We start from the raw sequence: 115,343 nt of genomic DNA, 5'->3' as shown, positions 1-115,343 counted from the left end.
TGCTGACCGGCACCAATCTGGCGACCCCGCTGTATCCGGGCTACGCGGACCGGTTCGGCCTCTCGCCGCTGACCGTCACGCTGGTCTTCGCCGTGTACGTGGCCGCGCTGGTGCCGGCGCTGCTGGGCGCCGGACGGCTGACCGCGGCCCTGGGGCGCAGGGCCCTGCTGCTGGCGGCGGTGGGGGCGGCGGCGCTCGGAGCGCTGGGGTTCGCGGTGGCCTCGGGGCCGTCCTGGCTGTTCGCGGCCAGGGCGCTCCAGGGGCTCGCGCTCGGGGCGGCCTCGGGGCCGCTGACGGCGGCGCTCACCGAACTCCAGCCCGCGGGCGACACGCGGAAGGCGGCGCTGACCTCCACCGTCGTCTCCGTCGGCGGGCTGGGGCTGGGTCCGGTGCTCGGCGGGCTGCTGGCCGAGTACGCGCCGGCGCCCTACGTCCTGCCGTTCGTACTGGAGCTGGTGCTGCTGGTGCCCGCCGGGTGTGCCGTGGCGGCGCTGCCCGCCGCGGGCCGCGGTCCGCGCGGTGCGCGCCGCCGGTCCGGTCCGCTTCTGGCGCCCGCCGTGCGGCCGGTGTTCGCGGCGAGCGGGGCGACGGCCTTTCTGGCCTTCGCCGTCACCGGGCTCTTCCTCGCGCTGATGCCCTCGTACGTCACCACCCTGACGGGCAGCGGCAACCTGCTGCTGGCCGGAGGTGCCGTCGCGCTGCTCCCGGCCTGCTCCGCGCTCGCGCAGCTCGCCGGGTACGGGCGGGCCGCGCCGCGGCTGTGGCGCGCCGGGCTGCCGCTCCTGGCCGCCGGGCTCGTCCTGCTCGCGCTCGCCGGCCGGACGTCCTCGCCCGCTGTGCTGCTCGCCGCCGTCGTCGGCGCGGGCGCGGGCCAAGGGCTGGTGTTCCTGGGGGCGATGACGGCGGTCGGCCGGGCGGTCGACGGCGCGTCCCGTGCCGAGGTGCTCTCCGCGTTCTACGTGGTCGTCTACCTCGGCGTCGGGGTGCCGGTGATCGGGGTGGGGCTCCTGGCGACCGCGGCCGGGCTGCTGCCCGCCGTGCAGGGGTTCGCCGTGGTCGCGGCGGTGCTGTGTGCCGCCGCTGCGGTGGTGGTGGCCCGACGGGGTGCGGGGGACGGGGGCCGGTGACGCCCTCGCCCCCCGGCCACCGGTCAGGCGCGGGTCCAGGTCGTCATCGTCGTGCCGCGTCGACGGTGCGGGTGGGGCCGGGGACGAAGGCGGTGGGCGGCCCATCACGGCGGTGTCGGCCGGGCGGGGAGGCCCGGGCGGCCCGGACGCGGGAAACCCGGGAGTAACACACGGCCCGTAGCCTGCGCGTATGCACCGAGAACCGGCCGATGCCCTGCTGCGTCCCGCCGTCCCGGCCGATCTGAAGGCCGTCGCGGAGATCTACGCCCACTACGTCGAGCGGACCGTCATCACCTTCGACGAACAGCCGCTCACCGTGGCGGACTGGGAGCAGCGGCTGGCCCGGCTGACCGGCGACGGGCTGCCGTTCCTCGTCGCGGAGCGCGCCGGAGAGATCGCCGGGTACGGGTACGCCGCGCCCTGGCGGCCCAAGCCCGCCTACCGGTACGCCGCCGAGGACACCCTCTACCTCGCTCCGGACCGCACCGGACGCGGACTGGGGCGGGCCCTGCTGGAGGAACTCGTCCTACGGAGCGAACAGGCCGGACTGCGGCAGCTGATCGCGGTCGTCTCCGACCTGCCGCCCGAGCCCGGCGGCCCCGCCGACCCCGCGGGCACCGCCGCCTCGCTGGCCCTGCACGAGAAGTGCGGCTTCACCCGGGCCGGACGGCTCGACGCCGTCGGGTACAAGCACGGGCGCTGGGTGGACACCGTGCTGCTGCGCCGCCGCCTCGGTGGTCCCGGAACCGGTGCCGCAGCGGCCCGCTGAACCCGGGCGGATCACTCCGGGCCGGGCCACGGCAGCCAGGCGTACAGCCGGAACCGCCCCTCCTCCGGGCCGTGTTCGAGCCGGCCGCCGGCCAGCTCCGTGCGCTCGGCGAGCCCGATCAGGCCCTGCCCCGCGCCGGGGATCCCGGGCCCCGGCTCCCGCCGCAGCGGGTTGCGGACCTGGACCGTCAGCCCGTCGCCCGGTGCCCCGCGCACCCGCACCGAGACGGGGGCGTCCGGCCCCGCGCCGTGCTTGCGGGCGTTGGTCAGCCCCTCCTGGACGATCCGGTAGGCGGTACGGCCCGCGACCGCCGGGACCGCCCCGGCCCCGCCGGCCAGCTCGACCTCGGCCTCCAGCGGCGTTCCCGCCTCGCGCACCTCCGCCAGCAGCCGGTCGACGTCCGCGAGCACGGGCTGCGGATGTGCCTGCGTCTCCGGGGCCCGCAGCACACCGATGATCTCCCGCAGGTCCTGGAGCGCCTGGTGCGCGCTCTGCCGGATCACCCCGGCCGCCCGCTCCACCGCCGCCGGATCGCCGCCCGGGTTGAACTCCAGGGCGCCCGCGTGGACGCTCAGCAGCGACAGCCGGTGCGCCAGCACGTCGTGCATCTCGCGGGCGATGTCCTCCCGGGCCTCGCGCCGGGCGTCGGCCGCCGCCCGCCCGGCCTTCTCCCGCAGCGAGACGATCAGTTGCCGGCGCGAGCGGACGTACGACCCCCAGCCCAGCGCGCCCACGACGAGCGCGAAATAGGTGAGCGAGGAGGCCGTGCGCGGATCGTCGGCAGCGGGGCCCGCCGCGAGGAAGAACGGCACCGGCGCCAGGGCGGCGGCCGACACCCACGCCGTGACCCGGGGCGGCCGGTGCGCCGCCACGGTGAACAGCGCCACCAGACAGGCGCCCGTCACGAAGTGCGAGAACTTGCCCGCCACCAGCAGCGCGAGCGCCAGCGGCACCGGCCACCGGCGGCGCAGGAAGACCGTCGCACACGCCAGCCCGCCCGCCGTCTGGTCCCAGAACAGCGCGGTGCCGGAGGTGCCGGGGTCGATCACCACCTCGTCCGCGGTGAGCAGCGCGAACAGGGCGGCGAACGCGAACGCGGCGAGGTCGGCCGCCCACTCCCGCGGGGTGCGGGGCCCGGGCGGTTCCCGGCGGGCCGCCGGGTCCTCGGACAGCCCGAACACCCGCCGCAGCCGGGCACCTTCGGACCACCGGCGCAGCCTGTTCCCGGCGGCCCGGAGGGTGGCCCGGGCGGCCCCGGTGGCTTCCGTCCCACCGGCGGAGTCGGCAGTTCCGGTCTCTCCGGCGGGGCCGGATGTCCCTGCGGCTCCGGCGGTTCCGGTTTCCCCGGCGGGTCCGGAGGTCCCTGCGGTTCCGGCCGTTCCGGCGGGGCCCGTGGGCCGGTCCGCTTCGGGGGGCGTGTCCGTCGCGGCCTGCGGGTGCCTGCGCCGGTGTCTGCGCGTGCGGTCCATGCCGCGAATGTACGGCGCGGGACCGGCGGACGGGCCGGTCCGGGCGTCCTCCCCGGCGAACGGCGACTTCCGTAGGACAACCGGTGGCGGGAGCGGCGACTTCGGTCGCGGCTCCCGCGCCCCGCGCCCGATGCCCCGGCCGGGGCGCGCGCCCGAAGCTGACGGCATGAGGAACCCCACGGCCGTCACCGGTGCCCTCCGTCTGACGGCGCTGCTGCTCGTCGCGCAGGGGCTGGGCGGGCTGGCGCACCGGCTCACCAGCCGGTTCGCGCTGTGGACGGTGGTCCACCGGCTCCCGTTCCTGGACGGCTACGAGGTGTACGCCTGTGTGCTGCTGGCGGTTCTCGGCGTCGCGCTCGGTGCGGCCGGTGACTCCCTGGCACACCGTCGCGACAGCCGCGGCGGAGGCCGGGAACGCCCGGACCGCCCGGCCGGAACGTATGAACGGCCCCGGACGAACGAAGGGCCCTGGACGAACGAAGGGCCCCGGACGAACGGAGGGTCCTGGACGAACGGAGGGTCCTGGACCGGCGAACGGCCCCGGACGCGCGAAAGGTCCTCGGCGGACGAGAGGCCCCGGCCCGACGAAAGGCGCTGATCGTCGGCCGCCGTGCCGTCCCGCGCGGCGGCCTTACGCCGGGGGCTCCTCGGCGGCGGCGAGTGCGCGGTGCGCCAGCCGGCGGGCGTAGGCCGCGTCGAGGCCGTCCGGGCGGAAGAGGATCCGGTACATCAGCGGCGCGACGATCTCGTCGACGGCCCGTTCGACGCCCGGGGTGGGTTCGCCCCGGACGCTCGCACGGGCCAGCACGACGTCGAGCTGCTCCGCCGCGTAGGCCGAGCACTGGCCCGCGTTGCTGCCGTCCGGGTCGCCGAGCAGTGCGTCCCTGATGTAGGCGCGGCCGGCCGTGGAGGACATCTCGTCCAGGAACTGCTCGGCCCAGGACTCCAGATCGGCGGCGAGGGAGCCCCGGTCCTCCGGCGGGGTCTCGGGGCGCAGGCGTTCGACGGCCACGTCGGACAGCAGCTGCTCCAGGTCTCCCCAGCGCCGGTAGATCGTCGACGGGGTGACCCCGGCGCGGTGGGCCACCTGGGGCACCGTGAGCCCCTCGCGCCCCTGCTCCGCGAGCAGTTCGCGGACGGCGGTGTGCACCGACTCCTGGACCCGGGCGCTGCGCCCGCCGGGGCGCACCATCGGCCTGCGACTCATGCCGCCACCTTAAAGCACAGTCTTTGCTTCTGCCGTCGGCCGGGTCTCCCGCCCGGGAGCCGTCACGGCCTGCTCGTAGGCGCGCCCGACCCGCAGGAGCAGCGGCTCGGCGAACGGACGGCCGAGCAGTTGCATCCCGACGGGCAGCCCCGCGTCCGACCGGCCGACCGGGACGGAGAGCGCGGGCACCCCCGTGATGTTGGCGGGGGCCGCCAGACGGACATAGGCGTCCGAGACGGCCTCGACGGTCCCGTCCGGCCAGGTGACGGTCTCCTGGCCGACGGGCACCGCGGTCAGCGGGACCGTGGGCGCGGCGATCACGTCGACGTCCGCGAACAGCCGCTCCCAGCCGTGCCGCATGAGGGTGCGGGCGCGCTGGGCGCGCAGATGGTCGCCCGCCGGCAGCAGCGTGCCGGCCTCCAACAGGACACGGACGTCCGGCTCGTAGCGCTCGGGCGCCGTCCGCAGCGTGTGCTCGTGGTAGGCGGTCGCCTCCGGGACCATCAGCCCCCACTGCACGGCCTGGATCCAGCGCGCCATCGGGACCTCCACCTCGACGGGGCGGGCCCCGAGCGCCACCAGCTCGTCCACGGCCGCGCGCACGGCGGCCTCGATCCCCGGCTCCACCCGGTCGAAGAAGTGGTTGCGCGGTATCCCCACGCGCAGCCCGGTCAGGTCGGGGTCAGCGCCGGGGACCGCCGGATCCGCCGGGGTGGCGGCTGCGGCCGGGGCGGGGTCGGCGAGTGCGGCCAGCACGGGCCCGGCGTCCTCGACGGTCCGGGTGAGCGTGCCGATGTGGTCGAGCGACCAGGACAGCGAGGTCACACCGTCCCGGGGGATCAGGCCGTAGGTGGGCTTGAGGCCGACGACCCCGTTCAGCGCGGCGGGCACCCGCACCGAGCCGCCGGTGTCGGTGCCGAGCGCGAAGGTCGCGGCGCCCGCGGCGACGGCGACGGCGGAACCGCCGCTGGAGCCGCCGGCGACGCGTTCCGGATCCACGGCGTTGCGGGTCTGCGGGGTGATCAGGCCGTAGGCGAACTCGTGGGTGTGGGTCTTGCCGACGAGCGCGGAACCGGCCGCGGCCAGGCGCGCGGCGACGGCGCTGTCCTCCTCGGCGACGTGGCCGTCGCGCACCCGGGAGCTCGCCGTGGTCGGCAGCCCGGCGACGTCGATCAGGTCCTTCAGACCCACCGGGATGCCGTGCAGCGGGCCGTGCGGCGTACCGGCGGCCACGGCGCGCTCGGCCTCGCGGGCGGCCCGGCGGGCGCGCTCGGCGGTCACCGTGACGTACGCGTTCAGCCGCGGTCCGGTCTCCTCGATCCGCTCCAGTACGGAGTCGACCAGCTCGACGGGGGACAGCCGCCGGTCGCGGATGTGCGCGGCGGCGGCGGTGAGGGTCAGGTCAGCGGGTCGCACCGGTCTGCTCCTTCCGCACCTCGTAGCCGGCGGCCGGCGGGGTGTCGGCCAGGTCGAGCTCCCGCAGGACGGAGACGACGGTGTGGATGTGCTCGGCGGTGGCGGCGACCTCCGCGAGGCGCTCGGGCGGCAGGTCGATCCCGGAGCGGGCGGCCCACCGGGCCGCTTCGTGCGGGGCGAGTACGGACATGGTTTCTCTCCTCGGTCCGGTGGCCGGTGGCCGATGGCCGGTGGTGCGGCGGCCCGGTGGATCGGCAGGGCTGCCCACCGCCCGGGCAAAAGCAATTCCTTTGCTTTAGTGGCTACCGTAGGGCCAGTGGACGCTTAATGCAAACACGTAGCTTTAAGCGGTCGCGGTCGCGGTCGCGGTCGCGGTCGCGGTCGCCGGGAGGCGGAGAGGGGTGGGGAGAGGCGGGGAGCCGGTGGGGCGGTCGGGAGGCGCGCATACCCTGGAGCGGCAGTGATCCGACGGCGGCGGTCCGGCCGCGCAGCCCGCATTCCAGGAGCAGAACCGTGTACTTCACCGACCGTGGCATCGAGGAGCTGGAGAAGCGGCGGGGCGAGGAGGAGGTCAGCCTGGCGTGGCTCGCCGAGCAGCTGCGCACCTTCGTCGACCTGAACCCGGACTTCGAGGTTCCGGTGGAGCGGCTCGCCACCTGGCTGGCCCGCCTCGACGACGAGGACGACGAGGACGAGTGAGCGGCGGCGGCTGGAGCGGTAGCGGGTGCGGGTGAGTGTGCGGCGGCGTGGATGACGACGGGTAGATGACGGCAGGCAAGTGGCCGCCGGTGCGGGGGAGTTGCTCCGTGCCGGTGCGGGGGTCCGGCCCCGGCTCGGGCCGCTGGGCCTGCGTCCCGGGTGGGCCGCCGGGCCTGCGTCTCCGGTGGATCGTCGGGCCTGTGTCTCCGGTGGGTCGCCGGGGTTGCGTCTCCGGTGAGACGCGACATATCGTCTGTCAGGAGAAGCGATATGTCGCCACCTGTGTCGCGGCGCCGTCCGTTCGCACAGCCCGCGCCGTCGCGCCGCAGGTCGAACGCCTCGGTGCCGGAGCGCGGTGTCCCCGTGCGGCCCTCGGTGCCGGCGGAACCTATCGCGTTCCCCTCGCGACACAGGGGCCGAGCCGGGAGGTCACCGTGCCAGGAACCGACGCAAGCTCGTGGCGGATCTCCGAGCCGCGGCGGATCGACTTCACCGACGCCGTGACCGAGCTGGACATCCGGATCGTCAACGGGACCGTCAACGTCGTCGGGACGGACGAGCCCACGACGCGGGTCGAGATCGGTGAGGTACACGGCCCGCCCCTGCGGGTGCGCCGCGAAGGGGGAAAGCTCGTCGTCGCCTACCGGGATCTGTCCTGGAAGAGCTTCCTCGACCGGCCGGACGGCGCGGTCCGGCGGCGCGCTGCGCAGGTCTCGGTCTCGGTGCCCGCGCGGGCCGGGCTGGCGGTGGGCGTGGTCGGGGCCACCACCGTCGTCTCCGGCGTCAGCGGGCGCACCCGGCTGCGCGGCGTCTCCGGGGACACCACCCTCGTCGACCTCGCCGGGCCGGTCTCCGTCGAGACGGTGTCCGGCGGCGTCGAGGCCCAGCGGCTCACCGGTCCCCTCCGCCACCAGACCGTCTCCGGCGACCTCACCTGCGTCGACGGGGGCTCCACCCGGATCCGCGCGGACTCCGTGAGCGGCTCGATGATCCTCGACCTGCGGTCCGGGGTGCGCGAGCCGCGCGAGATCCGGCTCTCCAGCGTCTCCGGCGAACTCGCGATCCGGCTGCCCGCCGACGCGGACACCGTGGTCGACGCCAGGACCGCCGGCGGCCCGCTCTCCAGCTCCTTCGACGCCCTGCACCTCGGCGGCGGTTGGGGCGACCAGCGCGTCACCGGTGTCCTCGGCGCCGGACGCGGCACCCTCCACGCCGCCACCGTCTCCGGCGGGGTCGCGCTGCTGGACCGCCCGGAGCACCCCGCGGCCGCGCCCGCAACGCCCACCCCAGCGAAGGACCTGTGACATGCCCCCCGTCTTCGCACACGGCCGTCTGCGCCTGTACCTGCTGATGCTGCTGGCAGAGGCCCCCCGGCACGGCTACGAGGTGATCCGGCTCCTGGAAGAGCGCTTCCAGGGGCTGTACGCGCCGTCCGCCGGCACCGTCTACCCCCGGCTGGCGAAGCTGGAGGCCGAAGGGCTGGTCAGCCACACCACCGAGAAGGGCCGCAAGGTCTACTCGATCACCGAGGCGGGGCGCGCCGAACTCGACGGCCGTCAGGCCGAACTGGCCGAGCTGGAGGTCGAGATCCGCGACTCGCTGGCCGCGCTCGCCGAGGACATCCGCGAGGACGTCAGCGGCTCGGCCGGCGATCTGCGCCGCGAGACGCGCGAACAGGCCCGCAGGGCACGCGGCGGACGCGCCGGCGAGTCGCCCTGGGCCCGTGCCTGGGGGGCCTGGAACGGGGCCGGCGAGCAGGGGGCCGGAGGCGACGGCGCCGGGGAAGCCGGCAGGGACGCCTGGCGCGAGGCGAAGGAGGAGCTGCGCCGGGCGAAGGACGAGTGGAAGGAACAGGCCCGCAAGGCGCGGCAGGAGGCACAGCAGGCCAGGCGGCTGGCGAAGAAGGAGCGCGAGGCGCACACCGAGGCCGTGGCCGAGATGCAGCGCATCGTGCGGCAGGTCCAGGAGCAGGTGCAGACGCACACGCGCAGCGGGGACTGGCCCGGCGCCGTGCGGGAGGGGATGTCCGAACTCGCCCGGGAGATGGGGAATCTGGGCCGTGCCGCCGGACAGGCCACGGCCTGGCCGCCCTCTACGCGCGCGGAGCCGGACGAGCCCGCCCGCTCCGACGCCGCTTCCCGCTCCGACGCCTCGTCCCGGTCCGACACCCCTCCCCGCTCCGATGCCTCGTCCCGGTCCGAGACCCCTTCCCGGTCCGATGTCCACGCCGAGCGGGGCGAGTTCGCCGAGGGGGCCGAGCGGGGTGAGCACACCGAGCACACCGAGCACACCGAGCACACCGAGCACGCCGGGGGAGCCGAGCGGGGCGAGCAGGCGGCGTCGGGTGTGGAAGGGGGCGTTGCGGACTGGCCCGGTGCCGAGGGGGCCCGTACGGGGGACGGCGGGCCGGAGCGGTCCGGCGGGGACGCGGTCCGGGATCTGGAACGGCTTCTGGACCGGTTCCGGGACGAGGTCCGGGACGCCGCACGCGACCACGGCGTCGACGCGGCGCAACTGGGGGAGATCCGCCGCCGGTTGTCCGCCGCCACCGCGCACATCGGCACGCTCCTGCGGGGCCCCGGCGGACCCGGGAACTGATCCCGCCGGGTGCCCGCTGCCGCACCCCGGCCGGGTGGACGGTCGCGTCCGGCCCGCGTCGGGGGTTCAATTGGGGCGGGCGGCACGGGAATTCGCATCTGTGCCGGCCGACGGCGGACGGGCCGAGGGGATTCGAGGTCAGGCGTGGAGCGGGAGATCCGGGAAATCGTGCTGCCGGGCGGGGAGACCGTGCTCGCGAGAGTGCACGTGCTCGACGAGGCGGAGGTGCCGCCCGGCGCCGAGGAGTTCCAGTACGACGACGTCGGAGCGGCCGACCAGCTCATGGCGCGGGCGCGGCAGCTCAACGAGGTGATCAGCGGCGTCGGTTCGGCGGTGCTGGGGGCCGCGCGCGAGGCCCGGCCGGACGAGGTCAGCGCGACGTTCGGGGTCGAACTCGCCGTCAAGCCGGGCCGGGTGCTCTCCGCCGTCCTGGCCGACGGGGAGGCCAAGGCGGCGGTGTCCGTCACCCTGACCTGGCACCGGGACGCCCGGGACGCCCGGGACGGGCGGGAGCCGGCCGGTGACCCGGCGAGCGGAGTGCCGGAGCCCCGGCCGGCGGGTGCGGGCGACGGCCCGGACGCGACCGGCTCGCGGGCCGGATGAGCGGGCTGGAGACGCTGGTCGGCCGGGCCACGGTGTGGCTCGGGCCGCACGGGGCGCAGGGAACGTCCGGTCCGGCGGGCCCGGCAGGAACCGGGAGTCCGGCGGGAGTCGGCACCGCGGGGAGCGCGGCAGGCGCCGGGAGCGGGGCCGGAGCCGGCGGCGGGCTGTGGGGCAGCGGCTTCTGTGTGGCACCGGGCTGGGTGCTGACCTGCGCGCACGTCCTGCACGGCCCCTCCGGTGATCCCGCGGACCGGCTCGGCGCCGACGGCACCCGCACCTTTCTCGTGCACGGCGAGTACGGCACGGCGGCGGCGCGGGCCGGCTACTGGATCGTCGACGACGAGAACGGGGGCCCCGAGCAGGACCTCGCGCTGGTGCGGCTCGTGACGCCGTTTCCGGACAGCCGGGAGCCCGCCTGCGTCTGGCTGACCGACCGTGGCGACCGCCCGGTGCGCGTCTGCGCGTACGGCTGGCTCGCCGCCCCCGGCCGTCCGCCGCGCCGCTGGAGCGGACGGTGCGCGGTCAGCGGGGCCGACGGGGCGCACGGCACCCTGCTCGGGCCGGACACCGAGATCCCGCACGGCGCCTCGGGCGGGCCGGTCCTCGATCCGGACCGGGGCGCCGTCGTGGGCATCGTCAAGGCCCGCCGGCGCAACCGGGACGGCGGCCTCGCGATCGGGACGACCGCGCTGCGCGGCCTCAGCCACGCCGTCCCGGTGGGCGACCACCAACTGCTGGGGCCCGACCCGTACCAGGCGCTGATCCGTGCACACGACCGCTGGCACGATCCGCGCGGCCGGGCGCCCGGGCGGCGCGGCCGGGGCTCCGGCGCGGCACGCGGCAGGGCGCGTGCCCGGGCCCGCGACGCGGGCGGCAGGAGCGGTCGCGGCGGTCCGGGCGCGGGGTCGCGGGGCGCGTGGGCCGCCGCGCAGGAGGCCCTGCTGACGGGCGGCCGGGGAACGCCGGGCGGCTGGGGGCCGCGCGACCGGCTGACGGCGCTCGCGCTGCTCGCCGAACTGCCCTGCCCCGAGGCGGCCGCCGATGTCGAGGACCATGTCGCCGAGGTGCTGGGCGAGGAGCCGCTGTGGGACCCGGCGTCCGCGCCCCGCGACTGGCGGGACGGGCACGGCTGGCTGTACGAGACGGCCGACGGCGACGAGGTGGCCTTTCTGCACTATCTGCTCTCGGTCGCCGCCACCTGCCACGCCTCCAGCCCGGGGAGCGCGGACGCGCTGCTGGACTGGGCCGGTGAGCGGGCCGACGCCCTGCCGCCGGCGCAGCGTGCTCTGCTGAACCGGGTGCTGGACCTCGTCCGGGACGCCGAACACGCCGGACATGCCGAACGGGCTGAGTACGCCGAGCACGCCGAGTACGCCGAGTACGCCGGGCCCTCCGGGTACGCCCGGCACCCGGAGCGGCCAGGGTACGCCGAGCACGCGGACCATGCCGTGCACGTCGAGTACGTCGAGCACGCTGGACCCGTTGAAACCGCTGAAACCGCTGCAACCGCTGACCTCGCTGAAACCGCTGAAACCGTCGAACACACAGCCGGGGAGTGGCGTTCCGGTGGGCGGTCCGCGTCCGGGCCCGGCCCCGCCGCGTATCCGCACGAGGCCGCGCGCACCGGTTACCCCGCGCATCCGGCTCATCCGGGGCAGCCCGGGCGGGGCGACCGGTTCCCTGACCCGGCGTACCCGGAGGCTCTTCCCGCGCAGCACGGGCCCGCTCGCCCGGTCCTTCCCGGCGCCCCGGTCGGCCCGTACGCCGCGCCCGTGCCCGTCGCCGTGCGGGAGGCGGATGTGCGGGACGGCGGGCCCGTCGTCGCCGTCGAGCTGGAACCGGCCCTCTACGGGGGGTACGGCGGCCATGGCGCCGGGGAGGGCCACGAGGCGGTCCGGTTCTACTGGAGGGTGTGGACCTGGACGGGCACGCCCGACAGCCTGCGCGCCGGCGAGCGGCTGGAGACCGGGCAGGGCGCCACCCGGCAGGAGCTGCCGCTCCAGCTGGCCCGGCCGCTGCGCGAGGCGTTCGCGCGCACGGACACCGCGACGCGGCACGCCCGTCTCGAACTGGCCGTGCCGCTCGAGCACTTCGACATCGACGTGCATCTGTGGCGGCCCGCGCTGGTGGGCAGCGGGCTGCGGCCCGATCCGCAGGACCGGCTGTTCGGCGTGCACCGGCAGGTCGTCGTCCGCGATCTCTCCCGGGCCGGCGGCCCGCCGGACGGGGCGCCCCGGCCCGGCGAGCACACGTGGGGCAAGCGCTGGCACGCCACCCTCCGGGGCGCCCTGGAGGCGCTCGCGCTGCCGCCCGCACCCCAGGCGTCCGCCGAGCCGGGCACCACCCCGTACGGCGAACACCCGTACGGAGACGAGGCGTTCGGCGGCGCCGCGTTCGCTGACGACCCGTACGGTGGCGGTTCCCACGACGTCGGCCCGCACGTCGGCCCGTACGTCGAACCGGATGTCGGCCCGGACGGGGCCGTGTTCGGGGACGAGACCCGCGGGGAGGGCGGCGAGGACCCGTACGGGGAGCCCTTCGGCGGTGGCAGCGGTGCCGGGCAGGGGCACGAGCACGGTCGGTGGCGGGGGCACGCGGAGCGGCTGGCGGGCGCGCCGGCGCACGCCGTGCCGGTGCTGTGCCGGGCGGGCCCGGGCGGCGACGCGGCGCTGCGCGAGGTGGTGCGCGCGGGCTACGGGCTCGCCCTGTGGAGCGCGCCGCGGCGCCACCCGGAGGCCTGCGCGGCCGACGGGTGCCGGGAACTCCTCGCGCGCGCTGCCGAGTTGGTCCGGGAGGCGCGGCACGCGGGCGCCCTGCCGGAGCAGTTGCGGGTGCTGCGCGAGCGCATCAGCCTGGGCGACCGCACGGCGGACTGGGCCGAGCACCTGGTGCTGCTCTACGACGACCCCCGCAGGCCCGTCCCCGGCCCGGGCCCCGCCGACACCTTGGACTCGCCGTGACGCGCGCCGGCCCGGCACCGGGCGGACCGCGCACGGCCACCGGCAGCGAAGTGAGGAGCAGCACGTGAGCGTCGTCCCCGACTGGTTCGTCTTCCGGGGCACCGCCGACCCCCACGACGGCATCGACCGCCTGCCGGAACCGCCGCCCTGGCGGGAGTTCGACGGCGGCCCGCCGCTCACCGAGGTGCCGCCGCTCGGCTCGGAGTCCACGCGCCGGCTGGGCGCCGCCCGGCCGCCCGGCGCGCGGCCCGTGTGGCGTACCGAGGAGCTGGAGCTGATCAACGCGGCGCTGTATCTGCGCCGTCCGCTGCTGGTGACCGGCGACCCGGGCGCGGGCAAGTCCACGCTGGCGCACGCCCTCGCGCACGAGCTGGGGCTGGGCCGGGTGCTGCGGTGGCCCGTCGTGAGCCGGACGACGCTGCGCGACGGGCTGTACGCCTACGACGCCATCGCCCGGCTCCAGGACGCCCAGCTCGCGGCGCGCGACCACGGGCAGGTGCCCGGACAGCGGCCGGCGGCCCGGTCCGACGAGTCGATCGGCCGCTATCTGCGGCTCGGCCCGCTGGGGACGGCGCTGCTGCCCTACGAGCGGCCCCGGGTGCTGCTGGTCGACGAGCTGGACAAGAGCGACATCGATCTGCCGAACGATCTGCTGAACGTGCTGGAGGAGGGCGAGTTCACCCTTCCCGAGCTGGAGCGGATCGCCGACCGGGAGCCGGAGACCGACGTCCTCACCGACGACGGCACCCGGGCGCGGGTGCGCGGGGGCCGGGTCCGCTGCCGTGCGTTCCCCGTCGTCGTCCTCACCAGCAACGGCGAACGGGACTTCCCCGCACCGCTGTTGCGCCGCTGTCTGCGTCTGGACCTGGCCTCGCCCGCCAACGACCAGGCCGGTGCCGAGCGCCTCGCGGCCATGGTGCACGCGCACTTCGGGAACGCCGGGGACGGCGGGGACGGCGGGGGCTCCGGGTACTCCGGGTACTCCGGCAACGAGGAACGGGAGGCGCTGATCCGGGAGTTCCTCACCAGCAGTCCCGGTGCGCTGCGCGCCGCCGACCAGCTGCTCAACGCCGTCTATCTGACGCAGCGGGCCACGCCCGGCGGCGGTCCCGACCGGGAGCGGCTGGCCGAACTCCTGATGCGGCCCCTCGACTCCTCGGGCGAGCACGGGAACCGCTGACCATGCCCACCGAAGCGAGCGAGGGCGGGGGCAGCGGAGCGCCCCGCCTTCCCGGCTCCCCCGGCCCGTCGGACCGGCCCCCCGGCCCTGCGGACGGCGGGTCGGCTCCCGGGACCGGCCCCGCCGGGCCCGGTCCCGTGGCCGAACTGGCCGCCCGGCTGGCCGCGTTGCCGGGGCGCCGGGAGGAGGGCGCCGACGGCGGGCCCTCGGCGCGGGAGCTGGCGGAGCTGCTGTGGCTGGCCCGGCACGTCCCGCCCGCGGGCGGCGGGACGCCCGCTCCGCCCGGCGACGACACCGCGGCGGACGGGCCGGTGCCCCCGCCGCCCGGGGACCGTCCGAAGCCCCCGGCGGACGAGCCGGAGACGGAGCCGGGCGGCCGGCGCGGGACGGCGGAACCCGAGCCGGCGACCGCCGGTCTGCGCTCCGGCCGCCCCGTGCCCCCGCAGCGCGGCCGGACCCCGGAGACCGGGGACGGCCCCCGGCTGCGTGCCGTGCCGGTGCGCGCCCCGGCCGCCACCGTGCTGCCCGGCGTCCCGGAACTCCAGCGCGCCCTGCGCCCGCTCCAGGGCTACCAGCCGCCGGTCGGCACCCGGGACGGGCAGCTGGACGAGCAGGCCACCGCCGAACGCGCCGCCGAGACGGGCCTGGTGGTGCCGGTGCTGCGCGGCGCGACGACGGCCGGCACCCGGATCCGGCTGGTGATGGACGTCTCCAGCTCCACCGTCCTGTGGCGGGGGGCGCTGGCGGAGCTGGCCCAGGTGTGCGCCGTCACCGGTGCCTTCCGGGAGGTGCGCACGTACCACCTTCGGGAGGGGCGGGACGGCACCGTCCTGGCGAGCCCCGACCACGCGGGCCGGCGGATGCCCTGCCCCGCCGAGCGGCTGCGCGATCCCACCGGGCAGCAGCTCACGCTCGTGCTGAGCGACTGCGCGGGGCCGCTGTGGCGCGCGGGACGGATGCAGCGGCTGCTGCACCACTGGGCCTCGGGCGCGCCCGTCGCCCTCGTCCAGCCGCTGCCCCAGCGGCTGTGGCGGCGCACCCATCTGCCCGCCGAACCCGGTGTGCTGCGCCGCCGCGAAGGCCGGGGCGCACGCCTGGCGTTCACCGGAGGACCCACCGCACGGGCAGCGCCCGGCGCGCGGGCGCTGCCGGTGCCGGTCCTCGCGCTCAACCGGGACGCGCTGGGCGCCTGGGCCCGGCTGCTGTCGGGCAGCACGGGGCTGTCCCAGCCCGGTGCCGTGGGCTGGGTGCGGCCCGACCACCCCTCGGCCGGGCCCCGGCCCGCGCGCCCCACCGGGGACCGGCGCGCGGCCGAACTGCTGCGCGCCTTCCGGACGACGGCGTCCCGGGAGGCCGTCCGGCTGGCCGTCTGCCTGTCGGCCGCGCCGCTGACCCTGCCCGTCATGCAGCTGGTGCAGCGCACGATGCTGCCCTCGACGGGGCCCGAGGTGCTGGCCGAAGTGGTGCTCAGCGGGCTGCTGCACCGGGCCGAGGGGGAGCCGGGGGCCGCCGAGGACGCCTACGCCTTCGCGCCCGGGGTGCGCCGTACGCTGCTGCGGTCCCTGCCGAAGGGCGAGGCCGTCCTCGTCCTCAAGCACGTGTCCGCCTATGTGGAGCGCCACTTCGGCCGCCGCAGCCGCAACTTCCCCGCGTACGCCCTCGCCCGGCTCACCGGCACCGAGCCGCCGGACGCGGGGGCACCGGCCGATCCGGCGGACCTGCCGCCGGCCTTCGCCGAGGTACCGGCCGCCGTCGTACGCCGCTTCGGCGGCGAGCCGGAGCCGGTGGAGCCGGCGGAACGCCCGGCCCCCGGCACCCTCCCCGGCGTCGAGCGCGTCGATCCCGCCGACCGTGCGGACAGCGCGGGCCGCACCGACACAGCAGCCGACAGCGCCGACAGCGCCGACGGCGCCGACGGTGCGGAGAGCGCGGGCCGCAGCGGCGTTGCGGGCCCGGGTGCGCGGGGCCGCGAGGCGCAGGAGGTGCGGCGGGCCGTCGTCCGGGTCGTCCCGGAGGGCGGCGGGCCCTGGGTGAACGGCTTCTTCCTCGCGCCCGGCTGGGTCGTCACCGTGCCGGCGGCCGGGGCGGCGGAGGACCGCGTCACCGTCGAGACCGCCACCGGGCAGCGCTTCACGGCCGTGCGGACCACCGACAGGACGGCCCCGGCATGGCAGCGCCCCCTCGCCTTCGTCCAGGTGCCGGAGGCCGCGGCCCCCGACTGCCTGTGGCTCGCCGACCAGCAGGCCGACGAGGACGCCGCCGTCCTCGTACAGGGCTGGGCGCCCGGATCCCCGTCCCGGGGGCCGGAGTTCACCACCGTCGCCGGCGGCCCGGACGGTCCCCGGCCGCGCGAGCACACCGAGCCGCGCCCGGGCGCGCCGGTGCGGGACGCCGCCACCGGCGAGGTCGTCGGTGTGCACGTCCCCGTGCCCGGCGCGGCGAGGCGACGGCGGCGCCCGGTGTGGGCCGGTGCGCCGGACGGCGGGCGGCTGCCCTGGCGTGCGCTGGTGCGCGCGCACGATCTGCACCACTGGAGGCGGCTGTCCTCCGGCGGGCACAGCTGGCCCCGGCAGGCCCAGCGGAACGCACCGGAGGACACCGGATTCGGCCCGGTCCGGCGCGCCTATCTGTACGGGATCCTCGCCCGGCTGGAGCCGCCCGCCTCGGCCTCCACGGTGCTGGAGCTGGTCAGCGGTGTCGTCGGCCCCTACGGCTACGCCGTGCCCGGGCCGCTGGGCTGGCGGGACGGCGTCGCGATGGTGCGCGCGGCCACCGCCGAGCCGGGCGTGGCGGACGTGCTGCGGTACGCGGTGCGGGTGTGGGCGGCGTACGGCCCGGGCGGGCCGCGCCGGCCGTGGGAGGCGCTGCACGCCTGGGCGGAGTCCGTCGCGGCGAGCCTGCCCGAGGGCCCGGTGCGCGAGGAGGTGCTGCGCACCCTGGAGGACCCGCCGCCGGCCGCCCAGTACGGCGGGGTCGCGGTGCACCTCGACCCGGTCGCCGGCCCCTCCGGGGTGCGCTACGACTGGAGCGTCGAGCTGGAGCACGGGGAGCGCAGCACCCTGATCGAGACGGGGCACGGCCCGGACACCGCGGAGGGCCTGCCCGGCGAGCTGTCCGGCCCGCTGTCCTTCGCGCTGGACCTCGGCGACGTCGGGCAGGGCGTCGCCGGTGTCCGCTTCGCGCTGCCGCCCGAGCTGTTCGATCTGCCGGTGGACGCCTGGCGGGTCGGCACCGGGCCGCCGCTGGGCGCCACGCGGCACATCACCGTCATGGCCCGGGGCCGCCGCCGGCACCCCCGGCGTCGGGACCGCTGGGAGGGCATACACCGGGAGCAGGCGTCCGGCCTGGAGCCCGTGCCGCTGCTGCTGGGCGAGGACGCGGGCGACATCCACCACCGGCTCAACTCCTGCCCGGACAACACCGTTCCGGTGCACTGCGGGCCCGTCTCGCACCGGTCCGACCCGCAGGCGGCCCAGGCCGTGGCCGCTGCCCTGCGCGCCGGGTACGGGCTGCTCCTGTGGCGCCGCGACGAGGGCGAGCACGAGGGCTGCGAGGAGTTCCAGCAGCGCGCCTTCGAGTGCGTACGCCGCGCCGGGGACGCCGAGGGACTGCTCGACCTGGTGCACGCGCTGCGCCGGGCACAGCAGCGCGAGGACGGGCCGGCCACCCGCTGGGTGCGCGACCTCGCCGTCCTCTACGACCCGCCGGACGCGCCCGCCGACGACTCCTGGCCGCTGCCCGCACCCCGGCTGCGCCGGCGCGGCGCACCGGGCGGGTGACACGGTGCACGTCCGCCGGGCCGCGCACCGCGCACCCTCGCGGGCACGTCGGGCCCCGCGGGCGGCGTGACGCCTCCGGCGCCCCGACGCCCCCTCCCGCCCGGCGGGCCCGGGCACTAGCCTCGACGACCATCCGCCCCCGCCGCTTTCCGGACACCGGTGCGCGGCCGGTCCGCTTGGGGAGAGCGGCACGCGGGGACAACGGGGACAGCGGGGACGGCCGGAGCCGTGCCGGAGCGAGGCGGACGAGGGGGGTCGGCGTGACGGGGACGGCAGCCGTGAACGGCGGGTGGTCCGGTGTGGACGGGCGGCCCGGTGTGCGCGGGGCGGAACGACACGGCGTGCCGGGACGCGCGCCCCGTGCCCGATGAGTGCCCGGTGAACGCCCCCACGGGCTCCGAGGCCGCCGTCCGGGCGTCGGTCGTGCGCATCGGGGCACCCGGCGACGGGTATGACGGAGCCATCGGCGCCACGGGCCGGCACGGCCGCGAGGCCGCGCTGTGGGGGAGCGGGTACTTCGTCGCGCCGGGCTGGGTGCTCACCTGTGCCCATGTCGTCGGCCCGGGCGCAGCGGCAGTGTGGAAGGGGGAGCGGGCCATCGGCATCACGAGGGAGGACGGCGAAGTCCTCACCGGCGAGCTGGCGTTCGGGCTGCCCGCGCCGCAGGACCCGCGCACGCCGCCGTCCCCGTGGCCGTTCCCCGATCTCGCGCTGCTGCGGGTGCCGGACGCCGCCGGGGACGACACCGACTGCCTCTGGCTCAGCGACCGTTCGGCGCTCACCCCCGCCGACGTCGGCCTGTACGGCTGGATGCCGGGACCGGTGCCCGGCGAACCGCTGTTCTACGCGGACGTCTGCCACGCCGCCGGCGGCAGCAAGGGCCCGCTGATCCTCAGCGCCGGCCGGTACACCGAGGGGTGCTCGGGCGGGCCCGTGGTGGATCTCGCCCGCGGCGCCGTGGTGGGCACGATCAAGAACAGACGCCGCAGCGACGGCTCGGGCATGGCCGTCCCCGGCACGGCGCTGCGCGCGCTGTGCGACGCCGGCCCCCGCGGCGCCCGGGTGCTGCACGAGGTGCTCGCGGCGCACGACCGGCACCACCGCACGCGGTACCTCGGCCCCGGGGACAGCTGGCCGCGCCGCCAGGCCCGCGCCGAGCCGGCGGCGGGCGGCTCGGGCTACGGGTTCACGCCCGGCCGCCGCGCCGAACTGTACGGACTGCTGGCCGGGTTGGCGCCGCCCGCCGCCGCCGGCCAGGTGCTGCGGCTGGTCAACGAGGCGCGGGACGCCGTCATGGAGGACCCGCTCGGGGTGCGCGAGCACGATCCGCGCAGCTGGCGGGAGGGCGCCGGGCTGCTGTACGAGCCGCGGGACGGCCGGGTGCAGCCGGGCGAACACGTGCCCGGGCGCGAGCTGGAGGCCGTCGTGGTCTACGCCGCGCTGGTGCACACGGCCGCGGCGCCGGCGGCGGACGCGCCCGCACCGGCTGCCGAGGCGCTGCGCACCTGGGTGGAGGCGACGGAACCGGTGCTGCACTCCGGCCGCACCCGGCGGCGGATCCGCGACATCCTCGCCAGCGGCGGCGCGGATCCGGCCGGTGCCCCCGCCCGCCGCGCCGACGTCCTCGTCGAGATCGACCCCGATCTCTACGGCACCGGGAGCCACGCCTGGCGCGTCGCCGTCGTCGAACGGCCCGCCGGCCCGGACGGCGAGGGCGCCCCGGCCGGTGCGCCGGGCGGCACCCTCGTGGCGACCAGCGAACAGGACGCCCCGCGCGCCTGCCTGGAGGAGGAGCTGCGCGGCGCGCTCTCCCGCGCGCTGGACCAGTGCGACGTCGACGACCATCTGGCCTCCGTCGCCTTCGTCCTGCCGCACACGCTCTTCGACGAACCCGTCGACCGCTGGCGGGCGCGGCCGCACGACCCGGCCGACCCGTACAACCCGCACACGCTGCCGCTCGGGCAGCGCAGGCTCGTCGTCGTCCGCAGCCGGGAGCGCCGGGACCACGGCGTCACCCCGGAGTGGCGGGCCCGGGCGAAGGGCGTCGCCGAGGGGCCGCTGGAGGCGGTGCCGCTGCGCAGCGAGGTGCCCCGGGAGGGGCACACGGGCGCCGGCGCCGAGGGCGGGCACGCGGCGTACGGCAGGCTGCGCGCCGCACCGCCGGGCGCCGTTCCCGTGCACTGCTCCGGCGCGGGGGCCGGAGCCGGGGCGCGGGCGCTGGCGGCGGCGCTCGCGGCCGGCCATGTCGTCGCCCTGTGGCGGCACACCGAACCGGAGGGCGAGGCGGGCGGATCCGGCCGTTCCGCCGGGGCGCGGGGCGAGCCTCCCGTCCGGCACGGGGACTGCGCCCGCTTCCTGGAGTGCGCGGGCGCGCTGCTGGCCGAGGCGCACTCGGCCGAGCACCTTCCGGCGCACATCCGCACCCTGCGCACCGCGAACGCCGACGCGGACGACGGCGGCCCCGAACACCCGTCCGCGGCCTGGGCACGGCACATCGTGCTGTTCCACCACCCGCCCGACGAGGTGCCCGAGGCCGCGCTGCGTGAACCACCGCTCATGCCCGGACCGCGACTGCCATGAGGAGCACACCGTGAGCGACTGGCGCATCTACCGGGGGGCGGGCGTACCGCACGAGGGCATCCGCCGGCTGCCCGAGCCGCCGCCCTGGCGCGACTTCGGTGCTCCGCACGAGCCCGGTGCCCCCGAGGACGCCGCAGGCGCCGACGGCGAGTCCGCACGCAGACTCGGCGCGCACCGCAGACTCGTGGAGAGCCTGCACCCGCGGCCCGAGGAGGTCGAGGCGGTCAACGCCGCGCTGTATCTGCGCCGTCCGCTGCTGGTGACCGGCAACCCCGGCACCGGCAAGTCCACGCTGGCGCACGCCGTCGCGCACGAGCTGGGGCTGGGCCGGGTGCTGCGCTGGCCCGTCGTCAGCCGCACCACCCTCAAGGACGGGCTCTACCACTACGACGCCATCGGCCGCCTCCAGGACGTCCAGCTGGACCGGGCCGTGGCCGGCGGGGATCCCGGCGCCGGGCCGGAGGCGCGGCCGCCGATCGGCTCCTATCTGCGGCTCGGCCCGCTCGGCACCGCGCTGCTGCCCGCGGGCGGGGAGCCCGGAGCACCGCCGCGTCCCCGGGTGCTGCTCGTCGACGAGCTGGACAAGAGCGACATCGACCTGCCCAGCGATCTGCTGAACGTGCTGGAGGAGGGCGAGTTCACCATCCCGGAGCTGGAGCGGATCGCCGAACGCGAGCCGCACGCCGAGGTGCTCACCGCCGACGGCGACCGCGTCCGGATCACCGGCGGCCGGGTGCGGTGCACCGTCTTCCCGTTCATCGTGCTCACCTCCAACGGCGAACGGGACTTCCCCGCGGCCCTGTTGCGCCGCTGCGTGCAACTCGACCTGGAGCCGCCCGGGGACGAACAGCTCGCCGCGATGGTCGCGGCGCACCTGGGCGAGGAGGCGCTCCAGGAGGGCGCCGCACTCGTCGAACGCTTCCTGCGCCGCGAGCCCGGCCAGGTGCTGGCCACCGATCAGCTCCTCAACGCCCTCTTCCTCACCCAGCGGGCACAGGGCGCCGAGCGGGTCACCCGGGACCGGCTCGCGGAGATCCTCATGCGCCCGCTGGACCGCCCCCGGTGATCCGCCGTGAGCCCGCCGCCTGAGCCGCCGCAGCGCCCGCCGGGCGTCCCGCCGCCGTCCCCGACCGGACGGGCGGCGGACCGGCCGATCGCGCTCGTCGCGGAACTGGTCGCCCGGCTGCGCTCCGCCGGGCCGGAGCCCACCTCCGAGGAGGTCGCCGAGGCGCTGTGGCTCGCCCGCTGGACGGCACCGGCGGCCCCGCCGGAAGCGGCAGCAGACGCGGAAGCGCCGGGGGACGGCTCCCTCGCCGCCCACCCGGAGACGGCGACCGGCCCGGCGGCCGGCCGTCCCGCGGACGGCGCCCCCGGCCCGGACCCCCGACCGGAACCGGCCGACGCCACCGGCCGGGACGACGGGGACGGCGGGGACGGCAGGGACGGCGGAAACAGCGAAAACGGCGGGGATGGCGGGGACGGCGCGGCGCCGGTGCCGCCCGCGTCCACCGAGCCGTCCCGCGCACCGTCGGTCGAGCTGTACCCGGCCCGCCGGAGCGGCGGCGCCCCGCGCACCGGCATCCCGGTGCGCGCCCCCGCCGCCCGGGCGCTGCCCGGACTCGCGCTGCTGCACCGTGCGTTGCGGCCGCTCCAGCGCTACCGGCCGCCGCTGCCGCCCGCGGCGGGAGAGCTGGACGAGGAGGCCACGGCGGAGCTGAGCGCCCGCGCCGCCGTCGTCCACCCCGTCTTCGCCCGGGTCACCCGCCGGCGGGGCGAACTCCAGATCCTGGTGGACGCCTCGCCCACCGCGGCCGTCTGGCAGCCCACCGCCGAACAGCTGCGCCTGGCCTGCGAACAGCTCGGCGTCTTCCGCGACGTCCGGCTGCGCCACCTCAGCCGCGCCGCCGACGGCACCCCGCTCCTGGCCGGCCGCACGGGTCCCGGCGCCGCCGGAAGCGCACGCCCCGCCGACCGCCATCTCGACCCCACCGGACGCCGGTTGACCCTCGTGCTCAGCGACTGCGTCGGCCCCCTGTGGCAGGACGGCGGCGCCCAGCGGATGCTGCACCGCTGGGCGCGCCGCACCCCGGTGGCCGTCGTACAGCCGCTGCCGCCCCGGCTGTGGCCGCGCACCGCGCTGCCCGCCGAACCCGGCACGCTGCTGCGCGAGGGCAGCGGCCGGTTCGGCTTCGTCCCCGAGGGCTTCGGCCCGCCCGCCGAGCCGGACGCCCTGCCCGTCCCGGTGCTGCTGCCCACCCCGCAGGCCCTCGGCAACTGGGCGCGGCTGCTGTCCGGCGGGGCGGGCGGCGGTGTGCCCGGCGGGGTGCCCGGCCCGGCCGCCTGGGTGCGGCCCCTGCACCCCGCCGTCCCGCCGCCCGCGCCCGGCGCCCCCGGCGCGAGCGGCCCGCACGCCCTGCTGCGCGCCTTCCACGCCGGAGCCTCCCCCGGGGCCCGCGATCTGGCACGGCATCTGGCCGTCGTGCCGCTGGTGCCGCCCGTCATGCACCTCGTCCAGGAGGCGATGCTGCCCGACACCGGCCCCATGGAGCTGGCCGAGGTGCTGCTGTCCGGGCTGCTGGAGCGCTACGCCGACCCGGACGAGGACGGCCCCCGGTACGCCTTCGTGCCCGGGGTGCGTGAGCTGCTGCTCCAGTCGCTGGACCGGAGCGCGGCCGTCCTCGTCCTGAAGCATCTGTCAGCGCATGTCTCCCGGCACTTCGGCCGGGGCACCCGCAACTTCGCGGCCGTCGCCGTCGCCCGGCTGACGGGACGGGGCAGCGGACCGGTCGCCCCCGACGGCGCGTTCGGCGAGGCGGACGGCCCGGGAGCCGGACAGGCCGCGGACGACGAGCTGTTCGCCCAGGTGCCGGCCGAGGTCGTCCGGTTCTACCTCCCCGACGCCGAGGCCGCCGACCACGCCGAGGAGGCCGAGCGGCTGCTGCACCAGTGGGAGGCCGAGCGCGACGTCCAGCTCCTGCACCGGGCGCGCGCCGCGGCCGAGACGGCGTGCGCCGCGGACGCCGGCGCCCGCCCCCGCCGCACACTGGCCCGCATCCTGCGCGCCCTGGCCCGGGTGCCCGGCGCCCACCGGGGCGCGGATCCGGCCGCCGCCTCCGCCGGCGCCGCCGCGCTGCTGCGCGAGGCCGCCGCCCTGCTGACCGGCCCCGACCCGCACGCCCTGCTGGAGCGCGCCGCCGTGGAGTACGAGCTGTGGCGGACGACGGACAGCCCCGCCCCCTTGCTGGCCGCCGAACGCACCCTGCGCGCCCTCGGCTCGGACGAGGGGACCGGCGAGCCCGAGGAAACCCGAACGCCCCCGGCAGCAGCGGGAGTCGGAGAGCGGAGGGCAGGCGCGGGAGGCCGGGAGGACCGGTCGGCCGGGGGAGACGGGGGAGATCGTGCAGACGGGGGAGACGGTGACGGTGGGGAGGCCGGACAGGGCGCCGGGGCACGGCCACTCGGGGCAGGCCGGAACCTCCCGCCGCACCTGGAGCAGGTCCGTAGACTCCGACTCGGCCGGGTGCTGCTCGCGCTGGCCCGTGCCGCACCCGAACACCGCCGCCGGGCGGCCCCGGAAGCCGTCCGTGAACTCCGCGAAGCGAGCGACATGCCGCCAGAACGCGCCGCCTGGGCGCCGCAACCCGCCGACACCTCAGCGACCCCCGTCCGCCCCGACACCCCCGACGGCAGCGCCGCCCCCGACCGCCCCGGCCCCCTCGGCGGCCCCGGTACCGGCGCCATCGACGAGCCCTTCGCGCCGGCCGCGCCCGGCCCCGGTGCGCAGCGCTGCGCCACCCTCCTCGATCTGGCCGACGCGCTGCGGCTGACCGGCGCACCGGCCGCCGAGCGGCTGCGTGTCCTGGACGACGCGGCAGCCGCCGCACCGTCGGACGGCCCCGCCGACGAGCGCGCCGGACTGCGGCTGCGCTGCACCTGGGCGCGGGCCGGGGTGCTGCGCGAGGCCGGCTCGTGGGAGGAGGCGGCCGAGGCGTACGCCGCCGCGGTCCGGTCGGCCCCCGCCTACAGCGCCGAGCGGGGCGAACTCCTCGTCGAATGGGGGGAGATGCTGCTGGGCGTGACCGGCCGGCGGGGCGAGGCGGAGAACCTGCTGCGCGAGGCGCTGACGAGCGCGCCCACCGGCGGCCCGTCCGTCACGCGCGCCTCCCGGCTGCTGGGGGACGCCCTGCTGGCGCGCTACCGCACCGAGGGCTTCCTCCCCGATCTGTACGAGGGCTGCCATCTGCTGGAGAGCGCGGCCCGTCAGGAGCCCGGCCCGGCGCGCCGTGCCGAGGTCTGGCTCGACCTCGGCCGGGCCCGGGCGCTGTTCCCGCCGGAGAGCACCCAGCGGGGCATGGCGGAGCGCGAGTTGACGACGGCGCTGCACGAGGCCGGGGAGGCCGGCGGTGAGGCGGACCCGACGGCGGCGCGCGCCTGGCACGCGCTGGGCGAGGAACATCGGGGCCGGGGCCGCCGCGAGCGTGCGCTGGCCGCCTACCGCGAGGCGGCCGAGGCATGGCGGCGGGTCGGCGAACGGCTCGTGGACGTGCCGTGGGAGGAGGTGCGGCGTACCAGGGAGCGGATCGAGGAACTGGCGCGGGGCGGCGCCGACTGAGGCCGACGGCCCGCGGTGGGGTACGTCCCGGGCGCGGTGGGGAGGCGGGCGGCCCGGCGGTGCCCGGGGTTCCGCACGGCCGAATGCGGCGGCTCCGGCCGCCCGTCCGGTTTTTGTCAACGGGTCGCGGGAAAGAGAACCCATCCGGGGTAGACGCCCGTGGGCGGGGGTCAGGGAGGAGAACAGCGTGCCGAAGCGGATCGGTGGCACGCCCCGAAGCCCGGGGCAGGAGGAGGGGGCGACGCCACTGCCCGACCTCAGCGGGATGGGTCTGTGTGCGCTGCGCACGTCCGACGACGCCCGCGTGGCCGCGGCCGTCACCTGGACCCTCGAACATCCCGCCCGGCTGCGCCTGTTCTGGGCCGCCAACGAGGGCGGCCAGGGCGGCGACGGCACGGAGGGCCCCGACAGCCGGCACAGCGCCGCACTGCCCTCGCTTCCGTGGTACGACCGTCCCGAGCGCAGTGATCCGGCCAATTTCCGCGCGTAGAACGGCGCTTGATGATGCCACCACCCCCCTCGCCCTCGTCGTCCCTGCCGCCGTTCGCCGTCTCCCGGGAACGGCTGCGCGCCTGGGGCGGCACCCGTCCGTTGCAGGGCGATGCCGCGCTGCTGCGCGACGGGCTGCACAGCCTGCGGCTGCTGCTCCTCAAGAGCCTCCTCACGCGCGCCGAGCGGGAGGCGCCGGCGGCGGCGCTGGCGCGGGTGCACGGCGACTGGGCACTGCTGGAGCGCGCCGAGGCACGGGACGCCGCGGCCGTCCGGGACGCGCTCGGGCATCCGGCCGCCGGCGCGTGGCTGGCCTCGGCGCTCGCCGCGCGGGGCGCGGCGGAGTTCACCCGCCGGCTGTCCGGTTTCGGCTCCCTGGCCGCGCGGGTCGCCTCGGCGGCGCGGCTGCCCCTGTACGCGCCCCCCGGCACGCCGGAGGCGCTGCGGCTGCCGGGCTCCGGCGCCGTGCTGGCGGACGCGGACGCGCACCTGGCGGGCTGCGGCGCACTCGCCGGGCTCGCACCGGCGGGACCGCTCGGCGCGAAGGAGGCCGCCGGGTGGCGTGAACTGTGGTCCGGCGCACTGGAGTTGCTGCGCGCCGTCGACCCCGAGCGGGCGCGGGAGATCGCGGCCCTTGTCCGCTGCGTCGTCCCGGTCGTGCCCCTCGCACCGGCCGCCGCGGCCGCCCCGGCTGCCCCGGCTTCTCCCGGTGCCCGGGTGAGCGTCACCTGCTGGTCGGCGCCCTGGGCCGTGTTCACCACGCTGCCGGCCGACGCCGAGGAGTTCGCCGAGGTCCTCGTCCACGAGACCCAGCACAGCAAGCTCGCCGTGCTCGGTGAACTGGTCCGGCTCCAGGGCGCGGACGGCGGCCGGTACCACCGGGTCGGCTGGCGGACCGATCCGCGGCCGCCCGCCGCGATCCTCCAGGGCACCTACGCGCATCTCGCGCTCGCCGGACTGTGGGCACGTACCGCGGCGCACGCGGCACCCGGCACGCCGGCCCGTGAGCGGGCCCGCGCCCGGTGCGACACCTACTGCGCACAGGTCGGAGAAGCCCTGGGAACCCTGCGCGCTTATGGCCAACTGACGGACGAGGGGCGAGAGTTCGTAGAGGGTATGCACGGGTGCCTTACGGCGACGGCGGCCGGCGCCGCCGCACCCGCGGACGGCACGTGCAAGGTTGGTCACTTTCGGTAATCTGCTGCGCAAGCCGCTCGGGAAAGACGCGGCCGGTGGACGAGGGAGATACGCGCATGGAAGCTCAGCGGGACCCGGCCCGGCAGGAATCCGACCCCGGCCAGACGGTGCTGGGCGGCCAGCGGGAACCGCACCAGGAGGCCAAACCCGCTCCCGAGGGCGAACACTTCGTCGTCGTCTTCCCCGGGCACCACCGCTCGTGGGGCGACTGGATCGCCCGGGTCCTGGAGAGCCACGGCCACCGCACCACGCCGCACCGCTGGGACCCCGACCGCGAGCGCCCCCTGGAGGAGGCGCTGCGCGACCTCCAGCTGGCCAGAGGCCGTGTCGTGCTCGTCATCAGCGATGTCTTCTTCCAGCTCGGGCCCCGCCTGGAGGCCGACTGGAACGAGGTGCTGCGCGGCTACGTCCGCCAGAACGCCGACCGGTTCGCCGCCGTCAACCTCACCAGCCGCGAACTGCTGCCCGCCACGGCCGTGCTGGAGCCGGTCAACGTCAGCGGCGTCGACGAGGAGGAGGCCGAGCGCCGGCTGCTGCGCCGGCTCGGGCTCGTGCACCGCCGCACCCGCTCGCTGGCCGCCGGCGGCAGCCGCTACCCCAACGACCCGCCCGCCGTATGGGGCGTGGTGCCCGGCCGCAACCGCCGCTTCACCGGCCGCGACACCCTCCTGACGGAGCTGCACCAGCAGTTGATGGACGCCGAGCCCGGCAACGGCGTGTGCACGCTGGCCGGGCTCGCCGGTATCGGCAAGACGCAGATCGCCATCGAATACGCCCATCGCTTCGCGCCCGACTACGACATCGTGTGGTGGGTCAACTGCGACCAGCGCAACATCCAGCGCGACGCCTTCGGCGCACTCGCCCCGGAGCTGGACATCCACGTCAACGAGGTCGGCGAGCGCGTCCGCGCCGTCCGCCGGGCGCTGCGCAGGAACGAGCCCAGCGGGCGCTGGCTGATCATCTTCGACGGCTGGGCCGAGCCCGAGGAGGCCGCCACCTATCTGCCCCAGGGCGGCGCCGGCCATGTGCTGATCACCTCGCGCAACCGCTCCTGGAACCGGATCACCGAGGTCACCGGCGTCGAGGCGTTCCGCCGTATCGAGTCCACCAGCTATCTGCTGCGCGGCGCCCCGCACATCACCCCCGAGGAGGCCGACCAGGTCGCGGGCGAGTTCCAGGACCTGCCGCTCCAGCTGGCCCAGGCCACCGCCTGGCTCGGCCAGGAGGGCATGGCCGTGCCCGAATATCTGCGCATGGTCCGCGGCGTGGGGCTCACCCGGATGGAGACCGCCTCCATGCCGGACGACTACCCGCACTCCTCGCTCACCTCCTGGTCGATCCTGCTCAACAAGCTGCGCGGCTCCGAACCCCGCACCGTCGAACTCCTCTCGCTGTGCGCCGCGTTCGCGCCCGGCCGGATCCCGCTCGGGCTGGCGCGCGGCATCCCCGCCGCCGAACTGCCCGAGAACCTGCGCTGGCTCAGCACCGACCGCGCCGCCTGGGCCCGCGCGCTGGACTCCCTCGTCAACTACTCGGTGCTCACCCGCGAGATGCGCCCTCCCCTCCGCGGCGAGGGCCGGCGCGGGCCCTCCGTCGACGACGACCAGAGCGTGGACTCCGTCCACATGCACCACGTGGTGCACGGCGTCATCGGCGACCTCACCCGCGACCGCCGCGACGAGTACCGCGAGATCGTGCACCGGCTCCTCGTGGAGGCCGATCCCGGTGCCCCCAACGACAGCCGCCAGTGGGGCCGGTACGCCGAGATCCTCCCGCACCTGCTGGCCTCCGCCGCCCCCGCCAGCCAGGAACGCCGCGTCCACAAGATGCTGCTCAACTGTCTGCGCTACTGCTACGCCAGCGGCGAGTACACCCAGGGCGCCGAGCTGGCCGAGAGCCTGCGCGCCGAGTGGGAGAGCTTCATGGCGGCCGACGCGCCCACGCTCATGGCCCTCACCACCCTCCAGGGCAATCTGCTGCGCTTCGCCGGCCGCTTCCACGAGGCACGCCATCTGGACGGCGCCCGGCTGGAGCGGCTGCGTGAACTCCCCGCCGCCGGCGAGGAGATCCTCATGGAGGCCACCAGCTGCCTCGCCGCCGATCTGCGCATGCTCGGCCAGTACGACGAGGCCCTGGAGCTCCAGGAGGAGGTCGTCGAGGTCTGCGGCCGGCTGTACGGGGCCGAGGAGTGGACGAGCCTGCTGGCCCAGCACAACCTCGCCGTCGGCCTGCGGCTCCTCGGCCGGTACGAGGACGCCTACACCACCGACCTGGAGATCTTCCGCAAGCGCGAACAGGTGCTCGGTGTCCGGCACCCCAGCACCCTCTCCTCCGGCAACGCCTGCGCCCGCGACCTGCGGCTGATGGGCCGCTACCAGGAGGCGCTGGCCCGCCAGGAGCTGGGCATGCGGCTGCACGTCCAGGTGCTCGGCGCCCAGCACCCGCACACGCTCATGGCCCAGCACAGCCTTCTGCTGTGCCGCCGCCGCGCCGGCGCACCGCACCAGGACCTGGCCACCGCCATGGCCACCCTCCTGGAGCGGCAGGAGCAGGTGCACGGCCGCGGCCACTACTCGACGCTCGCGCTGCTCACCGACTACGGCAACTTCCTGCGCGAACACGGCTCCCTCGACGAGGCGCGCGCCCTGCTGACCGAGGCCGAGGACGGCTACCGGGCGCTGCTCGGCCCGGCCCATCCGCTACCCACCGGAATGCAGTCCAACGCGGGCCTCGTCCTCCAGGCCGAGGGCAACAGGGGCGGCGCGCTCAACATGTTCGAGCAGGCGCTGGCCGGACTCACCGCGCTGCTCGGCCCCGACCATCCGGCCACCCTGGGCTGCGCCCTCAACACCAGCGGCGGGCGCAATCTGAGCGAGGCGCTGGACGACGCCTGCGAGCTGAGCGCCGACACCGCGCGCCGGGCCCGCGTCTCGCTCGGCGAGGACCATCCGCTCACCCTGGCCGCGATGATCGCCAATGCCGCCGATCTGCGTGCGCTGCGCCGCCGCGAGGAGGCCGCCGCCATCGAGGAGGACGCCCTGGAGCGGTTCACCCGCTCCCTCGGCGCCCAGCACAGCCACACCCTGGCAGCCCGCCGGCGCACCCGTCCCTACTGGGACTTCGAGCCGTACCTCGGCTGAACCGGGCCGCGCGGCGCCCCACACGGCGCACCGACGGAAGGGCCCCGGTACCGCGCGGGTACCGGGGCCCTCCCGTGTGTCCGGCCACGCCGGAGCGGAGATCAGATCGCGAAGACCTCCTGGATCAGCTGGGCCTGCTCCTCCGCGTGCCGCTTGCCCGAGCCCACGGCGGGCGAGGACGAGGACGGACGGGAGACGCGGCGCAGCCGGTCCGCGTTCGGCACCGGCTCCGAGCCGATGATCAGGTCCAGGTGGTCGACCAGGTTGAGCGCGATGAACGGCCACGCGCCCTGGTTGGCCGGCTCCTCCTGGGCCCACACGTACTTCTCGGCGTTGCTGTAGCGCGCCATCTCGGCCTGGATCTCCTTGCCGGGCAGCGGGTACAGCCGCTCCAGCCGGATGATCGCGGTGTCGGTGATCCCGCGCTTGGTCCGCTCGGCGTCGAGGTCGTAGTAGACCTTGCCGGAGCAGAAGACGACCTTGCGGACGTTCGCCGGGTCGACCGAGGAGTCACCGATGACCGGGCGGAAGCCGCCGGAGGTGAACTCCTCCGCCTTCGAGGACGCCGCCTTCATCCGCAGCATCGACTTCGGCGTGAAGACGACCAGCGGCTTGTGGTGCGGGTTGTGCACCTGCCAGCGCAGCAGATGGAAGTAGCTCGACGGCAGCGACGGCATCGCCACGGTCATGCTGTTCTGCGCGCACAGCTGGAGGAACCGCTCGATCCGGGCCGAGGAGTGGTCCGGGCCCTGGCCCTCGTAACCGTGCGGCAGGAGCAGGGTGACACCGGAGGTCTGGTTCCACTTCTGCTCGGCCGAGGAGATGAACTCGTCGATGACCGTCTGCGCGCCGTTGGCGAAGTCGCCGAACTGCGCCTCCCACATCACCAGCGCCTCGGGACGGGCCAGCGAGTAGCCGTACTCGAAGCCCATCGCCGCGTACTCGCTCAGCAGCGAGTCGTAGACGGTGTAGCGGGCCTGGTCCTCCGAGAGGTACAGCAGCGGCGTGTAGTCGTCGCCGGTCTCCTGGTCCAGCAGGACCGCGTGCCGCTGGCCGAAGGTGCCGCGGCGGGAGTCCTGGCCGGACAGCCGCACCGGCGTGCCCTCCATCAGCAGCGAGCCGACGGCCAGCGTCTCGCCCATCGCCCAGTCGATCGTGTCGTCCTCGACCATCTGGGCGCGGCGCTGCAACTGCGGCTGGAGACGCGGGTGGACGGTGATCCGCTCGGGGATGTTCACCTGCGACTCGGCGATCCGCTTGACGACCTCCTGGCCGACGCCGGTGTCCACGTGCACCGGGAACTCGGCCTGCGGCGCGGGCACTTCGGTCTCCGCCGGTGCCGTGGTGGCGTCCCGGACCTCCGTGAAGACCTTCTCCAGCTGGCCCTGGAAGTCCTGGAGCGCCTGCTCGGCCTCCTCCAGCGTGATGTCGCCCCGGCCGATCAGCGACTCGGTGTACAGCTTGCGCACCGAGCGCTTCTTGTCGATGAGGCGGTACATCAGCGGCTGGGTGAACGAGGGGTTGTCCGTCTCGTTGTGGCCGCGGCGCCGGTAGCAGATCAGGTCGATGACCACGTCCTTGTTGAACGCCTGGCGGTACTCGAACGCCAGCCGCCCGGCCCGCACGACCGCCTCCGGGTCGTCGCCGTTGACGTGCAGGATCGGGGCCTCGATCATCCGCGCCACGTCCGTCGAGTACATCGAGGAGCGGGCCGACTCGGGGGCCGCGGTGTAGCCGACCTGGTTGTTGATGACGATGTGGATCGTGCCGCCGGTGCGGTAGCCGCGCAGCTGCGACATGTTGAGCGTCTCGGCGACCACACCCTGGCCGGCGAAGGCCGCGTCACCGTGCAGCGCGATCGGCAGCACCGTGAAGTCCGTGCCGCCCTTGCCGATGATGTCCTGCTTGGCGCGGGCCACGCCCTCCAGCACCGGGTCGACGGCCTCCAGGTGCGAGGGGTTGGCCGTCAGCGAGACGTTGATCTGCTCGCCGTCCAGCCCCGTGAAGGTGCCCTCGGCGCCCAGGTGGTACTTCACATCGCCGGAGCCGTGCATCGACTTCGGGTCGAGGTTGCCCTCGAACTCCCGGAAGATCTGCGCGTACGGCTTGCCGACGATGTTCGCCAGCACGTTCAGCCGGCCGCGGTGGGCCATGCCGACCACGCACTCGTCCAGCCGGGACTCGGCCGCGGCGTCGATGATGCCGTCCAGCAGCGGGATGACGGACTCGCCGCCCTCCAGCGAGAAGCGCTTCTGGCCCACGTACTTGGTCTGGAGGAACGTCTCGAACGCCTCGGCCGCGTTGAGCCGGCGCAGGATGCGCAGCTGCTCCTCGCGCTCCAGCTTCACATGCGGGCGCTCGATGCGGTCCTGGATCCACTTGCGCTGCTTGGGGTCCTGGATGTGCATGTACTCGATGCCGGTGGTGCGGCAGTACGAGTCGCGCAGCACGCCCAGGATGTCGCGCAGCTTCATCATCGACTTGCCGGCGAAGCCGCCGACCGCGAACTCCCGCTCCAGGTCCCACAGGGTGAGGCCGTGCTCGGTGATGTCGAGGTCGGGGTGCTTGCGCTGCTTGTACTCCAGCGGGTCGGTGTCGGCCATGATGTGGCCGCGCACCCGGTAGGAGTGGATCAGGTCGAAGACGCGGGCGGCCTTGGTGACGTCGTCGTCGTGCGAGGCGTCGATGTCCTGCATCCAGCGCACGGGCTCGTACGGGATGCGCAGGGCCTTGAAGATCTCGTCGTAGAAGTCGTCCTCGCCCAGCAGCAGCTGGGAGACCTTGCGCAGGAACTCGCCGGAGGCGGCACCCTGGATGACGCGGTGGTCGTAGGTGCTCGTCAGCGTCATCACCTTGGAGACGCCGAGCCGGTTGAGGGTGTCCTGCGAGGTGCCCTGGAACTCCGCCGGGTACTCCATGGCGCCGACGCCCATGATCAGACCCTGGCCGGGCATCAGACGCGGCACGGAGTGGACGGTGCCGATGCCGCCGGGGTTGGTCAGCGAGCAGGTGACGCCGGAGAAGTCCTCCCTCGTCAGCTTGTTGTTCCGGGCGCGGCGGACGATGTCCTCGTACGCCTGCCAGAACTCGAAGAAGGTCAGCGTCTCGGCCTTCTTGATGCCGGCGACGACCAGCTGACGCTCGCCGTTCGGCTTCACCAGGTCGATGGCCAGACCGAGGTTCACGTGGTCCGGCTTGATGAGGGTGGGCTTGCCGTCCTTCTCCGTGAACGCGTGGTTCATGGCCGGCATCGCCTTCAGCGCCTGCACCATGGCGTAGCCGATCAGGTGCGTGAAGGACACCTTGCCGCCGCGGGCACGCTTGAGGTGGTTGTTGATGACGATGCGGTTGTCGAACAGCAGCTTCACCGGCACCGCGCGCACGGACGTGGCCGTCGGCAGCTCCAGCGAGGCGTTCATGTTCTTCGCGACCGCGGCGGAGGGACCGCGCAGGGTCACGTACTCGGGGCCTTCAGTCTGGGCCTGGGCCTGGGCCTGCCCGGCGTCGGCCTTGGCGGCCTTCGGCTGCGCCGCCTTGGGCTGTGCGGCGGCCTGGGGCTGCGCCGCGCCCTGCTGAGCGGGCTGCGCGGGCGCGGCCTGCTGCGCGGGTGCGGCGGGCTGCGCCGGTGCCGCGGGCTGCGCGGGGGCGCTCGCGGGCGCCTGCTGCGCGGGTGCCGGCGGCTTCGCCACCGGCGCGGCATCCCGTGGCGTCGCCGCGCCGTTCGGTGCCTTGGCCCCGTCCGAGGACTCCGGCTGGTAGTCAGCGAAGAAGTCCCACCAGGCTCGGTCTACCGAGTTGGGGTCCTGGAGGTACTGCTGGTAGATCTCGTCGACGAGCCACTCGTTGGCGCCGAAGGTGGAGGCAGGGTCTTTGCCCTGGCCCTCCTTGCGTTCGACCGAGGTGCTCGATGAGCTGTTGGGGGACTGTGACGACACGGCGGCAACCGCCCTCTTCCGCTTCCTTGGGTGGTGGACAGCGGAAATAAAGGCTACGCCTCTCCGGACGATTGGTGGAGTCCGGGCTACCCCTTGGTCACGTACGTCACATCGCGGACGCGGTTTCGGCCGAAGTTTTGGCGGGAATCACTCACGGTTTTGCGCGAGCGCTGCAACCGTGTGCGGCTCCCGCGCGTCCGCGACCCGTCCGAGGGCGGACCTCCGGGGCCGCGCGGCCCCGGCTCCGTGCTCCCCGCTCCACGCGCGGAGCAGGCGGATCCGCGGGGCGGCTGGGGGCCGTGGAAGCTCCCGCAGCCGCGGACGCCGGCGGCGCCCACGGGCTGCCGCGCCCCCTCGACCCTACGTCACCCCGCGGCCCCGCCGACCCCCGGAAGAGTGACCTGGATCCGGCACCCCCGGGGGGATTCGGCCACCCGGATCCAGCCCCCGTGCAGATCGACCGCCCAGCGCGCGATGGCCAGCCCCAGCCCCGTGCCGCCGGTGTTGCCGCCCGGGCCCCTGGCCACCTCGGAGGTCTGGGTGCGGCTGAACCGCTCGAACACCCGGTGCCGCTCCGACTCCGGTATCCCGGGGCCCTCGTCCAGCACGTCGACCTCCAGGGCGCCGGCTCCGGTGGCCGGGTCCCCGGGGCGGGCCCGCACGGTGACGCGGCCGTGCTGCGGGCTGTGCTTGACCGCGTTGTCTATCAGGTTGGCGACCACCTGGTGCAGACGTTCGGGGTCCGCGTACGCGGTCAGCTCCGGCGGCGAGACGTCCAGATGCAGATGCACATCCGTACGCGCGTGCCCGGAGCCCTTGCTCATGTTGGCCTCCTTGAGCACCCCCGCCAGATACGGCCACACCTCGAACCGCCGCGAGTGCAGCGGCACCACGCCGTTGTCCAGCCGCGAGAGGTCCAGCAGATGGTCGACGAGCCGGCCGAGCCGCTCCGTCTGGTGCAGCGCGGTGCGCATCGTCTCCGGATCGGCGTCCGACACCCCGTCGACGACGTTCTCCAGCACCGCGCGCAGCCCCGCGATGGGCGTCCGCAGCTCGTGCGAGACGTTGGCCACCAGCTCCTTGCGGTGCCGGTCGACGGCCTCCAGATCGGCCGCCATGCGGTTGAAGTTCTCCGCCAGCTGACCGAACTCGTCGCGCCGTCCGCCCCGCACCCGGCGCGAGTAGTCGCCGTGCGCCATGGCCTTGGCCGCATGGGTCATCTCGTCCAGCGGAGCCGTCAGCGACTGTGCGACGAACTGGGTGATCAGCAGCGAGGCCACGATCGAGATGATGGTGATCACGCGCAGCTCGGTGGCCGAGCGCATCGCGAACAGCGCCAGCAGCGTCGTGATGACCACCGAGACGATCACGAGCGCGCCGAGCGCCGCCTTCACCGAGCGGTACGGATCCAGGGGGCGCAGGGCCTCCCACAGGCGCGACCACGTCCTGCCGCACCACCGCCGCACCGCCGTCCACCACCGTCCGCCCTGCGCAGAACCGGGCAACCCGGGCACCTGGGACGTCCTCTCCGCCGTGCTCAGGAGCTCTCTGCGGCGGCACCGGTCACCGGCGGGGCGGCACCGGGCGCACCCGGCGTACCGGACGGTGCCGGGGTCTCCAGCGCGTAGCCGACGCCGTGCACGGTGCGGATCCGCTCGGCCCCGATCTTGCGGCGCAGCGCCTTGATGTGGCTGTCGACGGTGCGGGTGCCGGAGGCGTCGGCCCAGTCCCAGACCTCGGCGAGCAGCTGTTCGCGGGAGAGCACGGCGCGGGGCGAGTGCGCCAGGCAGACCAGCAGATCGAACTCCGTGGGCGTCAGGTGCACATCGGCCCCGGTGACCCGCACCCGGCGCTGCGCGTGGTCGATCTCCAGCTCGCCGAGCCTGAGTATCCCGCTGCGCGGCGTGTGCGCGGCCAGCGTCGCCCGCTCGACCCGGCGCAGCAGCACATGCACCCGGGCGGCGACCTCACGCATGGAGAACGGCTTGGTCATGTAGTCGTCCGCACCGACTCCGAGGCCGACCAGCATGTCCGTCTCGTCGTCCCGCGCCGTCAGCATCAGCACCGGGACGGGACGCTGCGCCTGCACCCGGCGGCAGACCTCCAGGCCGTCGAACCCGGGCAGCATGACGTCCAGGACCAGCAGATCGGGCTGCCACGCCTCGGCGGTCTCCACGGCCGCCGGACCGTCCCCGGCCGTCTGCACCTGGAAGCCCTCCGCGCGCAGCCGCCGGGCCAGGGCATCGACGATGGTCGGGTCGTCCTCCACGACCAGGATGCGCCGCTGTGCGCCCGGGCTGGTCGTCGGTGCCGTCGCGGACGTCCCGGCTGGCTGTGTGCTGTTCTTCTGGTCCATGCGGCCCCGCCCTGTGGCTTACTCCGGCTCTCTTCGAACAGCAGCGTAAGGGCCTGCCGGGCGCCGCGGCTACGCCGGTCGGGCAGCGAGATGGACCACGTCGGGGACGCCTCGGGCGACCGGGATCTCATCGGTCCGAACACGGCAGAACCCCGCATTCCGCAAGGACGTTTCGAATTCCCCCGAGGGGCGCGCCGACCAGACGGCCAGCACGCCGCCCGGCCGCAACGCCGCCCGGCAGTCGGCGAGCCCGGCGGGGGAGTAGAGCGAGGAGTTGTCCCGGGTGACCGTCCAGTCGGGCCCGTTGTCGATGTCCAGGCACAGCGCGTCGTAGCGGTCCCGCGCCGTGCGCAGGTGCTCCTTGAGGTCGGCGTGCACCAGTGCCGTGCGCGGGTCCCGCAGGGCCCGGCCGGACAGCTCGTCCAGCGGCCCCTCGCGGTGCCAGTCGACGATGGCGGCCTCCCGCTCGACGACGGTGATCCGGCCCCAGGCCGGCTCGGCCGCCGCCTCGTCCAGCGAGAAGCCGACCCCCAGGCCGCCGATGAGCACCGCGGGATCCGTCCGGCCGGACAGCTCGGCCAGCGCGGCACGCACCAGCAGCCGCTCGGAGCGGCCGTCGGAACTGTCCATCAGGAAGCAGCCGTTGGCGATGATCTCGAAGACGCCGCCGCTGCCCGCGCCGCGCCGCCGCAGCACGACCTCGCCGTGCGGTCCGTCGCGGCGGTCCAGCGTGACGGGGCCGTCCTCCGGCGCGTGCGTACCGGGGGCCTGGGGGAGCGCGGCATGCGAGGGGGTGACCATGCGGGGCAGCGTACGAGCGCCACCGCACGGGGCGGCAACCCCGACCGGCCTCCCGCCTCCGGAAGCCTGCGTCCCGCGGAAGGCCCGCGGTGGGTCCGCGGAAGGCCCGTGGAAGGTCGACGGAAGGTTTGCGGTCCCGCGGGTGTTCCCAGGGGCGCGGGTCCACAGGTCCGCCGCGGGGCGCAAGAGGCCGGTGGGTACGGGGCTGATCGCTCAGAGCGAACGGGATCGGCGCGCTCCAGGGGAACACCGAGGACCTCAAAAGCATTGAGTGGGTACTACTCAACTTGCCTGCCTAGGGAGAGATCATGGCTGCTGAGTCCACTGGTACCCCGGAGTCCACACCGCTCGCCCTGCCCGTGCTGCCCGTCGACGCCGAGGACGGCGTGGTGCTGCCGGGAATGGTGGTGCCGCTGGACCTCTCGGACGCCGATGTGCGGGCCGCCGTCGACGCCGCCCGCGCCGCCACGGCCGACGGCACGGCGGCGGCCGAGGGCCCGGCCGGTACCGGCGGCAAGCAGGGCGACAAGCCGCTGGTGCTGCTGGTCCCGCGGGTGGAGGGCGAGTACCGGGGCGTCGGCGTGCTCGGCCGTGTCGAGCAGGTCGGCCGGCTCGCGGACGGCGACCCCGGCGCGCTGATCCGCGGCCTGCGCCGGGTCCGCATCGGAGCGGGCACGACCGGCCCGGGCGCCGCACTGTGGGTCGAGGGCACCCCGGTCGAGGAGTCCTCGCCGGAGCCCGTGCCGGGGCATGTCACCGAACTGATGAAGGAGTACAAGGCCCTCATCACCGACTGGCTGCGCAAGCGCGGCGCGTGGCAGGTCGTGGACCGGGTGCAGCAGATCGACGACGTCGGCCAGCTCGCGGACAACGCCGGCTACTCGCCGTTCCTGAGCGTGGAGCAGAAGCTCCGGCTGCTGGAGACGGTGGACCCGGTCGAGCGCCTCCGGGCCGCCACCTCGGCCCTGCGGGAGCACCTCGCGGAGCAGGACGTCGCCGAGTCCATCGCCAAGGACGTCCAGGAGGGCGTGGACAAGCAGCAGCGCGAGTTCCTGCTCCGCCGCCAGCTGGAGGCCGTCCGCAAGGAGCTGGCCGAACTGAACGGCGATCCGGAGGACGAGAGCGAGGACTACCGCGCCCGCGTCGAGGCGGCCGGACTGCCCCAGGACGTCGAGAAGGCCGCGCTCAAGGAGGTCGACAAGCTGGAGCGCGCCAGCGACCAGAGCCCCGAGGGCAGCTGGATCCGCACCTGGCTGGACACCGTCCTGGAGATGCCGTGGAACGTCCGCACCGAGGACGCGTACGACATCACCGGCGCACAGGCCGTGCTGGACGCCGACCACGCCGGGCTCCAGGACGTCAAGGAGCGCATCACCGAGTACCTGGCCGTGCGCAAGCGGCGGGCCGAGCGGGGCCGGGGGGCTGCGGGTGCCTCCGACGCTGCCGACACCGCTGACGCCGGCGACGCCGCCTCGGAGGCGGGCGCGGGCGCCGGGGACGCGGGCTCGCGGCGGGCCGGCGGCGGGGCCGTGCTGGCGCTGACCGGGCCGCCCGGGGTCGGCAAGACCTCGCTCGGCGAGTCGGTCGCGCGTGCGATGGGCCGGAAGTTCGTCCGCGTCGCACTCGGCGGCGTCCGGGACGAGGCGGAGATCCGCGGCCACCGGCGCACCTACGTCGGCGCCCTGCCCGGCCGGATCGTCCGCGCCATCAAGGAGGCCGGCTCCATGAACCCGGTCGTCCTGCTGGACGAGGTGGACAAGCTCGGCGCCGACTTCCGCGGCGACCCCTCGGCCGCCCTGCTGGAGGTGCTGGACCCGGCGCAGAACCACACCTTCCGGGACCACTACCTGGAGGTCGAACTCGACCTGTCCGACGTGGTCTTCCTGGCCACGGCCAACGTCCTGGAGGCCGTACCGCAGCCGCTGCTCGACCGTATGGAGGTCGTCGAGCTGGACGGCTACACCGAGCACGAGAAGGTCACCATCGCCCGCGACCACCTGCTGCCCCGTCAGCTGGAGCGCGCCGGGCTGGAGAGCGGCGAGGTCGCCTTCGACGAGGCGGCACTGCGCAAGCTCGCCGCCGAGTACACCCGCGAAGCGGGCGTGCGCGGCCTGGAGCGTGCCGTGCAGCGGGTGCTGCGCAAGGTGGCGGCCCGGCACCAGCTCGGCGAGCTGGAGCTGCCGTACACCGTCGGCACGGACGAGCTGCGCGAGCTGATCGGCCGGCCCCGGCACACCCCCGAGGCCGCCCAGGACCCCGCCGAGCGGCGCACGGCCGTTCCCGGTGTGGCGACCGGCCTGGCCGTGACCGGCACCGGTGGCGACGTGCTGTTCGTCGAGGCGTCCCTCGCCGACCCCGAGACGGGCGCGTCCGGGCTCACCCTGACCGGACAGCTGGGGGACGTCATGAAGGAGTCCGCGCACATCGCGCTCTCCTATCTGCGCTCGCGCGGCGCCGAACTGGAGCTGCCCGTCGCCGACCTGAAGGAGCGCGGCATCCATCTGCACGTCCCGGCGGGCGCCGTGCCCAAGGACGGACCGAGCGCGGGCATCACCATGACCACGGCGCTGGCCTCCCTGCTCAGCGGGCGCCAGGTCCGGCCGGAGGTGGCGATGACGGGTGAGGTCTCGCTGACCGGCCGCGTGCTGCCCATCGGGGGCGTCAAGCAGAAGCTGCTGGCGGCGCACCGGGCCGGGGTGACGACCGTGATCATCCCCAAGCGGAACGAGCCGGATCTCGACGACGTCCCCGAGGAGGCGCTGGAGGGACTCGACGTCCACCCCGTCTCCGACGTCCGCCAGGTCCTGGAGCTGGCGCTCACCCCCGCGACGGCGCCGGCCCGCGAGACGCCGGTCGCGGCGTGACGGACGCGACCGGCACCGGAGTGGCCCCCCACCGGGAAGGCGGGGGGCCACTCGCCCGTCCGACCGTCGGCCGGCCCCCGACCGACGGAGCGTCAGCCGTTGGCCCCGACCCCGGCCGAAGGGGCGTCAGCCGTTGGCCAGAACCCTCAGCCGGGCCATGGACCCGTTGCTGTGCTGTCCCGGGGACAACCCCCGGACCCCCGGCCGAAGGGGCGTCAGCCGTTGGCCAGAACCCTCAGCCGGGCCATGGACCCATTGAAGGTGTTGTGGTCACCGACGATCGGTCCGCTGGAGGTGTACTGCCAGAAGGTGTAGAAGCCCCAGCCGGCCGGGAGCGCCCCCGGTGAGGAGGCGTACCGGGCCACCCAGAGGGGGTTGGTCCTGCCGAAGCTCCTGCTGTTGCCGGTGCACTGCTTCCACCAGTTGGTGTTGGTGTAGATCACCGCGTCCCGGCCCGTGCGCGCCTTGTACGTGCGGGTGAAGTCCTTGATCCACTTCACCATCGCGCTCTTGCTCAGGCCGTAGCACGTGGAGCCGTACGGGTTGTACTCGATGTCCAGCACGCCCGGCAGGGTCTTGCCGTCCTTGCTCCAGCCGCCGCCGTTCTTGGCGAAGTAGTTGGCCTGGGTGGCGCCGCTGGAGGTGTTGGGCGTCGCGAAGTGGTACGCGCCGCGGATCATCCCCCGCTTGTACGACCCGTTGTACTGCTGGGCGAAGTAGGGGTTCTTGTAGTTGGTCGACTCGGTCGCCTTCACGTACGCCCAGCGGACGCCCTTGTTCCACAGGCCCTTCCAGTTGACGTTCTTCTGGTGGCTGCTGACGTCCACGCCGTGGACGGACGCCTTGAGGCCGGCTCGCTTGCCGGGCGGCCTGCCGTCGGTGCGGTCGCCCTCGCGCATCTGCACGCCGGCGCCCATCCATGCCTGTCCGCGCTGCGTGGGCTCGGCGGGGTTGGCACGCTTCTGGGCCGAGCGGCCGGCGCCTTCCTGGTCCCCGGACACCGCCGACGTCGTACCCGGAAGGGTGAGGACGAGGGCGAGCGCGGAGACGGCCGTCCCGGCCGCGGCCGCGCTTCCGCGTCTGCGACGGGCCGTACCGGTTGTGAAGCTGGGCATCTCTGCCTCCGAAGCCTCTGTTGGGGGGTCTGGTACGTGAAGGTATGTCCGGATGTGGGGGATAACATGCTGCGACGCGCGAAAAAATCTACTTAACCACGTTGTGTCCACGTCAAAAGAACGGTAAACGGCGGAGCTGTCACGCGGAAGACGGACCGGGCCCCGCCGCGGTCCCGCTCCTGCGAAATACTGGGCCGAGCTGCGACGATCGCGCGCCGCGGCAGAACATTTCTCCTGGAAGACACCGGAGAGGGATCCTGACGTGCACAAGGCCGACACCGAAACCGAAGAGCTCTTCGGCCCCGAATGCCTCGATGTCGAGCGGGAGTTGGCGGTGTTCCTGCGCCGTGCCCGCGCCTCGTCGGGGGAGATGGCGCGCCAGGTGCACCCCGATCTGGAGCCCGCCGCCTACGGGCTGCTCGTCCGCCTCGAAGACGGCGGCCCGCAGCGGGCGACGGATCTCGCGGGGTACTTCGGCGTCGGCAAGGCGACGATCAGCCGTCAACTCCAGGCGCTCGTCACGCTCGGGCTGGTCGACCGCGTACCCGACCCCGGGGACCGCCGGGCCTCCCTCATCAGGCTCACCGAGGAGGGCCGCGCACGCTTCACCCGGGTACGGGACGCCCGACGGCTGTCCTACGCCCGCAAGTTGGCCGCGTGGGACCGTACGGAGATCGCCGAACTGGCGCGGCTCCTGCACCGGTTGAACTCCCTGGGCGAGACCGAGGAGTGAGCCGGGGCGGCCACCGGCGCGGTACCGGCAGGCGGATCAGGCCGTGACGCGCTCCAGATAGGCGTCGGCCTTCTCCGGCTCGTAGAACCACTCCTCGAAGTCCGCGGGATCGTCGAACCCGTTGGCGAACCGGTCGGCGATCTCCTGGGCCCGGCCGCCCGCTCCGAGCAGCCGCAGCACATGGTCAGGCGGCGGCGCCAGCATGGCGTTCGTCCACTTGGTGACGTGCTGCGCCGTGCCCCACCAGCGCTCGAACGTGCCGGTCATCCACTCCTCGTCGAAGGGCTCGCCGCCCCGGTCCAGGATGTCGGCGAGATAGCTCGCGGCGCACTTCGACGCGGAGTTGGAGCCCTGGCCCGTGATCGGGTCGTTGGCCACCACCACGTCCGCGACGCCCAGCACCGCGCCGCCCGAGGGCAGTCGGCCGACCGGCCTGCGGACCACGGGTGCGTACCGTCCGGCCAGCGTCCCGCCCTCGTCCGTCAGTTCGGCCCCCGTCGCTCGCGCGTGCTCCCACGGGACGTAGCGCTCCATCAGTTCGAGCGTCCTGGCGAGATGCTCCCGCGGGTCCCTGACGTCCTGGAAGGCGTCGAGCGGGCCGCCGGGCACGCCCTCGAAGAAGAGGATGTCCGCCCGGCCGGAGGTGGTCAGCGTCGGCATGACGAACAGCTCGCCCACGCCGGGGATCAGATTGCAGCGCACGGCTTCCGTCTCCGGGTGCTCCGGCCGGGGCTCCAGCCCGTGCACATAGGCCACCGCCAGCGCGCGCTGCGGGGCGTCGTAGGGGGAACGGGCTCCGTCCCGCTCGAACAGGGAGACGAGTTCGCCCTTCCCGGCGGCGACGAGCACCAGGTCGTACCGGCCGGCGAAGAAGTCGAGGTCGCCGACGGCCGCGCCGTGTATCACCAGCTGGCCGCCGCGCTGCGCGAACGTCTCCAGCCAGCCGGCCATCTTCAGCCGCTGGTCCACCGACTGCGCGTAACCGTCCAGCTCACCGAGCCAGTCGACCGCCCGGGAGTGGTCCGGCGCGCCCACCGAGACACCGAGACCACGGATGCGCGGCGCCTGGCCCTCCCAGAAGTTCAGGCCGAGATCGCGCTCGTGCCGGAGCGCGGTGCGGAACATGCACTGTGTCGACATGACCCGGCCGCTGCGTATCTCGTCCGGGGTGCGGTTCGACATGAGGGTGACGTCGTAGCCGTGCGACTGGAGGCCCAGGGCGAGTTGGAGACCGGACTGACCGGCCCCCACGATGAGTATCTTCCGCATCGCGGTCTCTCTTCTTCGGTTGCGTACGTACTGCGGAGCCTGCCCGCCGTACGCCGCCGTCGCCCCACCGCGCCGGACGGCCGTCAGGCGGGAGCGGCGTCCAGCGCGTGCGTGACGAGGCAGAGGAGCGCGTCGGTCACCGCGCTCTTCTCCCGCGCGTCCATGATCACAACCGGTACCTGCGCGGGGACCGACAGGGCCTCCCGCACGTCTTCCGCCGCATAGAGCGGCGTGCCCTCGAAATGGTTCACCGCGACGATGTAGGGCAGCCGGCTGGTCTCGAAGTAGTCGAGCGCGGGGAAGCAGTCCTCCAGCCGGCGGGTGTCGGCCATCACCACGGCCCCGATCGCGCCCCGGGTCAGGTCGTCCCACATGAACCAGAACCGCTCCTGGCCCGGCGTCCCGAACACATAGAGCACCAGATCCGGCGCCAGGGTGATACGGCCGAAGTCCATCGCGACGGTCGTCGTCACCTTGTCCGGCGTCGCCGTCAGATCGTCCGTCTCCTCGCTGGCGCGCGTCATCAGCGCCTCGGTCTCCAGCGGTTCGATCTCCGAGACCCTGCGCACGAACGTGGTCTTGCCGACGCCGAAGCCGCCCGCCACCACGATCTTCGTCGACAGCGGAGCGCGGCTCAGATCCTTCTGCCACTCCTGCACCGGCTCGCCGTCCGTCTCACAGCCTGCGAAGTCCATCCAGCACCCTCTCCAGCAGCGCGTGGTCGGGGCGCTCGGCTCCGTGGCCGGTTCCGTGCACCCGGATCCTTCCCTGGTCGGCGAGGTCGCTGAGCAGCACCCGCGCCACGCCGAGCGGCATCCGCAGCAGCGCCGCGACCTCCGCGACCGACCGCATCCTGCGGCACAGCCATTCGATCGCCCGCATCTCCGGCAGCACCCGGCCCCGCAGCCCGTCCTCGGCGGGCTCCGGTAACCCGTCGGGGGCCTCGACCACCGCGACGAACGTCTCCACCAGCAGCACATGGCCGGACTCCGTACGCCCGCCCGTCAGCATGTACGGGCGGACGCGCCGGGGCTTTCCGACCCGTGCCGTGCGTATCGGCAGCGCCGGGGCAGCGCTCACCGCCCCTGCCCCGGTTCACGGCCCGGCTCCTGGGCCAACTCCTGCTCTTCCGCCTGCTGCTGCTCCTCCTCCATGGACTTGCGCAGCTCGGTGCGGAGTTCCGGGGTGAGCACATGGCCGGCCCGGCCGACGAAGAGCGCCATGTGGTAGCCGACCACGCTCATATCGGCGTCCGGCGCCGCGTGGACACCGAGCAGCGAACCGTCCCCGATGGTCATCACCAGCAGGGCGCCCTCGTTCATCGCGACCATGGTCTGCTTCACCGCGCCGGTGTCGAGCAGCCGTGCGGCCCCGACGGTCAGCGAGGCGACACCGGAGACGATCGCCGCGAGATCCCCGATCGTCCCCTGCGCCCCGCCTGAGCGCGCGGCACCCGGCCGCCGGGACGGCGTCTGCCGCGGCGGCTCCCACGGGGCGTTCCCGGCGCCCGCGCCGAGCGGTCTCCCGTCCGGCGTACGCGGCAGCCGGCTGACCCGGTCGCCGCTCTCCTCACCGTGCTCCGTGCCCAGTCCCGGATCGGACGAGAGCAACAGCAACCCGTCGGACGAGACGACGACCACGGACCTGACGGCCGGTACCTCGTCGACCAGACTGTCCAGCAGCCAGCGCAGATTCCGTGCTTCCGAACTGCTGGACGTGCGCATGGTGGGCGCGTTCACTTGCGTGCCTCCTCGGCGGTACCACCGTCAACCTGCGCCCCCGCTCGCTCGTTGTCCCCCTCATCGGCCCTTCCGGCCTCTTCAGCGGCAACCTGCGCCGCCGCGTCACGCAGCCCCCTGCGGGTGCCCTGCTGGAAGCCGCCCAGCCTGCGCCGCAGCTCCTCGGCATCGGTTCCGCCCACCCGCGGGGGCTCCTCCGCCGGACGCTGCGCAGCGATCCGAGGCGTCCGCTTCGGCAGCCCCTTCGCGGTGTACGCCACGTTCCCCACGGACTCGTCCCGAACCGCGCGCCCCTCGGCAACCGTCCGGGTACCTGCGCCGGATCGGTCCTGAGCGCCGTTTCGGTCCTCAGCGCCGATTCGGTCCTCAGCGGTCGGCCGGTCCTCAGCGGTGCGCCGGGCGGCTGCGGCTCGCTGGGAAGCCCCGGCTGTGCGGGCCGCGGCGCCCGGCTGGGCCTCTGCGTCAGGGGCGGCCTGGGCCTCCGCGGTGGCCTGGGCCTCCGCGGTTGTGCGGGTGTCCGCGTCCGCCTGCGCGTCCACGAACGCCCGGCCCCCGGCGGGGCCGCTGCCGTCCGGGGACGGGCCCGAGCCCGCACCCGTGGACGCGCCCGGGCCGGTGTCCGCACGGGGGCTGTCGGCCGTACTGGTCGGGGTACGGCCGCCCGCACCGTCCTCACCCGGCGCGTCGTGCTCGCCGGATGCCTCCTGCACCCCGGACGCCGGTGAGGCCGACGCGGGCGAAACCGACGCCGGCGAAGCTTCGGTCTCCGCCTCGGCCCGGGCGAGCGAACCCGGCGCCTGGTCCAGCGCCCGGTCGTGCTCGCCCACCGGCTCGTGGTCCGCAGCCTTCGGGTGCTGCAACTCCGGTGCGTCCGGCTCGGGGACCTGCCCGACGGAACTCCCCGCCCCGGCCCCCGGAATGCCGAGCACGTGCGTGCCCGCTCCGGACTGCCCGGCGGCATCACCCTCGATGGCGCCCTCGGCGGCGGCAGACATCGAAGGGGCACCGAACATCCCGGCGTCCGCCCCGACCCCCGGCAGGTCCGCCGGCTCGTCACCCGGTTCGACACCGGGCTCGATACTGGGCTCGGCAACCGGCCCGGAAACAGCCCCCACGGAGCCGCCCTCGGCGAAGGCCCCGCCTTCGAGCACGACCTCGGCCTCGATCTCGGCCGCTCCGGCGTCCTCCGCAGTACCGCCGTCCCCAACGGCCGCGCTGCCCTCGGGGGCCGGGGCGTCCACGTCGGCCTGGCCGACCTCGGCGACCCCGGAGAGCGCCCCCGAAGTTCCCGCCGACGCCGTGGCCTTGGAGAGCCGCTGCGCAGGCTCGGTCGGCCCGGCGGTCCCGTCCGGTCTGTCCGAAGCGCCGGGGCCATCGGAAGCACCGGAAGCCGAAGCCCCGGGCGAGTTCGGCTCCGTCGTCGAGCCGGGATGCTCCGGCCCGCCGGGTTCGGAGGCCCCGTCGGTGTCCGACGCGGACGCGGAGGCCGACGGCGTCGGGTGGTCGGGCAGCAGGGCGCGCGGCACGATGACGACCGCCGCGGTCCCACCCTGCTTCTGCTTGCGCAACTGCACCCGCAGGCCGTGCCGCGCCGCCAGCCGTGCCACCACGTACAGGCCCATGCCCAGCCCGTCCGGCTCGCCGGGCGCGCCGTCGGCGGCGCCGGATCCGAACGGCGGCCGCTGTACGTCCGGCTCACCCAGCCGGCAGTTGAGGTCGGCCAGCCGCTGCTTGGCGATGCCGATGCCGTCGTCCTGCACCGACAGCATGACCTCGCCGTTCTCCAGCATCCACGCCGACAGCCGCACGGGGGAGTCGGGTGCGGAGAACGAGGCCGCGTTGTCGAGGAGTTCGGCGAGCAGATGGCTCACATCGTCCGCCGCGAAGCCGACGATCCGTGCGTGCGGCGGCAGCGTGCCCAGCTCGACCCGCTCGTAGCGCTCTATCTCGCTGATCGCCGCCCGCAGCACGTCCAGCAGCGGAGCCGGGGTCTGCTGAAGCCCCGTCCCGCCCTGCTCGGCGCCGGCCAGCAACAGCAGGTTCTCGCTGTGGCGGCGCATCCGGGTGGCCAGGTGGTCAAGGGTGAAGAGCGTGCCCAGCCGGTCCGGGTCGGCCTCCTTCTCCTCCAGCTCCTCGATGACACCGAGCTGCCGTTCGACCAGGCCCAGCGTGCGCATCGCCAGATGCACGAACGCCCCCTGCGCCGCCCCGCCGCCGGACTCCAGCTGCTCGCGGGCCTCCTCCAGCTCCTCCCGCAGCGCGGTGTACTCCTCGCCCAGCACGAGGTGCCGCTCGGTCAACTGCGCCTTCTCGACGGCGAGTTCGTCCTGATCCCGCTCCGCGCAGGCGGCCCGCCGGCCCAGCTCGGCTGCCGTCTCCCGCAGCGCGTTCAACGCCCCGACGACATCCGCGAACTCGTCGTTCCGGCCCCGGAACGTGATCGGCTCCTCGCCCGCCGGGTCCTTGGCCAACCGCTGCGATCCCCGCTTGAGCACCGAGAGCGGCCGGGCCATGGAGCGCGCCGTCTGCACCCCCGCCCCGACGGCCAGCAGCACGCAGGCGACCAGCAGGCCCACCCCGATCTGGAGTCCGGTGACATCGTCGTCCCGCACCTTTTCGAGCCGCTTGACCTCGGCGGCCGCGAACGACGCCTGCACCCCGCGCATATGCGCGACGCGGGCGGAGACGGAGGTGTCGAACCGGTCCTGGTCGAACATCCGGGCGCTCGGCGTCAGCGCGGAGCGTGCCGTGAGCCGGTCCAGATACCGCTCGGCGACGGTCACGTCTGTGCCGTTCACCGTCGTGCTCCAACTGTTCCGCGCCGCCGCGCCCGCCGTCTCGTCGAAGTCCTCCAACGCCGCCTGCTCGCGCACACGCGACTGCTCGGCGCGGCCCATCAGCGCACGCTGCGGACCGTCGGCGGCCAGCGCCGCCCGCAGCAGCCCACGCGTCGCGGACGCCTGGTCGACGGCGCGCGCCAGCGACGGCAGCGCCGACGCCGTCGGATCCTGCGCCCGCGCGGGCAGCCCCTCGGCGACATCCCGGGTGAGCCCGCGCAGCGCGCGGATGATCCGCGTGTACCCGTCGTAGGTCTCCAGCGACGAACCCTTGCCGCCCAGCGCGGACTGACGGGTCTTCGGCAGCCGCTTCAGCTCCTTGACCACCCCGCCCGGCACGGACGCCGGTGCCGACGAGGAGCGCAGCTCCTTCACCTGCCGGTCCACCCGCGCCCGCAGCGACTCGCTGACCCCGGCCGTCCCCTCCCGGCTGGTCCGGCCGGCGGCCACGTACTCGACCATCCCGTCCCGCTCGTCCGCGAGCGAGTGCGACAGCGCGATGGCCTGCTGGTCGAGCCGGGCCCGGTCCACCAGTTCCTGCGTGTCGGCCGCCTCCTGCGAAGCGGACATCACATGGGGAGCGCCCGCCGCGATGACCGCCACGGCACACAGCACCACGGACACCAGCAACCGGTTCCGCACCCGCGCCCTGCGCCTCTTGCCGGGCGTCCCGGCACCGGAACCGCCACTGCCCGAGGCCACCGACGCAGTCACCGGCGACGTACCGCCCACCACCGGACCCGTCGGATCCGCGGGGGCCCCGGCTTCCGGAGCGGCAGCGGAGGCCACGGCCGAGCCGCCGTCCGACCGGCCGTCACCAGCCGCCTCACCGGAACCGGCAGCAGCCGCCCAACCGGGAGCGGTGCCCACGCCAGGTCCCCCGCCCTCGGACGACGCCGTCCCGGCGGACACCGCCTCGGGCGAGCCGTCCTTCCGACCAGGAGCCACACCGGCGGGACGGGCACCCGCACCCTGCCCGGAACCGTCACCGAGCCTGGCACCACCGGCCGGCCCCGCCGCACCGACGGGCCCGGTCGCACCCACGGTTCCGCCTGTGCCGGCGGTCGCCGTGGCAGGGGGAACGTCCGGTTTCCGAAGTCGCTTCTTCCGCACCCGTGCTCGCAATCTTGTCCCGCCTGCCCCGGTGGGCCCGGGTGGCACAGTTCTCCGTGTGTGGCAGGAGACTGACCCGCCTGGCCCGGCCCCGTGCGCCCTTCCGGTCGGACTCGACGACCGACCTTTGCAGCGCGCCCGGGAGGCGGGTGTGAAACCCCTGCCTGGCCACGCGAAGGAGTGAACCGCACTCCCGAGTTGGGGAACAACTCCACCTGAGACGGGCGTTGTCCGCTTTCCGGCCGTCGGCTGGAATTCCGCCCGGCGTCCTGGCAAGATGCCCGCCGCACTTTTTCGGACCAGCCGTTCCCGGACGGGGAGCGACGGGGTTCCGGACCGCGGCCCCGTCCCGACGGTGTACGGCCCCGCCCTCGGGGCGAGTCGGCCGCCCCGCTCGCGACAGCCGCCTGGCCTGCGCCCTTGGACCGCAACTGCCGCGGACCTCTCCGGCACACTGCTGGCATGCACATCGAGATGATCACCGAGCCCGGTGATCCCCAACGCCCCAATGAGGACTACGCGTCCGCCGCGCTGCCCGCCTCCGGAACCGGGGGAGCCCTGGTGGTGCTCGACGGCGTCACGCCCCCCATCGGTGACGACGGCTGCCGGCACGGAGTGCCCTGGTTCGTCGCCCGGCTCGGCGGGTCCCTGCTCGAACTGATCGGGTCACGCCCGGACATGACCCTGGCTGCATGTCTCTCCTCCTCTCTGGAACGTGTCGCCGCCGGCCACAGCGCCACCTGTGATCTTTCTCACCCGCGCACTCCCCAGGCGACGGTGGTCGCCGCACGCTGGGGCGATGAGCGTGTGGAGCATCTCGTCCTCTCCGATTCCTCCCTCCTGCTCGAAACGACAACCGGCGCCGTCCTCCCGGTTATCGACGGGCGGTTGAGCGAGCTGCCCCCGCATGTCCGTGCACTGTGCGACCAGGCGCGGGCCACGGGCACCCCGGAGGACCGGGCGCAGTACGTCCGCGCCGTCGAGGCCCTCCGCAACGCCCCCGACGGAAGCGGCTTCTACACCGCCGCGGCCGACCCGTCCGTCGCCGAGCGGGCCGTGACGGGCAGTCACCCGCGCGGTGAGGTACGCGCCCTGCTCGCTCTGACGGACGGCGCCACCCGCTGGAGGGACACCTTCCATCTGGGCGACTGGGCCGACCTGTTCGAGCTCGTCCGCAGGGAGGGCCCTCGCCCCCTTGTCGCCGCCGTGCGCTCCGCGGAGAACGCCGACCCGCACGGCATCGCTCACCCCCGGGGAAAGCGCCACGACGATGCGACCGTCCTCCTCGCGGTTCCGGCCGACCCGGCCTGATCGGGCGGCCATCCGGTCCTGCCGCCTTGCACGCCCGCGCATCGACCGGGCATCAGCACCGTCACCGCGCCTGCTTCGCTCCCTCCACCCCCTGTCCCGTGCCGTCCGGCCGCACGGCCCCGATGGGCGGATCCGTCGCCAGAGGCGTCAACTTCACCTTCCCGCCCGGCCTGGGGGCCTGGACGACGCGTCCGGACCCCGCATAGATCCCGACGTGTGTCGCCCCCGAGTGGTAGATGACCAGGTCTCCCGGGCGCAGTTGGTTCAGCGGCACGTGCGGTAGCCGGCGCCACTGCTCCTGGCTCGTGCGCGGAATGGCATGGCCGGCGTGCTGCCAGGCCCGCGCGGTGAGCCCCGAGCAGTCGAAGGCGTCGGGCCCTTCGGCGCCCCAGACGTACGGTTTGCCGATCTGATCCATCGCGTAGGCCAGTGCTCTGCGCCCCTGAAGCGAGGCCGCCTGCCCGGTGCTTGCCGGGCCGCCCAACGCTCCCGACTCCATCAGTTTGCGCTGTGCGGCGTCCGTGCGCTGCTGCTCCAACTCGCGCATTCTCGACAGCTCTTCGCCGGTCAGCGAGGCGAGGAGCTTCTCCACCTCCTTCAGTTTCGCGCGCACCGTGTCGCGCTGTTGCTTCTTCTTCTCGGCCAGCTTCTGTTGCCGGTCCAGGGACTGCCGCGCCTGTTCGACGGCCGTCGCGTGCTGCTTCTCGCCGCTGGTCAACTGCCGGACGGCCGCCGCCTGGCTGTCCGCCGCCCGTCGGAGCAGATGCCCCTGCTCCAGGAACCGGTAGGGGTCCCGCATCAGCAGCATCCGCACGGCGGGCGGCAGCCCGCCGGCCACACCGGTCCGGTACTGCTGCCGCGCCAACTGCCCGGCGTGGGCCCGGCCGTCCGCGAGTGCGGTCCGCGCCCGGGCCAGCCCCGCCTGCGCGCGGCGCGTGTCCTTCCGCTGCTTCTTGAGCTTCTCCTCGATCGCGTTGTAACTCTCCGACGCCGCCTCCGTACTGCGGTACAGGCCACTGAGTTCGCCCAGCAGCTGCCCCACCGGCTTGGCTCCGGGACGGGCCGGGCCTGGTGCGCCGGACGCGTCTCCCGCCCCGTCCCCCGCCCCGGATTCTTCTCCGGCATCCGGCGGGGAGGGGGACGAGTCGCTCGGCGTACCGGCGCCGGGAGAAGGGCGTGCCGGCAGCGAGGCCGCAGCCGGCAGGACGGACAGCGGAGGCGCCGTCCCGGCCTGGGACGTGTGGAGCACCGGTGAGAGGGCGAGCGGCGCGGGCCCGGCCGAGGAGCGCGAGCCGGCCGGCGCCGAGCCAGCCCCGGGCGGAGCCGCACGGGAGAACGCGGTGGCCGCCTGCGGCGCCGGCCGAGCGGAGGCCCAGCGAGGCGAGGCCGGTGACGCGGTGGCGTGTGCGAACGCCGGCTGAGCCGTCAGCGTCAGCACCGTCGTCGCGGCCATGACCGCACCGCATGTCCTGGACACTCCCGAACCGGGCGACCGGCGCAGGAGCCGTCGGCACCACCGGAGGGAAACTCCCTGCTCGCCCGAGGCCCGTCCACGACGCCCCCGTGCCCCGTCTCCGTGCTCCCGCCACGCCTGCCTTCCGTCTCCCCGGCAGGGGTCGGGGCCGCGCACCCGGTGGTTCCGCGCACCCGGTGTCCGCCGTGCTCCTCCGGCCCCAGTCGACTGCGCCCTGGCACCTCGACGGGGTACGCCCGCGCGGGCCCGGGGATGCACGCGGCACGTCCGGTCCCGTCCCCCGTTGGCTCGTCTGTTCCTCCCGGGCCGTCGGCGGTGACCGTTCCGTCCGGCCGTCTCCTCCGCCTCCGCCTCACGTGATCCGAGACGCTTCGTCGATGACTGCAACACCGCACACCTCGCTCCTGGACGGCTTGCTCCCCGTTCTCGTCCGCCCTCGTAGCGATCGTGGCACGGTCGCCTGCCCGGTCTCCCGGCGAGCAGAGCAGGGTGGACGCATGCCGCTCACCCGAAGGCTGGTCCTCAAAGCCCCGCTCCCCGGACCGCTGATCGATGCGCCGGCGTCGGCGTCCGGGGAGCCGCTCCGGTACCCCGCCCTCCGGGCGAACGCTCCACACACCGGGACGGACCAGCGGCTTTGTCTCGTATCTCCGCCATGGGCCGGGGGGACTGACGCGGCGAAACCTCGCCGCCTCTACCTCCGGGCCGGGCTCATAGGTACCGAGGTTCGGCCCTTCCGCGGTCGCCGAATTCATTCGCACGGGTGACGAAACCGCTCACCTGATCCCACGTCCATCCACCGGTCCGCCTGGTCCCCAGGAGTCCGAGGCCCGACTGGTTCCAACGGAGCCCAGCGGAGCCCTTTCGGCGGCACCGCGGCACCGAGGGCGCCGAGGACGCCACTGCTCCTGAATTCCCCTCAGGGTGCCAGCGTTCCCGATGTCCCCTCACGTGCGGGACGGCCGCCACCTGCTCAGCCCCCGCGCCTGATCGGCGAACTCCCCGATCTCATGGAGCCAGGGCTCGGGCAGCCACTCCGCGGCCGGACGGTCCGCGCTTCTGGCCAGGTCGAGGGTGCGTGCCAGCACCTCGGGGTGCGGTCGGCGTTCGGGGCGAGGATCGAGGCAGGCCCGCAGGGCCTCCCGGAGCCCTTCGGTCACCGCGCCGGGCTCCGGGAGCTGCCGCACCGCGCAGAGGTTCTCGTCCGACGGCCCGGGCGGCGAGACGAGCCGGGCCGTGGACGCGAGTGCCAGCACCACACCCAGCCCGACGACGTCGTCGGCCCGGAGCCGGGACGGGAGCGCACCGCCGGCGGTCTCCGGGTCACCGAGGGCCGACCGGGCCGTCACCTGGCCCAGGACGGTTCCGCACTCGACGAGCAGCGGGCTCCGCGCAGTCAGCACGACGTTCCCGGGAGACATGTCCCCGTGCGCGACTCCTGCGGTGTGCAGCGCCGTCAGGGCCCGCGCCAACGCGCCCCCGAGGGCTCGCACGGACATCTCCGGAAGAGGCCCGTACAGCCGGACGAGCGCCGACAGCGGACGCCCCGGCGCGAACTCGGCAGCTGTCCAAGGTTTTTCACCGTCCAGCTCGCAGCCCAGCGGTGCCGCCACGGAGGGATCGGTCACCGCCTCGACGCGTGCCGCCTGCCGGCGTAGCCGCGCCCGCGTCTGCCGGTCGCGGAGGAGTTCCGGCCGTACGGCGCGTACCGCGACGAGCCGCTTGCGTGCTCCCCGCTGCGGTGACCCCCTGCCGACGTGGAGCGTTCCGGCACGGCCGTTGCCGAGCACGCCGAGCAGTCGGTACGGGCCGAGCCGGTGCGGCGCGGACCCGCGCGGCGGGACGATTCCTTCGAGCACGGGAAGCAGGAAACCCGCAGCGCACGGTCCTGTCCAGGCCGCCAGGACCGGTGGGGCAGGGAGGAGCGGCGTCGCCCGAGCGAGGAGACGAACCTTGGGAGGCTGACGGGCGACGCCACCGCACCGCGAGCAAAGCGGACTAGACCACTACTGTCAATTGGTCCGGACCTACTGGTCTTGCCAAGAGATCCCCATGGCGGCGTCAACGGCGCCGGCGCCGGGCGGCGTGGTACGTACGGCCGCCGACCGCCCCGGTGCGTCCCGCCGTGACGCGTGGCTCACGACCGTCGGCCGCGCCACGGCAGCCGGCTCAGCGGCCCTCCGTCCGGAGCGGCGTCCGGGGCGTGCACATACCGCCAACCGCGGGGCAGCCCCCACCGGTTCACCCGCGCCGGCTCCAGCCGGTACACGTGCACCACGGGCGCCGCGTCGCCGCCTTGCGGTACGGGCACCTCGTAGGTGCGCGGCGGCCTGCCGGTGGGTCCGACGAGCACGGGCAGGGAGCGCCCGTCCATCGGGCCGCCGACGAACGTGGTCTCCTCGCTGCGCACCGGCTCAACCCGCCCGGCGGTGCGCGCGGCCGGACCGGCTGGCAGCGGGTTTTTCCTCCGCAGCTGCGTCTTCTTCCGCATCTGTGGTGCCCTGAGCGTCGTCGCCGCAGCTGCCGGTGCCGCACTGCGCCGTCGCCGCATCACCGGCGCAGCTGTCCGTCTTCGCGGCCGCGGTGCCGGTCCGGTCGCAGGAACGTCCGCCGGCCGCCGACGGGTCGGGCCCGCAGGGCTGCGCGAGCGCGCGGGCACCGGGGCCCTCCTCGCCGAGGCGGTCGTGCGGATTGGCCAGGGTGCACGTGGTCAACGAGAGGCAGCCGCAGCCGATGCAGTCGGTGAGATGGTCCCGCAGCTGTTCCATGAGGGCGATCCGCTGGTTGAGGTCCTCACGCCAGCACTCCGAGACCGCCGCCCAGTCCTCCGGCGTGGGAGTGCGGCCCTCCGGCAGCAGCGCCATGACCTCGCGGATGGCGGCCAGCGGGATACCGAGTCGCTGGGAAGCCCGGATGAAGGCGATCCGCCGCAGTGTGTCGCGGCTGTAGCGGCGCTGGTTGCCCGAGGTGCGCCGGCTGTGGATGAGCCCCTCGCGTTCGTAGAAACGCAGTGCGGACGTGGCCACTCCGGCCCGCTCGGCCAGTTCCCCGACAGTGGCTTCCTTGGCTTTCCAGGACAGTTGAGTCGCCATACGGGTCAGCCTAGCCCGAGGTTGAAGCGTTCTTTAAGTCCTGGGATGCGCCGGGGGTCACAGCAGATGGGCCGCGCCCTCCACCACCGGCAGTACCGAACGCGCCAGCTGTCCGACGGGTCCGTCCCGCTTCTCGACGTGCAGCGCCTTACGCGTCAGCCGGGCCACGTCGGGATCTCCCGCAGCTGTGGTGACGAGTACGGCGACGAACTGCTGCACCAGCCGGTCCCGCAGTTCTTCCAGTGCGGGCTGTTTCCCCTCGTCGAGCCAGATGAGCGAGGCGGCCTCCACCGCGGCGATCCACGTCCGCACCGCCATCCGCAGCCGCGGCCCCGGCCCGGACGGTCCGTACGCGGGGTTGAGATGGGCGTAGATCTCCTCGGCGGCGTGCCGGCGGACCTCGTCGACTATCGCGTTCGTGCGGGACGTCTCGACGACACTGCCGCCCTGGAGCAGTGCCTTGAACCCGGCATCGTGCTCGTCGACGAACAGCAGATACCGGTCCAGCGCCCGGGAGAGCCGCGTGGTGAGCGGCCCGGTGCACGGTTCGGCGAAGCACTGCTTCAGCTGGTCGGCCGCACTGCGCAGGGCCACCTCGTACAGCTGTTGCTTCCCGCCGGGGAAGTAGCGGTACACCAGGGGCCGGGAGACGCCTGCCGAGGCGGCCACGTCGTCCAGCGACACCTCGTCGGGCGGCCGGTGGGCGAACAGTCCGAGCGCGTGGACGAGCAGCTGTGTGCGCCGCTCGTCCACGCTCAGTCTGCGGTACGCCGGTGCGGTGCCGTTGCTGCTCATGCTGTGCAGCGTATCCGTCCGGTCCCGCTCGGACGCCGGTGCATTCCGTCCCCGCAACCAGGGGAGGTGGAGCCCGGAGACGTTCACGGGGTCACTTCGGCAGCAGGCCCGAGCTGACCCACAGCTTGCGGCCGACACCGCGCAACACCCCGATCTCGTCCAGGAAATCGGTCAGCCGCTTGGCGCCGGACTGCATCACCTCGCGCCGGTGGCCACTCGCCTTGACCTGTGCCAGCGCTTCCTGCTTGTTGAGGCCGACCTCCTCGTACACCTGGGGGTTGACGAAGGATATGGAGAACACCCGGGCCGCCTCGCCGGAGCTGACCCGCGTCAACTCGGCCTCCCAGCGCGGGCACTTCACCATCTGCCGGCGCAATTCCTCCCGCGCGTACCGCACGTGCCGTGCCTCCTCGATGACGTGGATGCGCGTCACGCCCCGCACCAGCGGCTGAATGCGCTCGTCGGGGAACGTGAGCCGCTGCATCCAGTCGAGGATCTCCTCGCCCAGCAGCGTCGCGGTGAACGAACCGGGCGTCGTGGAGATGGTCTTGAGGAGGCGGGCGAGATTGTGGTGCAGCCGGGAGACCGGGTAGGCGGGACAGCCGGTCTTGGTGATCAGTTTGGCGAACATCATCGAGTGCCGGCACTCGTCGGCGATCTCGGTGAGCGCGTAGCGCACATGGCTGCTCGTGAGCGGCTTGTCGTAGATGTGCCGCACGAGCAGCTGCATGAGGATGACCTCGAACCAGATGCCCAGCGAGGCGAGCGAGGCCGCCTCGTGCCGTGAGAGGTCCTGGCGCTGTTCCTCCGACATCCGCTTCCACAGCGGGGTGTCGTACAGCGAGACCAGCTCCGGCGGCCAGAACCACTTGCCGTCCTCGAAGGCGGCGTCCCAGTCGAGTTCGGTCTCCGGGTCGAACGAATGCTTCCGCGAGGAGTCGAGGAGCCGCTCGGCCACCTGTTCACGGTCCTTGAGCAGACCGAGGGCGTCCCTGAGTACCTCGCGTTCGGTGGTGGCAGCGGCTCGGAGCTCAGGCGCTGTCGTCATCTGGGGCACCTCTTCGTTGCGGTTACCGGCGGTCACGTCCCTGTGATTCTTATGAGACTGCGTGTCAGCAAGCGCGTCAATCCCCTGTGCGCCTCTTGTTGACCGCGCGGTAACACGCAACAGCTGCACCGCCGGACCTCCCTTCGGCGACTGGTGCGCGGTGTTCCTTCACCCGCCGCGCCGGCCGCGGCGATCCAGACGGGTCTCCGTGGCTTCCCCGTACACAGCAGCGGCCCCGGAACACAACCTCTCGAAGCGGTACGGGCCTTCGTGTACGAGGTCCTCGCCGTTCGGGAGGTGTGTCCAGGGGCCGCCGTGAGTGCTCCCCGTGTCACCGGAGTTCGACTCGCGCCACAGCTGTGGCGGTATGCCTGGTCAGTTCGCCAGGCTGCGCACCGGCAGGAGGCAGTGCGCGGAGGTCGTCATCATCTCCTCGTCCACGAACGCCCGCAGTGCGTCCTCGTCGATGGCGCTCTCCTGCTGTGCCAGTGGCCAGGGCTTGGTGGCGAACATGAAGTACACCTGCTGCCGCTGAAGCGCCGCGTCCAGCCACTCCTGCCGGACGGGGTACTGCACCATCAGCTTGGGCAGCGTCAGCACGGCCTGCCCGCCCTCCACCAGCAGCGTCACCGGCAGCGGGCGACCGTCCGTCCCGTCCAGCATCTGACCGACGGGAAGACCCGCGCTCTGCAGGAAGCGGCGCGTCGCCTCCCTGCACGCCTCCGGTCCCTCCGCCGTGTCACCGAGCGAGAAGACGACCAGAAAGGCCATGTCCCGTCCGTCCTGCGGACTTTCGCCGCTCCAACCGATCGTGGTGAAGGTGCCGCACTGATCCTGCCGAGGGCCGCCCTGAGCGGTCTGGGGGATGGTCATGGACCGGCACCCTAGTGGTGACAAGACGTGCGGAAGGCGCTCGAATCACTCTGAATGACCACAGCTGTCCCGCCGAGCACGCCACCGGGGGCAGGCTCGTTCACCAGTGCGTTCTCCGTGAGCTGACGTCTGGTGCGTCCGGATGCGCCACTGCCCCAGCGGCTGGAAGCGCGAGCAACGGCTCAACTACTGTGTGCATGCGTAATGTCACTCTCCGAAGGGGAGTGGCGCTCAACCCCTCCCTCTGGTGGTGACTCATGCTGCACTCCACTTCCGGCCGCCGGGCATCCTCCGTGCCGCGCTCCGTGCTGCGCATCGGCGTTCTGGCCTCCGTCGCGGGCGGTGTGCTCGGGGGCGGCGCCGCCGGTGCGCTCGCCGCGGACGGAAGCGCCCTCGGGCAGGCCGGCGCGATCACGGGTGACGCGCTCGACAAGGGGCTGAGCGGGCCCATGTCGCACACGGTCAGCGGCACCGGCAAAAGCCTGCACAGCTCGCTCGTCCCGGCCACGTCCCTCCCGCTCAACCCCTTGGCGGGGACGGGCAGCGACCTGCTCGACAACTCCGTGGGCACCCAGATCGCGGACTTCCGTGAGGTGAGCACCCGCGCCGTCACGGGGCCGCTGTCGGAGGGCGACTCGCTCTCCGAACTGCCTGGGATCGGCTCCGCGGTCAACACGGTGACGGGCGCGCTGCCCGGCTGAAGCCGCGCGCCTGCTCCCCCGCAGGCCGAAGGCAGGCGGGGGAGGCAGACGGAAAGGAGCCACCGGCGCCGAGCGCCGGTGGCTCCTTCGTGGGCCGCATGGCCCGGGGGAACGGTCAGTGGTTGGCCGCGCCGTTCGCGGACAGCACCGGGAAGTCGTCCAGGATGTGCGACAGCGTCTCGTCGCCCTTCGCCTGGGACGAGTTGTCCGAGCACTGCTGGTCCATCGGGTTGGACAGGACGTTGATGTCCTGAACGGTGACCGGCACGACACCCACGAGCGAGCCGACGTTGAGCTTCTTCAGCGCGGCGATGCAGGGCTTGTTCAGCGTGCCCTGGATCAGGCTGTTCTGCGGGCTCAGGTTGCCCTGGGTGGCGGAGTTGCCGAAGGACTGGTCGGCCCCGTTCCCGTTCACCGTGGTGGTGCCGGTGTCGTTGCCGATGGCCAGCGCCTGCGGAGCAGCCATCGCGGAGACGCCGACGAGCGAAACGGCCACCGTTGCGGTGGACAGTGCCTTCTTCATCATGGGTTCTACCGTTCTTCCTTGAAGAGTGCGGAAGTCTGGGACGTCGGGTTCAACTATCTTCCGCTTGGTGAGTTTTTCTTTTTCACCTGAATGGTGAATACGGCGTGACGTCCGGAGCGTTGAGCTCCGTGACTACTGGCCGAGCAGTCCGCCGGCCACGGGCAGGCTCTTGAGGGGGAGGCCGCCCAGCAGCCCGCCGAGGAGCTGCTTGCCCTGCTCCGCGCCCTGGGCCGCAGTGCCCTTGACGCCCTCCGACACCTTCCTGACCTGCGGCCCGTCGATGGGGGCCGCGTCCAGGGTCTCGCTCTGGAGGCCCTTCTGCAGGCCACCGTTGAGGCTGAAGTTCGGCGTGGGGGCGGCCTGGTCGGCGACGGCCGGAGCCGCGGCTCCCAGAGCCATCACCGAACCCGCGACAGCGGCGGCGGTCTTGCTGTACTTCATGTGGTGCTTCTCCCCGGAGAGGTGGCGTGAGTTCCGGCAATACGACGGAACGACCCGGGAATTCGCGGCACCCGGCGCCTCCGACGTCGCTCTTGATAACGACAACGAGTCGCTCCGGAAACGACGGATCCAGGCACTTTTCCGGAAGTCGCGCAAAATGCGATCGGCACCCTCCCGCTGCGCAAGGGACCGGTCCCGGAGAAACCTTCCGGGACCGGACGAGAGGGAGGGAGGTGCCCGGTGTCGCGGACGTCGGTGCGGGGCGGACCGGTGCGGTCCGCCCCGTCCTTCACTTCGGCGCCGGTGGCCGGAATCAGCCGTTCCGGCGGGTGGAGCGGCGGTAGAGGACGAGGCCGCCGGCGAGCACGCCGGCACCCAGCGCCGCCATCGCCCCGGCCCCGGCGGCCCCGGTGGCCGCGAGCTGCGGGTCCGCCGGGCGCGCCTCCTGGGCCGCACGCGGAGCCTCCTGTTCCGCGGCCGGCTGCGCGGGGGCGCGCTGGGCCGGGACGGAGGCCCGCTCGACGGGCTGCTCTTCGTGCACGACGCGCTCGGAGGAATCGGCGGGCGGTGCCTGCTCGGCAGGCTTCTCCGGCGTCCGCTCGTGGTGGTCGTGCTCCGGTGCCTCGGGAGCCGGCTTCTCCGGGGCGGGCCGCTCGGCCGGACGTGCCGGGGAACCGTCGTTGGCGCACTGGTTGCCGAACGTCGGGTTCAGCAGCCCGACGACGCTGACCGAGTTGCCGCACACGTTGGCCGGGATGTGCACGGGAGCCTGCACCGTGTTGCCCGACAGCACGCCGGGCGAGTTCGCGGCGCCGGACTGGGCACCCGCGTCCGCCTGCGCGTATCCGGCCGCGCCGGCCAGCACACCGCTCGTCGCGGCGGCGGTCATGAGGCTCCTGCTCAAGACCTGTCGCATGGTCTCTTCCTGCTCTCAGTCTGTCGCGGAGGGCCGGTACCCGCTCAGGCCCGGGTGCGCCCCCGCGTGCTCGGAGGGTTCTTCGAAAAAGGGGACGGCCCCGGTGCGTGAGCTCCACGCCCCACGCACCGGAGCCGATCCGGACTGGTTCCGCGTACCGCGGAAGGTCAGTTGTTGACGCAGGTGTTGCCGAACGCCGGGTTGAGCAGGCCGATGATGTTGATCGTGTTCCCGCAGAGGTTGACCGGCAGGTGGATCGGAGCCTGGACCACGTTCCCCGACAGGACGCCAGGGGAACCCGCGGCGCCGCCAGAGGCACCCGAGTCGGCGAGGGCCGGAGCGGCGGCGGTGCCCAGAGCCATCAGGGTGCCTGCGGCGACCGTCGCAACCTTCGTGTACTTCACGTGGGAGTCCTTTCTTGAGCGGGTGTTCGCTGGACCACGGATTTCGTATGTCCACGAGTGCGGGCTGATCGCCTGCAACTCCGCTGTCGCCATTCGTAACGAGGACAGGGATCCAGGCGACACGAATAAAGCGGAATTGCCGGGTGTCTCCCTCAGACGGCGGAATCGTATGCTCGGGCCGTCTTTTGTCGGGTGAGCACAACGGAGCCGCAAGCGGGCAGCGAAAGGCCCGGGGAGCGTGGCGCTTCCCGGGCCTTTCGTCGCGGAGCGGAGGCTCAGCGGTTGGCGGTGCCGTTGTTGGAGAGCAGGCCCACCCGGTCCAGGAGGTGCGAGAGGGACTCGTCGCCCTTGGACTGGGTGGAGTTCTCCGTGCACTGCTGGTTCTGCGGGTTGGACAGGACGTTGAGGTCCTGGACCGTGATCGGAACAACTCCCACCAGCGAGCCGAGGTTGGCCTTGCCGGGCAGGGCGATGCAGGGCTTGTTGAGCGAGCCCTGGATCAGCGCGAACTGGGGGCTCCAGTTCCCGTGCGTGGCGGAGTTGCCGTACATCTGGGCCGCGCCGTTCCCGTTCACCGTCGTGGTGCCGCGGTCATCGCCGGCGGCCATCGCCTGGGGGGCCGTCAGGCCGACGACGGCCGTGGCAGCGGCGGCGGTGGCCAGCGCGTTCTTGATCATTGATTAGTCCTCCTGATGGGAGCTCAGACGCGAGCGCACTGGACAACTCGGGCATCCACGCTTGGTTGCGGAGGTTCACTCGGACGACAGGCGGTGATCCGATCAGATCCGCTGCCGTTCGGACACGTGTGCACCGACTCGTGCGGGACGTTCGAGCCGGGGCGGTTCCCCGCTGGTCCCGCCCGTTCGGGCCATCCGTCCCTGCCGGTGGGCCGGGCGGGCGGTAAGGCTGTAAGGCGGCAGCCGGGCCCGTGCGGTGGCCGGGAGCGGGGCGGGCCGGCGGACCCGGATGAGGAGCGTGGACGTGAGCGCAACAGTCGTTGTGGGAGTGGACGGGTCACCTTCGAGCTTCGACGCGGTGGTCGTCGCGGCGCGGGAGGCGGTGTTGCGCGGGAGTGCGCTGCGGATCGTCCACGCCTTCTCCCGGCAGCTGACGAAGGTGCCGCTCGGGCCCTCCGGCGTCGCGCAGCCCGAGGGCGTGCTGGACAACGAGGCGCAGCAGACCGCAGAGGAGGCGGCCGCGCGGGCACGGCTGGCGCAGCCGGGGCTGGAGGTGACCGCGGCTGTCGTGGCGGGGTCGCCGCTGTCCGTGCTGACGGACGCCTCGCAGGGCGCCGCGCTCGTCGTCGTGGGAACGCGGGGCCTCGGAGGCGTCACGGGGTTGCTCGTCGGTTCCGTGGCGGTCCACCTCGCCGCGCACGCCGCGTGCCCGCTGCTCGTCGCGCGGGGCAGGCCGGCCGCCTCCGGGCCCCTGCTGCTGGGGGTCGACGGCTCGGACGTGGGAGACGCGGCCGTCGGCTGGGCGTTCGCCGAAGCCTCGTTGCGCGGGGCCGAACTCGTCGCCCTGCACGCCTGGAACAACTGGACGGGGCCGGTCGCCGTCGGACCGGGGGTGCAGATGCCGCCCGTCTACGACCTCGACACGCTCAGGGCCGAGGCCGAGCGCACCCTGGAGGCCGCGCTCGCACCCTGGCGTGAGCAGTACCCGGAGGTCCGCGTCGTCCCGCAGCTGATCCAGGAGTACACGCGGCAGGCACTGATCGAGGCGAGCGAGGAGGCGCAGCTCCTCGTGGTGGGCGCGCGGGGGCGCGGTGGTTTCGCGGGGCTGCTGCTGGGGTCGGTCAGCCAGGCGATCCTGCATCACGCGGCGTGCCCGGTCGCCGTCGTCCGCCGGGAGCAGGAGCCGGAGCACCGGTACGAGCTGGAGTGACGGGCTCGGCGGCCGACTTCCGGGTGGGAGGCCCCGCCCTGGGGGCCGGGCGTAACCGGGAAGCGCGGATCGCGCACGCCGGGAGCTGCGTGCGGCTGAAGTCGCTGCCGGGGCCGTGTCAATGAACGCGGCCGTGCGGGAGCCGTGAGATCTATAAGTCATGCAGTATGACAAGTGTGGACTGACGCGTCGTCGGGCTCTGCTGGGCGGAGCCGTGGCCTGCCTCGGTGCCGCCGGTGGCTGGGCCTGGACGCAGGACTCGACCGGAGGTGCGTCCGGTGCGGCATCGTCCCACCGGGCGCTCGGCGGCGCCTCCTCGTCATCGGGCCGGCTGCACGGGGCAGCCGCGTCCGGTCGCCTGGGACGGCGGCCTGCGCATGCGAGCGCGGGGCGCCCCTACTCGTACCGCACACGCCCCTACACGGGCGTGCCCCGGGGAACCGTGGGGCGCTCCGGCGCGCGGTTGCCCACTTCCGTGCGCCAGGGTGCCCACCTGCGGCTGGGCGGTGAGGACAAGCGGATCGCGCTGACCTTCGACGACGGCCCGCACCCCGTGCACACCCCGGCCGTCCTCGACGTGCTGCGGCGGCACGGGGTCAAGGCGACCTTCTTCGTCGTCGGGCAGTGCGCCCAGGAGTATCCGCATCTGGTCAAGAAGATCGCGGCGGACGGGCACCTCGTCGGCAACCACAGCTGGAGCCATCCGCAGCTCGACAAGCTGTCGGTGCAGCGGGTCGAGGAGGAGCTGGGGGGCACGAGCCGGCTGCTGTACCGCCTGCTCGGGGCGCCTCCCAGCCTGGCCCGGGCACCGTACGGCGCGTGGGACCGCGCTTCGCTGCGCATCTGTGCACGGCTGGGCATGGAGCCGGTGGGCTGGTCCGTGGACACCACCGACTGGTCGCGGCCCGGCGCGGCCACCATCCGTTCCCGGGTGATCTCCGGCGCGGACGCGGGGGCGATCGTCCTCTCGCACGACGGCGGCGGCAACCGCTCGCAGTCCGTGCAGGCTCTGGAGCACTATCTGCCACGGCTGTTGGAGATGGGCTACGTCATCACGCCTGTGCGGGTGGGCGACTGAGACGGCGTCCCCGCCGGTGCCGTGTCTTCCGCGGATGTCGGGAGGTGTGCTCGCGTAGGAGCGGACCCGTTGCGGGGACAGCGAGACGGGTCACCGGGCGAGCATGCAAAGACGCCCCGTGATCGACATCTCGGGTCGGTCACAGGGCGTTTCGGTACTTCGACGAGAAGTACCCCCGGCAGGATTCGAACCTGCGCACACGGCTCCGGAGGCCGTTGCTCTATCCCCTGAGCTACGGGGGCTTGTCGGCCGTCTGTGGCGGCGACATGAAGAACACTATCAGCTTGTGGGGGGTGGTCCGGAACGGGGTTTCACCGGCGGGGGAGGTGAGGGGGCGGAAATGGGCAAAAGCCCTCCGGGCGTGGAGTTGCGCGCCTACGCTGTGTGGTGTGCCAGGTATGTCCGGCCGGGTGCTGGTTGTCGACGACAGCAGCGTCATCCGGCAGCTGATCAGGGTCAATCTCGAGCTGGAGGGCTTCGAGGTGGTGACCGCAGTCGACGGCGCCGAGTGCCTGGAGGTGGTGCACCGCCTCCAGCCGGACGTCGTCACGCTCGATGCCGTGATGCCGCGGCTCGACGGGGTGCGGACCGCCGAGCGGCTCCGGGCGGATCCGCGGACGCGGGACGTCCCGGTCGCGCTGGTGACGGCGTCGACCGAGCTGAATCATTCCGGTGTGGTGGGCGCCGAGACGGGTGTGGACGCCTTCCTCGCGAAACCTTTCGAGCCTGCCGAGCTGGTGCGCATGGTGCGGCAGTTGATGCACGGCAGAACCACGGGTCGGGCGTCCGCGGCGGAGCCGGCCGTGCGGGAGACCGTCGCGGTTCCGGAGAGCAGAAGCGCCGGGGACGGCGAGGAGGAGTGCGGCAGAGCCGGAGCGGGGGAGGGTGCGGCGCGGGCGCCCGGGTCCGCCGTTTCCGGGACCGTCGAGCCCTGAGCGGGCCGTCCGGGGCGGGACGCGTCCCGGGGTGCGGGCCGCGGTGGGGTGCGGGGCGGAGCAGAAACCTGTTCGCGTGGCCCTGGTGGGCCTCCCATACGCTTGTTCCGTGACCCCCGCCCAGCTCTCGCGCACCCTCCGGCACACGCTGCGCTGCGCCCATGCGGCAGGGGAGGTGCGCGGCCTCCCCGAGAGGCCCCGCATCGTCGTCGAGTCGCCGCCCCGCAGAGGGCCCGGCGACTACGCGACGGGCATCGCCTTCCGGATCGCCGCGCAGGCGGGGGCCACCCCCCGTGAGGTCGCGGATGTGCTGTGTGCCCGGCTCGGGCGCGCGGAGGGGGTGGCCTCGGCCGAGGTGGTCGGCGGGGGTTTTGTGAACGTGACGCTGGACGAGGGGGCGCGGGGCGCGCTCGTACGGGAGCTCATGGGGAGCCGGGCCGCGCCCGGTGCCGTGCCGGGAGCCCCGGGAGGGGGCGGTGATCCGGACGCCGCCGTGTGGCCGGAGGGCGCCGAGGTCCTTCCCCGGGCGCGGGTGGAGGACGATCCGGCGCGGGACATTCCGCGCTGGGCCGAGGCGACCGGTGAGCGCCCGGAGGCGCTGGCGGTCCGGACGGAGCGCTCCAGCTCGCTGTTCCGCGTGCAGTACGCCCACGCGCGTGCCTGCGCCCTCGTGCGCGCCGGGCGTGAGCTGGGCGCCGGGCCTGAGCCCAGCGGCCGGCAGACGGCGGTGGGCTCCGGCGGGCGCCGGCTGCTGGCGCTGCTCGCCGACCGGGCGCGGATCACGGAGCCGGGGCCGCTCGCCCGCCACCTGGACGCCGTCGCCGGTGCCTTCGCGGACTTCCACGACGCCGGTGAGCCGCTGCCCCGCGGGGACGAGAAACCCGGGGCCGCCCACCGTGCGCGGCTGGCTCTCGCCGAAGCCACCGCAGCGGTGCTGGCCGGCGGCCTGTCCCAGCTCGGCGTCACCGCACCCGCACACATCTAGGGACACGAAGAGTCATGAGCCGTTCCGCACACCCCGCAGGGCCCCGGCACGCCGATGTGCTTCCGGAGGGGCGCTACCCCGGGAGCACAGCTCCGCCCGCCGATCTCAACAGCCTCGACCCGCAGGTGTGGGCGCAGACCGTCCGGCGGTCCGCGGACGGCGCCGTCTCGGTGGGCGGGCTCGATGTCCGTGCGCTGGCCGAGGAGTTCGGTACGCCCGCCTACATCCTGGACGAGGCCGACTTCCGGGCCCGCTGCCGGGCCTGGCGCTCCGCCTTCGGCGAGGGCGCGGACGTCTACTACGCGGGGAAGGCGTTCCTCTCCCGTGCCGTCGTGCGCTGGCTGCACGAGGAGGGGCTGAACCTCGACGTCTGCTCGGGTGGCGAGCTGGCCACCGCGCTGGACGCCGGGATGCCGCCGGAGCGGATCGCGCTGCACGGCAACAACAAGTCGTCCGAGGAGATCGACCGGGCGGTCGGGGCCGGGGTCGGGCGGATCGTGCTCGACTCGTTCCAGGAGATCGCGCGGGTGGCGCACGCGGCGCGGCGGCACGGCAGGCGGCAGCCGGTGCAGATCCGGGTCACGGTCGGTGTCGAGGCGCACACGCACGAGTTCATCGCGACAGCGCACGAGGACCAGAAGTTCGGGCTCGCGCTCGCCGGGAGCGCCGCACACCCGGAGGCCGGGGGAGGGCCGGCGGCGGAGGCCGTCCGCCGGGTGCTCCAGCTGGACGACCTGGAGCTGACCGGGATCCACTCGCACATCGGCTCGCAGATCTTCGACATGGCCGGCTTCGAGGTCTCCGCACGCCGCGTCGTCGGTCTGCTGACGGCCGTGCGGGACGAGCACGGGGTGGAGCTGCCGGAGATCGATCTGGGCGGCGGGCTGGGCATCGCCTACACCGCGGAGGACGACCCGAGCGCGCCGCACGACATCGCCAAGGCCCTGCGCGACATCGTCACACGGGAGTGCGAGGCGGCCGGGCTGGCGGTGCCGCGGCTGTCGGTCGAGCCGGGCCGCGCGATCGTCGGGCCGACGGCGTTCACGCTGTACGAGGTGGGCACGCTCAAGGAGCTGGAGGGGCTGCGCACCTATGTGAGCGTCGACGGCGGGATGTCGGACAACATCCGTACCGCGTTGTACGACGCGGAGTACAGCGTCGCGCTGGTGTCCCGTTCCTCGGACGCCGAGCCGATGCTCAGCCGCGTGGTCGGCAAGCACTGCGAGAGCGGCGACATCGTCGTGCGCGACGCGTTCCTGCCCGCCGACCTCGCGCCCGGAGACCTCCTGGCGGTACCCGCGACCGGCGCGTACTGCCGCTCGATGGCGAGCAATTACAACCACGCCCTGCGGCCGCCCGTGGTCGCCGTCAAGGACGGTGCGGCACGGACGATCGTGCGGCGTGAGACGGAGGAGGATCTCCTGCGACTCGATGTCGGCTAGCGAGATTTATGTCCCACATGCTGGACCCGGCGTGGAATCCGCGGACCGGTACGTGAGACTTGACACCACACGACACGCTGTGACGAGACAGACGGAAGACGAGGTCGGATGATGCGTACGCGTCCGCTGAAGGTGGCGCTGCTGGGCTGTGGAGTGGTCGGCTCAGAGGTGGCACGCATCATGACGACGCACGCCGAGGACCTCGCGCAGCGCATCGGCGCCCCGGTCGAGCTGGCCGGGGTCGCCGTGCGCCGCCCCGACCGGGTCCGCGCGGGGATCGCGCCCGAGCTCGTCACCACCGACGCCGCCGCGCTGGTGGCGCGGGAGGACGTCGACGTCGTCGTGGAGGTCATCGGCGGCATCGAGCCCGCCCGCTCCCTGATCACCTCCGCGTTCCAGCACGGTGCGAGCGTGGTGACCGCCAACAAGGCCCTGCTGGCCGAGGACGGCGCCACGCTGCACGAGGCGGCCGAGAAACACGCGGCCGACCTGTTCTACGAGGCGGCCGTGGCCGCCGCCATCCCGCTGGTGCGTCCGCTGCGCGAGTCGCTGGCCGGTGACACCGTCAACCGCGTCCTGGGCATCGTCAACGGCACCACCAACTTCATCCTCGACCGCATGGATTCGACGGGCGCCGGGTACGCCGAGGCGCTCGACGAGGCCACCGCGCTCGGTTACGCCGAGGCCGACCCCACGGCCGATGTGGAGGGCTTCGACGCGGCGGCCAAGGCCGCGATCCTGGCCGGTATCGCCTTCCACACCCGGGTACGCCTCGACGACGTGCACCGCGAGGGGCTCACCGAGGTGTCGGCGGCCGACATCGCCTCCGCGCGGCGCATGGGCTGCACCGTCAAGCTCCTGGCGATCTGTGAACGCGCCGCCGACGGACGCTCGGTGACCGCGCGGGTGCACCCGGCGATGATCCCGCTGAGCCACCCCCTGGCCTCGGTGCGCGAGGCGTACAACGCGGTCTTCGTCGAGTCGGAGGCCGCCGGGCAGCTCATGTTCTACGGCCCCGGAGCCGGGGGCTCGCCCACGGCCTCGGCCGTGCTGGGCGATCTGGTGGCCGCCTGCCGCAACAAGCTCAACGGAGCCAAGGGGCCGGGCGAGTCCGCCTACACGCAGCTGCCTGTTTCCCCGATGGGCGAGGTGGTGACCCGGTACCACATCAGCCTGGACGTGGCCGACAAGCCGGGCGTCCTCGCGCAGGTGGCGACGGTCTTCGCGGAGCACGGGGTCTCCATCGACACCGTGCGGCAGAAGGGCAAGGAGGGTGCGCACGACGGCGCCTGGCTCGTCGTCGTCACGCACCGGGCCGCGGACGCGGCGCTCAGCGCGACGGTGGAGGCGCTGCGCGGCCTCGACACCGTGCGCGGGGTGGCCAGCATCATGCGGGTCGAGGGTGAGTAATGAGCAGCACCGGGCAACGGTGAGCAAGGGAGCCGAGAAGAAGTGACCGTCATGGAACCTCCGATGTCACGGATGTCCGAGGCCGAGGGGCCCAGGGAGCCGGGGCGCGGCGCCGGCCGTCCGCAGTGGCGCGGCATCATCGAGGAGTACCGGGACCGCCTCCCGGTCGACGCCGACACGACTCCCGTCACGCTCCGTGAGGGCGGTACGCCGCTCGTTCCGGCCCAGGTGCTCTCCGAGCTGACCGGCTGCGACGTCCACCTCAAGGTCGAGGGCGCCAACCCCACCGGTTCCTTCAAGGACCGCGGCATGACGATGGCCATCACCAAGGCCAAGGAGAACGGCGCGCAGGCCGTCATCTGCGCCTCCACGGGCAACACTTCCGCCTCGGCCGCCGCCTACGCGGTGCGGGCCGGGATGGTCTGCGCCGTGCTGGTGCCCCAGGGCAAGATCGCGCTGGGGAAGATGGGCCAGGCGCTGGTGCACGGCGCGGAGATCCTCCAGGTGGAGGGGAACTTCGACGACTGCCTGACGCTGGCGCGCGGCCTGTCCGAGAAGTACCCGGTGGCGCTGGTGAATTCGGTCAATCCGGCCCGGATCGAGGGACAGAAGACCGCGGCGTTCGAGATCGTCGACATGCTCGGCGACGCCCCCGACATCCATGTGCTGCCGGTCGGCAACGCCGGGAACATCACGGCCTATTGGAAGGGCTACCGTGAGTACTCCCGCCCGACGCCCTCCACCGCCCCCGGCGGTGGCGAGCTGCCCGCCGTGGCCACCCGCACCCCGCGCATGTGGGGCTTCCAGGCGTCGGGTGCCGCGCCGATCGTGCGCGGTGAGCCGGTGAAGGAGCCGACGACGCTCGCCACCGCCATCCGGATCGGCAACCCGGCGTCGTGGACGACGGCCGAGCGGGCGCGGGAGGAGTCCGGCGGGCTCATCGATTCGGTGACCGATCGTCAGATCCTGCGCGCCTACAAGCTGTTGGCGTCCCGCGAGGGCGTCTTCGTCGAGCCGGCCTCGGCCGCTTCGGTCGCCGGGCTGCTCCAGGCCGCCGAGCAGGGCAGGGTCGAGCCCGGGTCGCGGATCGTGTGCACCGTCACCGGCAACGGCCTCAAGGACCCCGACTGGGCCGTCGCCGGCGCCCCGCAGCCGGTCACCGTGCCGGTCGACGCGGACGCCGCAGCCGCCCGGCTCGGCCTCGTCTGACCCGGCACGACCGGCCCGCTCGCCCGGCCCGGCCTGCTCTTCCGCCCCGGCTGCCCCGGTGCGGAAGCGCGCCGGAGCAGCACCAACGAGCCCGGCCCGTCGCGGGTTGCGGGCCGGGCCGGCGGGCAAGGAGCGCAGGGTGGCTCACGACACGCATCGTGCGCCTCCTGTGCGCCCTATGTCGCCAGTGAACCCACCTTCGATAGGCTGAGATTCACCCCGCTTCGCGCACGTCACCCGTGAGGGGCGTGTGCCACGTCTTTCCGGAGACGTTGACCGGTCCGGCGCCGCCGCGGTTCCGGGGTGCTGCTCGCAAACCACATCAAGGAGAGTCATCGGAAGATGGCCGGTCCCGCGTTCCGTGCCGCCGCCGTCCGTGTGCGAACCCCCGCCACCAGCGCCAACCTCGGTCCCGGCTTCGATGCCATGGGGCTCGCCCTCGGGCTCTACGACGACGTGGTCGTCCGGGTCGCGGACTCCGGCCTGCACGTCGACATCGCCGGGGAGGGCGCCGGCACCCTGCCCCGGGACGAGCGCCATCTGCTCGTGAAGTCCCTGCGCACGACGTTCGATCTGCTGGGCGGGCAGCCGCGCGGACTGGAGGTCGTCTGCGCGAACCGCATCCCGCACGGGCGCGGCCTGGGCTCCTCCTCGGCGGCCATCTGCGCGGGCGTCATGGCGGCCCGCGCCGTCACCACCGGGGGCGAGGCCCGGCTCGACGAGACCGGCATGCTGGAGCTGGCCTCCGAGATCGAGGGCCACCCGGACAACGTCGCGGCGTGCCTGCTCGGCGGCTTCACGCTCGCCTGGAGCGACGGGGGCGCGGCCCGCGCCGTGCGGCTGGAGCCCGCCGCCGCACTGCTGCCCGTCGTCTTCGTGCCCGCCAAGCCGATGCTCACCGAGACCGCGCGGGGCCTGCTCCCGCGCACCGTGCCGCACGTGGACGCGGCGTTCAACGCCGGACGTGCCGCGCTGCTGGTCGAGGCGCTGACCCGGCGGCCCGAGCTGCTGCTCGCCGCCACCGAGGACCGGCTGCACCAGGAGTACCGTTCGCCCGCGATGACCGAGAGTGCCGATCTGGTCGCCCGGCTGCGGTCCGAGGGGGTGCCCGCCGTCATCTCCGGCGCGGGCCCCACGGTGCTGGCACTGCCCGCCGACGACGGCGAGGCCGACAAGATGTCCCAGCTCGCAGGCGAGGGCTGGACCGCGAACCGGCTCTCCTTGGACACCGCGGGAGCGAGCGTGCTGCCGCTCCACACCGGTGCGTCGGGCGAGGCCACAGGAGGGTCGAGGGGCACGGACGGCCCCGACGGCGCACCGGGAGGCGCAGGCAGCGCACCCCGGTGACTGTCGCATACCGGTCTTCGAGAGGGGGAATGTTTGTTGGATCCGGTAGTGTTAATCTCAAGTCAGCATGCGCAGTCTCTTGGGGCGCGCACACCGCGAACGACACGGTGTGACGGTTCGAAGAGTGCGGTGCTTGCGTGTTCCCCTGGTAGCCCCAGCTGGGACCATCTCTTCTTCCAGGAGCTTCCCACACTGCTTGGATCACTGCCGGGCAGCACCGAACACGCTCCGGAGCCGGTGTGAAGGACTTCCACGTCGACGCTTCATGCCGTACCCACGTACTGATCTCCCCGCCGTACATCCAGGCGGGACCACCGCCCCGGCCAGGTCCGAGAGCACAGGACTCCAGCCGGACAGCACAACCGGTCGCCGAGCCAGACTGGCCGACGTCCGCTCCAGGGAAGGACCCTTCGTGAGCGACACCACCGATCTGATGGGCGTGAACGCCGATACCGCAGCCGACGGTGCCGCGGCGCCTGCTACGGACGCATCCGCCTCGCCTGCCTCCGGTGCCGCACCCCGGCGTCGGCGTTCGGGCACGGGGCTTGAGGGCATGGTTCTGGCCGAACTCCAGCAGGTCGCCTCCAGCCTCGGCATCAAGGGCACCGCGCGGATGCGCAAGAGCCAGTTGATCGAGGTCATCAAGGAGCGTCAGGCGAGCGGCAGTTCGTCCTCGGACGCCGCAGCAGCCGGCACGTCCAGCAAGAGCAAGACCTCCGACGCGGGTGCGTCGGAGAAGGCCGAGGCGGAGACCGCCGAGGCGAAGCCGAAGCGGCGCAGCACCTCCCGCGCCCGTACCGGCGAGCCCGCGGGCCAGGACGGCCAGGACGCCCAGCAGCAGATCGAGATCCCGGGCCAGCCCGAGGGCGACGCCAAGGCAGCCGGGGGACGTGCGCGCCGTGGCAAGACGGAATCCGCCGGGTCCGCCGGCCAGGACGCCTCCGGCTCCGCGCAGGAGACGAAGGCGGGCAAGGACGCCAAGGGCGGCAAGGCCGAGTCGGCGGGCGACGGCGGCAAGCAGGAGGCCGGCCGGTCCGAGAAGGCGGACAGGGGCGAGAAGGGCGAGAAGTCGTCCGAGCGCGCCGAGAAGCCGGAGAAGGGCGGCGGCCAGGGCGGTGACGGCAAGCAGCAGGACCGTCAGTCCAAGCGGGACCGTCAGCGGGACCGGCAGCGCAACAAGGGCGGTGACGGCGGCGGTCAGCAGAACCAGGGCGGCGGCGGCAACCGCGACTTCGACGACGAGGGCCCCGGCCGTCGTGGCCGTCGCGGGCGCTACCGCGACCGTCGTGGACGCCGTGGCCGCGAGGACTACGGCGAGCCGCAGATCGCCGAGGACGACGTCCTGATCCCGGTCGCCGGCATCCTCGACATCCTCGACAACTACGCGTTCGTGCGGACCTCCGGCTACCTGCCGGGGCCGAACGACGTGTACGTCTCGCTCGCGCAGGTGCGCAAGAACGGGCTGCGCAAGGGTGACCACATCACCGGCGCGGTGCGGCAGCCCCGCGAGGGCGAGCGGCGCGAGAAGTTCAACGCGCTGGTGCGGCTGGACTCCGTCAACGGCATGGCGCCCGAAGGCGGCAAGGGCCGTCCGGAGTTCACCAAGCTGACGCCGCTGTACCCGCAGGAGCGGCTGCGGCTGGAGACGGAGCCGAACCAGCTGACGACCCGGATCATCGATCTGGTCTCGCCCATCGGCAAGGGGCAGCGCGGTCTGATCGTGGCCCCGCCGAAGACCGGTAAGACCATGATCATGCAGGCGATCGCCAACGCGATCACGCACAACAGCCCCGAGTGCCACCTGATGGTCGTCCTCGTCGACGAGCGTCCGGAAGAGGTCACCGACATGCAGCGGTCGGTCAAGGGCGAGGTCATCTCCTCGACCTTCGACCGGCCCGCCGAGGACCACACCACGGTCGCCGAGCTGGCCATCGAGCGGGCCAAGCGGCTCGTCGAGCTGGGTCACGACGTCGTCGTGCTGCTGGACTCGATCACCCGGCTGGGCCGCGCCTACAACCTGGCGGCCCCGGCCTCCGGGCGCATCCTGTCCGGTGGTGTCGACTCGACGGCGCTCTACCCGCCGAAGAAGTTCTTCGGTGCGGCGCGCAACATCGAGGACGGCGGCTCCCTGACGATCGTCGCGACGGCCATGGTCGAGACCGGCTCCCGCATGGACGACGTGATCTTCGAGGAGTTCAAGGGCACCGGCAACATGGAGCTGAAGCTGGAGCGGAAGCTCGCCGACAAGCGGATCTTCCCCGCGGTGGACGTCGAGGCGTCCAGCACCCGCAAGGAGGAGATCCTCATGGCGAACGAGGAGCTCCAGATCGTCTGGAAGCTCCGCCGCGTCCTGCACGCCCTGGACCAGCAGCAGGCCGTCGAGCTGCTCCTGGACAAGATGAAGCAGACGAAGTCCAACGCGGAGTTCCTGCTCCAGATCCAGAAGACGACGCCTGCGCCGGGCAACGGGCAGGACTGACCGGATCGCCCGGACGGATCAGGCGAGGGCCGCTCCATTACACACGGTGGGGCGGCCCTCGCCGTGTGTTTTGCCTGCTGAGAGCTTGACCACAGGTGGTTGCCCGGAGCAACCCGTCCGCTCTCGCCGGGCGCGGATGCGTCGTCGCAGGTAGAACGGGATCAGTGCGGAGCGACGGCCCCGTCGGGGCGCCTCTGTCCGTCGGTGCGAGATAAACGCGTGCCGGTGACGCGTTGTGCAACCCTTCCGCGAGACATCGCGTCCACATCGGACAACAGGCGAACGGCAGGACTGAGGGAAGAGTGAAGATGGCCGGCGACAGCAACGAGGGCGACACGGCGGACGGGCGCCGCTCCCGGGGCATACGCGCCACCGGCCGCCGTCGCAAGCCGCGCACGGGGCGTCAGCGCGTGACGCGCGCCGCCGCGTGGACCCTGGCCGGAGCCGTGGTGCTCGGTGGTACGAGCCTCGGCTTCGTCTACTTCAAACTGAACGGCAACATCTCCGGCGTCGACATCAACGCGGCGCTGGGGACCGACCGCCCCCAGGACGTGCCGAACGGCTCGATGGACATCCTGGTGCTCGGCTCGGACTCCCGGGAGGGCGACAACGCCAAGTACGGGGAGGACCAGGGCGGGGCCCGCTCGGACACCGCGATGGTCGTGCACATCAACGAGAAGCACGACAAGGCCAGCGTCGTCTCCATACCGCGGGACACGCTCGTCGAGCGGCCCTCCTGCCAGGGCGACGAGAGCGCCGGCAACCGGCGGGTGCCCGCCCAGCGCGCGATGTTCAACAGCGCGTACGAGACCGGGGGCCCGGCCTGCGCGGTCAAGACCGTCGAGAAGCTCTCCGGGGTCCGGATGGACCACTATCTGGAGGTCGACTTCTCCGGCTTCAAGAAGCTCATCGACACCCTCGGCGGGGTGAAGATGACGACGAACAAGGCCATCAAGGACAAGGACAGCCACCTCGACCTCCAGGCCGGCACCCACACCCTCGACGGCGAGCAGTCGCTCGGCCTGGTGCGGACCCGGCACGGCGTCGGGGACGGCAGCGACCTGGGCCGTATCCAGTTGCAGCAGGCGTTCATCAAGGCGCTGATGGACCAGGTCAACAGCGTCAACCTGTTCGACAACCCCAAGCGGCTCTACGACCTGGCCGACACCGCGACCTCAGCGGTGACGACGGACTCCGAGCTGGACTCGGTCAAGGAGCTGTCCGGGCTGGCCAGGATGCTGAAGGGGATCAAGTCCGACGACATCCAGATGACGACCCTGCCCGTGCAGTACGACCCGGCCGATCCCAACCGGGTCGTGCCGATGGAGTCGAAGACCTCGAAGGTGTGGCACGCGCTGCGGGACGACCGCGCGATACCGAAGTCCGCCACCAAGGGATCCGCCGGCGACAAGACCGACATAGGGGGCGTCGTCCCGGGCGGAAAGGGGACGAAGCGGGCCGAGGCCGCGGGGGAACCCGGCGGGGAGTGAGGCCGCTTCCGCCGGAACCGGGCCGGTGCGGCGCCGGGGAGCACCGGGGGAATACCGTCGTCCGGGCCCCGGTTTTGGGGGGTGCGGTCAGCAGTGGCAAACTTGACCGTCGGCCCCGGTTCACGGTGGACAACCCGTCTCCCGACCCGGCGCCCTCCCGAACCTAGGAGTGACCTTGAAGCGCGACATCCACCCGGAGTACCACGAGACCCAGGTCAGCTGCACCTGTGGCAACTCGTTCACGACCCGTAGCACCGTGTCGGAGGGCGTCATCCGCGCCGACATCTGCTCGGCTTGCCACCCCTTCTACACCGGCAAGCAGAAGATCCTCGACACCGGTGGCCGTGTGGCCCGCTTCGAGGCCCGCTTCGGCAAGAACGCCGGCACGGCCAAGAAGTAGCGACACCACAGCGCCGGCCCGTGCCGCCCGTCGGGGGCGGCACGGCCGGCGCTCTTTTGGTGTTCCGGCGCCGCGGCGCCTTCGTTTCTCCAGCAAAGGGATGCACACGATGTTCGAGGCGGTCGAGGATCTCGTCGGCGAGCACGCCGACCTCGAAAAGCAGCTCGCCGATCCGGCGATCCACGCCGATCAGGCGGGCGCCCGCCGGCTCAACAAGCGCTACGCCGAGCTGACACCGATCGTGACGGCCTACCGCGAGTGGAAGCAGACCGGTGACGACATCGAGACGGCCCGTGAACTCGCCGCTGAGGAACCGGAGTTCGCCGACGAGGTCAAGCAGCTCCAGCAGCGCCGCGAGGAGCTGACGGAGCGGCTGCGGCTGCTGCTCGTCCCGCGCGACCCGAGCGACGACAAGGACGTCATCCTGGAGATCAAGGCGGGCGAGGGCGGCGAGGAGTCGGCGCTGTTCGCCGGCGATCTGCTGCGGATGTATCTGCGGTACGCCGAGCGCAGCGGCTGGCGCACCGAGATGATCGACTCCAACGAGTCCGACCTGGGCGGCTACAAGGACGTCCAGGTGGCCGTGAAGACCAAGGGCGCGGCGGAGCCCGGCGCCGGCGTGTGGGCCCGGCTCAAGTACGAGGGCGGGGTGCACCGCGTGCAGCGGGTGCCGGCCACCGAGTCGCAGGGGCGCATCCACACCTCGGCGGCCGGTGTGCTGGTCCTGCCCGAGGCCGAAGAGGTCGATGTCGAGATCAGCCCGAACGACCTGCGGATCGACGTCTACCGTTCCTCCGGGCCCGGCGGGCAGTCGGTGAACACCACCGACTCCGCCGTGCGCATCACCCACGAGCCCACCGGCATCGTCGTCTCCTGCCAGAACGAGAAGAGCCAGTTGCAGAACAAGGAGCAGGCGCTGCGCATCCTGCGCGCCCGGCTGCTGGCCGCGGCCCAGGAGGAGGCCGAGCGGGAAGCCTCGGACGCGCGCCGCAGCCAGGTGCGTACCGTCGACCGTTCCGAGCGGGTGCGCACCTACAACTTCCCGGAGAACCGGATCTCCGACCACCGTGTCGGTTTCAAGGCGTACAACCTCGACCAGGTGCTCGACGGCGAGCTGGACCCGGTCATCCAGGCCTGCGTGGACGCGGACTCCGCTGCCAAGCTGGCCGCCGCGCAGTGAGTCCGGGCCCGGGATACGGCAGGGTGCGGTGAGACGGATGGGGACGGAACGTGAACGTGTTGCTGGCTGAGGTCGCGCAGGCCACACAGCGGCTGGCCGACGCGGGCGTGCCCTCGCCGCGGTTCGACGCGGAGGAGCTGGCGGCCTTCGTGCACGGCGTCAAACGCGGGGAGCTGCACCGGGTCGCCGACGCCGACTTCGACGCGCGCTACTGGGAGGCCGTCGCCCGGCGCGAGGCCCGGGAGCCGTTGCAGCACATCACCGGCCGGGCCTTCTTCCGCTACCTCGAACTCCGGGTCGGCGCAGGGGTGTTCGTGCCCCGGCCCGAGACGGAGTCGGTGGTCGGCTGGGCGATAGACGCGGTACGCGCCATGGACGTCGCCGAACCGCTCATCGTCGATCTGTGCACCGGCTCCGGCGCCATCGCCCTGGCCCTCGCCCAGGAGGTGCCGCGCTCGCGGGTGCACGCCGTGGAGCTCGACGAGGGGGCCCTGGAGTGGGCCCGCCGCAACGTCGAGGGCTCCCGCGTCGCCCTGCACCACGCGGACGCGCTCACCGCGCTGCCGGAACTCGACGGCCAGGTCGACCTGGTGATCTCCAATCCGCCGTACATTCCGCTCACCGAGTGGGAGTATGTCGCCCCCGAGGCCCGCGACCACGACCCGCAGCTCGCGTTGTTCTCGGGCGAGGACGGCCTGGAGACGATCCGCGGCCTGGAGCGCGCGGCCCACCGGCTGCTGCGCCCCGGGGGCGTCGTCGTCATCGAGCACGCCGACACCCAGGGCGGACAGGTGCCCTGGATCTTCACCGAGGACCGCGGCTGGGCGGACGCCGCGGACCACCCCGACCTGAACAACCGGCCCCGTTTTGCCACTGCACGCAGGGAGGTGCCGTAACCATGGCACGGCGATATGACTGCTCCGACGCCTCCGACCGCGCGATGGGCCTGCGCGAGGCCGCATCCGCGGTCAAGCGCGGCGAGCTGGTCGTGCTGCCCACGGACACCGTCTACGGCGTGGGCGCCGACGCGTTCAACTCCGAGGCCGTCGGCGATCTCCTGGAGGCCAAGGGCCGCGGCCGCAACATGCCGTCGCCGGTGCTCGTCGGCTCACCGAACACCCTGCACGGGCTGGTGACCGACTTCTCCGAGACGGCCTGGGAACTCGTCGACGCCTTCTGGCCCGGCGCGCTCACCCTCATCGCCCGGCACCAGCCCTCCCTCGCCTGGGACCTGGGCGAGACGCAGGGCACCGTGGGCGTACGGATGCCGCTGCACCCCGTGGCCATCGAACTGCTCACCGAGTTCGGCCCGATGGCCGTCTCCTCGGCGAATCTGACCGGTCACCCCTCGCCGCAGACCTGCGACGCCGCCCAGGAGATGCTGGGCGAGTCCGTCGCGGTCTATCTCGACGGAGGGCCGACGGCCGAGGCCGTGCCGTCCTCCATCGTCGACGTCACCCGCTCCACGCCCGTGCTGCTGCGCGCGGGGGCGATCAGCGCCGACGAGCTGCGCAAGGTCGTACCGGGCCTGGAGGTGGCCCCGTAGTGACCGCCCCCGAAGGGCGTGGCCCGGCCAAGGCCGGCGGCATAAGCGGCGCCGATGGCGCGTTCCGGATCCTCCACGTCTCCACAGGCAACGTCTGCCGCTCGCCGATCACCGAGCGGCTCACCCGGCATGCTCTGGCCGCCCGCCTCGGCGACGGCCGCACCGGCGGGCTCGTGGTGGAGAGCGCCGGCACGTGGGGCCACGAGGGCGCGCCCATGGAGGAGAACGCCGTGTCCGTGCTGCACGAACACGGCGCCGACGCCGACGGGTTCATCGGCCGTGAGCTGCTCGACGAGCATGTGATCAAGGCGGACCTGGTGCTGACCGCGACCCGTGACCACCGGGCGCAGGTCATCTCCATGGGCCACTCCGCCGGCCTGCGCACCTTCACGCTCAAGGAGTTCACCCGACTGGTGCGGGCGATAGACCCGGCGACGCTGCCGGCGCCGCGGACCGCCGAGAGCGTCGTCGAGCGTGCGCACGCGCTGGTGCAGGCCGCCGCCGCGCTGCGTGGCTGGCTGCTCGCGCCCAGCCCCGAGGCCGACGAGATCTACGACCCGTACGGCGCTCCCATTCCGTACTTCCGCACCGTCGGCGAGGAGATCAACGGGGCCCTGGAGCCGGTGATCACCGCGCTCACGGGTGTTCCGGCGCACACCTAGGACGTCCGCGGGCCGTACCGAGAACCAGCAGGCCGCGGCGTGTGTCTTAGGCTGTGGCGCGGCGCCGTGAGCACACAGTGCGCTCATCTGCGTGCGCACGGCGCGATCAGCCCGCCCGAGCGCGGCGTGCCGGGCTCCCCCGCCGGGGAGCCGTCCGGCAGCGGCGCGGCCCGGCGGCCGGGGACCACGGCCGTCGCGGGAGCGGGCAGCCGGGGATACGTGACCTATCGTGTGGGGCCTGAGCAGCCCACGAGAACTCTGGGGAGCCCGTGCGTGAATATCTGCTGACGCTCTGCGTCACGGCCGCGGTCACCTATCTGCTGACCGGGCCGGTGCGGAAGTTCGCCATCGCGGCCGGTGCGGCGCCTCCGGTACGGGCGCGCGACGTGCACCGTGAGCCGACGCCCAGGCTGGGCGGTATCGCGATGTTCGGCGGGCTGTGCGCGGGTCTGCTCGTCGCCTCTCAACTGACCAACATCGGGGAGCTGTTCACGCTCTCCGACGAGCCCAGGGCGCTGCTGTCGGGCGCCGGGCTGATCTGGCTGATCGGCGTCCTGGACGACAAGTGGGGCGTGGACGCGCTGGTGAAGCTCGGCGGCCAGATGATCGCCGCCGGCGTCATGGTCTGGCAGGGCCTGACCATCCTGTGGCTCCCCATCCCCGGTGTGGGGAACGTGGCGTTCACCCCGCTCCAGGGCACGCTGCTGACGGTCGCGCTGGTCGTGCTCACCATCAACGCCGTGAACTTCGTCGACGGGCTCGACGGTCTGGCCGGCGGCATGGTGTGCATCGCGGCCGCAGCGTTCTTCATGTACGCGTACCGGATGTGGTACGGCTACGGCATCGAAGCGGCGGCGCCCGCAACGCTGTTCGCGGCCGTGCTGATGGGCATGTGCCTGGGCTTCCTGCCGCACAACATGCATCCGGCGCGGATCTTCATGGGCGACTCGGGCTCGATGCTCATCGGGCTGGTGCTGGCCGCGGGCGCGGCCTCGATCACGGGCCAGGTCGACCCGGACCGCATCACCGACAGCACGGGTTCGATGCGTTCGGCCGTGCACTCGATGGTGCCCGTCTACATCCCCATGCTGCTGCCGTTGACGATCATCGCCGTGCCGTTCGCCGACCTCGTGCTGGCCATCGTCCGCCGGACCTGGCGCGGACAGTCGCCGTTCGCGGCCGACCGCGGGCATCTGCACCACCGGCTGCTGGAGATCGGGCACTCGCACAGCCGGGCCGTCCTGATCATGTATTTCTGGGCGGCGTTGATCGCCTTCGGCGCCGTCGCCTTCTCCGTGCGCTCCTCCAGCCTCGCCATCGTGCTGGCCATCGTCGTGCTGAGCGCCGTGGGGCTGGTGATCCTGCTGCTGCCCCGGTTCACGCCCCGAGTGCCGCGCTGGGCCAGCGGGTTCGTGCCGCCCCGCTACCGGCGCGGGGAGGACGGCCCGGCGGCCGGTGCTTCCGCGGCCTCCACGGCGTCCGAGACGCCCCCGGGGAGCGGTCCCGGGCAGGCCGGGGGCGGTGGTGAACAGCCCGCGGGTGGCGGCGCGGTCGCACGGAGCGACGGCGCGGGGGGCGGCACGGGGGACGAGACCGCGGACGAGGGCGGCGGTGCGGCGAAGGCCCGAACGCCGCACGGTGCCACGGCGTTGACCCGGCGGCGGACGGTGGGGCACAAGCGCTGAGCCGGGGCCTGTACGGTGCTCCCCGGCCGGTGTCGCCGGTTCGGGGGACTTCGGACCGAGTGTGTGACGGGGGGCACACTCAGCAGGTAAAGACCTCATCAAATAGTTTGTGATACCGTTCACGAAACCCGGTGACGTACCGAAGTGCCGCGTTGACCCGGCCTCTTCGGGCGGGACGCTCGTCTCCCGTGCCGGGCTACGCTCGTCCTCGACGTCAGTCGACCCCGATTTCCCCGGAGCACACCACATGCAGTCGAACGACGCTCGCATGCTGCTGCATTGCGCCGTCCCGACCGCCGTAGCCGGTGTCGTGGCCGCAGTGGTCAGCGGCGTGTTCGCAGGCGGTAAGGGAGCCATCGGTGCGGCTGCTGGAGCGCTCGTGGTGATCCTCTTCATGGGGATGGGCCTTTACGTTCTCCAGCGGACCGCCAAATCCTTTCCGCATCTCTTTCAGGCGATGGGCCTGCTGCTGTACACGACGCAGATCCTGCTGCTCTTCGTCGTCCTGGTGGTTTTCCGGGATACGACCCTTTTCGACACCCGTACGTTCGCGTTCACGCTGCTGGGCGCCACCGTGGTGTGGGTCGCGGCGCAGGGAAGGGCGTACCTGAAGGCCAAGATCATGTACGTCGAACCGGAAGGGTCCGCCCCGGGCGACAGCAAGCCTGCCGCTTCTGGGGCGAATTCGTGAGGCCCGGCGGGCCGGGGTCTCGTAGGGGCGGGATAAGTGCTCGTTCGAGCAACTGCTATCGTCCGGTGCCAACTGCGGCGCAGCAGGCGGGGACGGCAGAGTTTCCCGGAGTTCCGGATCATCCGGGACGGATCGGACACTCCCGCACCCTGACCGCCGCCGCCCCCCGATTCGCAAGACCAAGACCAGTGCCGTTCCGTGGCCGCACGCCGCGCCGACACAACGAGGTAGCCGTTTTCATGCGCCATGCAGAAGGAGCCCGCGGTGAGTACTGACCAGATGCTCGCCTTTGAGACCGACTGCCACCTTTTCAGTGGCTGCGGCTTCGAGGCTCCAGGGCTCCACTCGTTCGTCTTCGAGCCGATGTTCAGCATCGGCGGCTTCGACTTCAACAAGCCGATACTGCTCGCACTCGTCGGTACGCTCGCGATCGTCTGGTTCTTCTGGGCCGCCTTCAACAAGCCCAAGTTGGTGCCGGGCAAGCTCCAGATGGTCGGCGAGGCCGGCTACGACTTCATCCGCCGCGGAGTCGTCTACGAGACCATCGGCAAGAAGGAAGGCGAGAAGTACGTCCCCCTCGTGGTGGCGCTCTTCTTCTTCGTCTGGGTGATGAACCTGTGGTCCGTCATCCCGCTCGCCCAGTTCCCGGTGACGTCGATCTTCTCGATCCCGCTGGGTCTCGCGCTGCTCGTCTACATCCTCTGGGTCGGGCTCACGTTCAAGCGCCAGGGATTCGTCGGCGCCTGGAAGAACTTCACCGGCTACGACAAGTCGCTCGGCCCGGTGCTGCCGCTGGTCATGATCATCGAGTTCTTCTCGAATCTGCTGGTGCGGCCCTTCACCCACGCCGTCCGGCTCTTCGCGAACATGTTCGCCGGTCACATGCTGGTGGCGCTGTTCACCATCGCGACCTGGTACATGCTCAACGGCATCGGCATCGCCTACTCCGTCGTCTCCTTCGTGATGACGATCGTGATGATCGCGTTCGAGCTCTTCATCCAGGTCATCCAGGCGTACGTCTTCGTCCTGCTGACCTGCACCTACATCCAGGGCGCGCTCGTCGAGGAACACTGAGCAAGCCCGTTCCCCTCGCACAACCCCCAAGCTGTCCGGCGGCCAACCCCCGCCGGTCCGTACAGAGAAGGAAGTAACGGCATGTCCGCTGCTCTCGAAATGGTCAACCTCGCCGCTGAGAAGGGCGTCACCGGCAACCTGGGCTCCGTCGGCTACGGTCTCGCCGCCATCGGCCCCGGCATCGGCGTCGGCATCGTCTTCGGCAACGGCACCCAGGCCCTGGCCCGCCAGCCCGAGGCCGCCGGCCTGATCCGTCAGAACCAGATCCTCGGCTTCGCCTTCTGTGAGGCGCTGGCCCTGATCGGCATCGTCATGGGCTTCATCTTCCGCTCCTGATCTGCCGAGCGAACGAACCCATTTCCGACGGAAGGCACTGACGTGAACGCCCTGGTACACATGGCGGAGACCGAGGTTCCGCAGAACCCGCTCGTTCCGCCGATCCCAGAGCTCGTCATCGGCCTGATCGCATTCGCCATCGTCTTCTTCTTCCTGTGGAAGAAGCTCCTCCCGAGCATCAACAAGGTGCTGGAAGAGCGTCGTGAAGCCATCGAGGGCGGCATCGAGAAGGCCGAGGCGGCCCAGCAGGAGGCGTCCGACGTCCTGCAGCAGTACAAGGACCAGCTCGCGGAGGCCCGCCACGAGGCCGCCCGGCTGCGTTCCGAGGCTCAGGAGCAGGGCGCCGCGCTCATCGCCGAGATGCGCGCCGAGGGCCAGCGGCAGCGCGAGGAGATCATCGCTGCCGGCCACGCCCAGATCGAGGCCGACCGCAAGCAGGCCGCCCAGGCCCTGCGGCAGGACGTCGGCACGCTCGCCACGGAGCTGGCGGGCAAGCTGGTCGGGGAGTCCCTGGAGGACCACGCCCGGCAGAGCCGCGTCATCGACCGGTTCCTCGACGGCCTGGAGCGGGACGCCGGGAACGCCGAAGCGGGTAGCGCCAACGGGGCCGCCCGATGAATGGAGCGAGCCGTGAGGCGCTTGCCGCCGCACGTGAGAGCCTGACCGCGCTGACCGACAGCACCACGGTCGACGCCACGGCACTCGCCGACGAGCTCGCCGCCGTGACCACGCTGCTGGAGCGCGAGGTCTCGCTGCGCCGGGTCCTCACCGACCCGGCGCAGGACGGTGAGGCCAAGGCCGGCCTCGCCCAGCGCGTGCTCGGCGGCCAGGTCACCGGCGAGGTCGTGGATCTGGTCTCCGGCATGGTCCGCTCGCGCTGGTCGTCGCCGCGCGACCTGGTCGACTCGGTCGAGCAGCTGGCCGACGAGGCCGACCTGGTCGCCGCCGAGCGGGACGGCTCGCTGGACGACGTCGAGGACGAGCTGTTCCGGTTCTCCCGGATCCTGTCGTCCTCCTCGGACACCTCGTCCCGGCTGCGCTCCGCGCTGACCAGCCGGACCGCGGCCCCGGCCGCCAAGTCCGAGCTGCTGCACTCGCTGCTCGGCGGCAAGGCCCGGCCGGTCACCGAGCGGCTGGTGACGCGTCTCGTCACACAGGCGCGGGGCCGTAGCCTGGAGGGCGGGCTGGAGAACCTCTCCCGGCTGGCGGCGGAGCGCCGCAACCGGTCGGTGGCGGTCGTCACGTCCGCCGTGCCGCTCAGTGACCAGCAGAAGCAGCGCCTCGGCGCCGCGCTGGCCACGCTGTACGGACGCCAGGTCCACCTGAACCTGGACGTGGACCCCGAGGTCCTCGGCGGGATCACCGTGCGGGTGGGCGACGAGCTGATCAACGGCTCGATCGCCGACCGGCTGGAGGACGCACGTCGGAGGATGGCCGGCTGACCGGCGGCAGCCCGCGCGCCACACCAACTCAACAAGCACGCACGCGGCCCGAGTTGGGCCGTACAGAAAACCTTCTGGGGGACGACCCCCAGGCCCCCCCGAAGATTTACGGGCCCAACAAGGAGAGCAGGGAACCCAGATGGCGGAGCTCACGATCCGGCCGGATGAGATCCGGGACGCGCTGGAGAACTTTGTCCAGTCGTACACGCCGGACGCGGCCTCGCGCGAAGAGGTCGGTACGGTCAGCGCTGCCAGCGATGGCATCGCGAAGGTGGAGGGGCTGCCCTCGACCATGGCGAATGAGCTGCTGAAGTTCGAGGACGGCACTCTCGGCCTCGCCCTCAACCTGGAGGAGCGCGAGATCGGCGCGGTCGTCCTCGGTGAGTTCAGCGGCATCGAGGAGGGCCAGCCGGTTCAGCGCACCGGCGAGGTGCTGTCGGTCCCTGTCGGGGACGGCTACCTCGGCCGTGTCGTGGACCCGCTGGGCAACCCCGTCGACGGGCTCGGTGACATCGAGGCCGAGGGCCGTCGCGCGCTGGAGCTCCAGGCCCCCACGGTCATGCAGCGCAAGTCCGTCCACGAGCCGATGGAGACGGGCTACAAGGCCGTCGACACCATGACGCCGATCGGCCGCGGCCAGCGTCAGCTGATCATCGGTGACCGGCAGACCGGCAAGACCGCGCTCGGCATCGACACGATCATCAACCAGCGCGACAACTGGCGCTCGGGCGACCCGGACAAGCAGGTGCGCTGCATCTACGTCGCCGTCGGCCAGAAGGGCTCCACCATCGCGTCCGTGCGCGGCGCGCTGGAGGAGGCCGGCGCCCTGGAGTACACGACGATCGTCGCCGCCCCCGCGTCCGACCCGGCCGGCTTCAAGTACATCGCCCCGTACACCGGTTCGGCGATCGGCCAGCACTGGATGTACCAGGGCAAGCACGTCCTGGTCGTCTTCGACGACCTCTCGAAGCAGGCCGACGCCTACCGCGCCGTGTCCCTGCTGCTGCGCCGTCCGCCGGGCCGCGAGGCCTACCCCGGCGACGTCTTCTACCTGCACTCCCGGCTGCTGGAGCGCTGCGCGAAGCTGTCGGACGACATGGGCAAGGGCTCGATGACGGGTCTGCCGATCGTCGAGACGAAGGCGAACGACGTCTCGGCGTTCATTCCGACCAACGTCATCTCCATCACCGACGGCCAGTGCTTCCTGGAGTCCGACCTGTTCAACGCGGGCCAGCGCCCGGCGCTGAACGTCGGTATCTCCGTCTCCCGTGTGGGTGGTTCGGCCCAGCACCGGGCCGTGCGGCAGATCACCGGTTCGCTCCGGGTGGACCTGGCGCAGTACCGCGAGCTGGAGGCGTTCGCCGCCTTCGGTTCCGACCTGGACGACGCCTCGAAGGCGGCGCTGGAGCGCGGTAAGCGGATGACGGAGCTGCTGAAGCAGGCGCAGTACGCACCGTTCGCCACCGAGGAGCAGGTCGTCTCCATCTGGTCGGGCACCAACGGCAAGATGGACGACGTGCCGGTGGAGGACATCCGCCGCTTCGAGCGCGAGCTGCTGGACTACATGCGCCGCGAGCACCAGGGTCTGATGACGGGCATCCGCGAGGGCGCCAAGATGTCGGACGACACGATCCAGTCCCTGGGCGACGCGGTCGACGAGTTCAAGAAGCAGTTCGAGACCGCCGACGGCAAGCTGCTGGGCGAGGGCTGAGCATGGGTGCTCAGCTCAGGGTCTACAAGAGGCGGATCAAGTCCGTCTCCGCGACCAAGAAGATCACCAGGGCGATGGAGATGATCGCCGCCTCGCGCATCATCAAGGCACAGCGCAAGGTGGCCGCCTCCGAGCCCTACGCGAAGGAGCTGACCCGCGCGGTCGGCGCCGTCGCGCAGGGGTCCGACGCCCGGCACCCGCTGACCACCGAGGCGGAGCGTCCGACGCGGGCCGCGGTGCTGCTCATCACGAGCGACCGCGGTCTGGCAGGCGGCTACAACTCCAACGCCATCAAGGCGGCCGAGCAGCTGAACAACCGGCTCGCCGCGGAGGGCAAGGAGGTCGTCAGCTTCATCGTCGGCTCCAAGGGTGTGTCCTACTACGGCTTCCGGGGCCGCCCGGTGGAGAAGTCGTGGACGGGCTTCACCGACAGCCCGACGTACGCCGACGCGAAGGCCGTCGCGGCGCCGTTGATCGAGGCGATCACCGCGGACACCGAGTCCGAGGGCGGCGTGGACGAACTGCACATCGTCTACACCGAGTTCGTCTCGATGATGACGCAGACCCCGGTGGAGAACCGGATGCTGCCGCTCACCTTCGAGGAGGGGCAGGCGGCGGCCGAGGCCGGCGCGAAGGGCGTCCTGCCGCTGTACGACTTCGAGCCCTCGGCCGAGGACGTGCTGGACGCGCTGCTGCCGCGGTACGTCGAGTCGCGGATCTACAACGCCCTGCTCCAGGCGGCTGCTTCCAAGCACGCCGCCACGCGCCGGGCGATGAAGTCGGCGACCGACAACGCCGAAGAACTGATCAAGTCGCTGACGCGGCTTGCGAATGCGGCCCGGCAGGCCGACATCACCCAGGAAATCAGCGAGATCGTCGGTGGGGCGAGCGCGCTGGCTGACGCTAACGCGGGGAGTGACCGCTAACCATGACCACCACAGTTGAGACGGCCGCTGCGACGGGCCGCGTTGCCCGGGTCATCGGCCCGGTCGTCGACGTGGAGTTCCCCGTCGACGCCATGCCGGAGATCTACAACGCGCTGACGGTCGAGGTCCTCGACCCGTCCGAGGACGGCAAGCGCAAGACGCTGACCCTGGAGGTCGCCCAGCACCTCGGTGAGGGCGTGGTCCGTGCGATCTCCATGGAGCCGACCGACGGCCTGGTGCGCCAGGCGCCGGTGACCGACACCGGCGAGGGCATCACCGTGCCCGTCGGCGACGTCACCAAGGGCCGGGTGTTCAACACCCTGGGCCGGATCCTGAACGAGCCGGAGGCCGAGTCCGAGGTCACCGAGCGGTGGTCCATCCACCGCAAGGCCCCGGAGTTCGACCAGCTCGAGTCCAAGACCGAGATGTTCGAGACGGGTCTGAAGGTCGTCGACCTGCTGACCCCGTACGTCAAGGGCGGCAAGATCGGTCTGTTCGGCGGCGCCGGCGTCGGCAAGACCGTGCTCATCCAGGAAATGATCATGCGTGTGGCCAAGCTGCACGAGGGCGTTTCCGTCTTCGCGGGCGTCGGCGAGCGCACCCGTGAGGGCAACGACCTGATCGAGGAGATGGCCGAGTCCGGCGTTCTCCCGCAGACCGCGCTGGTCTTCGGTCAGATGGACGAGCCCCCGGGGACGCGTCTGCGCGTCGCGCTGGCCGGTCTGACCATGGCGGAGTACTTCCGCGATGTGCAGAAGCAGGACGTGCTGTTCTTCATCGACAACATCTTCCGCTTCACCCAGGCCGGTTCCGAGGTCTCCACCCTGCTCGGCCGTATGCCCTCCGCGGTGGGCTACCAGCCGAACCTGGCGGACGAGATGGGTGTGCTCCAGGAGCGCATCACCTCGACCCGTGGCCACTCCATCACCTCGATGCAGGCGATCTACGTGCCCGCGGACGACCTCACCGACCCGGCGCCGGCGACGACGTTCGCGCACCTGGACGCCACCACGGTGCTCTCGCGTCCGATCTCGGAGAAGGGCATCTACCCGGCGGTGGACCCGCTGGACTCCACCTCCCGGATCCTGGACCCGCGGTTCGTCTCGCAGGAGCACTACAACTGCGCCGAGCGCGTCAAGGGGATCCTCCAGAAGTACAAGGACCTCCAGGACATCATCTCCATCCTGGGTATCGACGAGCTGTCCGAGGAGGACAAGCTCACGGTGTCCCGCGCCCGCCGTATCGAGCGCTTCCTGTCGCAGAACACCCACGCGGCGAAGCAGTTCACCGGCCTCGACGGATCGGACGTTCCGCTGGACGAGTCGATCGCGGCCTTCAACGCGATCGCCGACGGCGAGTACGACCACTTCCCCGAGCAGGCGTTCTTCATGTGCGGTGGCCTCGACGACCTCAAGGCCAAGGCGAAGGAGCTGGGCGTCTCCTGACGTCGCGCCCCGGCGCGTGCCGGCGCGGAGCCATGGACGGCTTCGCGCCCCGTGCCGCCGGCGGGGGCGGATGCGCGTATCCGCCCCCGCTCCGCACCCCGTATCCTTTTTCCATCCCAGTCTGAGGAGCCACAGTGGCTGAGCTGCACGTCGAGTTGGTCGCCGCCGACCGCAAGGTCTGGTCGGGCGAGGCCAGCCTGGTCGTCGCGCGCACCTCGTCGGGTGATATCGGTGTCATGCCCGGCCACCAGCCGCTGCTCGGTGTGCTGGAGTCCGGCCCGGTCACCATCCGGACGAGTGGTGAGAGCGGGGACGGCACCGTCGTCGCCGCCGTGCACGGCGGCTTCATCTCGTTCGCGGAGAACCAGCTCTCGCTGCTCGCCGAGGTCGCCGAGCTGACCGACGAGATCGACGTCGAGCGTGCCGAGCGGGCGCTGGAGCAGGCCAAGTCCCAGGCGGACGACGACGCGGAGAAGCGCGCCAGCGTCCGGCTGCGAGCGGTGACCGCCGTTCGCTGACGCACTGCCGTCGCACGGCGGCGCGTCATCACGACACCTCAGCCGCGGGTGGTCCCGGAATGTTCCGGGGCCGTCCGCGGCTGAAGCCATAGAGAAGCAGTTGTCGAGACCCGCGAGGCCCGGGGTCCTGAGTGAGCGAGGAGGTCGGTGAAGATGGTCCTCGCTCTGTTGCTGTGCGGCGCGGTCGTCCTGTTGGTGCTGGTGGGGCTGTTCGCCTTCGGGGTACGCAGGCGGCTCATCCAGCGGTCCGGCGGGACGTTCGACTGCAATCTGCGGTGGGAGGTCTCCGAGGGCGAGGCAGCTGAGCCCACCGGAAAAGGCTGGGCGTACGGAATCGCCCGCTACAACGGTGACCGGATCGAGTGGTTCCGCGTCTTCTCGTATGCCCCCAGGCCCCGCCGCCAACTGGTGCGCGGGGCCATCGACGTTCTGGAGCGCAGAGGCCCGCAGGGCGAGGAGGAGCAGGCGCTGCTGTCCGACGCCGTCGTGCTGGCCTGCGCGGTGGGGCCCGCCCGGGAGCGGGTCGAACTGGCGCTCAGCGAGGACGCGTTGACCGGCTTTCTGGCCTGGCTGGAGGCGGCCCCTCCCGGGCAGCGCGTGAACGTCGCCTGAGCCGTCCGGCCGCCCGGGGCTCGCCGTCGTACGGCGGTGGTCCGGCCGCCCCGGCCCCTGTGGGGACGGCCGCCGGGGCGGTCAGCGCCCGGCGGCGGAGCGGTGGAACGCCCGGCGCGCCCACAGATGGCCGACGAGGACGAGGCCCGTGCACCAGGCGAGCGCCACCGGCCCGTCGGTGCCGATGCCGTCCCCGGTGAGCAGCCCCCGGAGCGTCTCGATGACGGGGGTGAACGGCTGGTGTTCGGCGAACCAGCGCAGCCCGGCGGGCATCGTCTCCGGGGTGACGACGGCACTGCCGAGGAACGGCAGGAATTGCAGCGGCATCGGCATGTTGCTGGCGGACTCCACCGTCCTGGCGACGAGTCCGAAGCCGGCCGACAGCCAGGCCAGCGCCAGCGCGACCAGCGTCAGCAGCCCCAGGGCCGCGAGCCACTCCAGCGGGCTCGCGTCGGGCCGGAAGCCGATCAGCACGGCGACGACGGTCACGAGCACGACGCCCGCCATCGTCTGGAGCACCGCGCCGACGACGTGCCCGGTCAGGAACGCGGTACGGGAGATCGACATGGTGCGGAAGCGGTTGACGATGCCTCCGGTCATGTCGACGCAGACGCCGACCGCGACCGACAGGGATCCGGCGGTGGCCGCCATCAGCATGATGCCCGGCGCGATGTAGTCGATGTAGTCGGCGCCCGAGCCGGCGGCGGAGCCCGGGCCGCTGCCGCCGGTGAGGCCCGCGCCGAGCGCGCCGCCGAAGGCGAAGGTGAACAGCAGCAGCATCGTCACCGGCATGATCAGCACGGACAGCGACAGGCTCGGATAGCGGCGCGCGTGCAGCAGGACGCGGCGCAGCATGGTGCGGGAGTCGCGCAGCGCGAGGGCGGCGGCGCTCATCGGGCGTGCTCCTCGGAGTGGGTGCCGGGGCCGGTGAGGGCGAGGAAGACGTCGTCCAGGTCGGGGGTGTGCACGGAGAGCCGGTCCGCGGGGACGGCGGCCTCGCCGAGGACGTCGAGCACGGCCCGCAGAGCGGGGATGCCGCCGTCGCCGGGCACACGCAGGGTGAGGGCCTCGGGGTCGGCGGTGCCGGAGTCCAGGAGGGCGGCGGCGGCCCGGAGCGCGGCGCGGTCGGGGAAGTGCAGCCGGATGTGGCCGCCGGGGACCCGGCGTTTGAGGTCGTCGGCCGTGCCTTCGGCGACGATCCGGCCGCGGTCCAGGACGGCGATGCGGTCCGCGAGGTGATCGGCCTCCTCCAGGTACTGGGTGGTGAGGAAGACGGTCACCCGCTGTTCGTCGACGAGGCGCCGGACGGTCTCCCAGACGGTGCGGCGGCTGCGCGGGTCGAGGCCCGTGGTGGGCTCGTCCAGGAAGAGCAGGCGCGGTTCGCCCACGAGCGTCATGGCGAGGTCGAGTTTGCGGCGCATCCCGCCGGAGAGCGTGCCGACGGTGCGGCGTGCGGCCTTCGTCAGGTCGAAGGCGTCGAGCAGTTCGGCGGTGCGGCGGCGGCCGGTGGCGCGGTCGAGGTGCGCGAGGTCCGCCATCAGCCGGAGGTTCTCCTCGGCGGTGAGCAGCGGGTCCACGGCGGCGAACTGGCCGGTGACGCCGATCACCGAGCGCACGCTCTCGCTCTGCCGGACGAGGTCGTAGCCGGCGACGCGGGCCCGGCCGCCGTCCGGGGCGAGCAGTGTGCTGAGGATCGCGACGGTGGTCGTCTTGCCCGCGCCGTTGGGGCCGAGCAGCGAGAAGACGGTTCCTTCCGGGACGTGCAGATCGATGCCGTCGAGGACCGTTCTGCCGTCGAACTCCTTGCGCAGACCGGTGACATCGAGGGCGGGGGCTGCCCGTCGGCCGTCCGCGCGGGTCGGGGGCGGGATGAGGCCCGGGGAGCGGGCGCCCCCGCTGCGGCTCGTGGCAGACATGACAGCGTGACCTCGCTTCGTGCGGGAGTGGGCCCGGCCTCCGGTGGCGGCGCCGGCGCGGGCCGTCCGCCGCGGGGCCCGGTGGGCCGCGCGGGCCGGGGCGGCCGGGGTGAACTTCCCTGTCAACGAGGCCGGTTGGGCTCCGGGTTACGGCCGGTGCCGTCGTCACGGCCGCGGAGGCGTGCGGGAGGCGCGCCCGCGTCCGGCGGATGCGGGCGCCCGCGCGGCAGCGGACGGCCGCCGGTGTCCTGCGGAACAGGGGACGGACGTCCTGCGGGAAAAGGGAGCGAGCCGGGCCTTCCGTGCGGGCTGAACGCCCGTTCGCTCCGCGCTGGTTCAGCCGAGGGTGGCGGCGATGAGCACGAGCGCCGGGATCGCCAGGAAGGTGGACAGCAGGATCGCCTCACGGGCCAGGCGGGTGCCCACGGCATAACGGGAGGCGTAGGTGAAGAGGTTCTGCGCCGAGGGCAGCGCGGCCGTGACCACGACGGTGAACAGCGCCCGGCCCGACAGCCCGAAGACGGCCGAGCCCAGCGCCCACGCGGCCAGCGGCTGTCCGGCCACCTTGAGCGCCACGGCCAGCAGCACGGGTCCGCGGTCGCTGCCCCGTCCCGGCAGGGCGCTGCCGTGCAGGGATATGCCGAAGGCGAGCAGCACCGCGGGCACCGACATGTTGCCCACCAGCTCGAACGGTTCCCACACCGGCTCCGGCAGCGGACATCCGGTGACGGCCACCAGCACCCCGCTGAGCGAGCCGATGACGACCGGATTGCGCAGCGGCCCCGTGAGCCGGCGCAGTGCGCCCGCCTCGCCGCCGGGCCCGGACAGATCGAGCACCGTCATCGCGATGGGTGTGACCACCAGTTGCTGGAACAGCAGCACGGGCGCCACGAGCGTGGCATCGCCCAGCACATAGGCGGCCACCGGGATACCGAGGTTGCCCGCGTTCACATAGCCCGCGCACAGCGAGCCCACGGTGGTGAAGCCGGTGCCCCAGCGCCGCAGTACGCCGACGACCGCGTACACGGCCATGACGGCGACGGTGGCCAGCGCCGTCACCGCCAGCGGGGCGGACACGAGCAGCGACAGATCCGCCCGTGCCAGGGTCTCGAACATCAGGGCGGGGGTGGCGACATGGAAGGCCAGCTTCGTGAGCACGTCCCGGCCGCCCGGGCCGAGCAGCCCGAGCCTGCCCAGCACATAGCCGGTGCCGATGACGGCGGCGATGACGGCGAAGCCGGTGAGCACGCCCGTCACGGCGCTCTTCTCCCTTGCTGTGCCCGCGTGTTGCGCGGTGTGCCTGCTGGACGGTGCGGCCCGGCGGGTCGGGCGGCCGTGCGCGCCCTCCCACGGAGTCGTCCTCCGGCGCGGGCCGTACGGGCCGCCACCGCCGTACGTCCGTACGGCCGGGCCCCGCACAATTGTCCGCACGGGGGCCGTGCGTGCCCACACCGCCTCCCTCGCCGGACGTCCCTCGCCGGTCTCTCCTCGGCGGTCCGTCCTCGCCCGACCGGTCCTGGCACGCCGGGTCTTGCGCGTCGGGCCTTCCACGACGGCGGGGCCCGTCCGCCCGTCCGCTCTCCGGCGCCGGGGCCACGGGCTGCTCAGGGAGCCGGGATGCTCCACTCCTGCGCCAGCACGGCCGCCTGCGTTCTGCTGCTCAGCCCGAGCTTGGCCAACACCCTGCTGACGTGCGTCTTCACCGTGGCCTCCGCCATGCGCAGATGTCGGGCCACGGTGGCGTTGGACATGCCCTCGCCCAAGCAGCCGAGGACCTCCCGTTCGCGCCTGGTCAGGGTGTCCAGCCCCGGCGGTTCCTCCTCCGCTCGGTCGTCGGGGCGCCCGGTGCCGGCGAACTCCCGGATCAGGCGCCGGGTGACGGCCGGAGCGAGCATGCCCTCACCCCGGGCGACGGTGCGCACCGCGTCGATCACCGTGGCCGCGTCGCTGTCCTTCAGCAGGAAGCCGGACGCCCCGGCGCGCAGCGCGCCGAACACGTACTCGTCCAGGTCGAAGGTGGTCAGCACCAGGACGTCGGCGAGGCCCTCACCGGTGATGCGGCCCGTGGCCGTCACCCCGTCCAGCCGGGGCATCTGGATGTCCATCAGCACCAGATCCGGGCGCAGTTCACGTGCGAGCCGCACCGCCTCCTCGCCGTCGCCCGCCTCTCCCGCGACCTCGATGCCTGCCGCGTGCCGCAGGATCAGCACCAGGCCGGCGCGCACCGCCTGCTGGTCCTCGGCGACCAGCACCCGGACGGGCCCGGGGCCCGCCGGGGGGCCGGCCGTTCTCGTGGCGTCGGGCTGCTCCCGCGGAGGGCTTTCCTCACCGGGGATGGTCACGGGTTCTGCTCCCTCGTCTCGATGGGCGGTGCGGGTCGACGGCGGGACGGGCGGCGCCCACCGGACCGGCCGCACCGCACTTGCCGTGCGTGCCGTTCACGTCCTCGTGGCGCGCGCCGTTCCTGCCGTGCGTGCCGCCCGGGCTTTCTGCGCCGCTCGGGCTTTCTGTGCTGCTCGGGCCGTCCGTGCCGGGGCCGGCGGGCGCTTCGTGGGCGCCGGGGGCGTCGTGCCTGCCCGAGGGCGGCTCGTGCGCGTCCGGCGTGTGCCCGTCCCCGGCCGGGACTGCCGTGCCGGAGCCGTCCGTGCCGGGGGCGTTTGTGCCGGGGGAGGGGTCGGGCCCGGGGGCGCGGGGCCTGTCCGTGCCGGGGCCGGACGGGCTCCGGGCGGCCGCCTCGGCGTTGTCCGGCAGCGGCAGTACGGCGTGCACCGCCCAGCAGCGGGCGCCGTCCGGCCCGTCGGCGGGGCCGGCGGCCAGCTCACCGCCGAGCAGCTCCACGCGTTCGCGCATGCCGATCAGACCCGCGCCCGCTCCGGGGGCACGGGGCGCCGCGGCGTCTCCCGTGCCGGGCGCCGGGCGGGGCAGCGGGCTGGTGATCCGGACCTCCAGGACGCGGCGCTCGCGGCACCGGTCGAGCAGGACGGTGACGGTGCCCGCGGCGGCGTGCTTGAGCGCGTTGGTGACGGCTTCCTGGACCACCCGGTAGGCCGCCAGCTGTACCGGCGCCGGCAGCGGTTCCGCGGGCGCACGGCGGTCCTCCAGGGCGAAGTGGTGACCGCCGCCCGCGGCCCGGGCACGCTCCAGGAGGGCGTCCAGCCCGTCCAGGGACGGAGCCGTCGCGGGCTCGTCGCGGCGTTCGGAATCCCGCAGCAGGCCGATCAGCCGGCGCATCTCGGCCAGGCCCTGGACGCTGTTCTCCCGGATGACGCCGAGCGCGTCCCGGGTCGGGTCGCCCGGTGGCGCGGGGCCGGGCAGGGAGAGCGCCGCCGTGGAGTGGATGGCGATCGCGGAGAGGTGGTTGGCCACCACGTCGTGCAGCTCGCGGGCCATCCGGGCGCGCTCCGCGTTGATCGCCTGCTTGCGGTCCATCTCGGCGAGCAGCGCGGTCTGTTCGGCCCGCAGCCGCTCGGCCGCCGCCGCCTCCCGGTGGTTGCGGATCATCATGCCGGAGGAGGTGGGGACGATCATGACGCCGGCGCAGGCGGCACTGATCAGCAGCAGCTCGGGTTTGCGGAAGGCCGCCAGCAGCGTCACCGAGAACACCGCCGTGAAGACGACGGAGCCGGACAGGCAGACCCGGGCGAGCCGCTGGGAGCCGTAGAGGACGGCCGCGTACAGGACGTCCGTGAACAGGATCAGGGTGCTCAGCAGCGAGCCGAGCAGTACGTCGGTGAGCTGGGCCACGAGGGCCAGCAGCAGCGCGTACGGCTGGAGGGTGCGCCGGCCGAGCACGGCGAGGCACATGGCGGCCTGCGGCAGCAGCACCAGCCAGCGCGGCCCGTGCAGCAGGACCGGATTGCTGCTCAGCCCGAACCACCACAGGACCAGCCCGCCCAGGGCACCGCCGAGTGCGATGAGCACGTCGTCGCGGTGCGGGCGGAGGGCACGGAGCCCGCCGGGTGGACGGGCCTGGACTGCGGTCATGGCTCCCATTCTCCTGGCGCGGGGGCGCACTGGCGGCGCCCTGTGGAAAACTTCGCGCCCCGGCTCCCGCGCCCCCGTCGGGACCGCGCCGGTGATCCCGCCCGGCTCCCACCCGGGCGCCGAGCCCTTGCCGGGACCCGAGCCGGAGTCCCGAGTGCCGGAGTCCCGAGTGCCGGAGTCCCGAGCCCTCGCCGGGGGCCGAGCCGCTCCGCCCACGCTACGGCTGCCGCCCCGGTGTGCTCGTCCTTCGCGGGGGCGAGGGGCCGCCCGGGCGGACTGCATCCTTCGTCGCACTCCGGGCCGCCGGGAATCGTCGCGGCCGACGACGTGGCGGCGCGGTGCCGGGGGCCAGGCTGGAGGCGGTTGTCCGCACAGCTGTTCCCGGAGGGATGTTCCATGGTCGTGACGCTGATCGTCCTGTGCGAGGTCGGCTTCTGGGTGCTGCTCGCGGCCGGTCTGGGACTGCGGTATCTGCTGCGGATGCCGCGCACCGGAGCGGCGGTGCTCCTGGCCGAGCCGATGCTGGAGCTGATCCTGCTCGTCGTCACCGCCGTCGACCTCAAGAACGGGGCCGAGCCGGACTGGAAGCACGGACTGGCGGCGGTCTACATCGGGTTCACGGCCACCCACGGGCACTACATGATCAAGTGGGCGGACGGGCACGCGGCGCACCGGCTGCGGGGTGCGCCCCGGCCGGCGAAGCCTCCGCGGTACGGCATGGCACGCGCCGCGCACGAGTGGCGGATGACGGCGCGGGCGGTCGGTGCGGGTGCCGTCGCGGCGGTGCTGCTCCAGCTGGCGATCTGGTACATCGGCGACGACGGGCAGGTCGCCTCGCTCCGTGAGTGGCAGATCAAGATGGGCGTCATGTCCGCCGTCTGCGTCGTGTGGGCGCTGAGCTACACGGTGTGGCCCAAGAAGCCGAAGCCCGGGACGGGCGGCGGCGAACCGGAGGACGACCGTCCGCGCGAGCGGGGCACCACCGGGACGTTCCGTTAGTTGTCACGTGTGCGGGCCCGGACGGGCCGCACGGCTCGTCAGCTGACGGAGGAAAACGGAGGGAAGGCGTCGCCGTGGACGAGGAAGAACTGCTGGCTCTCTCGGACGGCCCCGTCACCCGGGGACGTCTGGTGCGCGAACTGGGCGCCCTGGGCGTGCGGGAGGGCGACACGCTGATGTTCCACACGCAGCTGTCCGCGCTGGGTTACGTGCCCGGCGGCTCGCGCACCGTCGTGGACGCGCTGCGGGAGGCGGTGGGGGAGCGGGGCACCCTGCTGGTCTACAGCGGCTGGAACGACCAGCCCCCGTGGGAGCTGGCGCAGTGGCCGCAGCAGTGGCGGGAGGCGGTGCTCGCCGAACACCCCGCGTACGACCCGGCGTTGAGCGAGGGCAGCCACGACAACGGGCGGTTGCCGGAGGCGCTGCGGCTGACGCCCGGGGCGCTGCGCACCCGGCACCCGGACAGCTTCGCGGCACTCGGCGCCCGCGCGGCCGAACTGACCGCCTCGCAGCCCTGGGACGACCCGTACGGGACGGAGGGCGTGCTGGGCAGGCTCGTGGCCGCCGGCGGACGCGTCCTGCTGCTGGGCGCCCCACTGGACGCGCTCACCCTCCTCCACCACGCCGAGGCGCTCGCCCAGGCGCCGGGGAAGCGCTATCTGCACTACGACGTGCCCGTGCTGGACGAGAACGGGAAGCGCGTCTGGCGCGGCTACGAGGACGTGGACACCGAGGAGGGCGGGTTCGACTACACGCCCTTCGTCCCGGCGGAGGAGTGGCCGTTCACCGTGATCGCACGGGACGCGCTCGACCACGGGACCGGCCTGAGCGGGCGGGTGGGCGCGGCCCCGTGCCATCTGTTCGAGGCGGGGGAGCTGGTCGCGTTCGGCGTCGAGTGGATCGAGCGGCGCTTCGGACGCGCCCCGGCGCCGGTGCCCGCCTCCGACGACACGAGCGCCCGCACAGGCGCTCCCTGGCGGGCCTGAACCGCTGCAGGCGGGCCCGCCGACGGTGCGCGGGGCCGCCCGCCGGGCGGGCTCGGACGGCCCCGGGCGCGCCCGGCGGTCCGGAGCTCAGGCGCGCGGGTCGCGCTGCGGCGCGTCCTCGGTGTCCGGCTTCTTCAGCGCGGCGAGCGTCGCGCGGGTGTCGGAGAGCATCATGTCGTGCAGCTTCTTGCGGGAGGGCGGCTCGAAGTGCTCGTCCGGGCCGCCGCCCATCCACGAGAAGCGCATCTCGTAGGTCATCCACCCGGCGCGGACGGCGAGGATCATGCTGCCGACGGTGCGGCCCCGCTTCTCGATCACCTCGTACGCCTCGTCACCGAGCCCCTCGACGGGCTCGATGGTGTAGGTCGAGGTCTTGTCCTCCTGGTCCTCGTAGCTGCGCAGCTGTGAGGCGAACTCCCCGCTGGGGTCGGAGCGTTTGTGCCAGGTGACGGTGGTGGTGACGTAGACGGCGGGCGGGAAGTCCGAGTCGTTGTCGGGCTCGTGCAGGGTGCGGCTGCACAGGCTGGAGTCGAGGCCCTTCTGGCGCGTGGACCAGCCGTCCGGGTCCTCGGACTGGTCGAACTCCGCCATCTCGTACTTGTCGGTGAAGGAGGCGATCTTCGCCGTCTCGCACATGTCGTGGTGGAAGCGGTATCCGGCGAAGTGGGCTCTGCCGCCGTTCTTCGCCGACTCCTCGTCCTTCAGCGCGCCGGTGCCCATCAGCGTCGCCGCCCAGACCGCCGAGGCGAGCACGGCCCCGCCGAGGGCCCACAGCCACCGCGGACCTCCGCGCCCGCCCCCGGGCGCGGGCGGGCCGGGAGGCGTCGGCATCGCGGGCGGGCCGACGGGCTGCGCGTACGGGTTGGGCTGCCCGCCGGGCAGCGGCGGGGGCTGATAGGGGCCCGGCGTCTGGTACGGGTTCGGCTGCTGTGACTGGCCCCCGGGTGTTGTCATGGACGGGAAACTACCGGATCACTCTCCGTGGCCACCGGGCGCGTCCCCACGCAAGGGGACACCGGTGAACTCCTCGACAGCTGCGAGGGTTTCCGGCGTCGCGGTGTGGACGTGGCCGCGCATTCCCAGCCGCCGCGCGGTGGCCACGTTCTCCTCCCGGTCGTCGACGAAGAGGGCGTCCCGCGCGGCCACGCCGAGCGTTTCCAGGGCACATCTGTAGATGCCCGGGTCCGGCTTGGCGACGCCCACCTCGCAGGAGAGGACGGCGGCGTCGGCCCGGGACAGCAGCGTGGCCAGACCGGTCCGGGTGTGCGGCCACGCGTTGCTGACGAAGGCGGTCCGGACGACGGGGCGCACCGCACGGACCGCGTCGACGAGGGCGTCGTCGTAGACCGGGTGGCCGGTCAGATCGTCCCGCAGCGCCGCCGTCCGGGCCGCGTCCAGGCCGAGCCGGCGCGCGACCACGTCCCACCAGTCCGGCTCGCTCATCCGGCCGATGAGCACCTGGTCCTCGTCGCCGCCGTAGATCCCCTCGGCGACGTCCTGCGGTGTGAGGCCGAGGCGGCGCGACCAGACCTCGGCCGTCGTGGGCAGCGCGTCGGCCACCAGTACGCCGCCGAGGTCGATCAGCAGCGCACGCCCGCGGGTGTCACCGCGCCCGCCCGGGGTGCTCACCGTTCTCCGCCGGGCACCCACAACACGTCGCCGACGGGCTTGTTGGCCGTGCGGGCGAGGATGAACAGCAGATCCGAGAGGCGGTTGAGGTAGGTGGCGGTCAGCGGGTTCATCGTCTCGCCGTGCTCCTCCAGCGCCGCCCAGGTCGAACGCTCAGCCCGGCGCACGACGGTGCACGCCTGGTGCAGCAGCGCCGCTCCCGGGGTGCCGCCCGGCAGGATGAAGGAGCGCAGCTTCTCCAGCTCGGCGAGGAAGCGGTCGCAGTCCGCCTCCAGCTTGTCGATGTACGCCTGCTCCACGCGCAGCGGCGGGTACTTCGGGTCCTCGACGACCGGGGTGGACAGATCGGCCCCGACGTCGAACAGGTCGTTCTGGACGCGGACGAGGACGGTGCTCATCTCCTCGGAGAGCTCGCCCAGCGCCAGCGCCACCCCGATCGCCGCGTTCGCCTCGTTGGCGTCGGCGTAGGCGGCGATCCGCGTGTCCGTCTTGGCGGTGCGGCTCATGTCGCCGAGCGCGGTGGTGCCCTTGTCGCCGGTCCGGGTGTAGATGCGAGTGAGGTTGACCATGCGGCGAGCGTAGCCCGCAGCACCCGGGCGCGGGGCGTGCGCCGCCGCCCCGCGCCCGGTGGCTCAGGCCCCCGCTGTGCGGAAGACCCGGGTGCCCAGCGCCAGCGAGACGAGGGCGAGCCCGGTGGTGACGAGCGCGCCCAGCCCGACGGCGCCGGTCGCGTAGTGCCCGGCGAACACCTCGCGCACGGCGTCCACCAGGTACCGGAAGGGCACGAAGTGCGAGAGGACGTCCAGCCAGCCGGGGGCCAGCGCCATGGGCAGCAGGATCCCGGAGAGCAGCATCGCGGGCAGGTTGACGGTGTTGACGACGGGAGCGAACTCCTGCGGCGTGCTCACCCGCATCGCGAGCGCGTAGGAGAGCGAGGCGAGCGCGACGGCGAGGACGGCCACCAGCACGAACCCGAGCAGCACCCCGGCCAGCGGCGCACGCAGCCCGAGGGCGAGCCCGGCCAGCACGATGAGCGCCGACTGGAACAGCAGTTGCAGCACATCCCGCACGAGACGGCCCAGGAGCAGCGCCGTCCTGCTGGCGGGCGTGACGCGCATGCGCTCGATGACCCCGTGGTGTTTCTCCAGCATGATGCCGAAGCCGGCGAAGGCGGAGGAGAACAGCCCCAGCTGTACGAGGAGTCCGGGCACGAGCGTCTGCCAGGAGTCGCCGTCGCCGCCGAGCGGGAGATCGTGCAGCAGTGGCCCGAAGAAGACGAGGAACATCAGCGGCTGCACCATGCCGATGCCCAGGGAGAGGCGTGAGGAGAGCGTCTGCCGGATGTACCGCCCGGCGACGATGCGGGTGTCGGTGAGCAAGGGGAGCACGGCGTCCTTCCGTTCTTCCGGTCTACCGGTCTTCCGGTCTGTGTCGTACGGCAGGAGGGCGGGTGCGGGCGTACGGCTCAGACGGCGAGCGGGGCTGCCGGCTCCTCCTGCGGGACGGTCCGCCCGGTGATCGCGATGAACGCGTCCTGGAGGCTCGCCGCCGTGCTCCCGGCCCAGTGCTGCTTCAGCTGTGCGGAGGTTCCCTCGGCGGCGACGCGGCCGCGGTCGACGACGACCAGCCGGTCGGCGAGCGCGTCCGCCTCGTCCAGGTAGTGCGTCGTCAGGAAGACGGTGACGCCGTGCTCCTCGCGCAGCTGTCGCACCAGTTCCCACAGCGCCGCACGGCTGCCGGGGTCCAGGCCGGTGGTCGGCTCGTCCAGGAAGAGGACGGCGGGGGAGTGGGTGAGGGCCATGGCGATGTCCAGACGCCGGCGCTGCCCGCCCGAGAGCGCCCTGCACGGCCGCTCCATCAGCTCGGTCAACTCCAGCAGCTGTGCGAGCTGTTCGGCCCGCTCCTGGGCCGCGTCCCTGCCCAGCCGGTAGAGGCGGCCCTGGGTCAGCAGTTCCTCGCGGACGCGGACGGCCGGGTCGACGCCGCCGGACTGGGCGACGTAGCCGATCCGGCGGCGCACCCCGGCCGGATCGCGGGCCAGGTCGTGCCCGGCGACCGTCGCGGTGCCGGCGGTGGGCGGCAGCAGCGTCGTGAGCATGCGCAGGGTCGTGGTCTTGCCCGCGCCGTTGGGGCCGAGGAAGCCGAGGATCTCGCCCTCCTGCACGGTCAGATCGATCCCCCGGACGGCTTCGACGGTGCGGTGCTTCATGCGGAAGGTCCGGGCGAGCCCGGCGGTGTGGATGGCAGCTGGCATGGCAGCAGAAAAACAGAGGCTCTTAAAGTTTGCAACCTCTCCAAAAATTGAGGCTCCCCACAGCTGTGTACGATGGCGGCATGACCAGCACCGCGGACGAGCAGCAGGCGGCGCACGGGAGCGGCGGGAAACCCGAGGGCCGCAGGGAGCGGAAGAAGCGGGAGACGCGCAGACGGATCTCCGACATCGCGACCGGCCTGTTCCTCCAGCGCGGCTTCGACGCGGTGACGGTCGCGGAGATCGCCGAGGCGGCGGACGTCTCGGTCAACACCGTCTACAACTACTTCCCGGCCAAGGAGGACCTCTTCTTCGACCGCGAGGAGGAGATGATCGACCGCCCTTCCGTCGCCGTGCGCGAGCGCGAGCCGGGCCGGTCCGCCGCGGATGCGGTGCTCGGGCAGCTGCGCCAGGACATCTCCGAGCACAGCCTGTACGCCGGAATGCGGGAGGGATTCGACGAGTTCATGCGCTGCGTGCGCGAGGCGCCGCCGCTGATGTCCCGCCTCATGCTGATGCAGCACAAGACCGCGCAGCGGCTGTACGAGACCCTCGTCGAGGAGACGGGTGCCGCGTCCGACGACCCGGTGCCCGAACTCGTCGCCGCCGAACTGGTCAACATCTGCAACCTGGTCTCCCGCGGTGCCACCCGCGCCACAGCTGAGGGCGCGTCACACGAACAGGTAGCGCGCCAAGCCCTCGCCCGGCTGGACACGTTCGAGAAGCTCGCCACCGACGAACTCCTCAAGTACGCGACGAAGCCCGCGCGATGAGGCCGGCGGCCGGTTCCGCCGCCCCGTGTGATGTCCGCCATGTGAGACGTGATACGTGTCTCTTCCCTGCCCACGCTCCGGGCAGAACCGCTAATGTCCGCCCAACGGACGCCGATTCACGGGCGAGTGCACACGGCGCGCACCGGGACGGGGCGCAGCAGCGCCACTGTTCCGCTCCGGGCAGCGCACCGCCCGGCACGTGGGACGAAACGAGGGTGAACTCAGGGTGAAGAACGAGGCGAAGAAGCTCGCCGTCATCGGTGCCGGGCTGATGGGCTCGGGCATCGCACAGGTCTCCGCGCAGGCCGGCTGGGAGGTCACCGTACGGGACGTGACCGATCAGGCGCTCGCCCGCGGCACCGACGGGATCAAGGCGTCGCTGGAGAAGTTCGTCGCCAAGGGCAAGCTGGAAGCCGCCGAGGCCGAGGCGGCACTCGCCCGCATCACCCCCACCACCGATCTGGACGCGGCAGCCGATGCCGATGTCGTCGTCGAGGCCGTCTTCGAGAAGATCGAGGTCAAGCAGGAGATCTTCGCCGCGCTCGACAAGATCGCCAAGGACGGGGCCGTGCTGGCCTCCAACACCTCCGCGATCCCCATCACGAAGATCGCCGCCGCCACCTCGCGGCCCGAGCGGGTCGTCGGCACCCACTTCTTCTCGCCGGTGCCGATGATGGCGCTGTGCGAGCTGGTGCGCGGCCACAAGACCAGCGACGAAACCCTCGCGACCGCCCGGGAGTTCGCCGAGTCCGTCGGCAAGACCTGCGTCGTCGTCAACCGTGACGTGGCCGGCTTCGTCACCACCCGGCTCATCGCCGCGCTCGTCGTGGAGGCCGCCAAGCTCCAGGAGTCCGGCGTCGCCTCGGCCGAGGACATCGACACCGCCTGCCGGCTCGGCTTCGGGCACGCCATGGGCCCGCTCGCCACCGCGGACCTGACCGGCGTCGACATCCTGCTGCACGCCATGGACAACATCTGGACGGAGTCGAAGGACGGCAAGTTCGCGCCGCCCGAGTCGATGCGGCGCATGGTCGACGCCGGCGACCTCGGCCGCAAGAGCGGCCACGGCTTCTACGAGCACTGAGCCCGGCCGGTCACCGGGCACAGCTGTCCGCACACCCCCGCACACCCCGGCCCGGTGCTCGCTCGCGGGGGTGAAATCCGTATCGGTTCGGGCACGGACGGCAACGCCGCCGCCGTCCCCGCCGTCAGTTCAAGAGGGGAGAAGCACGTCAACACCACGGCAGCGCACACCACTCGGGGAGCACACATGCACATCACGGGCGACCACGCCGAGCTGGTCGTCGGAGGTTGTCTCGATGTCCGCAGCGCCGCGGACGCCAGATCCGCCCTGCACGCCGCCGTCGACGGAGGCGACGGCGATCTCGTGCTCGACCTCGCCGGACTCGCCGCGTGGGACGCCACCGGCCTCGGCGTCATCATGGGCGTGCACCGCCGCGCCGGCCGCTGCGGACGCAGGCTGGTGCTGCGGAGGGTGCCCCAGCAGATGCAGCGCCTGCTGGTCGCGACGCGGCTGCACCGCATCCTCGCCATCGACCACGGCGCCGGCCACCCGCCCCGGCCGGCCGCCGGCGCACCCCCGGCGGGCAGGCCCGCACCGCCGGACCCGGGCCGGGCAACCGGTGTGACGGGTGCGACAGCAGCACAGACCGCGGCGGAGCATGACAAGATGGACTCCGCCGTCCCGCCCGTCCCCGCAGAGCCGGCCAGGATCCTCACCAAGCCGTGACCCGGGGGCCCGGACCGCGCGCCGCGGCATCCGGGACAATGAGCGGGACACCTTCCTCGTCGGCCTCCGGGACACCGCGCCGGACGGGCACGCAGGGCGCCGCCACCGAATGGGGGGACGATCATGGACGCGCACGACAGCGCACCGCACCGGCAGGACGCCGGCGCACCGGAGCACACCGGCGGCGGACTCTCGCGGGCCGTCCAGCTCGTCGCCGACAGCTATCTGCTGACGGTCAACCCCGTCGACGGCAGCGAGATCGAGCCCTGCCCGCCCGGCCGGCAGCCCGGCGTCCCCGGCAAGCTCGACCCCGCCGGGCGGCCCCTTCCCCAGGCGGCGCCCGGCGCGGGCCGCGCCCCCGCGCCCGGCCCGCTCCTGGAGCGCGAGGAGGAACGCGAACGCCTCGTCCGTCTGCTCACCCGCGGCCGCTCCGTCCGGCTGACCGGGCCGCGCGGCAGCGGACGCACCCGCGTGCTGGACGCCGTCGCCCACGACGTCTCGACGCTCGCGCCCGACGGCGTCATCCGGCTCAGCGGCTACCGCCGCACCCCCACCGACCTTCTGCACGAACTGTTCGCCGCCGCCCACGTGCCCGGCGGACAGGACGCGCCCGCGCACCGGCCGGGCCCGGCCGAGCTGGGCGAGGCGCTCGCCCGGATCGGCGCCGTCGTCGTCCTCGACGACCTGGAGTTCGGCGGGGCCGCCCTGGAGGAGCTGCTGCGGGCCACGCCCGAGTGCGCCTTCCTGCTCGCCGCCACCCCCGAGGTCGCGGCCCCCGCGCCCGAGTCCCGCGTCGAGGAAGTGTTCCTGGCCGGGCTGAGCCGCACCGCCGGCCTGGAGCTGGTCGAACACGCCCTGCACCGCCCGCTGACCGACCGGGAGGCGGACTGGGCGGCCGACCTCTGGTTCGAGACCGAGGGCCTGCCCCAGCACTTCGTCCGGGCCGGGGCACTGCTGCGCAGCCGCCAAGCCGGCGCCGGGGAGGCGCTGCCCGCCGACGCCGCCGCGCTCGTACAGGCGCTCGCCGCGCTCCAGCCGGACGCCGGTGCGCAGACCCTGCGCCTCGCCCTCGCGCTCGACGGCGAACTCCCGCACCACCCGCACCTCCCCGCGCTCACGGGCGATCCGCACGCCGGGGAGAGCCCCACCGAGCTGCTCTCCGCCGGCCTCGTCTCACCCGTCGGCGACCATCTCGTGCTCGCCGCCGGCGTCGCCGGGCCGCTCACCGCCGCCGGATACGCCGAGGGCGGCGCCGCACACGCCACCGCCGTCGCCCAGCACTACACCTGGTGGGCCGGGCACCCCTCGGTCACCCCGGCACAGGTCGCCACCGAGGCCGACGCCGTGCTGGCCGCCGTCCGCGGGGCGCAGCAGGCCGGGAACGACAGCGCGGCCGTGCTGCTGGCCCGTACGGCGGCGCCGCTGCTCGCCGCCGCGCTGCGCTGGAGCGCCTGGGAGCGGATCCTGCGGCACGGCCAGGAGTCCGCGCGGCTGTCCGGCGAGGTCGCCGAGGAGGCGTACTTCCACCACGACCTGGGCGTCCTGGCGCTGACCACCGGCAATCCGGAGCGGGCCCGGGCGGAGCTGGAGGCCGCGCTCGGGCTGCGTACCACCCTCGGCGAGCAGCGCGGCGTCTTCGCGGCCCGCAGAGCCCTCGCTCTGATCACCGACCGGCTCGGCGGCCCCGCGGCCGCGCCGCCGCCCTCCCCGCTCTCCCAGGCGCAGAGCTTCGCCACGGAGGGGGCCGAGGAGTCGGCGCCGCCGCCCGTCGGCGCCACCGGTCCGACGGCCGTCGTCCCGGCCGTGCCGCCCGCCGACACCACCCGCGTCGTTCCCGTCGCGGACACCACCGGTGTCGTCCCGGCCGCGGGGTCCGCCGCGGGCACCGCAGCCGGCTCGGAGGGCGTGGCGAGCACCCGACAGACGCCGTCGGTCTCCCACTCCGGCGGCGGCCACAAGCACCGCTCGCGCGCGGTGTTCACCGGAAGCCGGCGCAACCTCGCGGCGGCCGGTGCGGGCGCGCTGCTGGCCGCCGTGCTCGGCACCGTCGTCACCATCGGCGCCACCTCCTCCGACGAGGACAAGCCCGACACCGTCCGCCCGCAGCACACCACCTCCCGCGAGGACGACGGGCCGGTCGCCGACGAGCGGCCCGGCGACGACGGCAACGCGCCCGCCGCCCCGCAGCGGCCCGCAGCCGGCACCCGTACCGCGCCGCCGCCGCCCTCCTCGTCCCCGGACGGCGACGAGGACTCCGAGGAGCCCTCGCAGCAGCCCAGTTCCCCGGACGGCGACTCGTCCTCGCCGCAGGATCCGCCGTCCTCGCCGCACGACCCGTCCACCTCGCCGGAGGACCCGCCGTCCACCCCGGACGACCCGCCCTCGACGCCCGAGGACCCGCCCTCGTCCGAGGACCCGTCGACACCGCCCGGCGAGGACCCGAGCGAGGACCCCCCGGCCTCGTCCGGCCCGTCCGGCTCCTCGGGCACGCCCAGGACCGGTGGCGGCGGCCGGCAGGACGCCACGGCGGGCGGGAGCGCACCGTCCAGCAGCGGGCAGGCGCCGTCCTCCGCCGGAACGACCGAGTAGCACCGAGCAGCACCGAGTAGCACCGAGTAGCAGGGCCTGCCCGTCACCGCCGGGCGGCTGCCGGGCACGCCGGGGCTGGGCCTTCGGGCGTATCCGTACGGGAACGGCGGCCGGGCCGCGGCCGTCGTCGGTCGGACGGCCGCGGCGTCCCGGGCTGCCGGGGCCCGGCAGGGTGCGGCCGGTCAGAACAGCCGCAGTTTGTCGTCCTCGATGCCGCGCAGGGCGTCGTAGTCCAGTGTGTGGCACGCGATGCCGCGGTCCGAAGCCAGCACCCGGGCCTGCGGCTTGATCTCCTGGGCCGCGAACACGCCCTTGACGGGGGCGAGATGGGGGTCGCGGTTGAGCAGCTCCAGATAGCGGGTCAGCTGCTCGACGCCGTCGATCTCCCCGCGTCGTTTGATCTCCACGGCGACGGTGGCGCCGTCGGCGTCCCGGCCGAGGATGTCCACCGGGCCGATGGCGGTGGGGTATTCACGCCGGATCAGTGTCCAGCCCTCGCCCAGGGTCTCCATTCGGTCAGCGAGCAGCTCCTGGAGATGTGCCTCGACGCCGTCCTTGATCAGACCGGGGTCGACGCCCAGCTCGTGCGAGGAGTCGTGCAGGACCTCTTCCATCGTGATGATGAGTTTCTCGCCCGCCTTGTTCTCCACCGTCCAGCGCTGATCGTCGCCCTCCTTGAGAGTGCACGGCGGAGACATCCAGTTGAGGGGCTTGTAGGCGCGGTCGTCCGCGTGGACGGAGACCGAGCCGTCGGCCTTCACCAGGATGAGCCGGGGCGCAGAGGGCAGATGTGCGGTGAGCCTGCCGGCGTAGTCGACGGAGCAGCGGGCGATGACGAGACGCATGGTCGGCCACGCTACTGGACACCCCGTGCCCCGCGCGATTCGCCCCTGGATGGCCTCGTTCGTCGATGGCGCGAGTATTCCCATTTCCGTGTGGTGCGGGTCTGTTGACCCTTACCGTAAGAGCGGGGGGCGTCGCCGTACGGGGTCACGTGACTACACGGAGCCCCGATCGACCTGTCCCCGGTATCCGACAGCCCCGGCCCCGGGCCGGGTCCGTGAGAGGAGAACCCATGTCGCTCGACGTCCCACCCGCACTGCTGGAACAGGCCGAGCGCGGCGAGGTGGATGAGGCGGCGTTCGTCGACTGCGTCCGGACTTCTCTCCCGTACGCGTGGGAGATGGTCAGCACGCTCGTCGCGCAGCTGAAGGTGGAGGGCGGGGAGTTCGCGGACAACCAGACACCGCCGCCGGACGAGCAGCACCGCGGACAGCTGCTGCGCGCACTGGCGAGTGACGCGATACGTGGCGCCCTGGAGCGGCACTTCGGGGTACGGCTCGCCTTCCAGAACTGCCACCGTGTGGCCGTCTTCCCGCTCGACGGCTCCGCGGACGAACGGCTGGCGCGCTTCACCTCGATCCGGGGCCAGCTGCTCAACCAGTCGCCGGAGCTGCGGGACTGCTGAGTCCGCTCAGCGACCGCCGTTCCGCCATCCCGCACGGCCATGCGTCGTTGCCGCGAGCGCGCGCTGCGACGGCGCATGGCGGGCGCGGACGGGCCCGCCACGCACCGCCGTCGCCGCACGCACCGTCCCCGCCCGCCGGATCAGCTCAGCAGCGGGAGCACTTCCTCGCCGAGCCGGCGGATGTTGTGCCGGGTACCGGCCAACTCGCCGGTCCCCTCCACCAGAAGCGCGAACCTGCCGACGCCGGTGCGCTCCGCCGTCGCCGCCAGCCGGTCGGCGCACAGCCGGGGAGCGCCGACGGGATGCAGCCGGCACAGCAACTCCGTGTATCCGACCGGGTCCCGCATGGGCCGGCGCCGTCCGTCGACGGTCACGTGCGCGCCCAGGCCCTGCCGGAGCCAGCCCGGCATCGACCGCACCAGCGCGGCGCTCGCCTCCTGCCGCGAGTCGCCCACCTGCGCGACCCCGGCCGACACATGGCGTGCCGCGCCCGCCTCCACCCGGGCGCCGTCGTGCCCGGCGGCCCTCGCCTCCCGCCGCCACAGCGCCGTCATCTCCGCCTTGTCCTCGTCGCCGCAGTGCATGCCCAGCAGCATCGGCAGACAGCGGGCCGCCGCCATCCGCACGCTCGCCGGCGAGGTGCAGGCCACCACGACGTCCGGGCCGCTCCCCGCCGCCGCGTCCCCGCCGGGGGCGGTGCCCGGACGGGGAGCGGCGAGGGCGTCGTCGGGCGGGCGCGGCCGGGGGACGACGGGCACCTCGCGGAAGCGGTACCGCTCGCCGTCGGCGCCGACGCGGGGTTCGCGCAGCCAGCGCAGCAGCAGATCGAGCGCCTCCGGGAAGCCCTCCTCGTACGCGCCGAGGCCGCCGCCGAAGACCTCCAGGTCCACCCAGGGCCCGCCCCGTCCGACGCCCAGGGTGAAACGGCCGCCCGTCAGCAGGTGGAGGAGCGCGGTCTGCTCGCCCAGAGCGACCGGGTGTGCGTTGGGCAGCACGCTGACGGCCGTGCCGACCCCGATCCGCCGTGTGCGCCCCAGCAGCAGCGCGGCGAGCGTCACCGCCGAGGGGCACACGCCGTACGGGACGAAGTGGTGTTCGGCCAGCCATACGGCGTCCAGGCCGCTCTCCTCGGCGGCCTGCGCCGAGTGGACCGTGCGCTCCAGCGCTTCCGTGTGCTCCTGGCCCGGGAACTGGGCGCCCAGGACAAAAGCTCCAACTCGCATACCCCACCGTCCTCTTGACGCCCCCGAGGTCGTCCGGCGCACCGGCCCCTGCCCCGGGGGCCGCGCCGAGGGTCCCGTGCCGGGTCCGGTGCGTGCCCGGCCCCGCCCGTGCGGCCCGTGCCGGGTGTCCGCGCGGCCGCCCGTCCGGCGCCCTGCGCGGGCGACGGACGAGCGCCCGTCCGCGGGGGCCGGGCGCCCTCGACAAGCATTAACGCCTGACACGTGCCAAAGGCACGGCCCGCCCCTTGTTCGTCGTATGAACGCCAATGACCCGCGCCCTGTGGACGAGCGGCGGCCGCCCCACCCGGGCCCCCGTAGGGTTGAGTGGAACGCGGACGGGCCTCGCCCGCCCGTCTCCCGTACCGTCCCTGCCGGCGTGCGGGCGTCCGCGTCCACGCACACGCCCACGGTCCGCCGTGCCGAAACCGCCCCGTCCGAAGCCGAGGTGCCCAGTGTCCCCCCGTCGTAACAAGCCCCGCAGCGCCGCCGCCACGTCAGCCAAGGCCGCCCGGTACGCCTCGGCGAACCGGCGTGGGCACGACGAGGGCAGGGAGCGGTACGGGCTGGAGCGCACCGAGATGTGGCGCGGCGAGGAGTGGGCGGTCCGGCAGATAAGCGGGGGAGCGGCGGTCAAGCACTACCGGTGCCCGGGGTGCGACCAGGAGATCCCGCCCGGTGTCCCGCACGTCGTCGCCTGGCCCCTGGAGGGCGATGTGGCGGACCGGCGGCACTGGCACCGGGCGTGCTGGAACGCCCGCGACCGCCGCACCGCCCGGTTGCAGCGCCCCCGGAACCCCCGCTACTGACGCCCGTCGCACCGGGCGGCTCGGCCGTGGGGTCCCGAGGGCGGCCGCCTCAGACGTCCCGCTTGTTCAGCAGGGTGTAGGCCAGTACGAGGAAGACGAGCGTCACACAGGCCAGGCCGCCCAACAGGGGCCAGCCGGTGGCGTCCTGGTCCTCGGCCATCGGGATCCGGTAGAGGGAGGCGAGGCCGTTGAGCGGGGAGAACTCGATGAGCTTCTCGCGGACGGTGGCGAGCGCCTCACCGGCCATGAACAGCGCCATCACCAGCGGCAGCAGGACGACACCGAGCATCAGCGTGATCGCCCCGGCCGAGTGCCGCAGCAGGGCGCCGATGGCCAGGGACAGCAGCCCGAGGAGCGCCACGTAGAGCCCGGCGCCGACGGTCGCGCCGAACCACTCGCCGCCGCTGGCGACGAGCGTGCCGTCCTCCCAGGTGCCGGGCATGCCGCTGGCGCCCGCCGGCGCTTCCTGGCCGCTCAGCATGGTCGAGTGGACGAGGGCGGTGAGCGAGCAGGCGAGCGTCGTCATGACGAAGGCCAGCACGAAGAACACCACGGCCTTGGCGAGGAGCACCCGCCCGCGCCGGGGGCAGGCGGTGAGCGTGGTGCGGATCATCCCGGTGCCGTACTCGGAGGTGATCACGAGCACGCCGAGGGTGATCACACAGATCTGGCCGAGCATCAGCCCGAACAGGCCGCCCGAGAGCAGCGGCATACCGGTGTAGGAGTCGCCGCTCAGCCCGACAGCGGTCAGCAGACCGATGCCGACGACGAGCGCGAACATCACGCCGAGCGTCCACATCGTGGAGCGGACGGAGCGGATCTTGGTCCACTCCGAGACCAGCGCGTGGCCGAGGTGGGTGCGGGCCATCGGGATCGGCGAGGTGTAGCCGCCCGCGGCCGGGGCCTGGTGGCCGGCGTTCTGCTGCCCGGGCCAGCCGCCCTGCGGGCCGTGCGGGGCCGGAGCGGCGGGCGGGGCGGGCGGGGCCTGGTGGCCGGGCAGGGGGCCTTCGTACTGCTGCTGGGTGCTCATCGGGCGTCCTCGCCTTCGTGCCGGGCGTGCGGGGATGCGGGCTGGGAAGCCGGGGGAGTCGGGGGCGGCGGGCCCTGCGGGGCGGGGCCGAACCCCTGGTGCTGCGCGTCCTGCGGCGGCGCCCAGCCACCGGGGGCGCCCGGCGCGGCCTGGCCCGGTGCGGGCGGGGCCGGCATCTGGCCCGGGGCCGGCATCTGGGCCGGGGCGCCGGGCGGCATCTGGGCGGGCACCGGCGCGGGCTGCTGCTGGAGGCCGGCACGTGCGTCGACGGTGGAGCGGTAGTCGACGGAGCCCTGGGTGAGCCGCATGTACGCCTCTTCAAGGGACGCCTGGTGCGGGGACAGCTCCCACAGCCGGAGCCCGGCGTGGTGCGCCAGATCGCTGATCTGCGGCAGCGCCAGCCCGGTGACGCGCAGCGCGCCGTCCTCCTCAGGCTGCGCCTGCCCGCCCGCCTCGTGCACGGCGGTGGCGAGCTTCTCGCGCTGCTCCGGCTCGGTGTCCGGGGTGCGGACCCGGGCGAAGCCGACGGAGTTGCGGGCGATGAACTCGCTGACGGACATGTCGGCCATGAGCTGACCGCGGCCGATGACTATCAAGTGCTCGGCGGTCTGCGCCATTTCGCTCATCAGATGGCTGGAGACGAAGACGGTACGGCCCTCCGAGGCCAGCCGCTTCATCAGATTGCGGACCCACAGGATGCCCTCGGGGTCGAGGCCGTTGACCGGCTCGTCGAACAGCAGCACCTGCGGATCGCCCAGCAGCGCGGCCGCGATACCCAGCCGCTGGCCCATACCGAGAGAGAAACCGCCAGAGCGCTTTTTGGCCACATCCTGGAGGCCGACGACGCCGAGGACCTCGTCGACCCGGCGGGCCGGGATCCCCGACAACTGGGCCAGGGACAGCAGATGGTTGCGTGCGGTGCGTCCCCCGTGCACAGCCTTCGCGTCGAGCAGCGCCCCCACCTGACGGGGCGCGTTCGGCAGTCCACGGAACCGGTGCCCGCCGATGGTGACCTGGCCGGACGTCGGGGTGTCGAGCCCCAGGATCATCCGCATCGTGGTGGATTTCCCGGAGCCGTTGGGCCCCAGAAACCCGGTCACGGTACCCGGTCGTACCTGGAAGGACAGGTTGTAGACGGCCGTCTTGGCGCCGTAGCGCTTCGTCAGGCCGTACGCCTCGATCATCCTTTGCCCCTGGACGCAGTTCGGGGCTGACTCGCCCCCGTACACGGCCTAGGAGGCTACAAGGGGCCGAATCGGTTCCATCAGTCGCGTCCCACGAGGTCCACGGCGGGTCACGCGTCCCGCTTCTTGAGGACGAGGAACCCGGCCAGGAGCGCCGCCGCGGTCCAGCCGACCAGGATCAACAGCCCCTCCCACGGCCCGTACGGGCGGTCGAGGGTGTCGGGAACGACGGACATCACGACCGTTCCCGCCTGATCGGGGAGATACTGCGCGATCTTCTTCGTCGCGTCGACCGTGCCCAGGATGCTGGAGATCAGGAAGAACCACGGCATGAGGATCGCGAACGCGAGCAGCGGGCTGCGCAGGATGAAGGTGACGCCGACGGCGAACAGCGCGATCAGCGCCATGTACAGCCCGCCGCCGACCACCGCGCGCAGCACGCCCGGATCCGTGATCCCCGCCCCCTGGTCGCCGAGCAGCGCCTGTCCGAGGAAGAAGGTCGCAAAGCTCGTGATCATGCCGACCACCAGCACCAGCGGCCCGGTGACCAGCATCTTGCACAGCAGGAAGGTGCCGCGCTGCGGTACGGCGGCGAGCGAGTTGCGGATCATGCCGGTGCTGTACTCGGCCGAGACGACGAGCACGCCGAAGGCGATCATCGCCAACTGGCCCAGACCCATGCCGGAGAAGCTGAGGTACGTGGGGTCGAAGGTGGCCCGCTGCGTGGTCGACATGTCGTCGTAGCTGGAGCTGGTCACCGCGCAGATCGCGGCGCCCATGCCGACCGTGACGACGAGCGCGGCCGCCAGCGTCCACACGGTGGAGCGGACGGAACGGACCTTCGTCCACTCGGACTTCACGACCCGGGCGGTGTGCGTCGGCATCGTCGTGAGCGTCATCGGCCCTGCCCCTTCCGCCAGTTCTCGCCCCACGCGGGCGCCGGCGCCCCGGCCGCCCCGGGCTCGCCGGACGCCGCCTCTCCGGGCTCGCCGGACGCCGCCTCTCCGGGCCCGCCGGCGGAGCCCTCCGGGAGGTCGTGCGCGTGGTACTCGACGCTGCCGGCCGTCAGCCGCATGAACGCCTCCTCCAGCGAGGCACGCTGTTCGCTCAGCTCGTGCAGCACCAGCCGCCGCTCCGCGGCGAGCTCGCCGAGCGTCGCGGCCCGGGCCCCCTCGACCTCCAGGGAGCCGTCCTCCGCGGTGACCGGCCGGTGTCCGGCCTCCAGCAGCACGTCCCGCGCGCGTTCCGGCTCCGGTGTGCGCAGCCTGACGTAGGTCCGCGAGTTCTCGGCGATGAACTGGTTCATCGAGGTGTCGGCGAGCAGCCGGCCCTGTCCGATGACGATCAAATGCTGTGCCGTCTGGGCCATTTCGCTCATCAGATGGCTGGAGACGAAGACGGTGCGGCCCTCCCGCGCCAGATGCTGCATGAGCGTACGGATCCAGTGGATGCCCTCGGGGTCGAGGCCGTTGACCGGCTCGTCGAACATCAGGATGCGTGGATCGCCCAGCAGCGCGCCCGCGATGCCCAGGCGCTGGCCCATGCCGAGGGAGAAGCCCTTGGGCCGCTTACGGGCCACGTCCTGGAGGCCGACCATCTCCAGCACCTCGCCGACCCGGCGCTCGGGGATGCCGTTGGACTGTGCCATGCACAGCAGATGGTTGTAGGCGGTACGGCCGCCGTGCACGCCCTTGGCCTCCAGCAGGGCGCCGATGCTGTGCAGCGGTTCGCGCATCCGGTCGTAGTGCTCGCCGTCGATACGGACATCGCCGTGCGTGGGGGAGTCCAGGCCGATCATCAGCCGCATCGTCGTGGACTTGCCGGCGCCGTTCGGCCCGAGGAAGCCGGTGACGACTCCGGGGCGCACGCTGAAGGTCAGACCGTCCACGGCGGTCTTCTCGCCGTACCGTTTGGTCAGCTCCCGCAGCTCGATCATGCATTCGACGCTACGAGCGTCCGCAGGCCCCCGCCACTCGGCCGGAACGACACCCGGACACTCTCGGTGTCCGGTTCGGAACAGTGCGTCGAATCTCGCCTGTCCGGTCCGCGCCGGAGACCGCCCGACGAAGCCCCACGCCGCGGCCCCGGAAACGGCCGCGGCGCGGCCCGTACGACGAAGCGGCGCGTGAGCCCGGACACCGTCGCTCCGGACTCACGCGCCGCCTCCGGCGCCCCGCGGGGGCGCCGCCGTCTCAGCGGGACTGCTGGGCGGGCACGCCGCGGCTGACCGAGGACTCCTCCTCGGCGGCGCCCTCCTCGGGCTGCCCGGCCGCCGCCACGGCCGCGCCGGTCAGCGTCGCGAGCATCTCGCGGACGTTCGTCAGCTGCGCGTTGATGCTGTCGCGGCGGTTGGTGAGCGCCGCCAGCTCGCGCTCGGACTCGCTGCGCACCCGGTCCGCCTTCGCGTTGGCGTCGGCGACGATGTCCTCCGCCTGGCGCTGGGCCGTCTCCACCGTCTGCCGGGCGCGGCGCTCGGCGTCCGTCCGCAGCTTCTCGGCCTCCAGCCGCAGCTGCTCGGCGCGGTGCTCGATCTCCGCGAGCCGCTTCTCCGCCTTGGCCTGACGGGACGCCAGGTCACGCTCCGACTGCTCACGGCGCTTGGCGAGGTTCGTCTCGAAGTCCGCCGCGGCCTGGGCGGCCTTGGCGCGGGTGTCCTCGAAGAGGGAGTCGGCCTCCTCGCGCTTGGACTGCGCGTCCTTCTCGGCCTCCTTGCGCAGGGACGTGGCCTCGCCCTGGGCCTTCTCGACGATCCGGCTCGCCTCGTCCTCGGCCTTGGCCTTGCGGTCGGACGCGAACGCCTCGGCGTCGTTGCGGACCTGCTGCGCCGCGCCCTCGGCGAGCTCACGGTGCTGCTCGGCGGCCTTGCGAGCCTCCTCGCGCAGATCCTTGGCCTCTTCCTCGGCGAGCCGGAGGATCTTCTCGACGCGGGCGCCCAGCCCCGCGTACGAGGGCTCGGAGTCGTTGACCTGAGCCTGCGCGTTCTGCGTTTCGAGGTGCAGCTCCTCGATGCGCTTTTCCAGGGACGTGATGCGGGCGAGGGCGCTGTCTCGGTCGGCGACGAGTTTGGTGATGCGGTCGTCCACCTGACCGCGGTCGTAGCCACGCCGCACGAGCTCGAAGCCGAAGGGGGAGGAAGTGTCGCTCATGGGGTTCCTGTCGAGTCAGACGGGTTATCAGACGGGGAGTGATAGAGGGAATCCTAGGGCCCGCGACGGCGTGTCATCGAGCTAATGCCCGTTTGATCTGGAGAATGTGCCCTCGTTCGAGTGGCTAACCCTGAGTTCCCTTGCCACTCGATCGAGTTGTACCAGCGCCAACACCCGCTGTCACGCCTCCCTGTGCGCCGGGGCTCGCGCCCCCCTTCTTACCGCCCTTGCCGTTCTTGCTGTTCTTGCTGCTCTTGGCGTCGGAGCCGGACCCGCCCCGCGAAGAACCGCTCTGCGCCGGGACGTTGGACGCCTGCTGCTCGGGCGGCGCGGGCGACTCGAAGGACTCCAGCGCCTCCAGGACGTCCTGGACGCGGGAGATCTCGGCGTTGATGTCCTCCTGCCGACGTACGAGAATGTCCAGTTCGCGTTGGCCCGACTCGACGGTGTGCCGGGCCTCTTCCTCGGCCTCCTGGCGCATCCGCTCGGCCTCGCGCAGGATTTCGGCCTTCTTCTGCTCGGCCTCCTTCAGCAGGCCCTCGGCCTTCTTCACGGCGGCGATCCGTACCTTGCCGGCCTCGGAGTCGGCGTCGTTGCGGATCTGTTCGGCCTTCTCCTTGGCCTCCGCGAGCTGTTCCTCCGCGGCCTTGACGAGCTTGTCGCAGCGCTCCCCGGCGGACTGCATGGCCTCGGCCGCCTCCCGGCGCGCCCGCTCGTGCAGCTCCTCGACCTCCGACTCGATCCGGGTGCGCAGTTCGTCGGCCCGGGTGCGGATGGCGCCCGCGTCGGTGCGGGCCTCCTCCAGGAGGGTGTCCGCGTCCGAACGGGCCTGCTCCACCAGCCCCCGGCCCTCCGACCGGCCCTCCTCCACGAGGCGTTCGGACTCCGTGCGGGCCGCGGCGACCATCGCGTCCGCCTGCTCCTCGGCAGCCGTCTGGGTGCGCAGCGCCT

Annotated in this window: 96 protein-coding genes, 1 tRNA gene and 2 pseudogenes (1 of these 99 running past the window's edge); 54 read left to right on the top strand and 45 right to left on the bottom strand. The window is 73.4% G+C overall.

All coding sequences use genetic code 11. The features are described from left to right. Both SCA03_RS15240 and SCA03_RS15235 read left to right on the top strand, forming a co-directional pair. On the top strand, positions 1-1,127 hold the 3' portion of the coding sequence (locus tag SCA03_RS15240) for an MFS transporter (protein WP_086815300.1). Its footprint begins 145 nt before the window's first position; 1,127 of the gene's 1,272 nt are visible here — the last part of the coding sequence; its start codon lies beyond the left edge, outside the window; it ends in the stop codon at positions 1,125-1,127. 190 nt (positions 1,128-1,317) lie between these two features. Then, the gene (locus tag SCA03_RS15235) at positions 1,318-1,896 is read left to right on the top strand and encodes a GNAT family N-acetyltransferase (protein ID WP_030876245.1); all 579 of its coding nucleotides are present in this window, start codon (positions 1,318-1,320) and stop codon (positions 1,894-1,896) included. An 11-nt stretch (positions 1,897-1,907) separates the two neighbouring features. Here SCA03_RS15235 and SCA03_RS15230 read toward each other — a convergent pair whose 3' ends face one another. Beyond that, on the bottom strand, positions 1,908-3,077 hold the full coding sequence (locus tag SCA03_RS15230) for a sensor histidine kinase (RefSeq protein WP_230988705.1): 1,170 nt from the start codon (positions 3,075-3,077) through the stop codon (positions 1,908-1,910). A gap of 454 nt (positions 3,078-3,531) precedes the next feature. Between SCA03_RS15230 and SCA03_RS35535 the strand changes: the two genes are divergently transcribed. After that, the gene (locus SCA03_RS35535; RefSeq protein WP_174864496.1) at positions 3,532-3,963 is read left to right on the top strand and encodes a hypothetical protein; all 432 of its coding nucleotides are present in this window, start codon (positions 3,532-3,534) and stop codon (positions 3,961-3,963) included. A gap of 33 nt (positions 3,964-3,996) precedes the next feature. Here the strand turns inward: SCA03_RS35535 and SCA03_RS15220 are convergent, their stop codons facing one another. The 3 genes from SCA03_RS15220 to SCA03_RS15210 are packed head-to-tail and all read right to left on the bottom strand — an operon-like array spanning position 3,997 to position 6,178. Next, positions 3,997-4,572, bottom strand: coding sequence for a TetR/AcrR family transcriptional regulator (locus tag SCA03_RS15220; protein ID WP_037851236.1), 576 nt, complete (start codon positions 4,570-4,572; stop codon positions 3,997-3,999). A gap of 9 nt (positions 4,573-4,581) precedes the next feature. Then, positions 4,582-5,988 carry an amidase gene (locus SCA03_RS15215; protein WP_086815292.1) on the bottom strand — a complete coding sequence of 469 codons (1,407 nt, stop codon included), beginning with the start codon at positions 5,986-5,988 and terminating at the stop codon, positions 4,582-4,584. After that, positions 5,975-6,178, bottom strand: a complete 204-nt coding sequence (locus SCA03_RS15210) for a hypothetical protein (RefSeq protein WP_030876230.1) — start codon at positions 6,176-6,178, stop codon at positions 5,975-5,977. The genes SCA03_RS15215 and SCA03_RS15210 overlap by 14 nt, the downstream gene beginning before the upstream one ends. 323 nt (positions 6,179-6,501) lie before the next feature. Here SCA03_RS15210 and SCA03_RS15205 point away from each other — a divergent pair, with 323 nt between their 5' ends. The 13 genes from SCA03_RS15205 (at position 6,502) to fxsT (ending at position 29,825) form a co-directional block, all read left to right on the top strand. Further along, complete coding sequence (locus tag SCA03_RS15205; protein WP_030876227.1) at positions 6,502-6,687, top strand: DUF6104 family protein; 186 nt, start codon at positions 6,502-6,504, stop codon at positions 6,685-6,687. Positions 6,688-7,121: 434 nt separating this feature from the next. Beyond that, positions 7,122-7,991, top strand: a complete 870-nt coding sequence (locus SCA03_RS15200) for a DUF4097 family beta strand repeat-containing protein (protein ID WP_086815293.1) — start codon at positions 7,122-7,124, stop codon at positions 7,989-7,991. A 1-nt stretch (position 7,992) separates the two neighbouring features. Beyond that, positions 7,993-9,285, top strand: coding sequence for a PadR family transcriptional regulator (locus tag SCA03_RS15195; RefSeq protein WP_086815294.1), 1,293 nt, complete (start codon positions 7,993-7,995; stop codon positions 9,283-9,285). Positions 9,286-9,429: 144 nt separating this feature from the next. Continuing rightward, a complete protein-coding gene (locus tag SCA03_RS15190; RefSeq protein WP_230988703.1) occupies positions 9,430-9,888 on the top strand; it encodes a CU044_2847 family protein in 459 nt (152 codons plus the stop codon). After that, complete coding sequence (locus SCA03_RS36195; RefSeq protein ID WP_086815295.1) at positions 9,885-12,848, top strand: VMAP-C domain-containing protein; 2,964 nt, start codon at positions 9,885-9,887, stop codon at positions 12,846-12,848. Before SCA03_RS15190 ends, SCA03_RS36195 begins: the two co-directional genes overlap by 4 nt. Before the next feature lie 64 nt (positions 12,849-12,912). Further along, the gene (locus SCA03_RS15180; protein WP_230988702.1) at positions 12,913-14,028 is read left to right on the top strand and encodes an AAA family ATPase; all 1,116 of its coding nucleotides are present in this window, start codon (positions 12,913-12,915) and stop codon (positions 14,026-14,028) included. Positions 14,029-14,030: 2 nt separating this feature from the next. After that, positions 14,031-17,807: an SAV_2336 N-terminal domain-related protein gene (locus SCA03_RS36805; protein WP_141275445.1), complete on the top strand. Its 3,777-nt coding sequence runs from the start codon at positions 14,031-14,033 to the stop codon at positions 17,805-17,807. A 378-nt stretch (positions 17,808-18,185) separates the two neighbouring features. Continuing rightward, positions 18,186-20,387, top strand: a complete 2,202-nt coding sequence (locus tag SCA03_RS15170; RefSeq protein ID WP_230988701.1) for a VMAP-C domain-containing protein — start codon at positions 18,186-18,188, stop codon at positions 20,385-20,387. A 10-nt stretch (positions 20,388-20,397) separates the two neighbouring features. Beyond that, positions 20,398-21,453, top strand: coding sequence for an AAA family ATPase (locus SCA03_RS15165; RefSeq protein WP_030892010.1), 1,056 nt, complete (start codon positions 20,398-20,400; stop codon positions 21,451-21,453). 6 nt (positions 21,454-21,459) lie between these two features. After that, positions 21,460-24,999, top strand: a complete 3,540-nt coding sequence (locus tag SCA03_RS15160) for an SAV_2336 N-terminal domain-related protein (protein WP_141275444.1) — start codon at positions 21,460-21,462, stop codon at positions 24,997-24,999. Between the two features lie 187 nt (positions 25,000-25,186). Beyond that, positions 25,187-25,489 carry a hypothetical protein gene (locus SCA03_RS15155; protein WP_141275443.1) on the top strand — a complete coding sequence of 101 codons (303 nt, stop codon included), beginning with the start codon at positions 25,187-25,189 and terminating at the stop codon, positions 25,487-25,489. 11 nt (positions 25,490-25,500) lie between these two features. Beyond that, positions 25,501-26,685 carry an aKG-HExxH-type peptide beta-hydroxylase gene (locus SCA03_RS15150; protein ID WP_086814684.1) on the top strand — a complete coding sequence of 395 codons (1,185 nt, stop codon included), beginning with the start codon at positions 25,501-25,503 and terminating at the stop codon, positions 26,683-26,685. Positions 26,686-26,741: 56 nt separating this feature from the next. Continuing rightward, entirely contained in the window at positions 26,742-29,825 is a 3,084-nt protein-coding gene (fxsT, locus tag SCA03_RS15145) for an FxSxx-COOH system tetratricopeptide repeat protein (protein WP_086814683.1), read from the top strand. Positions 29,826-29,926: 101 nt separating this feature from the next. On the opposite strand, the gene SCA03_RS15140 is transcribed toward fxsT, so the two are convergent. The 4 genes from SCA03_RS15140 to SCA03_RS15125 all read right to left on the bottom strand — a co-directional run bounded on the left by SCA03_RS15140 (position 29,927) and on the right by SCA03_RS15125 (position 36,917). Then, positions 29,927-33,760, bottom strand: coding sequence for a multifunctional oxoglutarate decarboxylase/oxoglutarate dehydrogenase thiamine pyrophosphate-binding subunit/dihydrolipoyllysine-residue succinyltransferase subunit (locus SCA03_RS15140; protein ID WP_158102252.1), 3,834 nt, complete (start codon positions 33,758-33,760; stop codon positions 29,927-29,929). A 365-nt stretch (positions 33,761-34,125) separates the two neighbouring features. Next, positions 34,126-35,226: a HAMP domain-containing sensor histidine kinase gene (locus tag SCA03_RS15135; protein WP_037851234.1), complete on the bottom strand. Its 1,101-nt coding sequence runs from the start codon at positions 35,224-35,226 to the stop codon at positions 34,126-34,128. 71 nt (positions 35,227-35,297) lie between these two features. Beyond that, the gene (locus SCA03_RS15130) at positions 35,298-36,116 is read right to left on the bottom strand and encodes a response regulator transcription factor (protein WP_030876177.1); all 819 of its coding nucleotides are present in this window, start codon (positions 36,114-36,116) and stop codon (positions 35,298-35,300) included. 69 nt (positions 36,117-36,185) lie between these two features. Beyond that, positions 36,186-36,917, bottom strand: a complete 732-nt coding sequence (locus SCA03_RS15125) for a spermidine synthase family protein (protein ID WP_086814681.1) — start codon at positions 36,915-36,917, stop codon at positions 36,186-36,188. 308 nt (positions 36,918-37,225) lie between these two features. Here SCA03_RS15125 and lon point away from each other — a divergent pair, with 308 nt between their 5' ends. Then, positions 37,226-39,781, top strand: a complete 2,556-nt coding sequence (gene lon / locus SCA03_RS15120) for an endopeptidase La (protein ID WP_086814680.1) — start codon at positions 37,226-37,228, stop codon at positions 39,779-39,781. A 215-nt stretch (positions 39,782-39,996) separates the two neighbouring features. Here lon and SCA03_RS15115 read toward each other — a convergent pair whose 3' ends face one another. Continuing rightward, positions 39,997-40,896 (bottom strand): lysozyme, encoded by a 900-nt coding sequence (locus SCA03_RS15115; RefSeq protein WP_086814679.1) that lies wholly within the window; start codon positions 40,894-40,896, stop codon positions 39,997-39,999. 262 nt (positions 40,897-41,158) lie between these two features. On the opposite strand from SCA03_RS15115, the gene SCA03_RS15110 reads away from it, so the two are divergent. Beyond that, the gene (locus SCA03_RS15110; RefSeq protein WP_030876166.1) at positions 41,159-41,629 is read left to right on the top strand and encodes a MarR family winged helix-turn-helix transcriptional regulator; all 471 of its coding nucleotides are present in this window, start codon (positions 41,159-41,161) and stop codon (positions 41,627-41,629) included. A gap of 36 nt (positions 41,630-41,665) precedes the next feature. Here SCA03_RS15110 and SCA03_RS15105 read toward each other — a convergent pair whose 3' ends face one another. The 5 genes from SCA03_RS15105 to SCA03_RS36180 all read right to left on the bottom strand — a co-directional run bounded on the left by SCA03_RS15105 (position 41,666) and on the right by SCA03_RS36180 (position 48,176). Further along, the gene (locus SCA03_RS15105; RefSeq protein ID WP_086814678.1) at positions 41,666-42,898 is read right to left on the bottom strand and encodes a styrene monooxygenase/indole monooxygenase family protein; all 1,233 of its coding nucleotides are present in this window, start codon (positions 42,896-42,898) and stop codon (positions 41,666-41,668) included. A gap of 83 nt (positions 42,899-42,981) precedes the next feature. After that, positions 42,982-43,593, bottom strand: coding sequence for a GTP-binding protein (locus tag SCA03_RS15100; protein ID WP_030876162.1), 612 nt, complete (start codon positions 43,591-43,593; stop codon positions 42,982-42,984). Then, positions 43,574-43,978 (bottom strand): DUF742 domain-containing protein, encoded by a 405-nt coding sequence (locus SCA03_RS15095; protein ID WP_030876158.1) that lies wholly within the window; start codon positions 43,976-43,978, stop codon positions 43,574-43,576. Before SCA03_RS15095 ends, SCA03_RS15100 begins: the two co-directional genes overlap by 20 nt. Then, positions 43,975-44,637 (bottom strand): roadblock/LC7 domain-containing protein, encoded by a 663-nt coding sequence (locus tag SCA03_RS35735; protein WP_030891992.1) that lies wholly within the window; start codon positions 44,635-44,637, stop codon positions 43,975-43,977. Before SCA03_RS35735 ends, SCA03_RS15095 begins: the two co-directional genes overlap by 4 nt. Beyond that, entirely contained in the window at positions 44,634-48,176 is a 3,543-nt protein-coding gene (locus SCA03_RS36180; protein WP_230988700.1) for a sensor histidine kinase, read from the bottom strand. The genes SCA03_RS35735 and SCA03_RS36180 overlap by 4 nt, the downstream gene beginning before the upstream one ends. A gap of 873 nt (positions 48,177-49,049) precedes the next feature. On the opposite strand from SCA03_RS36180, the gene SCA03_RS15080 reads away from it, so the two are divergent. Next, a complete protein-coding gene (locus tag SCA03_RS15080; protein ID WP_086814677.1) occupies positions 49,050-49,898 on the top strand; it encodes a protein phosphatase 2C domain-containing protein in 849 nt (282 codons plus the stop codon). Between the two features lie 61 nt (positions 49,899-49,959). On the opposite strand, the gene SCA03_RS15075 is transcribed toward SCA03_RS15080, so the two are convergent. From SCA03_RS15075 to SCA03_RS15045, 7 genes and pseudogenes are all read right to left on the bottom strand, one after another. Then, entirely contained in the window at positions 49,960-50,940 is a 981-nt protein-coding gene (locus tag SCA03_RS15075; RefSeq protein ID WP_230988698.1) for a C40 family peptidase, read from the bottom strand. Positions 50,941-52,319: 1,379 nt separating this feature from the next. Further along, positions 52,320-53,231, bottom strand: coding sequence for a protein kinase family protein (locus SCA03_RS15070; protein ID WP_086814676.1), 912 nt, complete (start codon positions 53,229-53,231; stop codon positions 52,320-52,322). A gap of 278 nt (positions 53,232-53,509) precedes the next feature. Continuing rightward, complete coding sequence (locus tag SCA03_RS15065; RefSeq protein WP_030876138.1) at positions 53,510-53,782, bottom strand: DUF8847 domain-containing protein; 273 nt, start codon at positions 53,780-53,782, stop codon at positions 53,510-53,512. A 229-nt stretch (positions 53,783-54,011) separates the two neighbouring features. Further along, positions 54,012-54,464 (bottom strand): annotated as a pseudogene (gene soxR, locus SCA03_RS15060) (redox-sensitive transcriptional activator SoxR); the annotation flags it as partial. Between the two features lie 57 nt (positions 54,465-54,521). Beyond that, on the bottom strand, positions 54,522-55,259 hold the full coding sequence (locus tag SCA03_RS15055) for a TetR/AcrR family transcriptional regulator (protein WP_030876132.1): 738 nt from the start codon (positions 55,257-55,259) through the stop codon (positions 54,522-54,524). Between the two features lie 91 nt (positions 55,260-55,350). After that, complete coding sequence (locus SCA03_RS15050; protein ID WP_030876129.1) at positions 55,351-56,307, bottom strand: AurF N-oxygenase family protein; 957 nt, start codon at positions 56,305-56,307, stop codon at positions 55,351-55,353. A gap of 375 nt (positions 56,308-56,682) precedes the next feature. Then, the gene (locus SCA03_RS15045; protein ID WP_030876126.1) at positions 56,683-57,180 is read right to left on the bottom strand and encodes a DUF5949 family protein; all 498 of its coding nucleotides are present in this window, start codon (positions 57,178-57,180) and stop codon (positions 56,683-56,685) included. Between the two features lie 257 nt (positions 57,181-57,437). On the opposite strand from SCA03_RS15045, the gene SCA03_RS15040 reads away from it, so the two are divergent. After that, a complete protein-coding gene (locus SCA03_RS15040) occupies positions 57,438-57,881 on the top strand; it encodes a hypothetical protein (RefSeq protein WP_030876124.1) in 444 nt (147 codons plus the stop codon). A gap of 115 nt (positions 57,882-57,996) precedes the next feature. Here the strand turns inward: SCA03_RS15040 and SCA03_RS15035 are convergent, their stop codons facing one another. The 5 genes from SCA03_RS15035 to SCA03_RS15015 form a co-directional block, all read right to left on the bottom strand. Then, a complete protein-coding gene (locus tag SCA03_RS15035; RefSeq protein WP_037851321.1) occupies positions 57,997-58,404 on the bottom strand; it encodes a rodlin in 408 nt (135 codons plus the stop codon). Between the two features lie 135 nt (positions 58,405-58,539). Beyond that, on the bottom strand, positions 58,540-58,848 hold the full coding sequence (locus tag SCA03_RS15030) for a hypothetical protein (RefSeq protein ID WP_051846587.1): 309 nt from the start codon (positions 58,846-58,848) through the stop codon (positions 58,540-58,542). Positions 58,849-59,161: 313 nt separating this feature from the next. Continuing rightward, complete coding sequence (locus SCA03_RS36980) at positions 59,162-59,764, bottom strand: chaplin (protein ID WP_030876115.1); 603 nt, start codon at positions 59,762-59,764, stop codon at positions 59,162-59,164. A gap of 167 nt (positions 59,765-59,931) precedes the next feature. Next, positions 59,932-60,168, bottom strand: a complete 237-nt coding sequence (locus SCA03_RS15020; RefSeq protein ID WP_086814675.1) for a chaplin — start codon at positions 60,166-60,168, stop codon at positions 59,932-59,934. A 275-nt stretch (positions 60,169-60,443) separates the two neighbouring features. Then, positions 60,444-60,845 (bottom strand): rodlin, encoded by a 402-nt coding sequence (locus SCA03_RS15015; RefSeq protein ID WP_030876111.1) that lies wholly within the window; start codon positions 60,843-60,845, stop codon positions 60,444-60,446. Between the two features lie 304 nt (positions 60,846-61,149). Between SCA03_RS15015 and SCA03_RS15010 the strand changes: the two genes are divergently transcribed. Together SCA03_RS15010 and SCA03_RS15005 are read left to right on the top strand one after the other, a co-directional pair. Next, on the top strand, positions 61,150-62,055 hold the full coding sequence (locus tag SCA03_RS15010; RefSeq protein WP_086814686.1) for a universal stress protein: 906 nt from the start codon (positions 61,150-61,152) through the stop codon (positions 62,053-62,055). A gap of 475 nt (positions 62,056-62,530) precedes the next feature. Further along, positions 62,531-63,133: a polysaccharide deacetylase family protein gene (locus SCA03_RS15005; RefSeq protein WP_230988691.1), complete on the top strand. Its 603-nt coding sequence runs from the start codon at positions 62,531-62,533 to the stop codon at positions 63,131-63,133. A 170-nt stretch (positions 63,134-63,303) separates the two neighbouring features. Here SCA03_RS15005 and SCA03_RS15000 read toward each other — a convergent pair. Continuing rightward, positions 63,304-63,375 (bottom strand) — tRNA-Arg (locus tag SCA03_RS15000). 156 nt (positions 63,376-63,531) lie between these two features. Between SCA03_RS15000 and SCA03_RS14995 the strand changes: the two genes are divergently transcribed. From SCA03_RS14995 to SCA03_RS14880, 24 genes are all read left to right on the top strand, one after another. After that, positions 63,532-64,068 carry a response regulator gene (locus SCA03_RS14995; protein ID WP_078872787.1) on the top strand — a complete coding sequence of 179 codons (537 nt, stop codon included), beginning with the start codon at positions 63,532-63,534 and terminating at the stop codon, positions 64,066-64,068. Between the two features lie 109 nt (positions 64,069-64,177). Continuing rightward, positions 64,178-65,053, top strand: coding sequence for a DALR anticodon-binding domain-containing protein (locus tag SCA03_RS14990; RefSeq protein ID WP_230988690.1), 876 nt, complete (start codon positions 64,178-64,180; stop codon positions 65,051-65,053). 14 nt (positions 65,054-65,067) lie between these two features. Next, complete coding sequence (gene lysA, locus SCA03_RS14985; RefSeq protein ID WP_030876100.1) at positions 65,068-66,495, top strand: diaminopimelate decarboxylase; 1,428 nt, start codon at positions 65,068-65,070, stop codon at positions 66,493-66,495. Positions 66,496-66,606: 111 nt separating this feature from the next. Continuing rightward, the gene (locus SCA03_RS14980; RefSeq protein ID WP_030876099.1) at positions 66,607-67,905 is read left to right on the top strand and encodes a homoserine dehydrogenase; all 1,299 of its coding nucleotides are present in this window, start codon (positions 66,607-66,609) and stop codon (positions 67,903-67,905) included. A 72-nt stretch (positions 67,906-67,977) separates the two neighbouring features. Beyond that, entirely contained in the window at positions 67,978-69,114 is a 1,137-nt protein-coding gene (gene thrC / locus SCA03_RS14975; RefSeq protein WP_371863944.1) for a threonine synthase, read from the top strand. Positions 69,115-69,456: 342 nt separating this feature from the next. Then, positions 69,457-70,461 (top strand): homoserine kinase, encoded by a 1,005-nt coding sequence (thrB, locus tag SCA03_RS14970; RefSeq protein WP_030876094.1) that lies wholly within the window; start codon positions 69,457-69,459, stop codon positions 70,459-70,461. A gap of 412 nt (positions 70,462-70,873) precedes the next feature. Beyond that, a complete protein-coding gene (gene rho, locus SCA03_RS14965) occupies positions 70,874-72,940 on the top strand; it encodes a transcription termination factor Rho (RefSeq protein WP_086814673.1) in 2,067 nt (688 codons plus the stop codon). A gap of 308 nt (positions 72,941-73,248) precedes the next feature. Further along, complete coding sequence (locus tag SCA03_RS14960) at positions 73,249-74,430, top strand: LCP family protein (RefSeq protein WP_037851315.1); 1,182 nt, start codon at positions 73,249-73,251, stop codon at positions 74,428-74,430. A gap of 175 nt (positions 74,431-74,605) precedes the next feature. Then, entirely contained in the window at positions 74,606-74,830 is a 225-nt protein-coding gene (gene rpmE, locus SCA03_RS14955; RefSeq protein WP_030876089.1) for a 50S ribosomal protein L31, read from the top strand. Positions 74,831-74,939: 109 nt separating this feature from the next. Next, positions 74,940-76,010, top strand: a complete 1,071-nt coding sequence (gene prfA, locus SCA03_RS14950) for a peptide chain release factor 1 (protein ID WP_030876087.1) — start codon at positions 74,940-74,942, stop codon at positions 76,008-76,010. 50 nt (positions 76,011-76,060) lie between these two features. After that, positions 76,061-76,906: a peptide chain release factor N(5)-glutamine methyltransferase gene (prmC, locus tag SCA03_RS14945; protein ID WP_030876085.1), complete on the top strand. Its 846-nt coding sequence runs from the start codon at positions 76,061-76,063 to the stop codon at positions 76,904-76,906. 2 nt (positions 76,907-76,908) lie between these two features. Next, a complete protein-coding gene (locus SCA03_RS14940; protein WP_030876084.1) occupies positions 76,909-77,556 on the top strand; it encodes an L-threonylcarbamoyladenylate synthase in 648 nt (215 codons plus the stop codon). Then, positions 77,556-78,218, top strand: coding sequence for an arsenate reductase/protein-tyrosine-phosphatase family protein (locus SCA03_RS14935; protein ID WP_030876082.1), 663 nt, complete (start codon positions 77,556-77,558; stop codon positions 78,216-78,218). The genes SCA03_RS14940 and SCA03_RS14935 overlap by 1 nt, the downstream gene beginning before the upstream one ends. A 269-nt stretch (positions 78,219-78,487) precedes the next feature. Next, on the top strand, positions 78,488-79,903 hold the full coding sequence (locus tag SCA03_RS14930; protein WP_141275442.1) for an MraY family glycosyltransferase: 1,416 nt from the start codon (positions 78,488-78,490) through the stop codon (positions 79,901-79,903). A gap of 247 nt (positions 79,904-80,150) precedes the next feature. Further along, the gene (locus SCA03_RS14925; RefSeq protein WP_030876078.1) at positions 80,151-80,594 is read left to right on the top strand and encodes a Cg1360 family ATP-synthase-associated protein; all 444 of its coding nucleotides are present in this window, start codon (positions 80,151-80,153) and stop codon (positions 80,592-80,594) included. 246 nt (positions 80,595-80,840) lie between these two features. Beyond that, complete coding sequence (atpB, locus tag SCA03_RS14920; protein ID WP_030891945.1) at positions 80,841-81,668, top strand: F0F1 ATP synthase subunit A; 828 nt, start codon at positions 80,841-80,843, stop codon at positions 81,666-81,668. Between the two features lie 81 nt (positions 81,669-81,749). Next, positions 81,750-82,004 (top strand): ATP synthase F0 subunit C, encoded by a 255-nt coding sequence (gene atpE / locus SCA03_RS14915; RefSeq protein ID WP_030876074.1) that lies wholly within the window; start codon positions 81,750-81,752, stop codon positions 82,002-82,004. A 60-nt stretch (positions 82,005-82,064) separates the two neighbouring features. Beyond that, a complete protein-coding gene (locus SCA03_RS14910; RefSeq protein ID WP_037851312.1) occupies positions 82,065-82,622 on the top strand; it encodes a F0F1 ATP synthase subunit B in 558 nt (185 codons plus the stop codon). Then, a complete protein-coding gene (locus SCA03_RS14905; RefSeq protein ID WP_030876070.1) occupies positions 82,619-83,446 on the top strand; it encodes a F0F1 ATP synthase subunit delta in 828 nt (275 codons plus the stop codon). The genes SCA03_RS14910 and SCA03_RS14905 overlap by 4 nt, the downstream gene beginning before the upstream one ends. Positions 83,447-83,585: 139 nt before the next feature. Beyond that, on the top strand, positions 83,586-85,157 hold the full coding sequence (gene atpA, locus SCA03_RS14900; protein ID WP_030876068.1) for a F0F1 ATP synthase subunit alpha: 1,572 nt from the start codon (positions 83,586-83,588) through the stop codon (positions 85,155-85,157). Between the two features lie 2 nt (positions 85,158-85,159). Continuing rightward, positions 85,160-86,083, top strand: a complete 924-nt coding sequence (locus SCA03_RS14895) for a F0F1 ATP synthase subunit gamma (RefSeq protein WP_030876066.1) — start codon at positions 85,160-85,162, stop codon at positions 86,081-86,083. A gap of 2 nt (positions 86,084-86,085) precedes the next feature. Beyond that, positions 86,086-87,528: a F0F1 ATP synthase subunit beta gene (gene atpD, locus SCA03_RS14890; protein ID WP_030876063.1), complete on the top strand. Its 1,443-nt coding sequence runs from the start codon at positions 86,086-86,088 to the stop codon at positions 87,526-87,528. Between the two features lie 134 nt (positions 87,529-87,662). Continuing rightward, the gene (locus SCA03_RS14885; protein WP_030876061.1) at positions 87,663-88,046 is read left to right on the top strand and encodes a F0F1 ATP synthase subunit epsilon; all 384 of its coding nucleotides are present in this window, start codon (positions 87,663-87,665) and stop codon (positions 88,044-88,046) included. 153 nt (positions 88,047-88,199) lie between these two features. Beyond that, positions 88,200-88,658, top strand: a complete 459-nt coding sequence (locus SCA03_RS14880; RefSeq protein ID WP_030876059.1) for a DUF2550 domain-containing protein — start codon at positions 88,200-88,202, stop codon at positions 88,656-88,658. Positions 88,659-88,739: 81 nt separating this feature from the next. Here SCA03_RS14880 and SCA03_RS14875 read toward each other — a convergent pair whose 3' ends face one another. From SCA03_RS14875 to SCA03_RS14855, 5 genes are all read right to left on the bottom strand, one after another. After that, entirely contained in the window at positions 88,740-89,552 is an 813-nt protein-coding gene (locus SCA03_RS14875; RefSeq protein ID WP_141275441.1) for an ABC transporter permease, read from the bottom strand. Continuing rightward, a complete protein-coding gene (locus SCA03_RS14870) occupies positions 89,549-90,574 on the bottom strand; it encodes an ATP-binding cassette domain-containing protein (protein ID WP_141275440.1) in 1,026 nt (341 codons plus the stop codon). Before SCA03_RS14870 ends, SCA03_RS14875 begins: the two co-directional genes overlap by 4 nt. Before the next feature lie 336 nt (positions 90,575-90,910). Continuing rightward, on the bottom strand, positions 90,911-91,831 hold the full coding sequence (locus SCA03_RS14865) for an AEC family transporter (protein ID WP_086818281.1): 921 nt from the start codon (positions 91,829-91,831) through the stop codon (positions 90,911-90,913). Between the two features lie 347 nt (positions 91,832-92,178). Beyond that, the gene (locus SCA03_RS14860; protein ID WP_230988717.1) at positions 92,179-92,826 is read right to left on the bottom strand and encodes a response regulator; all 648 of its coding nucleotides are present in this window, start codon (positions 92,824-92,826) and stop codon (positions 92,179-92,181) included. Between the two features lie 73 nt (positions 92,827-92,899). Next, on the bottom strand, positions 92,900-94,558 hold the full coding sequence (locus tag SCA03_RS14855; protein WP_141275439.1) for a sensor histidine kinase: 1,659 nt from the start codon (positions 94,556-94,558) through the stop codon (positions 92,900-92,902). A gap of 396 nt (positions 94,559-94,954) precedes the next feature. On the opposite strand from SCA03_RS14855, the gene SCA03_RS14850 reads away from it, so the two are divergent. Both SCA03_RS14850 and aac(3) read left to right on the top strand, forming a co-directional pair. Then, complete coding sequence (locus tag SCA03_RS14850) at positions 94,955-95,557, top strand: hypothetical protein (RefSeq protein ID WP_030876044.1); 603 nt, start codon at positions 94,955-94,957, stop codon at positions 95,555-95,557. A gap of 74 nt (positions 95,558-95,631) precedes the next feature. After that, the gene (gene aac(3) / locus SCA03_RS14845) at positions 95,632-96,543 is read left to right on the top strand and encodes an aminoglycoside 3-N-acetyltransferase (RefSeq protein ID WP_078872784.1); all 912 of its coding nucleotides are present in this window, start codon (positions 95,632-95,634) and stop codon (positions 96,541-96,543) included. 87 nt (positions 96,544-96,630) lie between these two features. Here the strand turns inward: aac(3) and SCA03_RS14840 are convergent, their stop codons facing one another. The 5 genes from SCA03_RS14840 to SCA03_RS14820 all read right to left on the bottom strand — a co-directional run bounded on the left by SCA03_RS14840 (position 96,631) and on the right by SCA03_RS14820 (position 100,426). Beyond that, on the bottom strand, positions 96,631-97,497 hold the full coding sequence (locus tag SCA03_RS14840) for a hypothetical protein (RefSeq protein WP_230988688.1): 867 nt from the start codon (positions 97,495-97,497) through the stop codon (positions 96,631-96,633). Positions 97,498-97,515: 18 nt separating this feature from the next. After that, positions 97,516-98,172 (bottom strand): HAD family hydrolase, encoded by a 657-nt coding sequence (locus SCA03_RS14835; protein ID WP_230988687.1) that lies wholly within the window; start codon positions 98,170-98,172, stop codon positions 97,516-97,518. Continuing rightward, complete coding sequence (locus SCA03_RS14830) at positions 98,169-98,741, bottom strand: cob(I)yrinic acid a,c-diamide adenosyltransferase (RefSeq protein WP_086816009.1); 573 nt, start codon at positions 98,739-98,741, stop codon at positions 98,169-98,171. The genes SCA03_RS14835 and SCA03_RS14830 overlap by 4 nt, the downstream gene beginning before the upstream one ends. A 63-nt stretch (positions 98,742-98,804) precedes the next feature. Next, positions 98,805-99,560, bottom strand: coding sequence for an ABC transporter permease (locus SCA03_RS14825; protein ID WP_030876028.1), 756 nt, complete (start codon positions 99,558-99,560; stop codon positions 98,805-98,807). A 77-nt stretch (positions 99,561-99,637) separates the two neighbouring features. Further along, positions 99,638-100,426, bottom strand: a complete 789-nt coding sequence (locus SCA03_RS14820) for an ABC transporter ATP-binding protein (protein ID WP_086816007.1) — start codon at positions 100,424-100,426, stop codon at positions 99,638-99,640. Positions 100,427-100,506: 80 nt separating this feature from the next. Here SCA03_RS14820 and SCA03_RS14815 point away from each other — a divergent pair, with 80 nt between their 5' ends. The 4 genes and pseudogenes from SCA03_RS14815 (at position 100,507) to SCA03_RS14795 (ending at position 105,535) form a co-directional block, all read left to right on the top strand. Then, complete coding sequence (locus SCA03_RS14815; protein ID WP_086816005.1) at positions 100,507-101,196, top strand: TetR/AcrR family transcriptional regulator; 690 nt, start codon at positions 100,507-100,509, stop codon at positions 101,194-101,196. 226 nt (positions 101,197-101,422) lie between these two features. Continuing rightward, entirely contained in the window at positions 101,423-102,280 is an 858-nt protein-coding gene (locus SCA03_RS14810) for a 3-hydroxyacyl-CoA dehydrogenase family protein (RefSeq protein ID WP_086816003.1), read from the top strand. 186 nt (positions 102,281-102,466) lie between these two features. Further along, positions 102,467-102,766 (top strand): annotated as a pseudogene (locus SCA03_RS36175) (STAS domain-containing protein); the annotation flags it as partial. A gap of 303 nt (positions 102,767-103,069) precedes the next feature. Further along, positions 103,070-105,535 carry an ATP-binding protein gene (locus tag SCA03_RS14795; RefSeq protein WP_051855768.1) on the top strand — a complete coding sequence of 822 codons (2,466 nt, stop codon included), beginning with the start codon at positions 103,070-103,072 and terminating at the stop codon, positions 105,533-105,535. A gap of 182 nt (positions 105,536-105,717) precedes the next feature. Here SCA03_RS14795 and nucS read toward each other — a convergent pair whose 3' ends face one another. Next, entirely contained in the window at positions 105,718-106,380 is a 663-nt protein-coding gene (gene nucS / locus SCA03_RS14790; RefSeq protein WP_030876009.1) for an endonuclease NucS, read from the bottom strand. A 230-nt stretch (positions 106,381-106,610) separates the two neighbouring features. On the opposite strand from nucS, the gene SCA03_RS14785 reads away from it, so the two are divergent. Continuing rightward, positions 106,611-107,003: an SCO5389 family protein gene (locus SCA03_RS14785; RefSeq protein WP_030876005.1), complete on the top strand. Its 393-nt coding sequence runs from the start codon at positions 106,611-106,613 to the stop codon at positions 107,001-107,003. 140 nt (positions 107,004-107,143) lie between these two features. On the opposite strand, the gene SCA03_RS14780 is transcribed toward SCA03_RS14785, so the two are convergent. Next, positions 107,144-108,226, bottom strand: coding sequence for an LLM class flavin-dependent oxidoreductase (locus SCA03_RS14780; RefSeq protein WP_086815999.1), 1,083 nt, complete (start codon positions 108,224-108,226; stop codon positions 107,144-107,146). A 452-nt stretch (positions 108,227-108,678) separates the two neighbouring features. Here SCA03_RS14780 and SCA03_RS14775 point away from each other — a divergent pair, with 452 nt between their 5' ends. Further along, positions 108,679-109,032, top strand: a complete 354-nt coding sequence (locus SCA03_RS14775) for an Rv1322 family protein (RefSeq protein ID WP_030876001.1) — start codon at positions 108,679-108,681, stop codon at positions 109,030-109,032. Between the two features lie 49 nt (positions 109,033-109,081). Here SCA03_RS14775 and SCA03_RS14770 read toward each other — a convergent pair whose 3' ends face one another. The 6 genes from SCA03_RS14770 to SCA03_RS14745 form a co-directional block, all read right to left on the bottom strand. Beyond that, complete coding sequence (locus tag SCA03_RS14770) at positions 109,082-110,062, bottom strand: ABC-2 transporter permease (protein ID WP_030875999.1); 981 nt, start codon at positions 110,060-110,062, stop codon at positions 109,082-109,084. Further along, positions 110,059-111,246: an ABC transporter ATP-binding protein gene (locus SCA03_RS14765; RefSeq protein ID WP_141275437.1), complete on the bottom strand. Its 1,188-nt coding sequence runs from the start codon at positions 111,244-111,246 to the stop codon at positions 110,059-110,061. The genes SCA03_RS14770 and SCA03_RS14765 overlap by 4 nt, the downstream gene beginning before the upstream one ends. A 110-nt stretch (positions 111,247-111,356) precedes the next feature. Next, positions 111,357-112,145, bottom strand: a complete 789-nt coding sequence (locus tag SCA03_RS14760) for an ABC transporter permease (protein ID WP_030885515.1) — start codon at positions 112,143-112,145, stop codon at positions 111,357-111,359. Next, positions 112,142-113,182 carry an ABC transporter ATP-binding protein gene (locus SCA03_RS14755; protein WP_086816968.1) on the bottom strand — a complete coding sequence of 347 codons (1,041 nt, stop codon included), beginning with the start codon at positions 113,180-113,182 and terminating at the stop codon, positions 112,142-112,144. The genes SCA03_RS14760 and SCA03_RS14755 overlap by 4 nt, the downstream gene beginning before the upstream one ends. Before the next feature lie 256 nt (positions 113,183-113,438). Beyond that, a complete protein-coding gene (locus SCA03_RS14750) occupies positions 113,439-114,392 on the bottom strand; it encodes a coiled-coil domain-containing protein (protein WP_030885521.1) in 954 nt (317 codons plus the stop codon). Positions 114,393-114,516: 124 nt separating this feature from the next. After that, the coding region (locus SCA03_RS14745; RefSeq protein WP_503827392.1) for a polarized growth protein Scy-related protein at positions 114,517-115,343 on the bottom strand (827 nt) is incomplete at its 5' end.

It is taken from the genome of Streptomyces cacaoi (assembly GCF_006539165.1).
Lineage (GTDB): Bacteria > Actinomycetota > Actinomycetes > Streptomycetales > Streptomycetaceae > Streptomyces > Streptomyces cacaoi.
This window is presented reverse-complemented; position numbering and strand designations above follow the sequence as displayed.

Coding starts and splice junctions, on each gene's coding strand:
- SCA03_RS14755 (WP_086816968.1), bottom strand. CDS start 113,182: ATGATCGAGCTGCGGGAGCTGACCAAACGGTACGGCGAGAAGACCGCC.
- atpA (WP_030876068.1), top strand. CDS start 83,586: ATGGCGGAGCTCACGATCCGGCCGGATGAGATCCGGGACGCGCTGGAG.
- SCA03_RS14840 (WP_230988688.1), bottom strand. CDS start 97,497: ATGACAACACCCGGGGGCCAGTCACAGCAGCCGAACCCGTACCAGACG.
- SCA03_RS14980 (WP_030876099.1), top strand. CDS start 66,607: ATGCGTACGCGTCCGCTGAAGGTGGCGCTGCTGGGCTGTGGAGTGGTC.
- lysA (WP_030876100.1), top strand. CDS start 65,068: ATGAGCCGTTCCGCACACCCCGCAGGGCCCCGGCACGCCGATGTGCTT.
- SCA03_RS15100 (WP_030876162.1), bottom strand. CDS start 43,593: ATGGACTTCGCAGGCTGTGAGACGGACGGCGAGCCGGTGCAGGAGTGG.
- thrB (WP_030876094.1), top strand. CDS start 69,457: ATGGCCGGTCCCGCGTTCCGTGCCGCCGCCGTCCGTGTGCGAACCCCC.
- SCA03_RS15050 (WP_030876129.1), bottom strand. CDS start 56,307: ATGACGACAGCGCCTGAGCTCCGAGCCGCTGCCACCACCGAACGCGAG.
- fxsT (WP_086814683.1), top strand. CDS start 26,742: ATGGAAGCTCAGCGGGACCCGGCCCGGCAGGAATCCGACCCCGGCCAG.
- SCA03_RS15195 (WP_086815294.1), top strand. CDS start 7,993: ATGCCCCCCGTCTTCGCACACGGCCGTCTGCGCCTGTACCTGCTGATG.
- SCA03_RS14780 (WP_086815999.1), bottom strand. CDS start 108,226: ATGCGAGTTGGAGCTTTTGTCCTGGGCGCCCAGTTCCCGGGCCAGGAG.
- SCA03_RS15115 (WP_086814679.1), bottom strand. CDS start 40,896: ATGCCCAGCTTCACAACCGGTACGGCCCGTCGCAGACGCGGAAGCGCG.
- SCA03_RS14830 (WP_086816009.1), bottom strand. CDS start 98,741: ATGGTCAACCTCACTCGCATCTACACCCGGACCGGCGACAAGGGCACC.
- SCA03_RS15130 (WP_030876177.1), bottom strand. CDS start 36,116: ATGGACCAGAAGAACAGCACACAGCCAGCCGGGACGTCCGCGACGGCA.
- SCA03_RS35535 (WP_174864496.1), top strand. CDS start 3,532: ATGAGGAACCCCACGGCCGTCACCGGTGCCCTCCGTCTGACGGCGCTG.
- SCA03_RS14760 (WP_030885515.1), bottom strand. CDS start 112,145: ATGACGCTCACGACGATGCCGACGCACACCGCCCGGGTCGTGAAGTCC.
- SCA03_RS15035 (WP_037851321.1), bottom strand. CDS start 58,404: ATGAAGAAGGCACTGTCCACCGCAACGGTGGCCGTTTCGCTCGTCGGC.
- SCA03_RS36195 (WP_086815295.1), top strand. CDS start 9,885: ATGAGCGGGCTGGAGACGCTGGTCGGCCGGGCCACGGTGTGGCTCGGG.
- SCA03_RS14750 (WP_030885521.1), bottom strand. CDS start 114,392: ATGAGCGACACTTCCTCCCCCTTCGGCTTCGAGCTCGTGCGGCGTGGC.
- SCA03_RS15235 (WP_030876245.1), top strand. CDS start 1,318: ATGCACCGAGAACCGGCCGATGCCCTGCTGCGTCCCGCCGTCCCGGCC.
- SCA03_RS15125 (WP_086814681.1), bottom strand. CDS start 36,917: ATGGTCACCCCCTCGCATGCCGCGCTCCCCCAGGCCCCCGGTACGCAC.
- SCA03_RS15105 (WP_086814678.1), bottom strand. CDS start 42,898: ATGCGGAAGATACTCATCGTGGGGGCCGGTCAGTCCGGTCTCCAACTC.
- SCA03_RS14940 (WP_030876084.1), top strand. CDS start 76,909: ATGGCACGGCGATATGACTGCTCCGACGCCTCCGACCGCGCGATGGGC.
- SCA03_RS15040 (WP_030876124.1), top strand. CDS start 57,438: ATGCTGCACTCCACTTCCGGCCGCCGGGCATCCTCCGTGCCGCGCTCC.
- SCA03_RS14815 (WP_086816005.1), top strand. CDS start 100,507: ATGACCAGCACCGCGGACGAGCAGCAGGCGGCGCACGGGAGCGGCGGG.
- SCA03_RS14795 (WP_051855768.1), top strand. CDS start 103,070: ATGGACGCGCACGACAGCGCACCGCACCGGCAGGACGCCGGCGCACCG.
- SCA03_RS15030 (WP_051846587.1), bottom strand. CDS start 58,848: ATGAAGTACAGCAAGACCGCCGCCGCTGTCGCGGGTTCGGTGATGGCT.
- SCA03_RS14905 (WP_030876070.1), top strand. CDS start 82,619: ATGAATGGAGCGAGCCGTGAGGCGCTTGCCGCCGCACGTGAGAGCCTG.
- SCA03_RS14895 (WP_030876066.1), top strand. CDS start 85,160: ATGGGTGCTCAGCTCAGGGTCTACAAGAGGCGGATCAAGTCCGTCTCC.
- SCA03_RS36805 (WP_141275445.1), top strand. CDS start 14,031: ATGCCCACCGAAGCGAGCGAGGGCGGGGGCAGCGGAGCGCCCCGCCTT.
- SCA03_RS15080 (WP_086814677.1), top strand. CDS start 49,050: ATGCACATCGAGATGATCACCGAGCCCGGTGATCCCCAACGCCCCAAT.
- SCA03_RS14855 (WP_141275439.1), bottom strand. CDS start 94,558: ATGACCGCAGTCCAGGCCCGTCCACCCGGCGGGCTCCGTGCCCTCCGC.
- SCA03_RS14995 (WP_078872787.1), top strand. CDS start 63,532: ATGTCCGGCCGGGTGCTGGTTGTCGACGACAGCAGCGTCATCCGGCAG.
- SCA03_RS15220 (WP_037851236.1), bottom strand. CDS start 4,572: ATGAGTCGCAGGCCGATGGTGCGCCCCGGCGGGCGCAGCGCCCGGGTC.
- SCA03_RS14910 (WP_037851312.1), top strand. CDS start 82,065: ATGGCGGAGACCGAGGTTCCGCAGAACCCGCTCGTTCCGCCGATCCCA.
- lon (WP_086814680.1), top strand. CDS start 37,226: ATGGCTGCTGAGTCCACTGGTACCCCGGAGTCCACACCGCTCGCCCTG.
- prfA (WP_030876087.1), top strand. CDS start 74,940: ATGTTCGAGGCGGTCGAGGATCTCGTCGGCGAGCACGCCGACCTCGAA.
- SCA03_RS15210 (WP_030876230.1), bottom strand. CDS start 6,178: ATGTCCGTACTCGCCCCGCACGAAGCGGCCCGGTGGGCCGCCCGCTCC.
- SCA03_RS15045 (WP_030876126.1), bottom strand. CDS start 57,180: ATGACCATCCCCCAGACCGCTCAGGGCGGCCCTCGGCAGGATCAGTGC.
- SCA03_RS15055 (WP_030876132.1), bottom strand. CDS start 55,259: ATGAGCAGCAACGGCACCGCACCGGCGTACCGCAGACTGAGCGTGGAC.
- thrC (WP_371863944.1), top strand. CDS start 67,978: ATGTCCGAGGCCGAGGGGCCCAGGGAGCCGGGGCGCGGCGCCGGCCGT.
- SCA03_RS15015 (WP_030876111.1), bottom strand. CDS start 60,845: ATGATCAAGAACGCGCTGGCCACCGCCGCCGCTGCCACGGCCGTCGTC.
- atpB (WP_030891945.1), top strand. CDS start 80,841: ATGCAGAAGGAGCCCGCGGTGAGTACTGACCAGATGCTCGCCTTTGAG.
- atpE (WP_030876074.1), top strand. CDS start 81,750: ATGTCCGCTGCTCTCGAAATGGTCAACCTCGCCGCTGAGAAGGGCGTC.
- SCA03_RS14960 (WP_037851315.1), top strand. CDS start 73,249: ATGGCCGGCGACAGCAACGAGGGCGACACGGCGGACGGGCGCCGCTCC.
- atpD (WP_030876063.1), top strand. CDS start 86,086: ATGACCACCACAGTTGAGACGGCCGCTGCGACGGGCCGCGTTGCCCGG.
- SCA03_RS14765 (WP_141275437.1), bottom strand. CDS start 111,246: ATGATCGAGGCGTACGGCCTGACGAAGCGCTACGGCGCCAAGACGGCC.
- SCA03_RS15150 (WP_086814684.1), top strand. CDS start 25,501: ATGATGCCACCACCCCCCTCGCCCTCGTCGTCCCTGCCGCCGTTCGCC.
- SCA03_RS36980 (WP_030876115.1), bottom strand. CDS start 59,764: ATGCGACAGGTCTTGAGCAGGAGCCTCATGACCGCCGCCGCGACGAGC.
- SCA03_RS14770 (WP_030875999.1), bottom strand. CDS start 110,062: ATGAGCACCCAGCAGCAGTACGAAGGCCCCCTGCCCGGCCACCAGGCC.
- SCA03_RS14925 (WP_030876078.1), top strand. CDS start 80,151: ATGCAGTCGAACGACGCTCGCATGCTGCTGCATTGCGCCGTCCCGACC.
- SCA03_RS14850 (WP_030876044.1), top strand. CDS start 94,955: ATGGTCGTGACGCTGATCGTCCTGTGCGAGGTCGGCTTCTGGGTGCTG.
- SCA03_RS14870 (WP_141275440.1), bottom strand. CDS start 90,574: ATGTCTGCCACGAGCCGCAGCGGGGGCGCCCGCTCCCCGGGCCTCATC.
- SCA03_RS14785 (WP_030876005.1), top strand. CDS start 106,611: ATGTCGCTCGACGTCCCACCCGCACTGCTGGAACAGGCCGAGCGCGGC.
- SCA03_RS14875 (WP_141275441.1), bottom strand. CDS start 89,552: ATGAGCGCCGCCGCCCTCGCGCTGCGCGACTCCCGCACCATGCTGCGC.
- SCA03_RS14820 (WP_086816007.1), bottom strand. CDS start 100,426: ATGCCAGCTGCCATCCACACCGCCGGGCTCGCCCGGACCTTCCGCATG.
- SCA03_RS14880 (WP_030876059.1), top strand. CDS start 88,200: ATGGTCCTCGCTCTGTTGCTGTGCGGCGCGGTCGTCCTGTTGGTGCTG.
- nucS (WP_030876009.1), bottom strand. CDS start 106,380: ATGCGTCTCGTCATCGCCCGCTGCTCCGTCGACTACGCCGGCAGGCTC.